The sequence below is a fragment of the Xenorhabdus sp. KJ12.1 genome, assembly GCF_963876495.1.
In the GTDB taxonomy this organism is placed as follows: domain Bacteria; phylum Pseudomonadota; class Gammaproteobacteria; order Enterobacterales; family Enterobacteriaceae; genus Xenorhabdus; species Xenorhabdus stockiae.
Genome location: NZ_CAWNQH010000063.1, coordinates 1 through 84377, shown reverse-complemented (window position 1 = coordinate 84377; position 84377 = coordinate 1). Strand labels below are relative to the sequence as shown.

Genomic DNA, 84377 nt, shown 5'->3' with positions numbered 1-84377 from the left:
GAAACGGGAGAGCTGACTTAAATCTTCGGGCGTTTTGAGATTTTTAGCCAGCTCAGTAGCCAGGGCTTGTAACTGTTTCTCGTCCATCTTTTCACCTGTATTAGTTGATAAATTAAACATATCAAAAACAGGCAATTACACAAATTTAGAAACAGGGTCCCTATAACCGGATTTTTATTAAAAGCGAGTACTATTTTTGATGTCAATCAGACCACTTAAGTTGCTATTTTTCACTCAGACTTATTCACCCCCGGTCACATAGTGCTTTACGATCCCGGGGATTAACTTCTATGATGCCATCAGGCTATCCTGAAGCTCATGAAGCTGGTTTTGCAACTGCTGTAGCTCCATCTGCTTTTGCATTTCCGACTGAGCTGGACGTTGTTGTGATTCACGTATCCGTTTTTCCAGATCAGTAACCTGTTTTTCCATTTGAGCTTTTCCTGCCGCTTTGATTTTCAATTGATTAAGTAGGTTACTCAATGACTTCTGCAAAACAGCCTGAGTCCGTTTTTTATTCTTCAAAGTTGCCCGCGCTGCTTTTCTTTCTTGTTCAAGAGCTTCATAAACTGCCCTAAATTCTTTATTTAATACCTTTTCATGCTGTAATACTTTTTCTTTCTCAGCAACCCTCTGATCCCATGTCCCAGAGTAATTACAGTTAAACTTTGCAATAATACTCATATCTCCTTTCGTAGGATCACATTCTTGTGCATTTGTGACACAACCAGCCAATACTACATTCATTAACAATATCATCAATACTCGCATAATAATTCCTATCAACTTACTTTAATTGCGGTACGTTGTTCATAAAGGCTGTCAAGTTCCTGCTGTAACATGCCAATATTTTTACGCATTTGAGCAATCTGCTTATTTAAATTTTTCGTTTTAGCGCCATCTTTTATCATCTGAACAGAGACATCAGCCCACTGTTTTTCGTGCTCTTTCATTTCTTTAATGGTATTACGCAGGTAAGTAATATTAGCATCAAGCCCTTTCAACTGTTTCTGCATCTGCGCTTTTTTCACGGTTTTTGCAGCAATATCTTTATTAATACTAGCCAGAGTACGCTTATCAGCCTGAATCACCTCTTTGACTACGACAGTGGCGTTCTGAATCCGCTCATTTTCTGCTTTAATATCCTTAATTGCAGCCGCTAATAATTGTTCTCTGCTGGAATATTTTTTACGCTGGCTATCCAGATAAGCATTCGCTCCCACTCCTACTCCACATCCCACAATTGCTGCCGCTGCAATACATATCGCTTTATGATTCACATCACTGAGCATACAAGCCATTGCCCCTGCTGCTGCTCCAGCCAAACAAGACTGCAAACCCGACTTATTAAAAAATTCGACATCTTCGTTCTTAGTTAAACGAGAATCTACTGTTCCTGTTTGTGCAGAAGGCCCACTTGGCGTCTGGCAGGCAACCAAAGTAAAAATCAGGCAAAAAGAAATCATCAAACGTGTATATTTTAAAACCATAGGTTAATATGTCCTTTCTAAATAAAAGTGCTCATTATCATTTATATTCGACGGGCAGTTTATTTATTTTTCTTACACATCTCCAACCAACTATCCCGAGCAACTCTGCCATCCCGCCAATATCCCTGTAGATTCTGCCAATACGTATTGAGATAACTATTTAGATTGGTTTTACCACGAGCCGACATTTCTTGCTGAACGACTCGGAGTTGCGGGGCAATAAGCTCTGCATTATACGTTATGCCCATATCAACCAAGGTATCAGCATAATAATTTGTAATAAAATTTAGTGCCTTTTTATGTTGTTCCAACTGCGTTTGGCGACGAGAACAATTTGCATCCAGTTCACTGCCTGATTGACAAGTTTTTCCATACAGGCCGACTAATCGATCATAAAAATCACCATCATCCTTCAATTTTGTGCATAAAAATGCGCCAAGTTGCAAGGAGGTACGTATTGCCTGATCACGTTGTTCATCACGTAATTGTGCATTGGCACGCAGATCGGCACGTAATTGCGCTAATTGCTTTTTCAGCGAGGCATCTTGGATCTTGGATGAAATACTCCCCAAATAATCAATTGAATCTGTCGATTTGTTCCCTTTATTTTGATGCTCTTCAATACCTAATGTTTTCCACTCTTTAGCAATTTCTTTAATACGATCACGAGAAGTCAGTATCGGAGAAACTAGAACCAAACGAAATCCTATCGCTTTGTTTTTGTTATCGCCTTGGGCTGTATAATAAGGCTCTTCACCACGTAGTGAACTGCGTATGTCACTTTCCGGTGTCAGAAAACTACCGCCCCTGACAATATAGCCCCCTGCCTGACCATGTTGTCGATCCAATTTGTTTAAACGAAAAGGTTCAAACATCATCTCAGCTGTATTACCCAACATATCATGCAGCCCTAATGGATTAGGTTTGAGTAAGCCGGTCAATTGGAGTTTGCCATTGGCTGACTGAGAGCCTGAAAACCAGACATAATGGATGATCCCCTCAGGCATAGGAAAACGTTGGTCACGAAATTCAGATGTGGAAACAGCCAAGCCACCACGGGCGGAAAATTCCCACTCGGTTTCTGTTGGTAGGCGGAGAAAACCCGGTTTCCCATCTTCATTAGGCAGAGTTTCAGGCCGGTTCTTCAATAGCCAAAGATTATATTGGTTTGCCAGATTCATGGCATCGATCCAACCAATGTTCACTTTTGGCAAGCGGAGTCTCATATTTGGCGTCGGACAAGTACCGCTAAGAGCTTGATATTGTAAATCGGTCAATTCATACTTCGCCATTAGAAAATAGCGCCCTTTCCCCGATTTTCCTTCAGCAAAACTACCCGCAATATATTCCGCCCGCGCCTGTTCCAGATATCCCCATTCATCATTTTCGCCTCCTCCGAGGGTGATGCTGTAATCCTGTAACGGTTGGCTGAGAGGAATGGAAATTTTACGAAATACCATCGCACCACCACAGGGCATTGGTAATATCACATCATCAGACAGTGGCTTAGGATTGTAGAATTTTTCTTCCCAGACAGCGCTGGCAGAGAGTGGCAATATACCAAGCACGCCCCCTACCAATGCTATGCTTAGGTAATGGTTAAATTTCACGTAAACTCTCCGCAGGTTCAATTTTTAAAGCACGTAAGGCACCTACCGTCGCAACTCCCAGTGCTACAGCTAATACACTCAATAAGGCAATTACCATATGTAAGGCTTCCAAATGACATACAAATGCCGTTTCCGGTAATGAAGCGCCCAACACACTATTAAACAACTGACTGGCAACAAAATAGAGCAACAACCCCACTCCCCAAGCACTTCCTGTCAAAACTAATGCCTGAATCAAGATAAACCACACTACTGCATGCCGACGGATACCTAATAACCTGAGCACTGCCATGTCTTTCCTTTTGCGATCAATATTGGCCATAAATGCACCCACTAATGAGGCAATACCCCCTGCCGCAGAAATCCAGGCAATAACAGTAAATATCAAACCAAGTACCTGATCGATAGCACGCACTGATTCAATCTGCGCCTGTTGTGTTACCGTGTCGATATTCTGCTGCTGTAACCAACCAGCCAGCGCTGACACACTATCTATACTGCTGGCATATAGACGTGCTTTAGCAAACGTAGTACGTTCTCGGGGAGCAATACCTTCTCCCACATGAAATAACGCAACTTGGTAGCCATCACGGTAATCCTCCATTGCCACTAACAGAGGAAGCGAGACAAAAGCCGCCGGACGAGAGAATTTTGCCCCATCGATTACACCAATAACGGTTAATTGATGTTGGATTCGTTCACGCTGCCCTTCTCGTTTACGCGTAACCACCAGCTTCAGACTATCACCCGCTTCTATCTGTAACTGTTTTGCCGCACTAGCACTGAGCACAACCTGCTGTGCATTTTGTGGTTGTCGGGCATTGACCAGTAGCGGATCGTTTGATGCTGTCGGAATGACTTCTACATTACTGACAAAATGTTGACTATCTCTGACCAAATCAGCCTGAGTATTTAAAGAGCGGGTTAATGGGATAACGAAACCAACATCAGGGCTAGCAGCCAGCTGCTCCAGCCAATTGCGATCATAGCTGCCATTCCCTAGCATACGAACTTCCCGTGTACGCGGATCATCAATCAAGGTATGACGAAGCTGACTCACGATGCCATTTTTTAGTCCAAAAAGCAGTAACAAAGGAGTGATCACAGCAATAAGAGAAAAAATGATACAGAGCGAAACCTTTCGATCATAAATCAAATCAGCCAGAGCCATGCGAGACAGTAACCAGCGGGATCCCCTGATAATAGAAGAATTAACTGGCTGTGAAGACACTTTGTTTTCCATCCACTTTAGCGTAATAACGTTTAAGGCCAAAATTCGTGACTCGCTGCCAATCATGGCTAACAATAATGGAGACCAAATTTAATGACTTCACCATTTCAACAATCAAATTAAAAAGTACCTCAGCATTGTAGGGATCTAATGCCGCTGTTGGCTCATCAGCCAATAATAGCCGTGGCTGATGGGCAATTGCTCGGGCAAAAGCCACACGCTGACGCTCACCAATTGAAAGCTGAGAAGGCATCTTTTTCATTAATCCTTCAATATCTAAGCGAGAAATTGCTGTCTCCAGCCACTCAGATTCAACTGTAAGACCAGCAATTTTACGGGGTAATTGAATATTTTGCGCGACTGAAAGCCACGGAAGCAGGCCACCATGTTGCAGTACAAAACCAAGATCTTTAGCACGCACTTTAGCAAGCTGTTTTTCATCTCCCGTCAGTATCGGTACCGCAATATCTTCGGGCGGATTACCCAATTGATAGCAACTCAAATTATCCGGTTGTAATATGCCGCCGATCATTTCCAATAATGTGCTCTTTCCACAGCCACTCGGCCCCGTTAGTGCAGCCACTTCCCCCGCACTAAGCGATAGCGAAGGCAGGCTGACAGTTAGACCCTGTTCTGCCGATCCTCGCTGTACTTGCATTGCTTCAATGCGCAACATCATGGAAGGTTTTCCAATGGAACAGGATAAACGTTATCACGTGGGTCACTGCCAGGTGCTAACGAAATCCAGCGGTCAACATCTTCGTTATAACGTTGATAATAGTTGAGCTTGATGTTGAGACGACGGATAAAACGCTCTTGTTCTAAACCATCCCAACTTTTCCAGGTTTCTTCATCCAGACTCAACACTTCACTGAGATAAGGTAACCCTTCAATGTATTCACCCAACAACCCCATTTCACTCAACTTGGTAGCCTGTTTATTTTTCGCCTGTTTAGGATCATTTCCCATCGTCGCAGCTAATGAACGCAGGCTAGCAAACATATCATCTGGCGAAATTAAACCTTCATTGGCTGAATTAACAATCTTCTTCATTACTTCACTCAGATCACTCAATTCGCTCTTTGTCAGTAAAACCTTCACTTCGGTTGCTGGAATATTTTGATTCACCAGATCGCGATCACTTATCCAAGATTTAAAAACAGTTGGCGCATGTGTACCCTGTTTATTCCCGAGGTAGGCCAAGCGCATCGCATGTCCCAACTGGGCGGTATCCTGTAGAAGCGCTCCTTTGGTTAGTACCTCATTTTTACCAAAATAGGATTCATTAGCACCAAGGGCGCTACCTACTGTCTCCTCACCACTCCAAGCCGTTTTAATCTGCCCGGTAATAGCACTAGCAAGATTATCAACCATCGTACCAAAATTGTTCACATCACCAGAATCAATCGGATAATAAAGTGGTTTATGCAGGAAAGCGTTGAGAGTCATCTCTCGGTACTGATTCTCCGCAAAAGCGTGGTTTTTACGCCCTGATGGTGTTTTCAGGTGAAGTGTATACAGTGCTACTCCACGGTAAGTGGCTTCCAAACGAACCTGAGTCGCATCCAGCCGGGTAGAGGACAGCTGATCATCCCCATCCAACGCTCCGGCATCTGTCACTAAGATCACATAACGCGCCCCAAATTTAGTCCAATCCACTTTGTCCAAAGCTGTCATAATACCGGCATATGCATCTTCATTAACTTTGCTGCTGGAGACTTTAGCCTGTTTCAGATCACGCACTTTAGTCAAAAAATCCTGACCATCTTTGACTGTATTAGGATCAACATACATTTTGGTGTCATATTCCAATCCCGGCACCGCAGCAATATTTGAACGGTAAGCGACAAGACCAAATTTAACTTGCCCCAGCAGATTTTCCTTTTCAATACGCTGGTAAATTTTTTCAATAGCCTGCTTCGTGCGCTCAATATAAGGCCCCATTGAGATGGTAGAATCAATCACAAATACCACCGATGCCGAGAACCCCTTGATCATATTTTTCTCTTCATCAGGGGTAATTCTTGTATCCTTATTTTTGAACGCATTGGCAGAATTCGTTTTCCCCCCAGCTTCACTTACCGAGGCAACATTAAGCACGCGCACCTGATAGCCCGAATCTGTAAAAATGTCATCAGAATCCAACACTGGTAATAGGTAAAAGTTTTTTTGCTGATCGATCATGTAATCAGGTTCACGCGCGAGTACCGAAGGTACAGACGCACCGGTTTGCAATTTTTTCAATAATGGCTGTAATTGCGTCGCTGGCATCGCGTCATTCAGAATATTTTCTACATCCGCCTTATTACGGAAAAACAGCATAGGATTACGACCAGAAGGATTGGTGAAAGCCAGAGTCAACTGCATCTTCCACTCTACGGTACAGTTGGCCTTCATCCACCCCTGAGTATTACCGTAACTATCCGGCCCAACTTTTAACCATTCTTCATTACCCTGCTTTTGACGCTGATAAACGTAGAAACGGCTGAAAGCAGGTTGCACTGTTCCTTTTTCGGTGATTTTTTCCGACAACTCACAACCCGGATAAGTCAGTACTCGTTGGTAGAGAGTTTGCTTTCCTTCCTGTAAAAGAGGTTTTTGTGCTGCCAGCACGGGTGATATCATTAGCCCCAAGGCAGGTGCCATAATACCCGCCATTATCCTATTAAGAGGTTTCATCATCCTTTCCTATTTTTTCAGTATCGCCAAACGTGCTCTGGCCTCTCTGTTTTGTGGATCCTGATTAATCAGCACCTCATACCAATAAATTGCCGTTTGCACATCGGCAACAAAACAGCCGCCCTTTGTTGCTGTTTCTGGATCATATTCCTGTGCATAACGTAAAGCGATTTGCACATCGCCCGACTGGGATTTATAAGCATACAAACGTTGTGCTACATCGCACTGTTTCGTTTTTTTTGCCTGTTGAATAACTTCCAGCACTTGTTTACTGGAAGGCTGGCTCCGTAGACAGCTTTTGACAAAATCCAGCCCGCTGCCTTTGACCATATTCTCAGTAGCACAAGGTGTATTTTCTGATGCACTAACGGTAGCTGGTTCAGGTTTAGTTCCTGGTTTCAGCAACCACCAGCACATACCAACAATAATCGCAATCAAAAGCAAAATTAGGGCGATTAACGGCAATTTATTCGATTTTTTTGCTGGAAGCGGAGATGGTGTTTTAGCAGGTTCATCCGGCTGTATTACCAAAGGCTTAGATGACTCTTGTAGATTCGGCGAAGCAAACTGCTCCGCCAATGGTTCAGTTTCAATAATCGGCGTTTCTGCTTGAGCCAATACGGCTGGCTCCGGTGACTGAGGCACATATTCATTAATATTGCTAGCAGCAGCATACTCTCCTTTTGCCAGTGAGCTCAGTACACCATCAACAATTTTCAGACCACCAAACTCCCGAAAACCTGCTTCATCCACTGCCGTCACGCGATATGCAACCTGACGCTCGGCCAGCAGCGCATCGACCAATACCGGGCCTATGCGGGTTTCTAAATCATCCCCTTTTTCCTGTAATTCAGGCAACCGAATCCACTCTTCATTGTTTATCCACTGCCCTTCTACACTTAAAAAACAGCGATCCTGATTACGCTGGATTGACACCATGACGCTTTCAATCATTCCCTGCCACCCTTCAATATGCAAAGACGCATATCCGGGTTCTGCCGATTCACAAGGTCTCAATTCTGTTTTAATCACAACACATTACTCCGACGACAATTGAATACGTTCAATAATAGTGCCCAGCCGTTCGTTTTGAGCCGCCGTTATTTCGCGTCCGGCAGAATGACCGACATTTTCTTTAATCATTTCTTTCAGACCGATCAACCAATCAAAGATAAACATGGCGCTATAACTCAGTGGTTCGCTTGTCAAACGGTACAAATGTCCATCGTCTTTCCACAATGCCGGATCATGTTTATTAGGGCCGGAAAAGAGGGGATGCCCTTTGTTATATTTGCTCACCGGCCGTTTTTCTTTCGTGATTTTTTGGTATCCCAGCCAAGTGATGAAATCGTTTATGACGTTCAGCACACGGGACACCTGGCGTTCCACCATTTTCTCCCGACGCACACCGGCTTGCTCTGTATTTGCTAATACATTTACCAATTCACCTTCAATATCCATTCTCTGGATCGCAGTGATCAATTCATCCACCAGTGTTTCAATTGTTGGTCGGGGAAGGCCGATAAAATTTGTCACGTTCGTCTGCTCTGGTACAGTACGCAGGTAATTAACCCATAACTTAATTACCTGCTGAGCAAACATTTGTTCATGGCTGAGTGCTGATATACTTTCATCTGATGTATCGCTGAACAGATCAAAATCGCTGCCAATCCCGAAGGTCGCGATTGATTCATTGCTTACCTTATCATCATCAGGTAATTCCAACGGAGTTTCCTGCATATAAAGCTCTTGTAGTGCTTTCCGTTGAGGGATCAAACTCACCAGTAATTCACCATGCATTCCCACCCGACGCTGTAACACCTTGAGAATATCATCTGCAATACGCTCTTTTTTGGCGGATTCTTCCGCATTATCCTGCTGAAACCACGCGATTAAATTTCCTTCAATCAATTCATGGCGGGTTTCATGTAACTGTTCAGCAATACGTTCTAACTTGATTTCACGCTGGGCGACAGTAGCTAAATAGTCTGCCAATCGACGCATACCACCATCATTCAGCTGCAACATGGCATCCCATGCCTGATCCGGGAAAGCGATATGACGCTGAATAGCACTATCTTCCAGAAAGGTTTTTTTCATCAAGGACAGTTTTGGCTCAGTTTCCTGATTGAGTCCAACTTCATTTCCCTCTTTCATCATAATAAATGGTGTAGCCTGACGTGGTTTACGTACCAGAAAAGTATTGTTAAAAGCACAATCAGGCTGCCATTCTTGCATCCATGGAAAATGGCCGAAACGTTCGGTCATGGTGATTTTGACCATTCCGCCCTGTCCCCATACCTCACGCAACATATCTTCTGATTTATTCAGCTCTTGGGTGATCCGTAAATCGAGTTTAGTGACTGCCCAAACTAATCCTGATGGACGACGGGAACGGCTTACAGCATCCACTCCTTGGGTATAACGGATCCACTCGTCAAGTACTCCACCCACATCTTTCACGTTAGATTGTTCATTCGAGGGGGTACAAACGACTAAAACATTCATTTCCTGATTGACGGTATAACGCTCAAACAAGTAAGCCACTTTGCCACGCAGAATCAACTGTGCCAGTGGGTTGCTGTCATCGTTTTCAGTCATTTGCTGAAAATAAGCGGTAGATTCCACTCCCAGACGCCCACGGTAACCGGGGAAATCCAATAAATCGACATCTTCAAATAATCTTTCTTGTGTAGACGAAAGTAGAGGAACATGCAGCTCTACTGTCAATGCTGTAAGTTCAGCCAAAGAAAGAGATACAGGTGCAGATAGCCCATTTTCCAGCTCAGGACATACCTCTACCTGTAAGTCATTACTTTTGTTAAGGCGTTCCAGCATATCGACATTCATAATGCTGTTACTCTGTACTAATCGGCCATTTTGCTCAATTACTAAGACATTAAGCGGTGCTCTGACGACACTAGCCCCTCCCAAACGCTGTAATGTATACGCAAAGCGACGATAAGCCTCTGTGAATTCACCGATATTCCCCCATAATTCACTGAACAGCTGCGCTCGGTCATCAATCGATAACCACGGTGCGAGCTCCACCGCTGCAGGCCAGTATTGCAATGCCATTTTACTCTGGCTTTTTTCCGCATGACGAATCAGATAGTCCCACAGCGAGACCACATCATCTTCCGTTAAACCTGATATTTTCCGTGCCTGACGGCGGTTATTTAGTGAGGTAAGTAAATCACCTATACGTTTTTCATCATAACTCCAGTCAATCTTTTCCTGATTGAAATCATGAATGAATGTATTCGCGAAGATCTTAGCGATTTCCACTTCATTAAATAGCAGCAATTCAATCGGCCAGTCTGGATTGGACGAATGTGATTGACGGCTAAAGCGTGTCACTAATCCTGTTGCCTCTTTGCCACCACCTGGTGGATTAATATGCTCGATAAAATCCAGTTGGTGCTGCCCCATTTGGGTCTCTAACCGCCCATTATCCCCAGCGGCTAATGAAGAAATCAGATAGGATTTCCCCGCTTGAGAAAGGCCAAAAAAACCGATGGTCATGGGACGCATAGCTGCCGTTGCCAGCCTTTGTGCTGTATTCCGGCTACGGCGTAATTTCAGCTTTAATCGTTCTGCTTCAGTATTGAGACGTGGTGCATTTTCACGAACATCGTCAATCCATTCAATCGCCTGATTTGCACCTTCCGCAACACTAAGCCACTCTCTTTTTAACTGTTCAGGAGTAAAATGATTCATTAGATTTTAATACTTCCACTGTCGAGCCAATAATGAATTTCACCCAGTCCATTGCCGGCTAATGTATTCAATTTAAAACTAATATCCTGCTTACGAGGGTTTTGTTCAGAACCAACAATATCTATTTCACTGATACGGAATTTTTCAGGGCTACCATTAGCTTCTGCATCTGGCCCACGCCCCTCTTCTACTTCCAGCTTCAGTCTCAATACTGCATCACCAGATAAAGCCGTCGCTAAACGTGCCCCCGGAATTTTTAAAGTATACAGTGGCGTCGCAGGCCAACGTTCGTTATCAAGCTGGCGAAAACCGATTCGCATTTCACCACGTACTTCAAAGTATTGGTGATTATCCAATTGGAATCCTGATGTGTCTAAATCAATGTTTCTATAAAACACGTTGCTGTCTTTCAACAAGTTGTTACTGTCAAGCATTCCCAGATAACGGATTGTTGAATAAGGCTTAAAATTGGCAGTACGGAAGTAAAAATTACTCAGACGTGATTTTTCCGCCAGAAGACACAACATTGCGCCCACCGCCGCAGTGGATTTAGGATCTTCAATCAGACCTTTCTTATTGAACGGATACCACCCCCCAGTTTCATAACCATGTAAAGGGAGGATACGGGCAGGAGGAACTGGCTGTAGCTGACGGATTAGTGCCTGAATTCCGGGTAAACGAGAGGGACGCCCGGTTAATAACAACATATCGCAATTGTAATACCAAAGCACTTCACACAACGCTCGCAGGCTATGACAAATATTGAAACGAATATTGTAGGCATCAATAAACTCATTATGAAGCTTCGTCAAACTGATATTCAACGGCACATCAAGTATTGAAAACGAGTTATTGTTCCCTATCGGTAAACAACGTTTAATTTCATCATCCACATAGCTACATACCTTATCTGTAGGCAGATGGGGGAGTAACTCACCAAATGTTGCACTAATAACCTGCTCACTGGAGCCTGGGGTAAATTTCTCATAGCGATGCAGAATAGCCAGTGCTATAGGTGAAAATATCTGCAATGTCAGTTGCTGACGCAATACCTGCTTACCCGCATCCAATGCTTCACTGCCGAACAGACGCGACATTACCGCTTCTGCATCTAAATCCTGATAGCCGATATTCAACAATGCGGCCTTGAATGCGGGTTGTAAATAGAATTGGATGATATCTAATAAAATATCGTCACCGGCAACTTTAAAGCCTTCACGAAATAGCTGTGTCGGTACAATACGTACATTACTACCATTGCCATCATCTAAGGTATAGCGGGTAACCACTAAATCGGTTGTACCACCACCAATATCAATCGAAGCAATTTTTAATGTTCGCGTATCACCAGTTTCTACTTGGTTATCTGGACGGATTGTTGCAGCAAAAAACTCCTCACTTCGGCCACCAAAGTAATTTTGGGTTTCGTTATAGAGATAAACCAGCTGACCGCAAGTCGCTTCGTCCCATTTTACATGCACTTCCGGTAGAATACGTTTACGCAAAACGTTTTGTTCTTCTCTTCCGCTTTCATCCACTCCCTGATCCATTTCCTCCCAACCCAATGCCTTCCAGACCAGTCTGATTGCCTGCATCATCGCCTGCTGGAAAATTGCACGCTCCGGCTTAGGCATAGACGGCGGTACGGTAAGGATGATGTTATTTAGCTGGCGAGGAGTACTGGCATGACTCATCTTCAAACGCTGTGCCGGGCTGTTAATCTGCATCAACGCTTGAGCCAATACTTCAGATAACATCATCGTCATCAGGGAGCTGCGGCTATAATCTGGAGTAAACACAGGCATACGTTCAGAAGGTTTTAACGCATACAAAGCCTCACCTTTATCATTGATCATATAAGTCATCGGTGCCGCTGTTGCCTGAGGTTCACGATCCGATTTCACAAAAGCGCGACTAAAACGCCACCCCGGAGAATAAGGCGCCTCATCCCACAAATAACGTTTTGGACTGGAAATCCCTGTTGACCCTTCTGTTCCCAAGCGTTGGGATGCCATGCGGAAGGCTTCCTCTCCTACCCGACCAATAGTTGGCCAGGTAAAAGCATCACTACGGCCACTTTTAGCAGAAAAATCCTGTTTACCAAATTCTGCCTGAGCAAATTCAAGTCGACTGTCAAACGGCTCCGTATAAACATACTGAGGCTCACTTAAGTCACGCAACTGCAATTGATATTTTTGAGATAATCCCTGGTTATCATCCCGGTGTTCTTCAATTAAAATCCCACAACTACGTGAGTTGCCTATATCAAGCACTAAATCAACATTAATTGGGTTATTCTGAAGTTTGACATCATTGAGCTGGATGTCAGGAACTTGCAATAACACATTAAGAGCGTTAATTAAATTAAGATAATGCCCCTGGTGTTCCCTCTGATTCAGATTGTGCTCAATATCTTCATGATATAAACGCCACAATGCAGCCGCACGCTCGGAATAGCTTTCCCGCAACCAATCATCTACCCACCTCAATAACAGAAAATCCCCCATTTCATGGTGATTTTCTGCCAGTGCAAAACCCACCCCAGAACGTACATCATCATCACAGGGAGCCAGATATTGCGTATTCCTTCTGTCTGGAAGAACTTTGGTATCAAAAGCCAAAGTGACGCGCCACGTATTTCCTTGCTCATCCGGTGCATCAAGTGCATGAAATTTTATTCGTGACCAGTTAGTTGGCCCCTGAGCAAAACATTTTGGGGAGTTAAAACGGAAGAATGGCAGTGGTAACCAGATATCATTATAAATCTCAAGTGACTTTTCCAATGCCAATGGGTAATCAGGTTCTGCTGAAAATGCAGCAGAACCTGATGAGGCAGGAACCTGAAAAGTATCTTCCCGTTCATTGTACACCAGACGAATAAGCGGATTATTCTCTCCTCCCAGCAAAAATTCGCCGTAGATTTTGCGGTTAGGAAGTGCAAAAGCAAAATCCAGAAACTGAATACCACTGTCACGAATCAGAGTAACTTTTTCTTTAAAATCAGTAATAGTTGCCAGCATGTCGTTAATCTGCCTCTCGCTTTATCGACATAGGAAATAAAGTTTTTTCGTTATAGCGTCCTTTGCACGCCGTTACACCTTGACTATCTGACTGACAGATAACTTCAGGCATAGTATAAGTTGAACCATCGCTACACTTTGCTTCATCATGGTTATCCAATTTTAAGCTACCGGATTCCATAGCCGCTGTGACAGGTGCTTGGCAACGAATACCATCTCCACGAACCATTTCAACAAACCCTTTTCCATCAGTAACTTGATACATCAATCTGAGGGGTTTACCCGTTCGGATATCCTGAATTCCTGCCCCCGCGTACCAACGTCCATTGAGAAAATCAACGGTTCCTTTTTGTACAGCATTATCAGGGATCACTAATGCATCAACAGATGGAACCTTTAACAATACAGGGGGGGTATTATCGACTGTTGATAAAGGTGAAGGTATTGATACCTTACCAGATGTAGAATTCAGCCCTACAGTCGGTGTAGTAGGTAAATTTAACTGTGTAGACAAAGTTGGATTCATTGCGTCAATAGTATTTGTCTCTGGCGGAGAAACAGCTATTTCTGGTGGTAATAATATTCTTTTTCCATCTTGCAAATTTTTCTCTTCCTGCATTGGAAGTTTAGAAACAAGATGAGTGGAAGGTGATACTCCCCAAAAATACCAATTGGGTACACAGCCGCGCAGTAACATAAGTAAGATAAAAAGCAATAAAATGGGTAACACCCACCACAACCAACGTGGTATTACCCAACGCCGAGTCTGTTTTCCCGCTGAACGGGATATTGAAAGTACTTCTTCTATTTTTACAGATGGCTTAGCGAGTGTTGTAGGAACTGGCGGGATACCAGTAGATTTTCCAGTATTAGAGGGAGCAGGACGGTTTAATTTTAGGCAATCAAAAGGATTAGGGCGAGCCTGTTGCTGAGCATTGACAAATCCCCAAAAAGTCAATACGGGTTTACCATCGACCAAATATACATGATCCTTATCAGGAAATTGTATCGTCTTACTCAACAAGGCCCCAAAAAGACGCATTTCATGCGTCTTTTGACTTAACATTTGAGCACTGAGTTGCTCGATTGCCACTTTATTAGCTTCCAGTTGTTTCAATGCAGCTTGACGTTCATCATCCGTTGCAGCCGCCCAAGGAACAACATTACCGGAAAAGCTCGCGTACCAATCAATACGATCACCTTGTTCATTAACTTGCGGAATAGCCAGAGAGTTAGCTACTTCAGAAAGCTGCCGCAAACGTAAAGTCTCACGTAGTTGTAGTGCTGAAAGGTGGACGGCCTGACCATTCTCCCCCATTGGTAAATAACTTTCGAGCTTATCACCACGTAAAAATGTTTCTTCCACGGTAAACCGTTCCTTGTTATTAAAAATACACATTGATGCACTTCTTTTGCCCAACAGAGTAGAAGAGTTCATAAATAGCAGCAATTCCGAAAAATCACACTGCGGAAAAACGACTACACATATCAAACAGGAGGCATCTTTAGATGTTATTGTAACTATTGCGGAATGGACAGTAAAACCTTAGTGGTTTAATTAGATTACAGGAATTACCGACTGATCTATTTTGATTAGGCCGGTTTTGCAACGCCTTCTCCGGTGCAATATGGATGGAGCCAACGGGGCAACCCCCATGAGACGGAGCCTCGAAGCCATGACAGACGGTCAGTTCTGGTGGCGTTAATCTGAAGCCGCATTTCTGCGGCCTCATTATTGAAAATAATTATTTTAGTTCAAGGCATGGACAGCTATTTTTTAGCTGCCTGTAAGAAATCAAAATAGTCAGGCGTGACAAGAAAAGAAACAAGTTCGCCCGTAGATAAAGCTGAGTTGGAAACATCTGATAATCTGAATTTCATTTCCTTCGCTAGGTTAATTCCACTTGCAACAACCGGGTAATCTTTATTTTTCGCGCTTGTCAAATAAGTACCAAGACTAACCAGTGTTGGTACGGGTTTGGATCCTCTTTCCAGAATAATAGTCATTCTGATATCGAGTTTTCCCATCATATCTTTTTGTGCCTTTTTGATTCTATCAAGCACATCTTTGGGGATCAGCGCACCCGCATAGGTTTTTTGGTGAGAAAGGATAAAGACATCTGCATCATGACTCAGACCATTTTCTGGTGATACTCCTACAGCAACAGGAATAGTGAAATGTGCATAGGAATCAAATTTCTTACGATAACACTCTACATACTCGGCATTTTTAAAAATAGTGGGTATTTTCTTTTTTAATTCAATGACATTTTTTGATTCTTTGCGCGAGTCTTCGTAATCATTACAGGATGAGACTTCAATATCGATGTTGCCCTTAACCAGTTTATGTTCAACCGAGGTAAGATCATCCGTATTCACTTTCGTTTCAACATCAACCTTACAACCAGAAAGAATAAGCACTGAGCTTGCGATCGCTAACCATTTGTTCATTTTGAATACCTTTAGATAACCAAAGTACTTTCATATGGTTATCATATTCAGTAATAACTAACTTATGGTTTTCACTATTTTTGTGACATCGATCAAGAGCTTAACATATATCCTATGGATTTCTGGCTACATCACAGTGGTAAGGGAGTTCATCCCTAGGTGCTTAGATAACCGTATGTAGATAAAAACGGTGGCTGGGGTAAACGAGCGCAGCCAACAAAGAGGCAACCTGAAAGACGAAGTGCATATCAGTCCAATTCATTCGCTATGAAACCTATACCCTCCCTGCACTACCACAAATAGTAATTTTCTTCTCTACTACTTTCTGCATCGCAATTTTACCCGGTGTAATATATTTTCTCGGATCATTAGCATCAGGATACTGAGCGAAATAGGCTTTTACCGCATCAGCAAAAGCAATTTTTAAATCTGTTGCGACGTTGACTTTACAAATACCCAGTGCAATTGATTTATGGATCATCTCCTCTGGTATGCCGGATGCCCCATGTAAAACCAATGGAACCTCTACATGGCGATGAATTTCTTCCAGACGTGAGAAATCCAGATGAGGTTCTCCCTGATAAAGCCCGTGAGCAGAGCCAATGGCCACTGCCAATGAATCTATTCCGGTTCGTTCAACAAATTCTTTCGCGGCTAATGGGTCGGTATAAAAACTGTCTTTACTGTCAACTGTCAAATCATCTTCCTGCCCTCCCAGCCTTCCCAGCTCGGCTTCTACACTGGCATCAAAACGCTGACATAAACGTACAACTTCAGCCACCGTAGATATATTTTTTTCGAAAGGGAAATGAGAGCCATCTATCATAACTGAACGGATCCCTGTTTCTACTTTGTGACGAATATCATTGATATCTTCATGGTGATCAAGATGTAGTGCCAGCGGGAGTTTATTGATTTTCGCGGCTTCTTTGCAGATAGAAACCATGTATTCAAGACCTGCATAAGTGAAGGTACTCGGAGTTCCGGCCAGAATGACCGGAGACTCCATTTTTGCCGCTGTTTCAACCACAACCTGCACCGTTTCCAGATTATGGACGTTGAATGCCGGAACGGCATAACCTTCCCGCTGGGCTTTTTTCAACATTTTACTGTTAGAGATTAAAAACATACGGACTCCTCAGATACCATCTGTGTCATCAGATAATACCTGTTGTTTTACTTGTTGTTGCTGTTGCTGCTGGTGCCACAGACTGGTCAGCCCGCGATGCCCACATTCCAGTGCCATATCACGAAACTCAACCGCATTCATCTCATCACGTACCATCATCATTTCAACAGCGAGTTGCATATTCGTACCCGTAATAACCTGCCACTGAGGGTGAATTAAAGCCAGTTGAGCCGCCTGACGAAAAGGAGAACCCCCTAACAAATCTGTCAGGAAAATCCCCCCTTTCCCCGAATCACACGCCTCTCTGGCGGTATATAATTCCTGAGACAGTTGCTCTGTGGTCATACCATCGGGAAAATCAATGGCAATGCATGACGACTGTTTACCAATAATCTGCACCACCGCCTGTAACAGACCACTGGCAAACAATCCGTGTCCTGTGATTACAATACCCAGCATGTTTTTTCCTTATAAAAATCCCACCAATTTACCAACAACCCCAAATACGGCTGTGATACCGATAAGTTTTACTGGCGAGAAACCGCGTTTCATCAGCCAATAAACCAGCAAAGTAAAGGTGAGAGGCAACAAATTCGGCATCAGCTTATCGAGAACGTCGGTCTGCAATGCGATTTTTGCCTCACCAGCCTTCATAACAAAAGGTGTCGAAAGATGGACATAAGAAGCCACAAGCGCGCCAATAACCGTCATACCGACAATCGAAGCAGCATGAGAAATGTTTTTTGTATGAACTTTTAGCATGGTTATCGCTTTGGTGCCGGTGTGATAACCGTAATGCGCCAGACCAAAACGCAGCGCAAAATGCACAATATTGAACATCAGAAGGAACAGAATGGGCCCCAGAATACTGCCCTGTAACGCTAATGAAGCCCCGATACCCGCACAGATTGGCAATAATGTTAACCAAAACAGCGCGTCACCTATCCCGCCTAATGGCCCCATCAGGGCAACTTTTACCGCGCGGATAGTGGAAATTTTCTCTTTACTGCGCTCCATCGCCAACACCAGACCAGACAGGAAAGTCACATCAAACGGATGGACATTGAGAAATTCCATGTGCATTTTCATCGAGCTAGTCAAATCGTCAGGATTTTTGTGGATCTTACGCAACGACGGGATAAGCGTGTAGAGCCAGCCTCCGGCCTGCATACGTTCATAATTGAAAGAAGCCTGTAACAACAAAGAACGCAGGGCCATAACGTTGATTTCACGTTTAGTTAAATCTTCTGCCGGTGTCATATCGATATAATCATCACGATCTGCCGAGTTGCTATCCTGAGCGATATCCTTTCCATGCTTGCGACTTTTTTCAGACGCTGCCTTATCCAATTTATTAAATGCCATCTTGCATCTCCTCTGCGGAATTTGACTGTGATGATGTACCTTGCGGATTCCCATTATCGTCACGAGTACGATTGAAAAAATCGATTAAAGCAATTGCGAGTGCACCCAGCGCGACAGCAATGATCGGTAATTGCAGGAAAGTGATTGAAATAAAACCCAGAATGAAATAAGCCACATAGGTTTTTTTCATCATGACTTTCATTAACAATGCAAAACCAATAGCCGGCATCATGCCACCCGCAACAGAAAGACCATCAAGCAGCCATTTTGGTGCTTGTTGTACAACGGCTCTGGCAGTATCTGCACCAAAGTAGATAGGCAGGAAGGCAACAATAAAATAGAAGCAGAACAGGATAATGAGACCAAAATAGTTAACCCATTCTATCCCGCGCCAGTTGCGTTTTTTTGCCATCTGATCACATTTGTGCATCATCGGTGAATAAACGGTAAACAGCAGTGTGATACAGCCCTGCACAGCGATAGCAAAAGGCACTGCAATACCCACCGCGACTTTAGGATCAGCCTGTGTGAGAATGGCAAAAGTCGTCCCGATTATCCCGCCAATCACGACATTGGGAGGTTGGGCTCCAGCCAGCGGCACCATTCCCATCCAGACAAGTTCTAACGCGCCACCAACTAATAACCCAGTCTGGATATCCCCTAAAATCAGTCCGACCAACGGCCCGATAACAACCGGGCGGTGGATATGTGTCAATCCGTTGAATAAATCAATCCCTGCTATGCCTGCCAGTATTGAGATCAAAAGTGCGTCAACAAACATATTCACTCCCCTCAGTTCAGAAGATTAGCGATATCTTCACCCGATTCATCCGGTACTCGACGGATTTCACAGGGAATACCCCTTTTTTGTAGTTCGATAAAAGTCTCAATATCCCCTTTATCAACAGCAACTGTTTTATGGATCTGCTTTTTTCCTTCTGAAAAATGCATATTCCCGATATTTACAAAATGGATTGGAACATTACCTTTTACGAGTGTCAGTACATCCTGCGGTGTTTTACAAACGATGAAAATTTTCTGCCGTTCCGCAGCGTTATGAATAACATCAATCGTTTTTTGCAGAGTAAAATAGCGAGTCTGGACACCATCAGACATCACCATGTCCATAAGAGACTGCTGAACAAGATCATTTGCCGCTTCGTCATTCGCCACCACAACCAGATTGGCACCCAGAGAATTTGCCCAGGTAACGCCAACCTGCCCGTGTATCAAGCGATTATCGATACGGGTTAATAGGATATTTGGGGTAGACATGAGAACTCCTTTTACTATTCTGATTAGGTATAGTCTGATCGGGTATAGGGATAAATCTGAACGCCTTTTACTACTCGGTTAACTTCACCTGTCGGGCATGGGTTATCGGGAGAAAGGCCAAGCGCCAGTGAGGTTTCAAAACCCAGTAGCTGAAAAAAAAGTAAATACGGAAAAATAAGCCAGCTATCCGGTAAGTCGGCAAGAATTTCCAGAGATTCAGGATGAGGCTGACTGGTTAGGACGATGATTTGTTTTGCCAGACCATCGCGTCTGAGTTCATTGAGCAAATCGATATCATAATGGCGGCAATGGGGATCAGCGGAGAGCATAACAACCACTAGCGTATCATGATCAATCATAAACTTCGGCCCGTGCCGTACTCCCATGCAAGAGTCATAACGTGTTGCTATCCGGCCTGCGGTTAATTCCAGCATTTTGAGCGCACCTTCTTCAGCAATACCCGCAAAACCGGCAGTGCCCAGCGCAATCATTCGCTTGAATCCCAGCCCGATAATTCGCTGGATCAGCGGTTGCCAGCCAGATGCCTGTGTTTCACACAGCGCAGCTACTCTTTCCAGAGCATCTTTTTGCGTTGCCATATCAAAAGTCCGCTCACCCAGAAGTAACAGCGTTGCCAACGCCATACAGCTGAAACTTGAAGTCATGGCAAAGCTACGATCGTTGGCCCCTTCCGGCATAATTAACGAACAAACATGTTTTCTGCTCTCAGCATAACGAGCCAGTTCCCCTTCCGGATTACAAGTCAGGATCAGATGGTGACAATCAGCCAGGAGAGAATCAGCCAGTTGAATGACAGCAATACTTTCAGGACTGTTACCGGAACGGGCATAAGAAACCAGTAAAGTGGGTTTAGTCGTATCCAGATATTGCAGGGGAGCAGGGACAATATCTGTGGAAGCAACGGCCTGAATATCAGGCCCGCATTTATTTCCGCCACCCAATTTTGCCTCAGACCACCAGATTTTACGCAGATAGGGAGCAATCGCCTTCCCCACAAAGGCCGAAGACCCTGCTCCACACAAAATAATCTGTAAATCCGGTTTTATGAACAACTGCTGGAGAAAAGGTTGCCAGTACGGCCGACTGTGTTGCAGTTCATGATACAGAGTACGCCACAATCTGGGCTGATGCTGGATCTCTTCCGCTGTATGATGAGCCTGATGTTCAGTCAACCACTGAGATGAATGAGGGAAAAAAGCCGTCATAATGCAATCCCTCCTGCTTCACAAGCCTCTGCGTAATCCCTCAGTATCTGTCGGATTTTATCCATAACCCATAGTTTGGGATCATCATAAGCAAGACTACCAGCATTAATGGCTTTGGCCTGTTCAGGCAAGTACTGGCTTATCATGGAAAGAGGGAGCGGCCTGCGCCGCAGGTTAGAGAGCAACTTTTCAACAGCAGATTCAACTTCAGAATTGGCCCAGTAGTAGCGGATGCGATCACTTAAACTATATTGGCGATCAAGATACTGTTCATGAGCATTGCCTTTATAGTACGAACGCCAATATTCCGGCTGATTGCACATAACCTGCTCCAGTGTTTCACTTAAATGAACAGCCTCTGATTCTCCATTCCATTCGCGATCCAGCTTATCAAGAGCAAACAGCCCTTCCCGCAAGGCAAAGGTTAGTGCCGGACCCACTTTTAGAATGGCAAAGTGATCACGAACCAGATTACGATAAGTTTGTGGTGTCTGGTAATCCGTTGAATGAGCTTCATAAACAATATTCGGTTGTGTCGCGATATACTGACTGAGCGAATACGCTTTTTCCGGTTGATAATGTTCAATTTGGTGATTACCGAACTCAACACCCGGCTGCACAACCAATGCAATGACTCGCGGCCAAACGTGTGCCAGATGTGCTTTCACCCATTCTGCCCGATGAATTTTCAGTGTAGATGCCGCAGAAACAGGGGTCGTCACCTGCATTTCATCCACAACGTCTTCTTCCGTCGTTCCCCCCGGAACAGGAACTTCTGTACCAATCACATAAACCGGTTTTTCACCGCCATTGATCTGCCAGCTTTGTTCAGCAGCCAGACAAAGACGGGCTGCCCGTTTAGCCACAATGTCGTCAGTCAATGGGACAGGATCGTCGGCGCAGGACATGGAGCAATCGAGATGAATTTTACGAAAGCCAGCAGCGACGTAATCATAAATAAGGGTTTCTGCAAGTGTCATCGCTTCTTCAGCAGGTTGATCCTGCCAGGCGTTAGGCCCCAGATGATCTCCTCCCAGCCATATTTTTTCTCTCGGAAAACCGATTAAATCTGCGATCTCCCAAACTCTATTACGAAAATCAGCGGGCTTCATTCCGGTATAGCCACCAAACTGGTTAACCTGATTGGATGTGGCTTCAATCAATACGTGAGTTCCCCGTTCTCTAGCGAACCGGAGTGCACTTTCCAGTACCCAGGGATGAGCGGAACAAATAGAGTAAATGCCGACTGATTCACCCGATTTATGTCGATGGATAAGCTGTAATAGCGATTGCATAATGTTTCATGTCTCCAATACCTTAAATAGACTAATTTTTAGTGTCATTCTTAATCCCTACTACTGCACTACACGGCGCTTATGGACTTGAATAATCAGAATGTTGAGTAAAAAGTGATAAGCAAAAATGACGGGAGAAAATGATTAAGCATTGGTATTAATAACACGAAAACATTACAGCAAAGGAAAACAACCGAAACTGTGATCCTGATTAAAAGTTTATTTTTTTGGAAAAGTGTGGAAAAAATACTTATTTTTCACATAAAAACAAAACATAATTTCTTTTAATAATTTTTAACCAAATATTTATAATTGGGATATTCAATAAGCTAGAAAATTTATGACAATATTAAACGATATATTTTGTCGAAAATTAGTAAGAAATATTAAAGAATTGTTCAAGTGATGGAAATCACAAAACAATAAAAAGCCTCATATATCTGGCTGATCTGAGGCTGGGCACTTACATGGATATATCCAGATAAATAATGCAGGTAATTCCCAGCCACTCATTAAACGAATGATTAAAAATCACAAAGAAAATCAGCAAGTATAGGATTAAATCGGGTTGGAGCCTCCCAAAACGGGGCATGATCCACACCCGCTAAACTAATAACCTGCTCCTGCCAAAGATTTTGGTAATTCAGGCCTTCAATATACTGCGCATTAATGAACGGATCTCCGCTCCCATTGACGATAGCCAAAGGTATTTTGCTTGTTTCAGCCAATAATCGTTGATCTGTTGCCTGTGGAGAAGTAAAGGCTTCAAACATATACTGGCGTGATAAACCATCCGTTCTCGCCACCGCATCAAAAATAAACTGATCATGAGGCGCATTAATACCTACTGTCTCATAGGCATAATTTTTCACATCCTCTTCAGTAAAATCAGCCTTACCTGCAAGCCCCATATGTTCGCTCTGACGAAAACCAAGTGCGACATTATCTTTACCGGCGGCTACAGGTGGTGTACCACAAATCATCAACCCAATCATTTTGGGAAACAAAGCCAGCATCTCCAGTCCGATATGCCCGCCTAATGACCAGCCGAAAACAACAACTCTGTTTATGCCGATCTTTTCCAGTACTTCAATAACAGTATGGGCATAGGCAGGCATTGAATATGCCTTACGGGGCTCACTGGCATTGGAAGATGCCCCGTGTCCCGGTAAATCAAGAGCCAAAACCCGATAATTCTTTTTAAAGTACTCTACTTGATGACAAAATATTTCTTTACTACTTGAATTCCCATGTATAAATAAAACAGGTAACCCGTTACCGCCAGAATCCGATACTGAGATACGCGCATAACGGGTTGATACATCATAGTAGTGAATACCATTGTGTGTAGCAGCCATGATTTATCTCCTGATGAGGTAATAACAGAGTAGTCTTTATATAGGAAGAAGTTATTAACGACAGGTCTTCATAAAAGTAGCATGACTCTACGGTATTTTTTCTCTCATCTCAATGAATAACATTCATATAAAACTGTTTTTTTTCATCAATGATTTTTAAATAAATAATATAAATAATCGATTTATCAATATCATTGATAGTTTATAACCCTCTTATTTCAAATTTACTTCTTATTATTTAAAATAAAGGGAGCCAACTTTCTGCCGAACTGTTGTTTTTATAGAAACATCAACTGAAAAGTCAAACCGTTTAGCATTCCCTATAGAAACTATTTCTCATTTTCTCCACAACCAAAGAAAATGGGGAAATAAACCGCATGACATTCATCTTAAGAATAAATTTAGGCACAGTGACAATTATGTCACTTAGATCAAGATTCGATGATAAAAATAAAAAAAGCAATAATTTATCATTTATAATTAATATGTTCCCATCACATTACCCTGAACTATAAAATCATTAAAATAATGATACATTGTTTAGAAAAAACAGGCCTAATCACCAAAATATCATTCAACACTAAAAAATGTCCTTGCTATGCCGACTATCAATAATGTTTAAATACGCAAAACCATAGATACTTCATTATTATTCACTGAATTATTTAATTGATCATCTTTGATATTTTTTGCATTAATGAAGATGTAAGTTAATGAAATTGATAAAGACGTGACTCCGTTCAAACTTTCACAATAAAGCCCCGTAAAAACATTAGATTTATGATTGTGGCAATTATATTTATATTTTACCTTCTTTATGACTCATTAAACTATCTCATAGCATAATGCAGTCATTTACAAAAAGAAAAACAGATAAGTTCATACTTACATTAACTATAAATGAAACACCACATCATCAATTACACAATTTTCGGTAAACCCTATTATGTCAGTCACAAAAATATTAACACCCAAAAGAACAAAAGCACTGCTGGCAGTCATCGCTGCTATTGCCTTAATTTTCATGGCTATTATTGGAAAAATGAAGAATGCCGATAAACGATTTCTTTCCGTTGCCACGGCATCCACAGGAGGAACCTTTTACCCGATAGGCGTCGGGCTTGCCAATGTGTGGAGCCATCACCTCAAGGATGAAAATATTCAGGTCACAGGCCAATCTTCCGCAGGATCAATTGAGAATATTGATTTACTCCAGAAAAATGAGGCACAGCTTGTTATTTTACAAAGTTTGATTGCTGTTGAAGCCTATCAGGGTGTCCGTAATTTCGAAAATCGGCCTTATCAGGATCTGCGTTCCATCTCGGTACTCTGGCCTAATGTCGAACACTTTGTGATGATGGACGATAAAATCAAAGAGGGTACGTTAAACGACATCGCCAATACCCGTTTTTCCGTTGGCCCACAAGCCAGTGGCACAGAGCAGTCTACCTTGATTATTTTGCAAGGGGTCAACCTTAGCAAGAAAAATATTAGCCCGGAATATCTCGGTTACAGTGATACCGTTTCTGCAATGCGCGATGGCCGTCTTGATGGTGGCGCAATACCTGCGGGGGTTCCCGCCTCAGCGGTCACGGATATGTACGCCAGCGGTGTCTCTGCTCGTATCCTGAATGTGACCGATCAGCAATTGAAGCAGATTAATGCTATCGCTAATTCTTGGTTTCGTTTTGTCATTCAGCCAGAAACTTACCCCCGTCAAAGTGAAACCGTTCACACGATTGCTCAGCCCAATATTCTGATGACCACCCGTGAGATTGATGAAAAAATCGTTTATGAATTAACAAAATCAATGTTTGAAAACCTGAAAGAAGTTCATCAAATTCACAGCGCGGCCAAATATATTTCCCCGGAAAATGCCCTTAAAGGCGTTGCCGTTCCGCTGCATCCGGGAGCCTACAGATATTACCGGGAAATCGGGCTGCCTATTCCTGATGAGCTTATCCCGCCGGAAATTCATGCAGCCACAGCTCAACCTCAGTAATGAGCAAATTGTAAGCCCCTTCTCGTCCGATTATGTGTTTTCATAAGGAATCATTATGAGTATTGCGCCATTAACATCGTCTTGTGCTGAACTGGATAAGGAATCCGGTTCCGGTAATCGCCATTTAATCAGTCCTTACAAACAGATAGCTACCTTGCTCGCGATCGCTATTTCTCTTTATGCCATCTACGCTAATGCGTTATCTAATACACAGGAATTTTACCGTAATGTGATCTTTCTTGGCGGTATTCTGGTACTGGGCTTTATACTCTTTCCGGTTTCCAGACAACAGGCGACAGCAAAACTCAATCTTTGGGATTATCTTATCATCCTGCTTACTCTGATCAGTTACGGCTATTTCTATTTTACTTACATCGACTTACATGTTGTCAGAAACAGTATTCCCAATACCACAGATTATGTGATGGCTATCGTTGGCATTGCCCTATTACTTGAGGCCGCAAGACGAACAACGGGTTATTTCATTCCGGGATTATCTGTTTTCGCTATTGTGTATGCTTTATTCGGCCAATATTTTATCGGCATTTTCGGACATGCAGGTTTTTCTATCGAGCGCCTGTTATTCCGTCTGTTTATGACCGGTGAAGGAATTTTCGGGATCACACTGTCAACAGCCTCAACAGCAATCATTGTCTTTATCCTGTTTGGTTCATTTTTGAGTGTCAGTGGTGCGACAGCATTGTTCAATGATCTGGCTCTGGCAATCGCCGGACGTCGCAGAGGCGGGCCTGCGCAGGTTGCTGTCATTTCATCGGCGTTGACAGGCTCACTCAGTGGGAGTGCTGTTGCTAATGTAGCGACAACTGGGACTTTCACCATTCCACTGATGAAAAGCATTGGCCTGTCGCCACGCTTTGCCGGCGCTGTCGAAGCGGCAGCATCAACCGGTGGTATGATTATGCCTCCTATCATGGGAGCTGCCGCCTTTATCATGGCGGGTTTTCTCGGTATCTCTTACACCACAATTGTACTTGCCGCTATTATTCCCGCACTGCTCTATTATGCTTCCCTGATTATTGCCATTGATTTAGAAGCCAAAAAACAGGGTTTGAAAGGCATCAGTAAAGAAAGTATTCCACAGGTAAAAGCTGTACTGAAAGCGCGTGGATTACTGCTCCTACCCCTTTTTATCGTAATCGGGTCATTATTAGCTGGAAAAACACCCATTTATGCCGGCTTCCTCGGCATTATTGCAATTATTGTTGCGAGCTGGGTCACACCGGATACTTCGGTACGGATGACGCTTACAAAAATAGCCAATGCTCTGAATGAAGCCGCTCGTGGAGCCATTCAGGTTACTGTTGCCTGTGCTGCTATTGGTATCATTATCTGCGTTGTGACTATGACCGGGATCGGCTCTACCCTTGCTTTCAACATTGTTTCCCTGACAGATAACACTCTATGGATGATCCTGCTGGTTGTAATGGTAGTCTGTATCGTGCTCAGCATGGGCTTACCATCCACTGCGTTATATATTGTTGTAGCCGTCACCGTATCACCAATTCTCATTAAAGCAGGTGTTCTGCCCTTAGCGGCACATTTCTTTGTTTTCTGGTTCGGGGCATTATCCAATATCACCCCTCCAGTTGCCCTTGCCAGCTACACAGCCGCCAGTATCGCTCGCTCTGATCCCATGCAGACATCATGGAGTGCTGTCCGGCTGGCTTTACCCGGTTTTATTATTCCTTTTATTCTGGTGTATAACCCGGCGCTATTGATGCAGGGCAGTGAGTTAAGTGTGCTTTCTATTCTTTATATGATAATAACCGCATTGATTGGCATTTATTCCCTCTCTATTGCCACTGCCAATTTCTGGATGATAAAAGCGCACTGGCTGGAAAGAGTTTTCTTTACGATTGCTGCTCTTCTTTTAATTAAGCCGGGCGTATTAACCGATTTGGCAGGAATGGCGCTGATTATATTATCTGGTGTTATTCACTTGCTGCGCTATAAACAATACCGGACAACAGTAATAAGGAAGGAACCGCATAATGTATGATGTGATTATCATCGGGGCAGGGTTAGTCGGGCTTGGTACGGCCAATGCGCTACAGGAGCAGCACCCACATTTACGTCTGCTGGTGCTGGATAAAGAAAAAAACGTGGCTACACATCAAAGCGGGCATAACAGTAATGTTGTTCATTCCGGTATTTACTATACGCCCGGCAGCCTGAAAGCCAATCTGGCGAAAAAAGGGAATCAAACGATATATCAGTTTTGTCAGGAACACGGTTTATACTACGACCGCTGTGGCAAAGTGATTGTTGCAACGCAGTTGAAAGAGCTTTCCTTACTGGAAAATATCTATCAGCGGGGTTTGCAGAATGGTCTTCAGGTTAGTCGGTTATCACAGGTGGCTTTGAAGGAGCGTGAACCTTATGTCAATGGTCTTGAAGCCATTCTGGTACCGGATACCGGGATCGTCAATTATCCGGAAATTGCAGCAAAATTGGCTGAAATCATTCAGACCAGAGGTGGAGATATTCACTGCCAACAATCTGTACAAGCTATCCGGGAACACAGTGATTCTATCGAAGTGCAAACCCAACAACGCACCTATCAGGCTAAATGGCTGGTGAACTGTGCCGGCTTGCAGAGTGACAGAATAGCTCAACTGGCAGGCTACGATACTGGTATGAAAATTGTGCCATTTCGCGGCGAATATTATGTGCTGAATAGTGATAAAAACCATCTGGTCAATCACTTGATTTATCCCGTTCCTAATCCTGATTTCCCATTTTTAGGTGTTCATTTCACCCGTATGCATAATGGCAAACGGGATGTGGGTCCCAATGCGGTACTGGCATTTAAACGCGAGGGATATCGCCGGACAGATTGCAACCTGCGGGATATGGCGGAAATACTCACTTACAAAGGCGTCTGGAAAATTGCTTCACGTTATTTAAGTGAAGGAATCGCAGAAATGCGCCGCTCATTCTCACATCGGCTATTTACTGAAAATGCCCGCCAGCTTATTCCCGATTTACGTCCTGAAGACATTACTCCGGGGCCAGCAGGAGTCCGTGCTCAGGCAGTCACGCCCGAGGGTAAACTAGTAGATGATTTTCACTTTGTAACCGGTCGCCGGTCATTACACGTTTGTAATGCGCCCTCGCCAGCCGCTACTGCATCATTTGAGATTGGGAGAGAACTTGTAAGACAGTATTTTGAATTAATTTAATGGTAATGATTTTTTAAAAGGCAGCGTATAAATTAATCACTATGCGCTGCCTAATCACCCGTTATAGCAATCGCAGTAAGTCAGCAGCCATTCCGGAGAGATGTGCATCTCTCCATTGTCTATTCCACCCAGAAGTCTCCAAGTCACCAACTTCAAAACGTGTATCAATATAACGTTCTTCAAGTTCAGCAATCATATATTCAAGCCTGCGAGTACCTTCCTCATAACGAAATCTACTGATAGTACTAACCGCATATTGGCTATTTTCATTTATAAATGGTGCATATAATTCACGTACTGTTCTACTTTCAATATTTATAAATCTTTGTACCGTTCTCCCTCCCGCATTCAAAAGTACTCCGTTATTCATGGTTAACCTAATTCCTCCTCCCTCAGTCAGATAAGTAAAACCCAAGCGCTGTAGTACGTTAAAATCTTGCTTCATGCTTTCTGTCATCTGAGCAAGAGGAGGAAAATTAAACTGCACTGTTTTACGCCCATTACTCATGACTTCCTGTACCCACCCTGCCGCATTTGCTCTATCAAAAGACTCTAATGTATTTCTGGCAGTTGTCTCAGCTGTCGCTGCTGCCCTTGTTGTGTTAGCTGTCTCAGTAACTATAGTTGTTTCCGCTGTAACTGCTTCTATCGTTCTGGGAGCCTCACTTTCTCCCGCAGCAACAGCGGTCCTTGCACCGGAACTAAAACTATTTTGTAACTGGGCTTCCGCCTGCCATAACCCACCAACCATCTTACCGAGCACCAAACTGCCCAGACTGGCCGCCCCACATCCCATTGAAATCCAGCCCAAAACAGCAGACGCCTGCGGATCACTGTTCTCTGTCGCGGCACTGGCAATCCCGGTCGCGGCCCCCAAAAAACCGATCCCAGCGATAATCGCCCCGCTCAACGTCAGGGAGGCTCCCCCCGTTGGAATGGCCGCCGCCAACTCCGCAGCCATGCCAAACAGACCTAACGCTATTCCCAAAATACTGCCCACACTCAGATGCCCACTGGGATCTGTCCGGTTAATGGGATCCCCCAGACAGTACGCATACGGGTTCAGCCCCCCGGCCCCGAACGGGCTGAGGCTGTCCGGCGCCGTAAACCGCATCAGGACCGGGTGATAAGTCCGGTAGCCGTTGCCCAGATGATACCCGCCTCCGGCCGGGTCCTGCCGCTCCCCGTTATACCCCGGCAAATCCGGATCACTGTCCGCCGCCGCCTGCTGCCCGTACGGGGTATAGCGAAAACGCGAGGTTCGCTCATTGTGACGGCTCAGCAGCACACTGCCCGGCCCGTCCGTGCCCAGTAAATGCACGCCGTCAGCCGTGACACTCGCCGCCGGCGCACTGCCCGCCTGCACCAACCGCGTGACCGCGCCACTTTCCCGTTGAATTTCCGCCACCCGGCTGGCCCCCTGATAGTACAACTCCCGGGTGTCCGCCTTGTCCCGCCGCTGCAACGCCAGCCGGCCACTGGCGTCATAACCGTAAGTCTGTGCGCGCCCCGCCTGCGTGACTGAAGCCAGCCGGCCCAGCCCGTCATAGGCCAGCATTCGATGCGACTCATCCTCAATCAGCCGCCCGGATTTATCGTAAATGAGCACAATCGTAGCCGGATAGGCCGGATGGCTGTGGGTGATTTTCGTCAACTGACAAGGGTCGGCCGGATTAGTATAACTGAAACGGGCCGTGTCCTGACTGCCGTCCGCCAGCGTAGTGAGACAGGTCAGCAGGTTGCCCAGCCGGTCATAGGTAAACTGCTGGCGGTTCAGGGTCTGCCCGTACGCATCCCGCGGGCATTCCGTGCCCGAACAGCGGTAATCCGTCAGCCAGCGGCGGTTCGCATCGTAGGTATAAGCCTCTGCCCGCAATGGCACCGCGGGCTGGGGGCTGTTTGCCGGCCGGACCGCGGTGGTCCGGTTCGCCAGTTGCCCGGTCAGGGTATAAGTCTGGCTCAGGGTCAGTCTGTCCGGCCCGCTTTCAATCCGCCGCGCAATTTCCCGGCTGAAATCATCAAAGGTCAGGGTGGTCACTAACTGCTGCCCACTGGCATTGTCCTGCACCGTCCAGCGGTCTGTCCGCCCGGCCGCATCATACCGGAGGGTCACCGTCACCGCCTCATCCACCGCTTTCACCGGCCGGCCCAGATCATCAAACTGCAACCGGTGCGCGACCCCCGTCATATCCTGACAGGCCGTCAGCTGACCGGTCGGGGCGTAGTGATACACGGCACGGCGCGCCGGCCCGGCCCCGGCATCATCAAACTTCACCGTTTCCTCTTTGAGCTGCCCTGCCGGGGTATAAGTGCGTTGCAACGTGGCCTGTCCGACCGCCTCCGCCCGGGTCAGCGTCCCACTTTTCCCCTGATAAGTAAACTGCTGGGTGAGGCCCGGGGCAGTCACACGGAGAGGGACATTACCCAGCCGCGGCTCATATTGCATCGTCACCGTCTGCCCCAACGCATCTGTCACGGTGTCCGGCAGCGGGCTGGTGCCCTGATAGGTGTTCTTCTCCGTCCGGCCACCGACGGTGCGCCACTTCACCCGCCCCAGACTGTCAAACTCACGCTCCCCGAGCACTTGCCCGTCGGCCTCAATTTTCACGACCCAATTGCCGGCACTGAACGGGGCGTAAGTTTTCCGTACCACCGTACCGTCACTGTAGCGGACGGTCGCGACCCGGTTAAAGGCATCGTAGGTGTATTCGGTTTTCTTCCCCAGCGTATCCAGGGTGGCCCGTAACCGGCCCAGCCCATCATACCAGTGGCTTTGCCGGGACACCGGTTGATGCTGGCTGTCTAACAGGGTGACCGTCAGCGGCTGGTGACGCAGGTTATAGCGGGTTTTTGTGGTGCCAAATTTCAGGTCCCCGGCCTGAGTCGTTTGCTCCGCTATCCGGGTCACCGGGTCATAATGCTGTACATGGCGCGTTCCCGTCACGTCCGTTATCACCCGGGGCTGCCCCCAGTCGTCATAGTCCGTCTGCTGACTGACCGCAATACAGCGGGTTTCCTCCGGGTTGCTCCCGGTCGGTAAGCGGTCATACCGGGTCTGGCTCACCACCCGGCCCCAGCTGTCCCGCTGCGTCTCCGCCACCTTTTGCCAGTCCGCATTCTCCTGCCCTTTCAACAAAATAGCCTGCTTACACCGCCGCCCCTGTCCGTCAAACCAGGTCCGGCTCTGATTGCCCAGCACATCGCTCTGGGTGGTCGCCACCACCCCCGCCTGTTCAATGGCGTAAGCATACTCAATGTCGCGGGCGTATGCCGTTCCGGCATTGTTCAGCTGTTTAGACAGGCGGCCGAACGCATCATACTCATACAACGCCGTACAGCCCTGGTGGTCCTGCTCAAACCCCACTTTATGGCTGAAGCAGGAGTGGATTTGCACGCTGGATGCCGTCAGACCGTCATGCTCACTCGTCCAGTGGGTGGTTTGTTTCAGGTGCTGTTTATCCAGCTGATAGTCAAAGTCCTGTCGCTGGGTACATCCCTGCCCGGCCTCGTCATATACCGTCTGCTCAACGCTATCGACCCGCCCGTAGTGGCGGAAGTGTGGCAGGCAGACATAGCGGGTCTGATGCATATGCAACAACCGGCGCTGTCGGGTATGCCGGTCCACCCGGAACAGGCACTGATGCGTGCGCACCACCGCCGTCTTAGTCGCTGTTCCCGGCAGTGTGGGCAGCGAGTCATAACGGTAAATCACCTCATGCGCCGGCGCATCGTCATAGGCCCCGATGGGGGAAGCCACTCCCGGGGTCACCGTTTTCGATTTAACGTAACGGACAAACCCGTGGGGGTCAGCCGGACAGCCGTAGCAGTCGTCATCCGAGCGCCTCACCTCCCCTTTGGCCGGATAATAAACCCACTCCGTGCGGGTGCCGTCCGGGGCAATCAGCAGGGTGGGGTTGCCGGCCGCATCAAACTCCGTCCGGGTCACCTCTTCCCGTTGGCCGTTGCCGGCAATAAAGCGGACCGTGGCCGATTTGGGCAGCTGAAACTGGGGCGGCTGTTGCGCAAACTCCGCCCCGATTTGGGCGTAATACTCCGTTTCATGCTGACGTATGCAGTTGTTCTGCTGTACCGTTTCTGAAACCAGCAAATGGTAATTATTGTAGCGCCGGGTAATCTCCCGGACCGCCTGCCCGTTATCCCAGCGTTCGATGGAGCCGTACTGATAATCGGACAGCACCCCGTAGAGGTAATCCTGATTGCGGCTCCAGTCGCCCCCGGTCCCGCTGCCGAGAAAGTTATTCTTTGTATAGGTATACGTGTGGACACTGGCGTCCTCCAGACCGGATGACTGGCTGTAGCGGGTCACATACGGCAAAGCGGCGGCCGGGCCCTTAGCCGGAAAACGGTGGCCGTCCTGTGTATACGTCACCGCCTCCAGCAAACCGGTCGGGGCCGTCACCCGGTTTAAAAACTGGCAGTGCAGGTCATAGCCCAGTGACCAGATCAACGTCTGCCCGGCCGTCAGGTTCGTGATGGTACTCACCCGGCCGTTATGCAGCGCCACTTCAATTTCATACCTTTCCGACATGCCGGGCCAGACGGTCAGCCGGGTCGCCACCCCCGGTATTGTCCTGACGGTCAACAGCGCCCGGTGTTTTTTATCCAGATCGTAAATCCCCGTCAGGTGGGGCACGGCGCCGGCGGTATAATCCCACGCCAGCTGCAGGCTGTGCCCCAGCGGATTCAGGATCTTCACCGGGACTTTCAGGTTAAAGGCATTTTTGGGCCCGGAGAGGATCTCCACCAGACCGGATTTATGGATCACCTGATACGTATCCTCATCGACGTTTTTTTCAAACCGCACCACATCCTGTTTGTATTGGAGTAAAGTAACGTTTTTATCCGTTTCATCCACTTGGTAGCGCTCGCCGGTGGAGAGTTGCAGCATTTTTGTCTCACTGTCGTAGTGGGTCAGCCCGAGGGAAAAACCGATACCAAAGCCGATATCCGCTGAATTCAGCGGGCTGTACGCCAGCGCCAGCGTCAACTCCGGCCCCAGTTGGTTATTGCCGATAAGGTGCGCCACCGGCATCACATAATTAAACAGGCCGGTACGCGGATCAACACGGCCTGCGGCCGTGCTCTGAAAATTCGAGGCCTGAGAAAAAAAATCTGCACTCATATTAAGTAACCTTATTTAATTTTTATATATTTAATACTAAGAATTACAATGTTGTTATATTATTTCCAATAATTATTGGAAATTAAAAACATATTCCATACGATGTGTTTCATTAAATATTTAAAACAATAACACCATCGGTGTTAACTCGATGAATGTTGATAAGTCAATCTGTATCCCCATTAATCACATATAGATAACACTAGTATAAACTCAGGATATTTCCATAAATTTAAAATTAAAAACTAAAAATAAAATTCATTTTCATATTAAAGAAATAAAAACAAACCATAATTAATTATTTTTAGTTAAAAATTAAAGTAAAAATAAAGTCATTCTTATTGACATATTAATATAAACATTAGTCATAGCTTGTAAAATTCAGCCACCTCCAGCATTCTACTTCTTTATAATATGAACTATACTAACAATATTCTTTTTAGTTTTTAAAATACTTATGTCATAGCCTGAATTAGACTAGATATGATATCAATACCAAACATAAATCACTCCATTTTTATAGCTCTTTGAAAACTAAAATTTTCACCAGAGATTAATTCTATGATGTTATAAGGCAGGGGTTTTTATGTTCACCTGAGGAAATAAAAATGAATTCACAACAAAAAAACACTAACAAAGTAAATAGAATAATTAGCTTAACAGAATTTAGTATAGAATTACTTTCCGGCCATCAAAGTGATGTCATATATGCTAATGGTAATATGCAAGTGGGTGTATTGATTAATATTCAAGCAATGGATGAAAATCTACATATTATTCAACTATCTGATGACCAACTCGATAAAATAGAATTAATTAACTATGTAACTGGGAACACATTAGACCTAGAATGGTCATATAGTTCAACTAAAAATGATTATGATAATACTTTTCCTCACCCTACTCCTGAAAATACTCAAAAGTCCCCTTCACAATATAAAAAAACAACCGTAAATAAATTAGATAATAACTCTGAATATCAAAGAAAAATCTATTGGGTTACAACAACAAAATATGAAGCCATCATGATTGCAGCACAAGTTTTGCTTGATGAAAAAATATTTTCAACAAATCAGGGAAGTCAAGATTCATGTGCCTGCGTTACGGGATATCCCCGTATTATTTATCATTCTGACGATCTTGAACATCCAGATCCTGTCCTAGAACGCTCTGGTCAATACGTTGTTCATATAGATAAAAAATATTCTATATCACCACCTGAACATTATGATAAAAACTATGATTGGCAACAGAACAATTATTATCTCACTTTGATAAATAAACCCACTGGATTCTCAGTAAAACATGTTGATATAGAAGACACTTACAATGATTATGATTTCAATATTGCTAATTACCATGGCATTGTCCATCGTGTAGAATCTGATAATCTCTATTTTTGGTTTCTCTGGGGAACAATGAAAAAAGATAAAACGGTAGGGGATGAACACCTCACAGTAAGAAAAACATCTGTTCCAAATGTTGAGACAACGTACACATCAATTGCACAAGCTGATATCTTAACAGCAACACGTACAGATTCTGTTTGTCTCAGCAGATTGTACTTTGAGTCACCAGTAGAGAAATTCTGGGTTGAATTGCCAGATGCCTTGGCTCATTTCAGATTTTATGACAATTACGGAAATCAATCCTATCAAATAGAGTTTATTATGGAGGGTGCTAAATCCTTTCACCTACAAGATATGCAGCCGTAATTAAATTTTAATCTTAAGACTATATTACTCTATAAAATTAAAACCCTAAAAGATAAAAACCGTTCCCTAATAAGAGCTGGAAATATTTTAATAAAGCAGGAGAAATAATATGATTAGATTAGATGAAAATAACGATTACCCTAGAGTAGTCGACCATTTGAGTCATTTTGGTATTGATTTGTACTCAGGTCATCAACAAGATTATCTTTATGCCAATGGGAATATGCAAGTTGGCGTTTTTATTACAATTGTAGCAGTGGATGCTAATCAAGAACAAGTTAAGTTATATGATAGTATATTAGATACTATTGAATTAATTAAATTCACTGACAGTCAAAAACTGCCAGAAGGATGGTCATATACTAGCATTGAAAATGATTATAGCCATACATTTCCTTTTGCTAATGACACATTTAAAATGGAAAATTTTTTTGATTTGCCATATAGAAAGGTACAGCATTATAAGTCAGATGAAAAACCACCATATTACCAAAGGAAGCTCTTTTGGGTTACAACTAATAATATTGATTCGATCAGGATATCAGCGAAAATAACACTTGATGGGAAAACTTATAAAACATTTGATCAATTGACCTTAAAAGATCACAGGGAAGGCAATAAATTTACTACCCTTGTTGGTTATCCTCCTATTATTTATCATGCACAAGATCTTATCCATATTATAAAAAAAGACTTCAATTTTGGTGAATATGTAGTTAAAACGGACGCTAGGGAAAAACACTATAAATGGGTGCAGAATAATTATTATATTCTTCCAAAAATTAAATTTGGTGACTTTACAATTAAGAATATCACCGTTTCTGAGACTTATAACGATAATTATACTACAGAGAATAATTATCGTTGCTTCACCCATCATACAAAAGCTAACGATCTCTATCTTTGGTTTATCTGGGGGCAAGAAAGAACAGTAAAAGATGCAGGGGATAATCACTCTACAAAAAAAAGTATAGATGACTTTACATACGAGGCAACGCCAAAAGTCACTATAGTAACCACTCCACGTACAGATGCTGTTTGTTTGAGTAGATTATATTTTCAGTCACCAGTACACGATTTCTGGGATGATTGGGACAATGCAAGCCCTTTATTCAGATTCACAGATATCTACGGAAATAAATCGTATCTAATAGCAATCGAGATGCAGGATTATGAAAACTTTACTATGAAAGATTGGAAACCATAATTGTGTTTTGGCATAAAGTACATATCACACAACCTGTGGCCTGAAATAAAGCAGGTCACAGGTTTTAATTAAATAGACTCTTCGTCTTTCCAGTTGATTCTTTGCTGAGTCTATTCAGCCGAATGTAAATCCACCCATAGCAACTGGCTATCAGCGACTAACGGCTTAATCGCCCCTTCGCGTATATCATCAGGCAACCACCATGCTCCTTGTCCAAAAGCCAGCTGCACATTATTTGTACCTGTGATTTCCCAACGCCCTTTCAGGACATAAAGCACACCGCTGTGAGATGTTGGTAATTTGCGCTCATCAGTCACAAAGGAAATTTCAGAAACCCACTCAGAATTACGGGTCATGATATTGAAACACTGAACAGAACCATCCAATAGTTCAACATTACCCGGAGTATTACCGGAAAAATGGAAAGGAGCTATTTTTTGTACCAGTTCATGTTCAAGGAACCCTGGACTGGTTAAACGAAGCCCCTTACCTTTTAATAATACAATTGAACGATCAATCCCCGGGAAGTGCCCCAATACCCCATTTTTATGGATAGATGTGAAGCAGGCACGCCAGGCAAAATCATCAGCATTAGGCCAACAAACAATATCTCTTACTTCCCCGATGCCCCCAACCCATTGCTCTCTTGGTAACTCTGTATAATCGAAACACTTCATTCTCATGCTCCTATTTTTCCACTGCTTTTATATTTTATTTACACCTAAAGAGGCAATTTATGTCGAATTGTAAACTTCGCAAAGAATTTTATATGTCGCAATAGAAAAACAGTTAAAATGTGACTGATTACCCGTATTCCTTTAACAACATACGGCACAAACTTCCTAATGTTTTCATAGCAGCAACCTGAGTTTCGTTCCATACAAACGAAGTATTCAGGCGGAAAGCATGATCAAACTGAGAACTGGTAGAAAACATACTGCCGGGCGCAATACTGATATTTTTGGCCAGCGCCAACTGATACAGCCGCTTGGCATTGAAAGGCGGTTCAAATTCCAGCCAGATAAAATAACCGCCCCGTGTACTGTTGACTTTGACAGAATCGGGAAAATACTCACTCACCGCTCGTAGCATCTGAATCTGCCTTTGCTCCAGTTGACGCCGTAGACGTCGTATATGGTTATCATATCCCCCCTGAGACAAATACTCAGCAATCGCCAGCTGCGTCGGGATACTGGCTGAAACAGTACTCGTCATCTGGAGTTGCTGAATTTTCAGGGCATGTTTTCCTGCTGCTACCCAGCCAACCCGATATCCGGGAGCAAGGCATTTTGAAAATGATGAACAATGCATGAAATTATTTTCTTTATCCCATGCCTTAACCGGCATAGGCGGGTTCTGGTCAAAATAGAGTTCGCCATAAACATCATCTTCAATCAGGACAATTTCATTTTCATTCAGAATTTCCACCAGCCGTTGTTTGTTTTCTGTCGGCATACTAACGCAAAGAGGGTTCTGGAAACGGGACATCAGCCAACAGGCTTTTATCGGGTATTTTCCTGCCACTTCTTCCAGTACATCTAAATCAATCCCGGTTTTCGGATCCGTCTTGATGGCAATTGCTTTCAGTCGCAAACGTTCAATGGCCTGTAACGCACCATAAAAAGCAGGTGATTCAATTACCACCCAATCGCCGGGAGAAGTGACAGACTGAAGGCTGAAACTTAAAGATTCCATTGCTCCTGCGGTGATCACAATTTCATCAGGAGAAACATGCATACCCTGTGAAGCATAACGACGGGAAATATTGCGGCGCAACTGTTCATTTCCCGGAGGTAAGTTCACCAGTGAACTATGGGGGGCAAAACGACGGGCTACAGAGGCTAATGTCTTGGCTAATTTGGGCTCCACCAGTAAGGATGGGTCGGGAAACGCAGAGCCAAAAGGAATGATTTTCGGATCTTTGCACGCCTGTAAAACATCAAAAATTGAGGCGCTGATCTCTACATTTTCGCTCAAGTTCAGCCTGTTTCCCCCTTTTGCCGCGGCAAACGGCTTTATCCGGGGAGCGACATAATAGCCTGACTGTGGGCGTGCTACGATCCAGCCCTGACTTTCCAATAATTGGTAGGCTTGCAATACTGTCATCAAGCTCAATCCTGACGATTTTACCGATTCCCGTAAGGAGGGTAGCCTATCCCCCACCAGCCAGATATTATCTTCTATCTGTTGGCGGATTGTCACTGCCAGTTGCTCGTAGCGTGTCATATACCGGGTCTTCCTTAGAGTGTTATAGGTCATTAACAGAGCATTACCACTATTATACACTTCGTCTTTCAAGTTGCCTCTTTGTTGGCGACGCTCGCTCACCCCGGTTACATAGTTATACTCAATTCTTGCAATAGCTCTTTCAACAACGGGATGTTGCCTATACCAATAGTCCGTGCTCATTTTTCTCAGGGGATTATTTTCATGTCAGAAAACAGTTTTCAGGATAACAATGATCCAAAACCCGGTACGCAGGTATTCAGTCTAAGCTGCTTCAGAAGCATATAGGCTGTCGCTACAGAAGCTGAAATTACAGGTAAGTCCATACGGGCTTCGATTACAGGGACTGAGGCCAGTGAAGGCATTTGTACACAAGCAGAAGCAACAATCACATCCACATTGCTGTTCAGCCTTTTTGTTATTTCCGCGGGTGCCAGCGGATCCTGACGCCCGACCGCCAGATTATCCGCAATTTCCAGCGAAATACTGTCAATGACTTCAATGCCTTCATTTTCGATGTAGTCGATAACCAACTGTGTTAACGGTTTCATATAGGGAGTCAGTATTGAGACCCGTTTTGCCCCTAAAACATGAAGCCCATCCACCAATGCACCGGCACTTGTGATCACCGGTGCCGGATATCCGTTTTCTGATGTCCTCAAATGTAAGCGTTTTTCAGAAATCCGGTGGTATCCTTTCCCCATACTCATGATTGCCACCAGACAGGCATATCCCAACACATCCACTGAAGCATCTGACAGTTCCAGTGCGCAGCGATCACTGTCTGCATCCATTGCCGCCAGTTCATCTTTGCTGACTGTTTTCATTCTCATACGACTGGAATGGAAGGTAAAATGCTCAGGCGCTACCGTTTCACGGGCACGTAAAATCGCCGGGATCTCTGTTTCCATCGTGGTATTTGAGGAGGGTACAATCAGCCCTACCCGAAAACGACGCTGCTCACTCATGGAATATCCTCCCGCATAGGATTAACCCCATCAACAACTGGATTAAAATCAGTCTGTTCAGGTTCATCAGTAAATCTGACTGCATTCATGGCTCGTCGGCTGACGGCCAGATCGAAAATATCAAAACGATTATAATGCCCTGTAATATCATGCATCTGGCGGGGCTGAATACAACGATTCAAGTCAATTTCCGCATAAACAATCCCTCCTTTATCAATCAGAGGAGTGCCAATCACACGCCCATCCGGTCCGATAATTCCCGTAAACGCGCTATTACGACGGGCCAGCAGATGTTTGGATTCAGGGTGGCTGGCAGCCATCGCCTGCACAATTTCCGGCGAGATGGTGGAACAAGAAACAATAGTGAAAACTTTACCTTCAAAGCAATGCGCGGCGGCCCGTAAACGGATAGCTTCTGCCATATCATAATCCGGCGGGGCGACAGGCAGGGAAATGTAACTGGCGACATGTACCAGCTCCCCCTGTGATAGCAAAGTAAAACGCGCCAGTGGGTTGGTATTCTCACCACAGGCCAGCACGCCCAGCGGGCCAATACTGGTGTTATGTACGGTCAATGAAGAAGCATCGCCATTCGCCCATGTCAATTTTTCTGCCCATGTTGGTACCAATTTACGATGTCGCCCCAAAATCTTCCCTTCGTCAGAAATGGTCACCAATGTGTTATAAATCGTCGCAACCCCATTGGGATTGCGTTCATTGATGCCAACAACAACATTGATGTGATGACGCGCCGCGGCTTGTGCCACTTTGAGGATCTCAGCACCCGGTACTTCAATGGCCGATTTGCACAGCTTTTCAAACCACGGACTGCCCTGCACAGGGTTCATGACCCAGTTCCAGTAGGGATAACCGGCAATAAAAACTTCAGGAAAAGCCACCAGACTGGCTCCGTTATTCGCTGCCTCATGAATTAACCGGCAAACGAGATCAACCGTGGCTTCCGTATCCAGAAAGATTGGCGCAGCCTGTACCGCAGCTGCCTTGAATTTAGGGAGATTCAGCATATCAGGTCTCTGCTTAATATGAATGAGGTCTATACGGCGATGACGGGATGACGCAAATCACCGATTTTCTCAAGGTGAGCTTCAATCACATCCCCCGGCCATAACCACTCTTGCGGGTTACGCCCTGCCCCTACGCCTGACGGTGTTCCCGTGGCGATAATGTCACCCGGCTCCAGCACAATACCTTTACTGATATCAGCGATCAGGGCATCAACCTTGAATAACATATGGCGGGTATTGGAATCCTGTTTAGTTACCCCGTTAACTTTCAGGCTCAAGGCGAGATCATGTGGGTCGGGGATTTCATCGGCCGTCACAATACAGGGGCCAAAAGGCGCGTAAGTATCCTGTCCCTTAGAATAGATCCACTGCCCGGCACGACGACAGTCACGGGCGCTCATATCAATAATCAGGCTATAACCGAAAACATATTTCAGGGCATCAGCTTCCGATACGCCTTTGGCCCGTGTTCCGATGATAACGGCTAATTCCACTTCCCAATCCAGTTGCCGGGTAATTTCACTGTTATGCTCGATGGCATCCCCCGGCCCAATCACCGTGGAAGGTGGTTTGGAGAAGATAACCGGTTCTTTGGGCAGATCTTTTGCCGTATCCAGCGAACGGCTGGATTCTTCAACATGCTCAACATAATTCAGACCAATGCCGAAGATGTTTTTACGTGGGCGGGGAATAGGAGCAAGGATTTTGACATTCTCCAGTGGCCGGATGACACCAACCGGCCATAATCCGTCAAATGAATTCAGCAACATTGCAGTGCTACTGATGGCGAGTGGCCCCAGTTCAATAAAATCCAGCATATTATCCGGTAATGTGCTGCCACTATGAGCCGCCAGTTTTTCCAGATCAACGACATTATTATTCACTATCGCCCCCAATCGAGCCTCAGCCGTTATCTCAGTACGATAAGTAATTAAACGCATTTTATTCTCCCACTCGCTGATGCCCGTGATTCTCATTCAGGGCTTCTTCATAATACAACTGTAATGCCTGCATCACCGGCAAGTCGCTGAAACAAAACAGGCAGGCATCTTCGGTTTGTGATGCATTCACATGCTCATGATATTTCCATGAAGGTACGCAAAAGATATCCCGCTCCTGCCAGTCGAACCTCTGACCATCAATAATAGAATATCCCGCTCCTTTCGCGACCTGATAGATGAAACTGCCGGTATGCCGATGGGCCTTACCAATAAATCCGGGGCGCAATAGCTGCATACTGGCGCCCAGAGTCGGCATAACATGCCCGCCAGTCAGAGGATTGGTGTAGTACATCAAGATGTCATCAAACGGTGATCCCCGTGATATGCGGGCATAACCTTGCAGAGCGGCGTAAGTTGGCTTCCATTGATATCTGAATAATGGTGAATAGGGTTTATCCCAGCCCACATTTTGCGGGCGCAGAGCAGGCGCTCCCCACAGCGCCACAGAAGAATCCACCGGTTCAGTCACGACCTGACGCAAATCAGGGTGTACCTTATAAAACCCGGCTTCCAGAGTATTCACCAAGGGCATATCGAGACCATCCTGCCAGATGCACGGAGAACCATCAGGCTCCACCCCATGCTCATGCCAGGTTCCATTGGGTGTCAGAACAAAATCATTCGCTTCCAGCAACATCTTCTGACCATCAACAATCGTATAGGCACCACGCCCTTCCATGATGAAACGCAGGGCCGAAGAAGAATGAGCATGGGCCGAAGCAGACTCTCCCGGTTGCATAGTCTGAAGCCCGGAATACAGTAAACCGACAGCCGGCCCTTCACCGGATTTACCGGGGTTCTCCAGATAGACAACCCGACGACCGGCTTTTTCCGGAGTCACTAGTTCAGCGGATTTAAGGACATGTTCACGTAAGTCACGATAACGCCAGAGTACCGGAACGGAAGTGGATTGAGGTTGCCACGGCTCTATTTTGTTGGCGATTGTCCAGAGTGCCCCGGTGTGATATTTTGCCAGCTCTTTGTAATATGCCAGCAATTCAGGGCTATCGGCGACATTGGCGCGCCCGAGTATATCTTCTCTGTACTGATCGTGGCTTTCTTGCCTATTCTGCTCATATTCCTGCACATTTTCTTGTTGAGACATTAGGTATCTCCTATACAGATAAATAGCTATCATTTGAAAGTCGGTCTGAGCTTCAGAGGATACTTTTCTGGGCAAGCTGGCGTTCCAGTTGCTCTTTTCCGTAAAGGTACGGTTCCGGCCAATTAATGTCTGTCCATCCATATCTGGCACATTCATGCAGCAACCATGCGGCATCGGATAAAAATGGGCGGGATAAGGCACACAGATCTGCCCGCCCGGAAGCGATAATGCTGTTAATCTGATCGGCATCGGTAATCGCCCCCACGGCAATAACGGGCACATTACCTTCATTACGGATACGATCAGCCATCGGCGTCTGATACATCCGTCCGTAAACGGGTTGTTGTTCAGCGGAAACTTCCCCGGTTGAACAGTCCACCATATCAGCACCCGCCTCATAGAGAGTACGAGCGATGATGACAGCTTCATCAACGGTAGTGCCTCCCTTTATCCAGTCAGTGGCAGAAATACGTACGGATATCGGCAAATCAGCCGGCCAGACACGACGAACAGCACGCAAAACCGCTAATGGGAAACGCAGTCTGTTTTTCAGCGAACCCCCATATTCATCGTCACGCAGATTGGTGACAGGCGAAATAAAACTGGAAAGCAGATAACCGTGAGCTGCCTGAATTTCCAGCCAGTCAAAACCAGCGGTGATAGCACGGTGAGTTGCTTCAACAAATTGCGAAATAATTTCACTCATTTGTTTCTGAGTCACCGCAGTCGGCACCTGTGAAATGCCATGCAAATAAGGCATGGATGAAGCAGAAACCAGCGGCCAGTTTCCTTCCGGCAAAGGATGATTAACCTGTTCCCAACCCCGTTGAGTAGAGCCTCGCCTTCCTGAGTGCCCCAGTTGAATGCCTATCCGTGCATCCGTATTCTGGTGGATAAAATCGGTGATAGTTTTCCATCCCTGCACTTGTTGCTCATTCCACAAACCGGGGCAGGCTGGCGTTACCCGCGCCTGTGGTGAAATCGCGGTCATTTCGGCAATGACTAAACCCGCGCCTCCCAAAGCTCTGCTGCCAAGATGAATCTGATGGAATGTTCCCGGAATACCCTCTACCGCCTTGTACAGCAGTGTTGGCGAAACCACGACTCTGTTTTTCAGCCTAATCCCCCGAATCTGATAAGGCGTCAGTATGGGCGGGATCAGCGGGGAAGATTGGTCAGGCTGCCGATTAAACCAATATTCATAGTTTTCCAGCCACGATTTATCCCGCAACCTCAGATTTTCATGGGAAATACGCTGCGAGCGAGTGAGTAAAGAATAGGCAAACTGCTCTGGCGGAAAATCTTCATAACGGGCCACATTTTCAAACCATTCGGTGGAATTACGCGCCGCATTCTGGATTTTCAGCACTTCCACGCTGCGTACTTTCTGGTAATGAGCCAGCCCTGCCGATAAATTCCCCTTATTGGCTTTCAGGCTGTTGGCGAGTTCAATGGCATCCTCCAATGCCAGTTTGGTACCGGAACCAATGGAAAAATGCGCGGTATGGGCCGCATCACCCATCAATACAATCGGTACATTTTTACCATTATCACCTTCTGGTTTGATCCAGTGTACCCAGTGATTACAGAGGATCCGGGGAAAACGTATCCAAATTGCAGCCCCGCGTAAATGGGTAGCATTGGAGATCAGGCCATGTCCATCCAGCCATTGGGCAAAGATATTTTCACAATACGCAATGCCCTCCTCCTGCGACATTTTGTCAATCCCTGCTGCCAGCCACGTATCTTCCGTTGTTTCAACAATGAATGTGGATAGCCCTTCCTGAAACTGGTAAGCATGAGCCTGAAACCAGCCATGTTCTGTTTCAGCAAACAAAAAGGTAAAAGCATCAAATACCCGATGGGTTCCCAGCCAGACAAACCGGCAATGGCGCTGTTCAATATCAGGCCAGAAATTTTCAGCATGACGGTTACGGATTTGGCTGTTGATCCCATCGGATGCAATCAGCAAATCAGCATGGTATTGGCAGGATACTACTTGCTCATCCTGAACCTGCGTCTCAAATACCAGCTCGACTCCCAATTCCTGACAGCGATCCTGAAGAATATTCAGTAATTTTTTACGGCCAATCCCAATAAAGCCATGACCACCGCTGCGATTTACGGTTCCTTTGAAATGGATATCAATATTTTCCCAGCGGCTGAATGCTGCACTAATAGATTTCGCAGAGACCGGATCAGCCCTACTCAGGTTTTCCAGTGTGGCATCTGAAAATACGACTCCCCAACCAAAAGTATCATAGGGGCGATTGCGCTCAATCACGACAACACGGTTATCAGGATTTTGTAACTTCATCAGCAAACCGAAATATAAACCCGCTGGCCCGCCGCCAATACACACGATGTTCATATTTTTTTTGTTCATGCTGGTTCTCCTGTCACACCTCTTAGGGGCACGGGTTATTGGGTGAATGATTGGTTAGATAATTAATGGCTGGTTAATTAATGGATAATAAAATTCATCGGGTATGGGTATTGCCTGATGTGTATCGAGTGAGGTCGTGACATAAGTCTGAATCGCACTCATTCTTAATTCGCCTTCCTGACTGAAACAGCGCTGGCGGAGCTTAAGTGATTTTTTACCAATCTCTTCAACATTCAGTTCCAGCCAGACTTTATCGCCCATTCTACTGATCGCCTTAAACTCCGCTTCCAGATGTACTGTGGGTAAGCCAAAACGGTGCTTAGCAATGTAAGCGGCATATCCTTCTGGCGTTAGCTCATCGAACCAATCTTCCAGCAAGTTGTTGAACATCACAAAATATTGGGGATAAAAAACAATTCCCGCCGGATCACATTCAGAAAACCGAATTTTGTGAGACTGTACAAATTTATGCAGGCTCATTACTGACTCCTCCTCCGTTCTTTTTCAGGATGTTAGCTTCAAGATACTGCTGATATTCATGCAATTGACGGCCATCCTCATCGGCCAGTGCGGCTTCACGTAATTGTCTCAGATTGTGTGCCGACAGCTTTTTCCGATGGCAATCGACAAAGTTCATCAAAGTCTGAAAATTTTTCAGGCCACGGGAGTGCGTATCACCATATCCCTTCAGCAATTGCTGACACTTCACAACTTCCACAGCCAGTACCGGATCATGTTTTGCTGCTGCCACGATGCGTCGTAGCCAGTTGTCAATTCCTGTTGTTTCACGTTGAAAACGCAGGGTACAGCGGCGTATCCGACGTAAACCCGCCAGCATGTAAAGCAGTAAATATCCCCATATTGAGCTGGTCTTAATGACGTAACCGCGACTGAACAGCTTTGTCAGTATCCGGTTTATAGTGTGAGGACGGGATAACCAGCGGCCAAAACCGGCCGGTAAGGTGTCGCAGATTTCTTCTGTTCTGGGATGTAGAAATTCATTAATTTCAACGAGCTGATACCTGTTTGCCCGTATCTCCTGATGAACCCGTTTGAAACGGCTGGCACGGGTTTTCAGATCAGCCACCCGGATGATGTCTTCGTAAGTCATCCAGAGGACCAGATGACGAGCCGCTTCACGCAGTAACTGTTGATTACTCTCGCCAACTTGACTGACCAAATGTTGCAGCCGATCAAGATATAAACTGGCATATTCCGGATCCTGATAATCTATCAACCGCCTGACAGCTTTGAGCGTGATTTTATGGATACAGGACGGTAGATTTTCCTCAATACGCGATAAAAGCGCGTTCACATCATTATGATTAATGGGCTTGTTATTAATGGAATGGCCATTGTTCGAACTGCTATGTTTAACAAAAATGTCATGTCTGGCATCGTTTTTATGTGCCGAATCACTGTGTCCGGAAGGGGGATTACAGCCAGCAGATTGCCCACCGGAAAGGGCTGCCTGTGTCCGGCTCAGTCCCAGACCAAATGCCTGTAAACTGGGCTTTATCCCGACTCCGCCCCTGATAATCGCCTGTTCAAACTGAATACTGCTGAATGGCAGGATACCTGTGCCACAGAGTGCTCCAAACAGGACAGAACTCATGACGCTGCCACACTTTTCCGCCATCTGTGCCATATCAAAATGGATAAAGCAGCGGGCGGCCTGCTGTGACTGTCGGATTAACCGACGGCTATCCACCCGTCCATCACCCATTGCTGATTTTTCTTGCATAGTGAAAGCCCGATGCGTTGAGGCGATCAGCGTTGTACGATCCGGAGTCACAAAACCGCGCTGGACTGCACGTCCGGCTTCCATTAATTCAGAGGCCAGCACAATATCCACATCACCGGCTGTCGGCATTAATGCCAGTACCGGAGCCGGTGCATCGGGATCGTCAGCGCCGGGGAACAGTTCAACGTAATATATTGTGGCTCCCGTCCGTTGCGCGACACCGGGTACTGAGGTCGTCTGTGCAAAGTAGCCGTATGCTTCGGCCAGACTGACAATCCAGTCAGCCAGCACACCACCTCCCTCACCTCCCATTGCCAGAATGGCAATTTTGATTGGCTGGGTTTTCATTTTCATCATCAACGAATTCATGGATGGTGATACCAACATGGTTTCCCCCTCAGGGATGACAGCGACAGTTTGTTAAACCTTATCTTGTTCACGACGCCTTATATCCCGGCGTTGCAGATAATGGATGAAACGTTTGCGAATACGGTACAGCAGCCGCTCCCAACGGGAGGGATTAGTCACAATTCTGGCCTTGAAAAAAGAGGGACATAGCACCGCTGCATGGGAAATTTCTCCGCACAGCCCACATCCCACACAACTGTTCAATACAGTGACTACAGGATCAGTACGTAACGGATCAGGGTTTGTCTTAATGGAAAGGGAAGGACAGCCGGACAAGCGAATACAGGAGTGATCGCCTGTGCAGGTATCAGGGTCAACGCCAAAACGCTCATGTACCACTCTCTGCCCTGCTGCCAGCATTACTTTGTTTTCTTTTTTTATCCGGCGCTGTTTATTCAGCATACACTCACTTTGCGCAACCACGACTTTCGGGCCCTGTTCTTTGGTTGTCAGAGCCTCCCTTAAAGTTTTGATCATGCGTTTGAGATCATAGGTACGCCTGATTGTGCGTATCCACTTCACCCCGACCCCTTTAACGGCTTTTTCGATGCCATGCCCCGTGCTACGACTGGTATTAAAGGCTGTTGAAGATGGAATATCCTGCCCGCCAGTAGCAGAGGTATAGCTGTTATCCACAATGACGGTCAGGTTATCGCTGCGGTTAAAAACACTATTGGCAATACCGCTCGTCAAACCGTTATGCCAGAACCCGCCATCCCCCATCACGGAAATTGCCCGTTTATCTGAGGCTGATGCATTCAGTGCTGAAGTGCTGGCTGTGCCTAATCCATACCCCATTGTAGTATTGCCCAGATTAAATGGCGGCAGAATAGCAAACAGATGGCAGCCAATATCCGCACTAATATGGTGCTGCCCCAGCTCCCGTTCTAACAGTTTCATCGCAGTAAAAATCGGGCGCTCCGGGCAACCGGTACAAAAACCGGGAGGGCGGGCATGAACCGCATTGCCTGATATTTCATTTCTCGCAGCCGTGCCTTCCGTTTCTCCATCCGGTAAAGTCACTGATGGAATTTGTACCTGACAGGCAGCAGCCGGCACTTTGGCTTCAATCCGGTCATAACGCTGCAGAAAAGCACGAATTCCTGCCAATACTGTGGCTGTATCATATTCTCCCGCCATTGGCAGTAGATCCTTACCGTGTAACCGAACCGAAATATCGTGCTGATGCAGGATACTGGCGATATTCTGTTCGACAAAATTAGGTTGCCCCTCTTCCAGTACCAGAATTGCCCGTTTACCGTGACAAAAACGTGTAAACTCCTCATCAATTAATGGGTAAGCCACATTCATCACATACAGTGGAATAGAACTTTCACCAAATACATCCGCCAGCCCCAGTAAATTCAACGCTCGGATCACGGTGTTATAACACCCTCCCTGTAAGGCAATGCCTATATCATCTGCACCTTCAGCAAAGAACTCATTCAACGCATTCTGCTGAATAAAGCGCACGGCGGCAGGCCAGCGTTCCTGAGTTTTCTCTTTTTCATGCAAAAAACTGGCTGGGGGCAGAACAATACGGTTGAGGTCACGGGTCGGATTTTCCAGTGCATTTTCAACCCTGAATGCCGATAACTGGTTATCAGCACAGACAAACCGCCCATATACATGACAGGCACGAATACGCATCTGCAACATAACCGGTGTATGGCTGGCTTCCGACAACTCAAACCCCATCTTCACCGCCTTTACAATCGCAGGCAGATTAGGGCGTGGATCAAGTAACCAAATCTGTGATTTCATAGCAAATGCGTGGCTGCGTTCCTGCATAATTGAGGAACCCTCACCATAATCTTCACCCACTATGATCAAGGCTCCCCCTAAGACACCACCGGATGCCAGATTTGCCAGCGCATCAGAGGCAACATTTGTCCCTACTGTTGCCTTGAATGTCACAGCACCACGTAATGGATAGTTAACTGAGGCAGACAGTGTGGCAGCGGCAGTGGCTTCACTGGCACTGTTTTCAAAACGAATTCCATATTCAGACAGGATATCCTGTGCGTCAGCCAGAACATCCATCAAATGAGAAATGGGTGCTCCCTGATAACCAGCAACATAGGCAACACCTGATTCCAGCAGCGCTTTTGTGACAGCGAGTATGCCTTCTCCGCTGAAAACTTCGCCCTGCTTCAATCTTAATTTTTCCACTTCCTTAACGAAGGATCGTTCTGCCATGTCCACCTCGCATTTTATGCAAATTTTTTAATGTCACTGGGTTTCGAATTACATCGCAGCAACAGGGGAATAACTTCCCGGTAGATAACCGTATATTTATAAAAACGGTAATTGAGGGTGACTTAAGTGAAACCAATAAATAAGTTCAGGCAACTAGAAAGACGGGTATATGTATACACAATGGATTTCAAGATGCGTCGCGGCGGCAAGAGAGTGAGTCCCCGAGAGCATAGATAACTATGTGACCGGGGTGAGCGAGCGCAGCCAACAAAGAGACAGCTTGAAAGACGAAGTGTATAGTAGGAGTATGGAGAATATGAATTAATGATCAATACATGAACTATCATGCAATGGTTATTTATGCAGTAGCCGGATAGGTCATGCAAAGAATGGATATACGCTTCATCTTTCAATTTTCAATCACGAAATACAGCCACTACTACGGATATAGGAATATTGGCTATGAATTATCGCCATGAACACTGAAATACCCATTCATGAATATATTCACGATGATATAGCTTCCATTTAGAAAAAATGTGGATACTGCTTATCAGAACATTGTATATACCTTATGAATTTCGGGAGTTAATCAAAACTACGGCCTGAGAAACGACGGGTATGACGTTATGAGGTTTCTGATAATGACGAGCAATCCGTGGCACAACTATTACATTGATAATAAATACGTTGATAATAAAAGCTCCGATTCAAGGTGTACGGACTCCAGAGGTGCTGTATCTGCGATTGAGTCTCACCTCAGTTCTCCGGAACATCTGCTTTTTTCGTCCCGTGATCTTGATGAAACAAGATCAATGGTCGGGCGGGTGATGAAGCCCCATCAGCTTAATATACTGGGTAGCAGCCGAAGACTGAATGCCAGAATGTACTACATACCCTTTGGGGATTTTTCCATCAGCCGCCTGCATTATGGCGCAAATGTTGAAATTACACCGGGTGCGCTGGATTCCTTTTTTCTTATCCAAATGCCGTTATCAGGCTGCGCCTCAATTGAAAGTGGCGGCCAGTATATTGACTCAACCCCGAATCTGGCCTCGGTTCTCAGCCCGGATCAACATACTGCCATGCGCTGGAATGCTGATAACGATCAATTTATGGTGAGAATTTCCCGCTCATTACTGGAACGAACTCTTGTCGGGCAATTGGGGCATCCTCTGGATCAGCCATTGATATTTGAATTGGGATTCGAATGGCAACGATGCCAGACATGGCGCTGTCTGATGCTCTATCTGCTTGAATGTACAGTTCAGGTGCCAGACATCCTGCAATATAAGCTCATTACTAGTCAGATTGAACAATTACTTTCTGTCACCCTGCTTTCCGCACATCAACATAATTACAGCGGTGATCCCGCTAACCACAGAGGTTCTATCCGGCCACGGCATGTTCGTCGGGTACAGGAATATTTGCAGGCTCACGCCCACGAACCCATTACCGCTGAACAACTGGCTCAGGTCGCGGGAGTTAGTCTACGCAGCCTTTATTCCGGTTTCAGGGAATTTTTGGATATCAGCCCGATGCAATATTTACGCAATCTGCGCCTGGAACATGTCCGCACAGAATTACTTGCGGGAGAAGCAAGCAATGTTACGGGAGTTGCCCTGCGTTGGGGCTTTGCACATATGGGGCGTTTCAGTGCTGAATATAAAGCACGTTATGGAGAGACACCGAGTGAAAGTTTGCGCCGCGGATAAATACTGACAGCGGCCCAGAATGTGATGACTCCAGGCCATAAATTAAAGGTTACATAATTCGATATTTACTGCGGATATCCCTGATCTGAGATTTAAGTTGTCCACAGCCACCCAGAATTTCCGTACCATCGCTTTTATCTGATATGCAGCGGAAACCAGCTTCAGTAAGTGCTTTTGCAAAAGCCGGCATTTCTTCAGACGGATTCAGTATAATCCCATTTATACTGCTGACTTCGTTCAGGTATTTCAGTTTAATAATAAAGGTGTCTTTATCCACCAAGTCTTTTAACCGGGCTAAATCTTCCTGCGAGTCGTTTATTCCCTCCAACATCAGATAATTAACGATGACAGGAACGCCGGTGTTTTGATGGTAGGTTGCAAAATATTCAAGCAGATCTTTAGTGCTGAATTTTGCTTTTGACGGGATCAACATATCACGTTGTTCATCCGTGGTTGCATGGAGAGAAATGGAAATAGTATCCAGAGGAAGGTCATAAAGTTTATCTGCGGTATGGCGAATACCCACCGAAGTCAGTGTAACCCGATTAGCCAGTGATTGGCTTTTAAATTCAGTAACTGCTCCGCTGATCTCTTTTAGATTCAGCATCGGCTCACCCATACCAGCAAACAGAATCGTATTGAGTTCCTGATTATCTCCCAGTGATCCGGAATTTAATAAATGTTCTCGACATAATAAAACCTGTTGCACTATTTGTTCTGTCGTCATATTCCCCAATGGTTTCTGCCTGCCTGTTTCGCAGAACACACAGCCAACGGCACAACCATATTGGCTGGAAATACAAAGATAAGGCAAATGTTGTTCGGTATGCTTGAAGAAAGTGGATTCAACACTTTTTCTTAAGTCTGAATCACTTGCCGACAGTAAATATTTTTTAGAGCCGTTGTCTGACTCCACCACTTCACTAATTATCATCTTCATACCTTCTCAATCTTTTCAACACGGTAGCGCATGTCAGAGACCCTGCATATTTTCGTATTGGATAAAGTCAGATCAGATTGCATGACATCCTGATGTCTTAACCGGATCAATGAATAATTTTTTGAATTTCGTTCAGTTAAAGTGTGGGAAAATAACAAACATGACTACCCAATCATTTTTCGGGAGCATCGTTGTCGCGGGAAAAATAGGTTGTTTTGGCTACTGTGTTTTGTAAAGGCCACTGTTTTTTAAAGGTCACGCAAGAATCTTGGCATTGATTCTGTGGGCTAGTGATACCAGGACGTACTAACTCAGAAATTCTGGCCTCAGCTACTTCCTGAACTGGACGAAGGGATACAACGCATTAATCACAATCAGTATTTCTGTTTTAGCACAACCGAATGCAGCATAATATCATTCAGGGTTTTTCGGAAGGATTTTATGACAAAAACTCCATTTTATATCGATAGATAATTCCATTAATCTGATTATTAAAGGCTTTTACTTCTAAACCACGCTTGTAACGTTAATTTCACTCGAATCTATCGCCCTGCCCTCATCATGAATGGCAGGGATGAGCCGGCAATAGCTGTCAAATTATTCCCTTCTGGGTAAAGGTAACCCGTGTTGCTTCATTCAGATTCATAGCTTTCATAGCTTCCGGTGATACCCAGACAACTTCCTGAAACTCCTCGCAAATAACACTTTATTTTATATGGTTATTTATTTTAAGATACTCTGTAAAGGATAGAACGCAAGTACCAACATACTTTTTTTAGATTAATTATGCTAAGAATAAATTTTTTTAAGTTTTTTATTGGAAGTGAAATTTATTTTTATTAAATTATCTGATAATGATATATTTTTTTGAAAATTTAAATACTTTACGATGTTAAGCTTCTTGATTATTGTATTTTATTCTGATTGAATATTTAACTGATGATTTTCTTCAGGCTGTCTGTTAGTGTATTTACACATTAATACAATATTGGTTACATTAGTTTTACATGATGTGCTGGGAATTTTTCGATTGCTGAAATAAATGGAGAACTGCATGATAACGCTAAGGAATTGTTACAAAGAGGAAATTATTTTATATTGCTATATTTTCATTGAAGAATATAGCAATGACTTAATAAAAAACCATCAACTAAATCGGAAGCAAGCTTATAATAAAGCTGATAACATTATTAAATCATCATTTCCTGATTATCAACCTGAGAAAAACAATTCATTATACATTATTAATAAAAGCTTTTCAGAAAAATCATACAATATAGGGTATATTTGGATTTTAGAAACACCAGAAGAGAAATCCATATTTATTATGGACTTTTACATATTACAGAAATATAGAAATAAAAAGCTTGGTTTTGAATCACTACAGAAATTGATGTCAGAGGTTGAAATATTTGGTATTAAATCGGTCAACCTACGAGTCGAACCTGATAATATAGCTGCAATTCGGTTATATGAAAAAATTGGATTTTATGCTACAGGTATCAATATGTCTCGAAAAACCAACTAAAAGGATTTTAATAATAAATCTCAGAGAAATGAAGATATTAATAGTGAATATATTTCCTGAAATTAGATGGTTTTATTAATGGCACAGTGTTTATGTTAAAAACGGAGAGCATGAATCTGGGAGGGTCTATAAAGCTAAAGACCACAAGAGCATTAATACTGATATGCAAGTCGCTGATAGTATCACGGATACCCAGATTGTTTCAGCGGCTTGTTCTTTTATTCCGGCTGACAGGCTCGATAAGAATAATCGAGTAGAAAAGTACGGTTACAGCATAAACAACGATAGCGCTGGTGACCACTCTTGCTGATACCGTGTTTTTTAACGTCCTTTGTTTGCGTTTGGTGATAAAACCAACATCTTACTTCCACTGTGGCCATATATATTATTTTGCAAAAATAAGCATAATAGATAAAGAATAACACTCTGAATACGTGACTTTTTTCAGAAACAGGATGAATCCGACGAGTACACGAACAGTGAAATATTTAGTGTGGCATCAATAATTTTACCGATGTATTGATACCAAGTTTATATTAAAATACTAGATTTAATTAATTTCACTATTTTAATTGTGATTAACATCACAATAAAGAGACAAATAATAAGTTACAGAATAATGAGAGTATAATTATTATAACCTGATGAATCTTAAATTTAATAAAACGCAAAAAAGATGATTTTATTGCTATAGAAAAACAAAAGCAACCTTATACAACCAAGCAAAGGAGATAATAATGAAAGCGGTTATTTTCGATATGGATGGTGTACTGATTAATTCTGAACCACTATGGAAAAAATCTGGCATGCTAGTTTTAAATCATTATGGTGTTCCAGTGACCTATGATGAAATGTTTAATATGACAGGGATACCCGTACCAAGTATGGTAGACAAAGCCTGCCAGCTTTATCATAAAGATAATTTAAATAAATCGGAAATTGTAAAAGAGTTTTTCAATAAAGGGATTAAATCAATTCTTACAGAAAAACCAATTATGGATGGAGTAGTGGAGTGCTTAGAACGATTAGCGCAAAAAAATATTAAGATTGGTATTGCCTCTGCTTCTCCGTTATCCCTCCTGTTAAATATAGTCGAACAATGTGGTATCGCTAAATATTTTGACTATATCTCCTCAGCAGATGATATGCCATATAATAAGCCTCACCCAATGGTCTATCTCAATGCTGCGGAAAAATTAAATGTTTCACCTAAAGAATGCATAGGAATAGAAGATTCAAAAACCGGTATGATTGCAGTTAAAGCAGCCTCTATGAAGTGCGTGGTGATACCAAATAGTATTGAATACAATCACTCATACTGGGATGTTGCCGACTGGAAAATAAAAAATATGTCTGAATTGAAAAATATAATCTAACTACCCAGAACTAAACACAACCATCATTATTTCATGTGTATAGATAGATTCATTTTTTCAAATCATCTTAATATTATCAATATAAACTTTTTCCCATTATATATACCCAATATTTAATAACAACAAATCGGCGTCAGGTAACTATCTGACGCCAATAATAATTTATCTCAATTTTTTGAGTGAACAGCATTAAGGCGGCTCTCCAGCTTATCCAAAGCCTGTGTTGCCAGCCGGATGCTTCCAAGGGTGCAAATGCCCTGAACTTCCTGCTCTATTTCTTCAGGGGATAAAATACCTGTACAAAGTGTGTACACAATGCGAGTAATAAAGAGCTGATGTAACTCGTTCATCGGCATGTCGAGCTGTTCAGGATCAAGCTCAGGAGCCTGTACACTGGATGGTATGTCTTTACGGAGATGCTCAGCCTGAAATACCGATTCAAAACTCGCAGCTGCCCGTATGCGATCACCTAACCACCAATTCGATGCCGGAATTCCCTGCCATTGCAACAAGGTTGAAAGAAATGATGTGGCATCATATTGCCGTCCTTCTTGCGCTGAGCGGAAAACCGTCGAATTCTCTATCCAGGGTGAAATGAGCACCGTCGGGACACGTACCCCAAGCAAATCAAAGCCAAAACCTCTCTCAGTATCATTACGATAAGCATTATTGGTGTAGGGAGGTGGAACGTGATCATAGATACCACCATGCTCATCGAAAGTGATTATCAGCAGTGTCTGATCGAAGTCGGGTCCCTGACGTAAAGCATTGTAGATGTCCGCTACCATTTTTAAGCCGGGTACCATATCTGAAGGAGGATGACAGGAGTTAGGAACCATGCCTGATGAATTTCCAACCCATGCGGGTTCAATAAAACTGAACGCGGGTAATGTGCCTGCTTTGGCTGATGATATGAATTCGCTGATATCCGTGTTGTAATGGTCAGTTTTCTGATCGACTTCGCCGATATGCCCCTTTAAAAACAGTTGGTTGGTATATTGCAGGTTTCCCCATGTCGCGTGGTAATAAAGTTTCCAGTCCTTAATACCGTGAGCCCATAACACATCCCAGACTGAGGGGCGACGAGGAGATTTAGGCCACGAAATATAGATTTCTCCGGAATCGAAATTCTCCGTTTTGCTGAAAGATGATCCTGTTAGCGAGAAAGCCCGATTCGGGTCAGTAGGGCCAGGCAAAGAGCAGAACCAGGTATCGGAAACCGCATATTGTTTCGCCAACAGACTCAGTGGTTCCAGCATACTAGGATCGTAATAATCCATGACCTCACTGGGCGATTTCCCACTGAAACTATAGCTCTTGACGAAACCTTTCATTTCTGGAATATGCCCAGCACCGGGCTTAGTTCCATCAAATAATTGTTGAATAATACCTGAGTATGTATGATCGGGATCACTTCTTGGGTAGTCCACACTGTGTACGGAGAATTTGGTTTGATAGTAGCGGTGACCATTTTTATCCGCATTCCAATTCGTATTACTGGCTCCATCAAAAGGCTTATCAGACCCAATAAATTTCCCGACTTTACCCTCGGTATAAAGATCACCAAACATATGGTCTAAGGAGCGATTTTCCAGCATCAGATAAACAACTTTTTTGATCCGTTGCCGCATCCAGGGAATTGTTCCCGGGCCATCCTCTCCGCCCTGTACTCCTGTTGGCAATTCTAATGGAACAAGGGGTGTTATACCGAACAGTACGGTGTCGGCAGGTAATACATTCTTCCAGACGGTGATCGTTTTTGCAAGTAAACCCGGATGTGCCAGTGTTGGATCAACAGGCCAAAGAGTAATATCGAGGGAATCAGGATCCCAGCCGACAATTCTGTCACCCAGCGTGCAAAGTTTCGTGCTCGGGTCAATTTTCCACTGCATACCGGGAATTTGTGGATTCGGCAGAATATCAGAGGCACTTCCACCGTCAAACATCCACGTCCTGCATTGCCCATCACTTCTGTCCCGGCTGACGACATAACCGGCAACGGGTATTAAATCCGCATTCTTGATTGTTTGCCAGTGCCCGGTAATATTCTGTGGACTATCGGCAGTAAGCATCAATGTATTACTGAATGGATCGAAACGCCGACATTGATAGGCACCGGTATCTGGCTTGTATAACAGCAAATAATTACCTAAAGGAATAATTTCTGTCGAAGGATCCAACTCAGCACTCAGATCTCCTTGTGTTATCAGAGACGGCAGAAAATCCGCCTGAGAGATATCGACTTGCCACAAACGGAACTGGTTGGATGCGATTTCCCTGTCGATAACATAGTTACCAATGGGAATAAGTTGATGCCCTGATTTTACTGTCTGCCAATTGCCTGACTTAACTAAATGAAGCTCAGCAGTATCAGAATTAATAAACTGGTAAAGATTCCAGTCACCGGTTGAGGGTGTCCATTGGACAAGGAATTCATATGTAAGTGACATTGAACTTTCTCTCTATTGTGTGTTAGTCAGGTAATAGCATCTTTTATTTAAGACATTTGATGCTATTTAAAATGATTTTTAATAAACATTTTCATTCAATTTATTGTTTTTATTAAATGTAATTTAAGGTCGTTAGCCCAAGGTTATTTTTAATGGAAAATTCATTTGTTTAAATTAAAAGTATAGTTGCAAATATAAAAACACAAAAATAAACAATAAAAAAAGAGAGATTACTTTATTCAGATTTCTATAAATGAATATATTAAATGCTTACCAATCTATTAAAATAAATAGATTTTTAACACTCAAAGCCAATGCAATAGATGTAAAAAGAAATATATTAATAGTTATATACACAATGGATTTCAAGATGCATCGCGGCGGCAAGGGAGTTCATCCCCAGGAGCATAGATAACTATGTAACTGGGGTGAACGAGCGCAGCCAACAAAGAAGCAACTTGAAAGACGAAGTGTATATCACACCTCATCCACCTGAGTGGGAAATGGTGGGGTAACTTCCTGAACCCCACCACTTGGCAAAACTACCCTAACGGGCAATTGCCACACTTGATTTGATATGTTTAAGGTGGACAACAATCGTAAAGGTCACAACGACCAATAATGACCATGCCCCCCACTTCCCTGCATGAACAACAGACCAAGCGCCTAATTGATTAGGATATTGCCAAACCCCAAAAAAGGTGCCGAAGTTTTCCGCTAACCAGATAAAAAAACCAATTAATATAAACGCTAATAACAGTGGCATTTTTCGTTCTTTATCCAATGGCGTATAAAAAATAGTGCCACGGGCATACAACCCAAAAATAAAAGCCGTCAAGTACCAGCGATAATCATCAATATAATGATGGCTAAAGAAGTTGATATAAATAGCCAGAGCTACCAATGTTGCCATCCAGTACGGTGGATAATGCTCAATGCGCACTTTAAAGAAGCGCCATGATTGTATAATAAAACTCCCGACAGCGGCATACATAAAACCTGTAAACAACGGGACTCCCCAAAGTTTAGTGAATGCAGCATCAGGATATTGCCATGAACTGATAGAAGCTGATGTTTTAAATAACTCCATGATAAAACCAACTAAGTGGAATACACATATCGCTTTAAATTCATCCCATGTTTCAAGTTTAAATCGTATTAACAATGCCTGAAAGGCTACTGCAAAGACCAACAGCACATCATAACGCGGTATACCCAAGATACCTTTTGCCGGCACTAAAAATAAAGCTAGAAAGAAGAAACCGGCAAATAAACACGAACGGGCATTAATCAAACCAAAAAAAAGAAACTCTAAAATAAACCGTTTAACACCGGTGCTATTATTGGGCTTATGCTCCATTAATATTTTGTCAATTCTATTCAGAACATTAAGTTTCTGGTACATACTTTCCATTCAATTAACCTATTGTTGTTAATTCACTACAGTAATCCCTATTTCACATCACGAATTCTAACAAAATATGGTATGTTATACACTTCGTCTTTCAGGTTGCTTTTTTATTATCTGCACTCGCTCACCCCTACCACCGCGATACAACTTGAAATCCATTGTGTATAAAGAGCTAATATTGATTTTTCTGGTAATCTCCTGCTCTTTTATCCCGAATGACAGGCTTAACCGTTGTATTCGTAAGGCTCACTAAAACAGAAATCACAGACTTCCTTACAAACATTTCTCATCTATTTAATCTTCAATCAGCAAAAACCGCTATAGTACTGCACTAAAAGCAGCCGCTTCCAAGCATACGTATTATTTATTTTCCGATAACAAGGAGAAGTAACACCGTGAAATGGAATAAAGTTTTTATACTATTATTTCCGGTCAATAGACCAAACAGGCCCAGAGATCCTCTGTTACCAACCAGTGAAGTATTCAAAAGAAAATACCGGATACCTGAGGCACATTCCTTTGCCACAAAAACGATTTCCGGCTATCAGTGTTTACCTCCTCCTCACAGTCAATTTTCTCAACCTGCGGATAAGCCCTTTGCTCAGTGCGATCTTAATTCAAAATTAATCGTCGTTGCTCATGGTTCAGATCATGGCAACCGAATTTATCACGAAGAGTTTGGTGGGCTTGATGGTGCATCATTTGCTCGTATGCTTATCGACTATGGGCTAACTCAGGTTGGTTTGATATCAATGAAAGCCTGTCAGGCGGGTAAAGGTGAATTCTTGCCTACACTTGTTCAGACGCTAATAGAGGAAGGAGTAAAAATTGGCTGGGCAATAGGATACAAGTCAAATATAAATTTACAGGACGACTCTATCACTACATCATGCTGGGATGTATTTACCCGTCCCTGGCACAAATTGCCGGATAGTCAAAGAGTTCGGATTCAGCAGGGAAATGCTTTTGTCCCTATTCCAAATAGTAATCGATTTAAGTATCGATGATTAATAATTTAAAAGTTTTCAATAAATAATCCTGATTATCCCTGCCATGAAATAATTATCAAATCTATTTTTGTTGCCAGAAAATAAATAACCAACACGTTAAAAAAACAAAGATGATAACTTGATGTAAATCAATTTAATCATTATTGACGAAACGAAAAGTACCAGCCCATTCCAATATATCCAGCATGAAAATAGTTATAGCGAATAAAAAATAATATATCCCGCAACCAAAATGACCAGAAAAACTTCATAATCATGAGTTATGATCATGCAGTAATAAATAAAAACAGAATCATTCACTGATAAACATTAACTATTTTTCATGAGGAAGGATGTTGAAAGATTGCGAGATTATCTGTAATGATACCATGATGAATTATACCCACTAAGTCGTAAATGACAGTTTGAAATATTACGGAATCAATTACAAATAACTTGTAAACGGAATACATTCGTATAATTTATTATGAGAGCATTTAAGGGTTCTTTGAATTCGGGTTTTTATCCTCTTCACCCTTCTCAGGAGGATGTATTTTACGAGCAGGCACTTTATGAAAATAGTCCGATACACAGCCTTAGTTGGTATACGTCATTAGAAGAAAATATTGATATAGCGATTTTACAAAAAGCATGGGATCTACTGCACCAGCATATTGATACATTACGCTTGCGGATAGCAATAGATTCAGATAATGAGGCTATACAATATATTCCGGATCAGAGTAAACCCGAATTAATCAGGTACCATGATGCCACAATGCAGCCTGAACCCGAAACGCATGCTCTTACCTGGATGCGGCAACAAACCTATATCCCCGTCAATTACTTAAAGACAACACCCTATCAGGTGACATTAATCCGGCTGAATAATGAAAAATGTTATTTATTCACGCTATTCCATCACATTATGATAGATAGCGTTGGATTATATCGGCTTCATGAGTATATCTATCAGTTATACGGCTGCCTTAAACAAGGTATATCGACAGCATGGCTATCAGATATTCCGCAATATTTAACATCGATAGAGAACGCAAGGGATTATTTAAATAGTATTCATTATAAGAATGATAAAAATTATTGGATTGACTTTTTAAGAAAAAAAGAAATACATCACTTACCCCCTCACTATAAAAATAATGAAACCGGTTATCACTTCCTGATACTGCCCTTTTCAGCTAAAGAAAGTTTACTGGCTTTTTGTCGTCAACATAAAACGAATTTGCTGGCTGTCTTTTCCAGCCTTGTCACCATCATGATGGCTGAACTTACAGGGCAAAAAGAGCTGATTTTTAATACCATTACACATGGCAGAAGAACAGAAACAGAGAAATATGTCGTTGGTATGCAGGCCAATACGTATCCCGTACATTGCCATATTTCGCCAACATCCAGTGTCATTGAACAAATCAGAGAGATGGAAACGGCTCTGAAAAACAGTTACAGACACAGCCAGTTCCCTCAATCACACCTTGCCCGGCTAGCAAGTCAACAGGGTTTTTCTTTACCCGGTATTTTTATTGCCTACGACCGTTATTCAGCATCAGCCACTGAAATTAACCAGAATCAGCATTGCCATATTGATGGAATATTTAATATTTATCCCATCGCATTCCGCCTGAAAGATCACGGTTATAATCAGGAATTAAAAATAACGGTAGATTATTTGCAGGCCTATTTTAATGATGCCGATATTCAAAATGCGCTTGAGCGACTGAAAAATTTATTAGCTGCTATCATTGAGACGCCTTCTGTTCCAGTCAATGAGTTACCTATTTTATTAGAGCAGGAACGTCAAACATTATTATATCTCCAAAAACAAGCTGATATCGCGTATCCACAGGATAAAACCCTACAACAACATTTCGAAGCTCAGGCAGCCATCAGGCCGGATAATGTGGCGGTCATGTTTGAGGATGAAACGCTGACCTATCGCCAGTTAAATGAACGAGCGAATCAACTCGCAGTTGTTATTCGTGAACGTTATCAGCAGCAGCATAATCAACCGATGCCGGCTGAGACACTGGTTGCAATCTATCTGGAACGCAGCACAGAAATAGTGATCAGTATTCTGGCAGTATTGAAAGCAGGCGGCGCTTATGTGCCTGTCTCACCGGATTATCCATCGGAACGGGTTCGGTTTATTCTGGAAGATACCAGCTCTTTCTGTGTGATCACTCAGCAAAAATACCTGTCAGTGTTGAGCGAATGTGCACCGGCACAAACTGTTCTGATTGCCGTAGATGACCGCAGCGTGACCGAAAATTGCTCCACGGAAAATCTGCTATGCGCTGGGCAGGCCACTAATCTGGCTTATGTTATCTATACCTCCGGCACCACCGGGCAGCCAAAAGGCGTGTTACAGACACATGGAAATGTCGCCCGTTTATTTGCCAGTACACAGGCAGACTATCAGTTTAATCAGGATGATATCTGGGTGCTGTACCATTCCTACACCTTTGATTTCAGCGTCTGGGAATTATGGGGAGCACTACGCTATGGCGGGTGTATCATTATTCCGACAGCAGAGTGCACCAAGGATTTTGAACAATTCAGCCGTCTCTGTTCTGCACGGAATGTCACGGTACTGAATCAGACTCCGGGGGCGTTTTATGCCTTTATTGAGGCTTCATTAAAAGCCAACGTTGAATTTCCTCATCTTCGCTATGTCATCTTTGGTGGTGATAAACTGAATCCGGTACAACTGAAACCCTGGTGGGATCATTATGGCGATCAGGCTCCTGCCCTCATCAATATGTATGGGATCACCGAAACCACTGTCCATGTAACCTATAAAAAATTAACTCAGAGTGATGCAACCGCAGTCTCCTGCATCGGGCGACCACTGCGTGATATGTCTGCCTATATCCTGAATCATTCAGGGCAGCTTGCCCCTATTGGCGCGCCCGGTGAGCTATATATCGGCGGTGCCGGACTGGCGCGGGGCTATTTAAACCGGCCGGAATTAACGGCTGAACGTTTTGTGGAAAACCCATTTGCCACGGATAAGGACAAAGAATACGGTTACACCCGCTTGTATAAAACCGGCGACTTAGCCCTCTGGCTACCAAACGGGGAACTGGAATATCTGGGGCGTAATGATTTTCAGGTCACAATCCGCGGTTATCGCATTGAACTGGGGGAAATTGAAAGTGCGCTCGCTTCGCATCCACAGGTAAAACAGGCGGTAGTGATTGATCGCGAATATGAAGGCAATAAGGTTCTGGTCGCTTATCTGGTTAGCCCTGAAAAATCTTCAGATGAGGCGTTAATCAGCCACTTATCTGCCCTCTTGCCTGACTATATGCTGCCTGCCAGCTTTACATACACTGAATCCATCCCACTGACCCAGAACGGTAAAGTCGATCGACGGGCATTACCAGAACCCGCTTTCGGCAATAAAGCCGGTTCTGTTTCCCCGCGTAATGAACTGGAATCCCGGCTTTGTGATCTTTGGCAGACTATTCTGGGCGTGAAACAGGTAGGAATTGAAGATAATTTCTTCCGTCTTGGCGGGAATTCTTTGACAGCCATTAAGCTGATCAGCGCCATTCGCCAGCAATTAGCGCTGGAAGTTTCATTAAGTCAGATTTTTGAGTTTAAAACCATTGCCGGGCTTTCAGCACAGATGCAGAAAGCGACCGGTATGGTTATTGCTCATATTGAGCAGGAACGTTATCCGCTGTCATTCGCTCAGGAACGAATGCTGTTTATCGAACGTTTTGAGCAGGGAACTTATGTCTATCATGTTCCTTATCTCGTACAACTGGATGACAATACGGACCTGTCATTATTAGAAATTTCGATTAATCAAGTGGTTGATCGTCACCCGATCATGAAGACGGTGTACCGTACCGATGCTCACGGGCATGAATATCAACAAGTACTGGCAGAAAACCTCAAACTCAGATCACAATCCTGTCAGGATATGCATACTCTTTTACAATCAGTACGCGGCGAAATCGCCACCCCGTTTGATCTGGTCACTGAGCCAAGTCTACGTTTGTGCCACTATCAAGTGGCTGAAAGCCATTACTTATTGTTCCTTTGGCATCATATTGCCACTGATGGCTGGTCTACCGATATTTTTACCACCGAACTGGCAGAAAATTATCACGCACTTCTGCAAGGGCGGGAAAGCCAATTACCGGCGCTGGAGATCGGCTATGGTGACTATGCACGATGGCAACGGGAATATTTACAGGGCGAAGTACATGCACAACAACTGGCTTACTGGCAACATACGCTAGCAGGCTTTGAAACACTGGATTTACCAACAGACTACCCCAGACCGGCACAAGTCAGTTATCAGGGCCGGGATTGTACATTTACGCTGAACCCCGTCCTTTCCGAACAGTTACGGGCGCTGGCCAAAACGGAAGGAACGACTCTGTACACCGTTCTGCTCAGTGCCTTTTATGTCATGCTGGCGAAGCTATCCGGGCAGAATGATATCGTGCTGGGAACCCCGACAGATAATCGCCATCATACCCAGACTCAGCCTCTGATGGGCATGTTCATCAACTTACTGCCATTGCGGGCACAGTTAGAACAGACCGACAGTGTAAAAACACTGATAGGGCAAATTCATAAAGTCATTGCCGGTGCCAAAAATCATCAGGACATGCCATTTGAACAACTGCTTGACGCACTGGTGATGGTACGGGATACCGCCCGCCACCCGATTTTTCAGGTTATGTTTGGCTTACAGAGTTTTGGGGAAAGCCTGACAGACAACCCTGCACTGCCGTTCAGTCCGGTTGATCTGGATGAGTCTTTATACAGCCCGGCTAAATTTGATTTGAGCCTGTTCTTATCGGATGGACAGGCCTGTCTTACCGGTTGCCTCAATTATGCCGTCAGTCTGTTTAGTGAAAACACTGCCGGACGATTGGCTGACTATTATCAACGTGTGCTGGCGGCTTTTGTCGAAGACCACCAGCAAACGCTGGCTAACATTAACATCCTGTCAGAGCAGGAATGTCAGACTCTGTTGCATCACTGGAATCAGACCGATGCGCCATATCCACAGGATCAAACACTGCAACAACTGTTTGAAACTCAGGTGGAAAAAACACCGGATAATGCAGCGCTGGTATTTGAAGGCCAAACTCTGACTTATCGTCAGCTGAATGAACGGGCGAACCAACTGGCCTGTGTTATTCGGGCATGTTACCGACAGCAGCATAATGAAGAGTTACAGGCAGATATGCCGGTAGCACTCTATTTCGATCGCAGCCCGGAAATGGTCATCAGCATGCTGGCGGTACTGAAGGCAGGTGGTGCTTATGTTCCCATTTCACCCGCCTATCCTGCCGAACGGGTCCAGTTTATTCTGGCTGATACCGCGGCATTCTGCATACTGACTCAGCAACATTATCTGACAACACTGGCAACATATTGTCAGGCACTGCCTGAACAACCGACACTGATTGCATCAGATGACCAGACCATCACCGCAGATCAGCCTGTAGAAAATCCGGCACGGATCAATACCTCCACCGATTTGGCTTATATCATCTATACCTCCGGCACAACCGGGCAGCCCAAAGGGGTCATGATTGAGCACAACAATGTGGCTCATATGGCGGCTGCGCAAACAAACATTCTGGATACCTCGAACATAAAGAAAGCCTTAATGTTTGCTGCCTACGTGTTTGATGGTTCAGTTTTTGAATTATTCCCCTGCCTATTCAGAGGGATCACGCTTTACCTTTGCAGTGAAACAGAACGGAATGTCATTTCAGTTGCCCAACTCATTCAACGTGAAGGTATCGAAGCGGCAGCTTTACCCCCCGCTATGCTGAAATTACTGACTGATGCTGAATTGCCTTCTTTGCGGGTATTGGTGACAGCGGGAGAAGCACCGTCCTCCGATTTCATTAAACACTTCAGCCAAACCAGCCGTGTACTGAATTCTTACGGCCCGACAGAAGTCACGGTGTGTGCGACTGAAAAGCAGTTTCAGCATGGGGATATCCCGGCTAATATCGGCAAAGCCATTAATAACGTCCGCCTTTACGTCCTTGACGAACAAGGTCATTTATCTCCTGTCGGCACACCGGGCGAGCTGTATATAGGCGGAGCCGGGCTGGCGCGGGGGTATTTAAACCAGCCTGAACTGACCGCTGAACGTTTTGTGCCTAATCACTTTGCCACCGCAGAAGACCGAACCAAAGGATATACCCGCCTGTACCGAACCGGAGATTTAGTCCGCTGGCTACCAAATGGTGAACTGGAATATCTGGGACGCGATGATTTTCAGGTCAAAATCCGTGGCTATCGTATTGAACTGGGGGAAATTGAACGGGCACTGACTTTGCACCCACAGGTAAAACAAGCGGTAGTCATTGATCGTGAACATGACGACAACAAAACGCTGGTTGCTTATCTGGTTATCGATGGCGAACTTACCTATGAGGTATTAATCCGTCATTTATCCGCCCGATTACCTGAATATATGCTGCCAGCCTGCTTTAACCGTATTGATGCAATCCCTTTAACAGTGAATGGCAAAGTGGATCGCCGGGCATTACCGGAACCGGTTTTCGGCAATAAAATGGGATACGTCGCCCCCCGTAATGCACTGGAAACCCAGCTATGTACCATTTGGCAGGATGTTCTGGGATTGGAACAGGTGGGCATTGAAGATAATTTCTTCCATATCGGGGGGAACTCCCTGACCGCCATTAAGCTGACTGCGGCTATTCATCGTATTCTGGCAACTGAAATCTCACTCAACCAGCTGTTTGAGCTGAAAACCATTGCAGAGCTGGCAACGCAAATGAGGGAGAAGAGTTATACCGTTATCCCTCATCTGGCACAGGCGCACTATCCTTTATCCTTTGCGCAGGAGCGCATGTTATTTATCGAACAATTTGAACAGGGCAGCAATGCTTATCATGCGCCTTATCTGGTTCAATTGGATAACGACATTAGCCTCCCTTTATTGGAGGCTGCCATCAATCGGCTGGCTGAACGTCATTCCGTGATAAAAACAGTCTACCGTCCTAATGATGAAGGCCAGATTTACCAACAGGTGCTGGACAGGGATCTGAAGATAACCTCCCAATCCTGCGAAAATATGGACGAACTACTGAATGCTGCACGCACTGAGATAGCACGCCCATTCAACCTGACTACAGAACTCAGCTTGCGTTTATGTCACTATCAAGTAGCTGACAGCCACTATTTACTGCTGTTATGGCACCATATCGCTATTGATGGCTGGTCTATCGCTATTTTTATGGCGGAACTGGCAGAAATTTATCAGTCCTTACGGGATAACCGTACCTGCCAGCTCACACCTCTGGAAATCACTTACGGTGATTATGCTGTCTGGCAGCGTGACTACTTACAGGGTGACAGATATGAGCATCAACTGAATTACTGGCAACAAACGCTGGCAGGTTATGAACCGCTGGCTTTGCCTGCTGACAATCCCAGACCTGCTCAAGTCAGTTATCAGGGACGGGACTTCAATTTTGTACTGGACACCCGGCTTTCGGAACAGTTGCGGACACTGGCAAAAAAACAGGAAACCACCCTCTATACCGTGTTGCTCAGTGCCTTTTACGTCACGCTGGCGAAACTCTCCGGACAGGACGATATCGTTCTGGGGACACCGACGGATAACCGCCACCATGCCCAGACGCAGTCTCTGATTGGGATGTTCGTTAACTCGCTGGTTTTAAGGGCACAACTTGAACAAACCACCAGCGTAGAAAACCTGATTCAGCAGATCCATCAGTTAGTTGCCGAAGCTAAAGCACATCAGGATATACCGTTTGAACAGTTGCTTGAAATACTCGGCATTGAACGCGATACCTCGCGCCATCCGATTTTTCAGGTGATGTTCGGCTTACAAAATCCCGAAGAAAGTCTGCCACAGGGAACGCCTCTGCCATTCAGTCCGGTAATACTGGAAGAGCCTCTGTACAGCCCCGCTAAATTTGACCTGCATCTGTATTTATCCGATGGACAAAGCGGGATTTACGGCTGTCTGAATTATGCGGTCAGTCTGTTTAATGAAACGACCATTATGCGGCTGGCAGATATTTATCAACGGGTACTGGTGGCTTTTGTGGCAGACCAGAAACAGCCGCTATTCAGGCTGGATATCCTGTCGGGGCAGGAGCGCCATACTCTGCTGCATCGCTGGAATCAGGCTGAGATGGACTATCCGCAGGATAAAACCCTGTCGCAGCTGTTTGAGGCTCAGGCAGACAAAACCCCAAATAATGTGGCACTGATATTTGAGGACGAAACGCTGACCTATCGCCAGTTAAACGAACGGGCAAATCAACTTGCAGTTGTGATCCGTGAGTGTTATCAGCAACAGCATCATCAACCGATGCCGGCTGATACGCTGATTGCGCTCTATCTGGCTCGCAGCCCAGAAATGGTGATCAGTATTCTGGCAGTCCTGAAAGCGGGAGGCGCTTATGTGCCCGTTTCACCGGAATATCCGCCTGAACAAGTCCGGTTTATTCTGGAAGATACCCAGACTCCGTGTGTAGTGACTCAGCAACGGCATTTAGAAGCACTGAAAGCATGTACACAAACAGAGATGGAACAGCCCGTTCTGATTGCGGCTGATGATCCGGCTGTGACACAAAACCCGTCAACGGAGAATCTGGCATTCACGCATCAGGCAACCGATCTGGCCTATGTTATTTATACCTCCGGCACCACCGGGCAACCAAAAGGCGTGTTGCAGACGCATGAAAATGTCGCCCGCTTATTTGCCAGCACACAGGCAGATTACCAATTTGACCAGAATGATATCTGGGTGCTGTATCATGCTTACACTTTTGATTTCAGTGTCTGGGAATTATGGGGGGCATTGCTCTATGGCGGACGCCTGATTATCCCGACTATTGAGTGCACCAAAGATTTTAACCGGTTCAGCCGCCTTTGTTCAGATCAGAACGTCACCGTTCTGAACCAGACACCGGGCGCATTTTATGCCTTTATTGACGCGGCATTAAATATAAAAGCAGAATTCCCTCGCCTTCGTTATGTGATCTTCGGTGGCGATAAACTAAATCCGGCACAACTGAAACCCTGGTGGGATCATTACGGCGATCAAACTCCTGCCCTCATCAATATGTACGGGATCACCGAAACCACTGTTCATGTGACCTATAAAAAATTAACCCAAAATGATGCCACAACAGTCTCCTGCATCGGGCGGCCACTTCGTGATATGTCTGCCTATATTCTGAATCAATACGGACAGCTGGCCCCGATTGGTACACCGGGCGAACTGTATATCGGTGGCGCAGGACTGGCACGGGGCTATTTAAACCGACCAGAACTCACCGCTGAACGTTTTGTGCAGACTCCTTTTGCCTCGGAGAAAGACAAAGAACGCGGTTACAACCGCCTGTATAAAACCGGCGACTTAGCCCGCTGGCTGCCAAATGGGGAGCTGGAATATCTGGGACGTAACGATTTTCAGGTTAAGATCCGGGGTTATCGTATTGAGCTGGGTGAAATCGAAAGCGCTCTTGCTTCACATCCACAGATAAAACAGGCAGTCGTGGTTGATCGCGAATATGACGGCAACAAAACGCTGGTCGCTTATCTGGTCATCAATGGTGAACTTGCAGATGATGCATTAACCCGTTATTTATCCTCCCGTCTGCCTGACTATATGCTGCCTGCCAGCTTTACCTCCATTGAGGCAATTCCTCTGACCAAAAACGGTAAAGTCGATCGTCGGGCATTACCGGAGCCGGTTTTCGGCAATAAAACCGGTTATGTTGCTCCCCGCAATGCGCTGGAAGCTCAACTGTGTTCCATTTGGCAGGATGTTCTGGGGCTGAAACAGGTGGGGATTGAAGATAATTTCTTCCGTATCGGCGGGAACTCCCTGACCGCTATTAAACTGACCGCCGCGATCCGCCGCATACTGACAACTGAAATCTCGCTGGCACAACTCTTTGAGCTGAAAACCATCGCAGGTCTGGTCACGCAGATGGAGAAGCAGACTTATACGGTTATTCCGCATCTGACCCTGAATCGTTATCCCTTATCCTTTGCTCAGGAGCGGATGCTGTTTATCGAGCAGTTTGAACAAGGATCCGATACCTACCATATTCCTTATCTGGTTCAGCTGGATGATGAAACCTGTCTGCCTGTATTAGAAACCGCCATTAATCGGCTGGCTGAGCGCCATTCAGTAATAAAAATGGTGTACCAACCTGATAATAACGGCCAGATTTATCAGCAGGAAATGGATTGCAATCTGGTTATTCAATCCCGGTCCTGTGAGACGATGGAAACGCTGCTGAGTACCGTGCAGGCTGAAATAGCCACACCATTTGATCTGTCTGATGAACCTAGCCTGCGCTTGCGTCACTATCAGGTCACTGGCAGACACTATTTATTGCTGTTGTGGCACCATATCGCCTTTGATGGCTGGTCTGCCGATATTTTCATCAATGAACTGGCGGAGATTTACCCTGCCCTACGGGATGGCCGTGACTACCAGCTTACACCTCTGGAGATCAACTACGGAGATTATGCCGTCTGGCAACGCCATTATTTACAGGGTGCAAACTATGAACAACAGCTTGCTTACTGGCAACAAACGCTGGCGGGTTATGCTTCACTGAATTTACCCACTGATTACCCCAGACCTGCGCAGGTAAATTATCAGGGGCAGGATTTCAGTTTTGAACTGGATATCCCCCTCTCAGAACAGTTGCGGACACTGGCAAAATCACAGGAAACCACTCTTTATACCGTGTTGCTGAGTGCCTTTTACGTCACGCTGGCGAAACTCTCCGGACAGGACGATATTGTTCTGGGAACGCCAACGGATAACCGCCACCATGCCCAGACTCAACCTCTGATTGGCATGTTCGTGAACTCGCTGGTTTTAAGGGCACAACTTGAACAAACCACCAGCGTGGAAACGCTGATTAAGCAGACGCATCAACTAGTGAGCGAAGCCAAAGCGCATCAGGATATGCCGTTTGAACAACTTATTGATGCCCTGAACCTTGAGCGTGATACTTCACGTCACCCGATTTTTCAGGTGATGTTCAGTGCTCAGAGTGAACCTCAGTCAAGCGAAATCCATCTGCCATTTTGTTCGGTAACTCTGGATAAACCGCTATACAGCCCTGCCAAGTTTGACCTGAGCCTGTTTTTATCCGACGGGAAAACCGGCATTACGGGTTGCCTTAATTACGCGATCAGCCTGTTTAACGAAAATACGATCACGCGGCTGGCAGCCAGTTATCAGCGGGTACTAAGCGCTTTTGTGGCAGATCAGCAACAAGCCTTATCCAGCATTGATATTTTATCTGCGCAGGAGAGATATACCCTGCTACACGGCTGGAACCAGACGGCTGCCCCATACCCGCAGGATAAAACCCTGCCACAACTGTTTGAAGCTCAGGCCCACCAACATCCCGAAGCCATCGCCGTTATCTTTGAAGACCAAAGCATCAGCTACAGCGAACTCAACCGACGAGCCAATCAACTGGCTCATCATCTGATTGCACTGGGGGTACGCCCTGATGACCGTGTCGCTATTTGCCTTGAACGCAGTTCGGAGATGATTGTGGGATTACTCGCTATTCTCAAGGCAGGCGGGGCATATGTGCCGCTCGATCCAACCTACCCGACGGAACGGCTCAGCTTTATGCTGGCGGATTCGGCACCGGTCGCCCTGCTGACTCAAACCACACAGGCGGATAAATTATCCGGCTCCGTCACCACGGTATTGCTCGATGAGCAGGCTCAATTCCTTGCTACTCTGCCGGATACAAATCCTGATACGCAGGCCTTAGGACTGACATCACGCCATCTGGCTTATGTCATTTACACATCCGGCTCTACCGGGCAGCCAAAAGGCGTAATGGTGGAGCATCGCAATGTTTTACGCCTGATTATTAATAATGGCTTTGCTGACATAAACTCTGCTGACTGCGTTGCTCATTGCGCTAACCCATCATTTGATGCCGCTACATGGGAAATCTGGTCTGCCCTACTTCACGGCAGCCGCTTGTATATTGTGTCTTCATCGGTCTTGCTCGACCCTCTTCGTTTCCGCGATATCCTGATTAAAGGTAAAGTGACCGCGTTATGGCTCACCGTAGGCTTGTTTAACGAGTACCTTGATCCTCTACTTCCGGTCTTCGGACAACTACGCTATTTACTTGTCGGGGGCGATGTTCTAAATCCGCAGAAAATAAAACAGGTACAGTTGGCAGAAACCTCACCTGCTCACCTGATTAACGGCTATGGCCCAACAGAAACAACCACCTTTGCCGCCACTTATACAATGACGGAAACGGTTGATGTAACTCAATCTATCCCTATCGGTCGTCCGATTGCCAATACCCGGATTTATTTACTCAACTCAGATGAACAACCCGTGCCCATTGGGGCAATCGGAGAACTTTACATTGGCGGAGATGGCGTGGCTCGGGGTTACCTGAACCAGCCTGCACTGACAGCAGAGCGGTTCCTGACCGATCCGTTCTCTCCGGAACCGAACGCCCGTATGTACAAAACCGGCGATCTCGCCCGCTGGTTACCGGACGGCAATATTGAATACCTTAGCCGCAACGATTTTCAGGTGAAGCTACGCGGGTTCCGTATTGAACTGGGCGAAATCGAAAACGCCCTGACCGCCCACCCACAGGTAAAACAAGCCGTCGTCATTGATCGGGAACATCACAATCATAAGGTGCTGGTCGCGTATCTGGTGACAGAAGGTACACTGTCCAATGACAGCCTGATGGAATATCTCTCTTCCCGCTTGCCGGAATATATGCTGCCTGCCAGCTTTAGCATTATTGAATCTATTCCGCTGACGCTGAACGGCAAAGTGGATCGCCGTGCCCTGCCAGAGCCAATCTGGAGCGTTCAGGAGCACTATATTGCGCCTCGTAACGCACTGGAAACTCAGCTGTGTCATATCTGGCAGGATGTATTAGGGCTGGAGCAGATTAGCGTTGACGATAATTTCTTCCGTATTGGCGGCGATTCGATTGTCAGCATCCAGCTGGTTTCCAGATTGCGTCAGGCCGGTTTTACCCTTCAAGTGAAAGCCATTTTTGAAGCACCCACGGTGGCACAATTAGCCCGATTACTGGCACAAACTGTTTCTACTGAGAAAGTCATTGCCGAACAAGGATGGCTAACCGGAGAATTTGATCTGTTGCCTGTTCAGCAGACTTTCTTTGACTGGAATTTCGCCAATGCCCACCACTGGAATCAGGCCTTTATGGTTCAGATACCCGGTCATATTAAATCTGCGCAGATTGAACAAGCACTGACAGTGCTGGCTGAACGGCACGATATGCTACGTACCCGTTTTATTAAGACCGAAAACGGCTACCGCCAGTGCTATTCCGCAGAAATACCGAGCTCACCTTCTCTTTTACAACATGTTGATATCCGTGAGTTCAATCAGGAAGAACTGCATCAACAGCTCACCCAATGGCAAAGCGGGTTCGATTACCACAACGGGCCATTATGGCAGGCGGCTCATCTGATCGGCTACGCAGATGGCAGTGCCCGATTATTTTTTGCCTTCCACCATCTGATTATTGATGCCGTATCGTGGAGGATTATTGCCGAAGATATGCGTTTACTCTTGCAGGGTATGGCGTTGCGCCCGAAAACCAGCAGTTATCGCCAATGGGTAGCCGCAGTACATCACTACGCCGAACAACATCAGAATGAGATTACCTACTGGCAACAGGTGATGGCAGGCCATGTTGCTAAACCAGCGCAGGATAACGTCACCCGTCACCCGCTAAGTCTTTCTGTGGAGACGACAAACATTCTGCTGCATGAAGCCAATACGGGTTATTACACTGAAATTAACGATTTACTTCTGAGTGCGCTGGCGCTGGCTTTACAGGACGTCTTTGCGCACCCCGTCAATCACATTACGCTGGAAGGACACGGTCGGGAACATATCGATAACACACTGGATGTTTCTGAAACCGTTGGCTGGTTTACTACTCTGTATCCGGTTCGGTTACAAATACAGTCTGATATTGCCGAAACCATTATTCAGACCAAAGAGATGCTGCGTGATATTCCGAACAAAGGTATCGGTTATAGCACACTACATCAGGCAGGATATCTGACCGGTGATTTACCGGCTATCAGTTTCAACTACCTCGGTCAGCTCGGAGGAGCCAGCCATCAGGATTGGAGCATCACCAGTGATGATTGCGGGAATGCGATAGCCAGCGAAAATAGCAGCCATTTATTACTGGGCATCAATGGTGCAATTCAGGCCGGGAGACTGCAATTCAGTGTGGATTCCCGTCTGCCGCCAAACCAGACAACAATGTTTATCACCGCATTTGAGCAAATGCTCAACCGCGTTATCGCCATTGCGCAGGCGCAGGCGCAATCAGGAGGGATAAAAACGCCCAGTGATTATGGTATTGAAGGGCTTTCAGTCCGGTCATTAAACCAGCTTCAACAGCAGTATCAAATTGAAGCCCTGTATCCCGCCACCAGCCTGCAACAAGGTTTTGTCTACCATTATCTGGCTCAGCCGCAGGATGATGCCTATCGCGTACAATGGTTGCTGGATTATCACACCGATGTTGACATTGCCGCCTACCAACAGGCGTGGGCACTGGCTTCGCTCCGTTTCCCTACTCTCAGAACCGCCTTTGACTGGGAAGGGAAAATATTACAGGTGATTACAACCGAGGCCAGTATTGGTTCGGCCAACTTCAGAAGAGAAGATCTCACCCAATTATCAGAAGCAGACCGCAACCGGGTGATTGACGAAATTCAGCAAACTGACCGTACCCTGCCGTTTGATTTAAGTCAGCCCGGTTTGGTTCGTTTTACGATGATTCAACAACGTGAACAACTGACTACAGTGCTTGTCACGCTACACCACAGCATTATCGACGGCTGGAGTACGCCGATTTTATTACAGGCTGTACATGGGTATTACAACGCCATCATTCAGGGTGAACTCCCTGAAATCACGGCAGATCAAGCCTATCCGGCTACACAGCAATATTATCTGGATCATAAAGCAGAATCAGACCGTTACTGGGCAGAGCGTAAACCTCAGTTTCAGGGAGCCAATGATTTTTCAGCTTTACTGAGCCATTCCATTGATTTAACACAGGTAAAAACCGTTGAAAAACCCGCTGCACAGTTACTGACTCTAAAGGACAGTGCCTATCAACAGCTTAAAGAGATCTGCCGGACGCAGGGCGTAACCCTGAATGTCGCTCTGCAATTTGCCTGGCATAAACTCCTGCATAGCTACACGAGTGATGAACAGACCATTGTCGGTACAACCGTATCCGGCCGAGATGTGCCCGTGGAGGGTATTGCGGACAGTGTTGGTTTGTATATCAATACATTACCGCTGATGGTGCAGTGGGATCACACCGACAGTGTGGTAACGGTTTTACAGGCCATTCAGCGGGATATCGCGGCTCTCAACAGCCACAGTGATATTGCCCTGTCCAGCCTGCAATCTGACAGTGAACGGTTATTCCACAGCCTGCTGGTCTTTGAAAACTACCCTGTTCCGGCGGTAAGCGAATATATGGCCGGTATCGAGCATACCCTGACATTCCGTAAAGCAGTCGAAAAAGTCGATTATCCGGTGCTGATAATGGCCTATGAACACGATAACAAGTTAGTTATCAAATTCAGTTACGGGGAAGACTGGCTGACAGAAGGACAAGCACAGAATTTACTCTGTCAGCTTGAACGTATCCTGTACGCAGTCGCCAGTAACCCACATCAGCCACATACGTCAGTCTCTTTCCTCAGCGAAGAAGAGCGTCATACTCTTCTGTACCGCTGGAATCAGACAGCGGCCCCTTATCCACAGGATAAAACCCTGCCACAGCTGTTTAAAGCTCAGGCTGACCAACATCCCGATGCCATCGCCATTATCTTTGAAGACCAAAGCATCAGTTATGGTGAACTCAACCGGCGAGCCAACCAGCTGGCTCATCATCTGATTGCACTGGGTGTACGTCCTGATGATCGGGTGGCTGTTTGTCTTGAACGCAGCCCGGAGATGGTGGTGGGGTTACTCGCCATTCTCAAAGCTGGCGGGGCTTATGTACCGCTCGATCCATCCTACCCGACTGAACGACTCAGTTTTATGCTGGAAGATTCAGCGCCGGTCGCCCTGCTGACTCAAACCACACAGGTGGATAAATTATCCGTCTCCGTCACCACGGTATTGCTTGATGCTCAGGCGGCAGAGCTTGCCACTTTGCCGGGCACGGATCCTGATACACAGGCATTAGGGCTGACATCGCGCCATCTGGCTTATGTCACCTATACCTCCGGCTCGACAGGTTTACCAAAAGGCGTCATGGTGGAGCACCGCAATGTTCTGCGCCTGATTATCAATAATGGCTTTGCCGATATCGGGCCGGATGACTGCATTGCGCATTGTGCCAATATTTCATTTGATGCTGCGACATGGGAAGTCTGGTCAGGGTTAATGAATGGTGCCCGTATCCTGCTGGTACCGGAGAAAACCCTGCTACAGCCAGCCGAATTTGGTCAGTGCCTGTCAGCCGCCGGTGTCAGTGCGCTGTTTCTGACTACGGCGCTGTTTAACCAGTATGCCGACCTGATCGCCCCTGCATTATCAGGACTGCGTTATATCCTGTTCGGCGGTGAAAAGAGCGATAATCGGGCCGCCATGCGCCTCCGGGCGGAATATTCTCCTCAACATTTACTGCATGTCTACGGGCCAACAGAAACCACCACGTTTGCCACAGCCTACGATATGCCACGGATGGAAAACGGAAAACTACCCATCGGGCAGCCTATCAATAATACGCGCATCTACATTCTGGATAATCAAGGCCAACCCGTTCCCGCAGGTGTGCCCGGCGAAATCCATATTGGCGGAGGCGGTGTCGCACGAGGCTACCTGAACCGGCCTGAACTGACAGCAGAGCGTTTCCTGACCGATCCGTTCTCTCCGGAACCGAATGCCCGCATGTACAAAACCGGCGATCTCGCCCGCTGGTTACCGGACGGTAATATTGAATACCTTAGCCGCAATGATTTTCAGGTGAAGTTGCGCGGGTTCCGTATTGAACTGGGTGAAATCGAAAGTGCACTCACATCCCATCTACAAGTGAAACAAGCGGTGGTGATTGACCGTGAACATCATGGTCATAAAGCACTGGCCGCTTATCTGGTAACAGACGGACAGATCTCCGATGAAAGCCTGCTTGACTACTTATCGGCACACCTGCCGGATTATATGTTACCGGCCAGTTTTACCCGGATTGACGCTATTCCGCTGACCCTGAATGGAAAAGTTGATCGCCGCGCATTGCCTGATCCAGTTTGGGGAGATCGCGATAATTATGTCGCCCCCCGCAATGCACTGGAAACCCGGCTGTGCACTCTCTGGCAGGAAGTTTTAAGGCTGGAGCGGATAAGTATTGATGATAACTTTTTCCGCATTGGTGGTGATTCGATTATCAGTATCCAGTTGGTCTCGAAACTACGGCAGGCGGGTTTTACTCTTCAGGTTACCTCAATTATCGAGGCACCGACGGTGGCTCAGTTAGCCCAATTACTGATGCAGGAAACCTCTACCGATACAATCATCGCGGAACAGGGAATATTAAACGGGGAATTTGACCTGTTACCTGTTCAGCAAATGTTCTTCGACTGGGCACTACCAAATCCACACCACTGGAATCAGGCCTTTATGATTCAGTTACCCGGCGATATCAAATCCGCACAGATTGAACAGGCGCTGACGGCACTGACTGAGCGGCATGATATGTTACGCGCTCATTTTGTCAGAACAGAACAGGGCTATCGCCAGTGTTACCCAGCCAAAATGCCATCTTCACCGCTTCCGTTACCGCACTGTGATATTCGTGGGTTAGATAAGGAAACACTCCATCAACAACTGACGCAATGGCAAAATCACTTTAATTACGATAATGGGCCATTGTGGCAGGCTGCCCATCTGACCGGCTACACGGATGGCAGTGCGCGCTTATTCTTCGCTGCACATCACCTGATTATTGATGTCGTATCGTGGAGGATTATCGCGGAAGATATCCGACGGATATTGCAGGGTGAAACCCTGCCCGCCAAAACCAGCAGCTATCGGCAATGGGTGAAGGCCATCCATCAGTATGCTGAACAGCATCAACAGGAGGTTACCTACTGGCAACAAGCGCTGGCAGAAACTTCTACTCACACAGCTTCTGATAACTTCAGCCAACATACACTGAGTATTTCCGCTGCACTGACGGGCATTTTACTGCGGGAAGCCAATGCCGGTTATCAGACCGATATTAATGATTTATTGCTGAGCGCACTGGCTCTGGCTCTACCGGAGGTGTTCTCACAACCCGTTAACCCCATCACGCTGGAAGGCCACGGACGCGAAAATATCGACCATACACTGGATGTTTCTGAAACCATTGGCTGGTTTACTACGTTGTATCCTGTCCGTCTGGCAATACAGGAGGATATCGCTGAGACCATTATTCACACCAAAGAGATGCTGCGCGCCATCCCCAATAAGGGGATAGGTTATGGAGCATTACGTCAGGCGGGTGCTCTGACCGGGGATTTACCGGCCATCAGTTTCAACTATCTGGGCCAACTGGGAGGTGAAAGCGAACAAGACTGGGCACTGACCCGTGACGATACGGGCAACACCTCAGCAAACGAAAATCACAGTCACCTGCTGCTGAACATCAACGGACTGGTTCAGGCCGGTCAGCTACAATTCCAGATTGGTTCCCGTTTAACCGCGGATCAGACACAGACATTTATTGCCACCTTTGAACAGGCGCTACGTTCTGTCATCACCACCGCCCAGAAACAGGCGCAATCCGGTGGGATAAAAACCCCCGCAGATTATGGTATCAAAGGGCTTTCCATCAAGCTGCTGCGCCAGCTTCAACAGGTGTATCAGATTGAAGCCTTGTACCCCGCCACCAGCCTGCAACAAGGGTTTATCTATCATCATCTGGCTCAGCCGCAGGACGATGCTTATTGCGTCCAGATATTGTTGGATTACCACACTCAACTCGATTTTGCGGCCTACCAGCAAGCCTGGTCACTGGCTTCACTGCGTTTTCCTATCCTCAGAACCGCCTTTAACTGGACAGAAGAGGTATTACAAATTATTACTGAGGGAGCGAGTATCAGTACCGCCAACTTCAGCATGAAAGATATCCGCTCATTGCCGGAGGATGAACGACACAAAGCCATCAGTATAATTCAACAACGGGATCGCGCCCTGCCGTTTGATTTCAGCCTCCCAGGGTTGATTCGCTTTACCCTGATCCAACAGCATGAGCAACTGGTCACGGTGCTCACCACCCTGCACCACAGTATTATCGATGGCTGGAGTAATCCGATTTTATTGCAGACTGTACATGAGTATTACAACGCCATCATTCAGGGAGACATGCCTGAAATCAGGGTAGATCAAGCCTATCCGGCTACTCAGCAATATTATCTGGAGCATCAGGCCGAATCAGACCGCTACTGGACAGAGCGCAAAGCGCAATTTCAGGGCACCAATGATCTTTCAGCACTGTTAAGCCACCGTGTTGATTTAAGCCAGATAAAAACCATCGAACACCCCGCCGAGCGGGGGATTATTTTACAGGGCAGCGCTTATGAGCAGCTGAAAAATACCTGCCGCGCGCAGGGCGTGACGCTGAATGTGGCCCTACAATTTGCCTGGCATAAACTGCTGAACAGTTATACCGGTGATGAACAGACCATTGTCGGTACAACGGTATCCGGCCGTGATGTGCCCGTGGAAGGTATTGCGGACAGTGTCGGCCTGTATATCAATACCCTGCCGCTGATGGTGCAATGGGATCACACCGACAGTATAGCGGCGGTTTTACAGGTGATTCAGCAGGATATCGCCGCCCTGAACAGCCACAGCGCGGTATCGCTTTCCGGCCTGCAATCTGACGGAGAGCGGTTATTCCACAGTTTGCTGGTGTTTGAAAACTATCCGATTCCGGTAGCAGACGAAAATAACTCGGGTATCGAGCATACCGTGGCATTCCGCCAGTCGGTGGAAAAAGTGGACTATCCGCTGTCACTCATGGCTTATGAGCAGGATAACCGTTTAATCATCAAACTCAGTTACGGTGAAGACTGGCTGACGGAAGAACAGACTCAGCGCCTGTTGGATAAGCTTGAACGCATTCTGTCCGCTGTGATGTACGCTCCACATCAGCCTCATACTGAAATTACCTTCCTCAACGAGGAAGAACGCCATACCTTGCTGCACAGCTGGAATCAGACCAATGTACCGTATCCACAGGATAAAACCCTGCAACAGTTGTTTGAAACACAAGTAGAAACAACACCGGATAATGTAGCACTGGTGTTTGAAGGAGAAACACTGACCTATCGCCAGTTAAACGAGCAGGCCAATCAGCTAGCTTACGTGATCCGCGCATGCTATCAGCAGCAGAATCATAAGGAGATGCCGGCGAATACCCCGATAGCCCTTTATCTTGACCGCAGTCTGGAAATGGTGATCAGTATTCTGGCGGTGCTGAAAGCCGGTGGCGCTTATGTGCCTATTTCACCAGAATATCCCGCCGAACGGGTGCAGTTTATTCTGTCGGATACGGCTGCTGGTTGTGTACTGACTCAGCAACGACATCTCATCACACTGGAAGCCTACTGCCAGTCTCACAAAGCACAGCCGTTACTGATAGCAACTGATGACCCAACAGTCACGGTAACTCAGCCCGTGGAAAATCCGGCTCAGATAAATTCAGCCTCTGATTTAGCCTATATCATCTATACTTCCGGCACGACGGGGCAGCCCAAAGGCGTAATGGTAGAACATACCAGCGTCAACAACCTGAGCCAGTTTATTATCCGAACCCATTCACTGTATTCACAAACCAGAACATTGTTTTTCGCCAACTACGTTTTTGATGCCTCGGTTTTTGAGATTTTCCCAGCCCTGATCGCGGGAGCATCGTTATATCTCGCTCCTGCCGCAGTGACCGTGAACAGTGAGCAATTGCTGGCATTTATCAATGCCCACGACATAACCCGAGCATTTATCCCAACCGCTTTAATGAATCATTATTCCGCTGATTTATTCCGCTCTTCCCTGCAAATTATCCATACGGGTGGCGAAACCCTGAATGCTCTGAATTTGCCACCGGCAATCACCGTATTTAATCAGTATGGCCCGACAGAAATCACTGTTTGTGCAACCCAAAACTTATTGCAAGGAGATGACTTATCCATTGGCAGCGGTATTGACAACACGCGCCTGTATGTTCTTGATCGTCACGGCAACCCTGTACCTGTCGGCGCTCCGGGGGAGTTATATATCGGTGGTGCGGGTGTCGCCCGGGGATACTTAAACCAGCCAGAATTAACTACTGAACGCTTCGTACTAAACCCCTTTGCCAGCGAAGAAGACAAAACTAAAGGCTATACCCGCCTGTATAAAACGGGCGATCGGGTACGCTGGCAGCCGGACGGCAAACTGGAATACCTGAGTCGCAACGATTTTCAGGTTAAAATTCGCGGCTTCCGCATTGAGTTGGGTGAAATAGAAAGTATCCTGTTCTCACATCCACAGGTGAAACAAGCCGTCGTGGTGGATCATGAATATGGCGGAAATACTGTACTGGTCGCTTATCTGGTGACAGACGACAGATTGTCTGATGACAGTCTGCGCGGCTACATTTCTTCCCGTCTGCCTGAATATATGCTGCCTGCCAGCTTTACCCGTATTGAGTCCATCCCGCTGACCGTGAATGGGAAGCTGAACCGCCGCGCCCTGCCGGAACCGGTCTGGGGAAATAGTGATCACTATGTCGCCCCTCGCAATGGACTGGAAACACAGTTATGTACCATCTGGCAGGAAATACTGGGAGTGGAACAAGTCGGTATTGAGGATAATTTCTTCCGTATCGGCGGAAACTCACTGGTAGCCATTAAACTTACCTCCGCAATCCGCGATACCCTGCAAATTGATATTCCGTTAAATATTTTGTTTAGCGGTAAATCCATTTCTTCGTTATCGCAATGGCTGGAAACAGATACAGCTTATACTCAACCCGGATTACTGAATTTCTTCACACCAGAGTCAACCGCCACCAATAAGTTATTTATGATCCATCCGGCCAATGGCGGCAGTGAAGTTTATGAATCGCTGGCAAGTGCACTCTCTGATAACTATAACTGCATCGGCATTAACAACTATAATCTCAGCACGGATAATCCAACCGATTCACTGTATCAGTTGGCTAAGATTTATAGAGAATTAATGCTGACCGAAACCACTATTGATCAACCTATTTATATTCTGGGCTGGTCACTCGGCGGGCAATTAGCGATGGAAATTGCCTTTCAGTTAGAGCAACTGGGTGCAACAAAAATTCAGCTATTTTTATTGGATACTGTACTCAATAACGAGGAAATAAAAGCACTCAGAGATAAATTAGATATCTCAGCAATAAATGAAATAGTGACTGAAAACTTGCAGAAACTGGGAGCTACAAATACCTATATCAACAAGATATTGGAGATTATGCCATTTGAAAATTCCATCGCCAATTGTGAATTAAGCGGTAAATTAAACCGGACCAACATTACTTTATTTAAAGCCGGTCAGGTGAACTCATTAAATAAAGGCGAAATAGAACTACAAATAAGCCAGTTAATCACAGAGGTACCGGATAATAATATTTCTCAATGGTCAGCCAAGCCAATAGTAGTTAAGCAGCTTACTGATTATTATCACGAAAATATGATTGATGCGGTTGACCCTATCAGTACTGAAGCCGTTAATTTATTAGGAAGTAAAGAAGACGTACTGTTGTAAAATCACTGTTATTGACGAGGCTGGTATTGCCAGCCTCGTTAGATTAAACAATGATTTATTTTTTGCTTATCATTGTGTTAATTAACCTGAATTCTGGATAAGAAATTGACGAGAGGCCTGTTCCAGGAGCAAAGTTTTGGTGAAAGCCTAAAACGACTCCGGGGAGGAACAGGCCATGGACAAGTTAGTTGAAATTTTCTGCGATGTCGACGACTTTTGTCGTCTTCTCATCCCCCAGTGGGAGCCGTTTTGTCTCGATAACGGATACCGCCTGCGCCGCAGACAAGGCCGCATGTATCCCAGTGAAATCATGACAATTTTAATCCTCTTTCAGCGGTCGCATTACCGTGATTTTAAAAACTTTTATTTGGAGCATATCTGGCAATACCATCACCGCGACTTCCCCTCCTTGCTCAGTTATACCCGTTTTATCAGCGTTGCCCCGTCCGTTTTGGTACCTTTATCCAGTTATCTGACTCAATTAAAAGGAAAACCGACAGGCATTGCTTTTATCGATTCCACGAGTTTGCGCGTTTGTCATAACATCCGTATTCCTCGTCATAAGGTCTTTCAGGGCATAGCGCAACGCGGAAAAACCTCAATGGGATGGTTCTATGGGTTCAAATTACACCTGATTAACCTCAGCTTCGCTTAAAAATAGCGATCTCATTATCCCGTAGATTCAAGCTCGGTTTTTTAGGTTGGAATGTATAAGCAATAAGGCCGGCAGTAACTTCCAATAAAAAACCGAGTTGACTGCGATGCCTTGAATGCTCTATCTGAGAAATATTCTTGAGCTGATCGATGACGGTTTCTATCAAAAACCGCCGCCTTAACATCAATCTATCCCAGAGAGATAATGCCTTGGATTTCATGTTACTCCGGACATTCGTGATTAACGTGAC

At 45.3% G+C, this 84377-nt stretch carries 44 protein-coding genes and 3 pseudogenes; 12 read left to right on the top strand and 35 right to left on the bottom strand.

The window, feature by feature from the left end:
- Positions 1–288 precede the first annotated feature (288 nt).
- Positions 289–771, bottom strand: coding sequence for a hypothetical protein (locus AACS92_RS08830; protein WP_099110849.1), 483 nt, complete (start codon positions 769–771; stop codon positions 289–291).
- Positions 772–1284: 513 nt separating this feature from the next.
- Between AACS92_RS08830 and AACS92_RS21850 the strand changes: the two genes are divergently transcribed.
- Positions 1285–1497 (top strand): DUF3804 family protein, encoded by a 213-nt coding sequence (locus tag AACS92_RS21850; protein ID WP_153044777.1) that lies wholly within the window; start codon positions 1285–1287, stop codon positions 1495–1497.
- Between the two features lie 52 nt (positions 1498–1549).
- On the opposite strand, the gene AACS92_RS08820 is transcribed toward AACS92_RS21850, so the two are convergent.
- The 17 genes from AACS92_RS08820 to AACS92_RS08740 all read right to left on the bottom strand — a co-directional run bounded on the left by AACS92_RS08820 (position 1550) and on the right by AACS92_RS08740 (position 23849).
- Positions 1550–3100: an SUMF1/EgtB/PvdO family nonheme iron enzyme gene (locus AACS92_RS08820; RefSeq protein ID WP_099110847.1), complete on the bottom strand. Its 1551-nt coding sequence runs from the start codon at positions 3098–3100 to the stop codon at positions 1550–1552.
- Entirely contained in the window at positions 3090–4331 is a 1242-nt protein-coding gene (locus tag AACS92_RS08815) for an ABC transporter permease (protein ID WP_241537981.1), read from the bottom strand. The genes AACS92_RS08820 and AACS92_RS08815 overlap by 11 nt, the downstream gene beginning before the upstream one ends.
- Positions 4312–5010, bottom strand: a complete 699-nt coding sequence (locus tag AACS92_RS08810) for an ABC transporter ATP-binding protein (protein ID WP_241537980.1) — start codon at positions 5008–5010, stop codon at positions 4312–4314. Before AACS92_RS08810 ends, AACS92_RS08815 begins: the two co-directional genes overlap by 20 nt.
- A complete protein-coding gene (locus tag AACS92_RS08805; RefSeq protein ID WP_241537979.1) occupies positions 5007–6977 on the bottom strand; it encodes a vWA domain-containing protein in 1971 nt (656 codons plus the stop codon). The genes AACS92_RS08810 and AACS92_RS08805 overlap by 4 nt, the downstream gene beginning before the upstream one ends.
- A 42-nt stretch (positions 6978–7019) precedes the next feature.
- On the bottom strand, positions 7020–8042 hold the full coding sequence (locus tag AACS92_RS08800; protein ID WP_099110845.1) for a hypothetical protein: 1023 nt from the start codon (positions 8040–8042) through the stop codon (positions 7020–7022).
- 6 nt (positions 8043–8048) lie between these two features.
- A complete protein-coding gene (locus AACS92_RS08795; RefSeq protein WP_099110844.1) occupies positions 8049–10730 on the bottom strand; it encodes a putative virulence factor in 2682 nt (893 codons plus the stop codon).
- Entirely contained in the window at positions 10730–13750 is a 3021-nt protein-coding gene (locus AACS92_RS08790; protein ID WP_099110843.1) for a virulence factor SrfB, read from the bottom strand. The genes AACS92_RS08795 and AACS92_RS08790 overlap by 1 nt, the downstream gene beginning before the upstream one ends.
- A 4-nt stretch (positions 13751–13754) precedes the next feature.
- A complete protein-coding gene (locus AACS92_RS08785; protein WP_099110842.1) occupies positions 13755–15149 on the bottom strand; it encodes an SrfA family protein in 1395 nt (464 codons plus the stop codon).
- 371 nt (positions 15150–15520) lie between these two features.
- Positions 15521–16201 (bottom strand): DUF7424 family protein, encoded by a 681-nt coding sequence (locus AACS92_RS08780; RefSeq protein ID WP_099110841.1) that lies wholly within the window; start codon positions 16199–16201, stop codon positions 15521–15523.
- Positions 16202–16475: 274 nt separating this feature from the next.
- Positions 16476–17330, bottom strand: a complete 855-nt coding sequence (locus AACS92_RS08775) for a tagatose bisphosphate family class II aldolase (protein ID WP_099110840.1) — start codon at positions 17328–17330, stop codon at positions 16476–16478.
- Between the two features lie 9 nt (positions 17331–17339).
- Positions 17340–17789, bottom strand: a complete 450-nt coding sequence (gene agaF, locus AACS92_RS08770; RefSeq protein ID WP_099110839.1) for a PTS galactosamine/N-acetylgalactosamine transporter subunit IIA — start codon at positions 17787–17789, stop codon at positions 17340–17342.
- 9 nt (positions 17790–17798) lie between these two features.
- Entirely contained in the window at positions 17799–18695 is an 897-nt protein-coding gene (locus AACS92_RS08765; RefSeq protein WP_099110838.1) for a PTS system mannose/fructose/sorbose family transporter subunit IID, read from the bottom strand.
- The gene (gene agaW, locus AACS92_RS08760) at positions 18685–19476 is read right to left on the bottom strand and encodes a PTS N-acetylgalactosamine transporter subunit IIC (RefSeq protein WP_099110837.1); all 792 of its coding nucleotides are present in this window, start codon (positions 19474–19476) and stop codon (positions 18685–18687) included. The genes AACS92_RS08765 and agaW overlap by 11 nt, the downstream gene beginning before the upstream one ends.
- Before the next feature lie 11 nt (positions 19477–19487).
- Positions 19488–19970 carry a PTS N-acetylgalactosamine transporter subunit IIB gene (gene agaV, locus AACS92_RS08755; RefSeq protein ID WP_099110836.1) on the bottom strand — a complete coding sequence of 161 codons (483 nt, stop codon included), beginning with the start codon at positions 19968–19970 and terminating at the stop codon, positions 19488–19490.
- A 23-nt stretch (positions 19971–19993) separates the two neighbouring features.
- The gene (locus tag AACS92_RS08750) at positions 19994–21196 is read right to left on the bottom strand and encodes an SIS domain-containing protein (protein WP_099110835.1); all 1203 of its coding nucleotides are present in this window, start codon (positions 21194–21196) and stop codon (positions 19994–19996) included.
- On the bottom strand, positions 21193–22491 hold the full coding sequence (locus AACS92_RS08745) for a D-tagatose-bisphosphate aldolase, class II, non-catalytic subunit (protein WP_099110834.1): 1299 nt from the start codon (positions 22489–22491) through the stop codon (positions 21193–21195). The genes AACS92_RS08750 and AACS92_RS08745 overlap by 4 nt, the downstream gene beginning before the upstream one ends.
- A 524-nt stretch (positions 22492–23015) precedes the next feature.
- Complete coding sequence (locus AACS92_RS08740) at positions 23016–23849, bottom strand: alpha/beta fold hydrolase (protein ID WP_099110833.1); 834 nt, start codon at positions 23847–23849, stop codon at positions 23016–23018.
- Between the two features lie 946 nt (positions 23850–24795).
- On the opposite strand from AACS92_RS08740, the gene AACS92_RS08735 reads away from it, so the two are divergent.
- The 3 genes from AACS92_RS08735 to lhgO are packed head-to-tail and all read left to right on the top strand — an operon-like array spanning position 24796 to position 29054.
- The gene (locus tag AACS92_RS08735; protein ID WP_099110832.1) at positions 24796–25851 is read left to right on the top strand and encodes a TAXI family TRAP transporter solute-binding subunit; all 1056 of its coding nucleotides are present in this window, start codon (positions 24796–24798) and stop codon (positions 25849–25851) included.
- Between the two features lie 55 nt (positions 25852–25906).
- Positions 25907–27871, top strand: a complete 1965-nt coding sequence (locus tag AACS92_RS08730) for a TRAP transporter permease (RefSeq protein ID WP_099110831.1) — start codon at positions 25907–25909, stop codon at positions 27869–27871.
- The gene (lhgO, locus tag AACS92_RS08725) at positions 27864–29054 is read left to right on the top strand and encodes an L-2-hydroxyglutarate oxidase (RefSeq protein ID WP_099110830.1); all 1191 of its coding nucleotides are present in this window, start codon (positions 27864–27866) and stop codon (positions 29052–29054) included. Before AACS92_RS08730 ends, lhgO begins: the two co-directional genes overlap by 8 nt.
- 61 nt (positions 29055–29115) lie before the next feature.
- Here lhgO and AACS92_RS08720 read toward each other — a convergent pair whose 3' ends face one another.
- On the bottom strand, positions 29116–34197 hold the full coding sequence (locus AACS92_RS08720) for an RHS repeat domain-containing protein (RefSeq protein ID WP_099110829.1): 5082 nt from the start codon (positions 34195–34197) through the stop codon (positions 29116–29118).
- Between the two features lie 608 nt (positions 34198–34805).
- Here AACS92_RS08720 and AACS92_RS08715 point away from each other — a divergent pair.
- Both AACS92_RS08715 and AACS92_RS08710 read left to right on the top strand, forming a co-directional pair.
- Positions 34806–35912: a hypothetical protein gene (locus tag AACS92_RS08715; RefSeq protein WP_099110828.1), complete on the top strand. Its 1107-nt coding sequence runs from the start codon at positions 34806–34808 to the stop codon at positions 35910–35912.
- A 109-nt stretch (positions 35913–36021) separates the two neighbouring features.
- Complete coding sequence (locus AACS92_RS08710) at positions 36022–37119, top strand: hypothetical protein (RefSeq protein WP_099110827.1); 1098 nt, start codon at positions 36022–36024, stop codon at positions 37117–37119.
- Between the two features lie 110 nt (positions 37120–37229).
- Here the strand turns inward: AACS92_RS08710 and AACS92_RS08705 are convergent, their stop codons facing one another.
- The 10 genes from AACS92_RS08705 to AACS92_RS08660 all read right to left on the bottom strand — a co-directional run bounded on the left by AACS92_RS08705 (position 37230) and on the right by AACS92_RS08660 (position 50181).
- A complete protein-coding gene (locus tag AACS92_RS08705; protein ID WP_241537978.1) occupies positions 37230–37796 on the bottom strand; it encodes a HutD/Ves family protein in 567 nt (188 codons plus the stop codon).
- 127 nt (positions 37797–37923) lie between these two features.
- The gene (locus tag AACS92_RS08700; RefSeq protein WP_099110825.1) at positions 37924–39345 is read right to left on the bottom strand and encodes an aminotransferase-like domain-containing protein; all 1422 of its coding nucleotides are present in this window, start codon (positions 39343–39345) and stop codon (positions 37924–37926) included.
- A 221-nt stretch (positions 39346–39566) separates the two neighbouring features.
- Positions 39567–40313, bottom strand: coding sequence for a maleate cis-trans isomerase family protein (locus AACS92_RS08695; protein WP_099110824.1), 747 nt, complete (start codon positions 40311–40313; stop codon positions 39567–39569).
- Positions 40310–41338, bottom strand: a complete 1029-nt coding sequence (locus AACS92_RS08690; protein WP_099110823.1) for a carbon-nitrogen hydrolase family protein — start codon at positions 41336–41338, stop codon at positions 40310–40312. Before AACS92_RS08690 ends, AACS92_RS08695 begins: the two co-directional genes overlap by 4 nt.
- Before the next feature lie 29 nt (positions 41339–41367).
- On the bottom strand, positions 41368–42279 hold the full coding sequence (locus AACS92_RS08685; protein ID WP_099110822.1) for a fumarylacetoacetate hydrolase family protein: 912 nt from the start codon (positions 42277–42279) through the stop codon (positions 41368–41370).
- A 1-nt stretch (position 42280) separates the two neighbouring features.
- Positions 42281–43444, bottom strand: a complete 1164-nt coding sequence (locus AACS92_RS08680) for a cupin domain-containing protein (RefSeq protein WP_099110821.1) — start codon at positions 43442–43444, stop codon at positions 42281–42283.
- Between the two features lie 52 nt (positions 43445–43496).
- Positions 43497–45830: a bifunctional salicylyl-CoA 5-hydroxylase/oxidoreductase gene (locus AACS92_RS08675; RefSeq protein ID WP_241537977.1), complete on the bottom strand. Its 2334-nt coding sequence runs from the start codon at positions 45828–45830 to the stop codon at positions 43497–43499.
- A 54-nt stretch (positions 45831–45884) separates the two neighbouring features.
- Positions 45885–46310: an acyl-CoA thioesterase gene (locus AACS92_RS08670; RefSeq protein ID WP_099110820.1), complete on the bottom strand. Its 426-nt coding sequence runs from the start codon at positions 46308–46310 to the stop codon at positions 45885–45887.
- The gene (locus AACS92_RS08665; RefSeq protein ID WP_241537976.1) at positions 46297–47961 is read right to left on the bottom strand and encodes an indolepyruvate oxidoreductase subunit beta family protein; all 1665 of its coding nucleotides are present in this window, start codon (positions 47959–47961) and stop codon (positions 46297–46299) included. Before AACS92_RS08665 ends, AACS92_RS08670 begins: the two co-directional genes overlap by 14 nt.
- Before the next feature lie 33 nt (positions 47962–47994).
- On the bottom strand, positions 47995–50181 hold the full coding sequence (locus tag AACS92_RS08660; protein WP_099110819.1) for a thiamine pyrophosphate-dependent enzyme: 2187 nt from the start codon (positions 50179–50181) through the stop codon (positions 47995–47997).
- 644 nt (positions 50182–50825) lie between these two features.
- Between AACS92_RS08660 and AACS92_RS08655 the strand changes: the two genes are divergently transcribed.
- On the top strand, positions 50826–51896 hold the full coding sequence (locus AACS92_RS08655) for an AraC family transcriptional regulator (protein ID WP_099110818.1): 1071 nt from the start codon (positions 50826–50828) through the stop codon (positions 51894–51896).
- Positions 51897–51945: 49 nt separating this feature from the next.
- Here the strand turns inward: AACS92_RS08655 and AACS92_RS08650 are convergent, their stop codons facing one another.
- Together AACS92_RS08650 and AACS92_RS08645 are read right to left on the bottom strand one after the other, a co-directional pair.
- On the bottom strand, positions 51946–52836 hold the full coding sequence (locus AACS92_RS08650; RefSeq protein ID WP_099110817.1) for a radical SAM protein: 891 nt from the start codon (positions 52834–52836) through the stop codon (positions 51946–51948).
- Positions 52837–53428: 592 nt separating this feature from the next.
- Positions 53429–53530: pseudogene (locus AACS92_RS08645) on the bottom strand (nucleoside triphosphatase NudI); the annotation flags it as partial.
- Between the two features lie 360 nt (positions 53531–53890).
- Here AACS92_RS08645 and AACS92_RS08640 point away from each other — a divergent pair.
- A complete protein-coding gene (locus AACS92_RS08640) occupies positions 53891–54364 on the top strand; it encodes a GNAT family N-acetyltransferase (RefSeq protein ID WP_099110816.1) in 474 nt (157 codons plus the stop codon).
- Positions 54365–54506: 142 nt separating this feature from the next.
- Here the strand turns inward: AACS92_RS08640 and AACS92_RS08635 are convergent.
- A pseudogene (locus AACS92_RS08635) lies at positions 54507–54744 on the bottom strand (IS1/IS1595 family N-terminal zinc-binding domain-containing protein); the annotation flags it as partial.
- Between the two features lie 357 nt (positions 54745–55101).
- On the opposite strand from AACS92_RS08635, the gene hxpB reads away from it, so the two are divergent.
- Positions 55102–55740, top strand: coding sequence for a hexitol phosphatase HxpB (hxpB, locus tag AACS92_RS08630; protein ID WP_206602251.1), 639 nt, complete (start codon positions 55102–55104; stop codon positions 55738–55740).
- A gap of 167 nt (positions 55741–55907) precedes the next feature.
- Here the strand turns inward: hxpB and AACS92_RS08625 are convergent, their stop codons facing one another.
- The gene (locus AACS92_RS08625; protein ID WP_099110813.1) at positions 55908–58190 is read right to left on the bottom strand and encodes an alkaline phosphatase family protein; all 2283 of its coding nucleotides are present in this window, start codon (positions 58188–58190) and stop codon (positions 55908–55910) included.
- Between the two features lie 547 nt (positions 58191–58737).
- Entirely contained in the window at positions 58738–59604 is an 867-nt protein-coding gene (locus AACS92_RS08620; protein ID WP_099110812.1) for a DUF817 domain-containing protein, read from the bottom strand.
- A gap of 392 nt (positions 59605–59996) precedes the next feature.
- On the opposite strand from AACS92_RS08620, the gene AACS92_RS08615 reads away from it, so the two are divergent.
- The 3 genes and pseudogenes from AACS92_RS08615 to AACS92_RS08605 all read left to right on the top strand — a co-directional run.
- On the top strand, positions 59997–60608 hold the full coding sequence (locus AACS92_RS08615; RefSeq protein WP_099110811.1) for a hypothetical protein: 612 nt from the start codon (positions 59997–59999) through the stop codon (positions 60606–60608).
- A 490-nt stretch (positions 60609–61098) separates the two neighbouring features.
- Positions 61099–83472, top strand: a complete 22374-nt coding sequence (locus AACS92_RS08610; protein WP_241537975.1) for a non-ribosomal peptide synthase/polyketide synthase — start codon at positions 61099–61101, stop codon at positions 83470–83472.
- Between the two features lie 175 nt (positions 83473–83647).
- Positions 83648–84109 (top strand): annotated as a pseudogene (locus AACS92_RS08605) (transposase); the annotation flags it as partial.
- 4 nt (positions 84110–84113) lie between these two features.
- Here AACS92_RS08605 and AACS92_RS08600 read toward each other — a convergent pair.
- Positions 84114–84377, bottom strand: a 264-nt coding sequence (locus AACS92_RS08600) for a transposase (protein ID WP_241537968.1), incomplete at its 5' end; no start/stop codon positions are given.

What these genes read in the sequence shown, in the direction of transcription:
- AACS92_RS08830 (WP_099110849.1), bottom strand. Translation starts at nt 771, where the DNA reads ATGCGAGTATTGATGATATTGTTAATGAATGTAGTATTGGCTGGTTGT.
- AACS92_RS08810 (WP_241537980.1), bottom strand. Translation starts at nt 5,010, where the DNA reads ATGATGTTGCGCATTGAAGCAATGCAAGTACAGCGAGGATCGGCAGAA.
- AACS92_RS08805 (WP_241537979.1), bottom strand. Translation starts at nt 6,977, where the DNA reads ATGGCACCTGCCTTGGGGCTAATGATATCACCCGTGCTGGCAGCACAA.
- AACS92_RS08795 (WP_099110844.1), bottom strand. Translation starts at nt 10,730, where the DNA reads ATGAATCATTTTACTCCTGAACAGTTAAAAAGAGAGTGGCTTAGTGTT.
- AACS92_RS08790 (WP_099110843.1), bottom strand. Translation starts at nt 13,750, where the DNA reads ATGCTGGCAACTATTACTGATTTTAAAGAAAAAGTTACTCTGATTCGT.
- AACS92_RS08785 (WP_099110842.1), bottom strand. Translation starts at nt 15,149, where the DNA reads ATGTGTATTTTTAATAACAAGGAACGGTTTACCGTGGAAGAAACATTT.
- AACS92_RS08780 (WP_099110841.1), bottom strand. Translation starts at nt 16,201, where the DNA reads ATGAACAAATGGTTAGCGATCGCAAGCTCAGTGCTTATTCTTTCTGGT.
- AACS92_RS08775 (WP_099110840.1), bottom strand. Translation starts at nt 17,330, where the DNA reads ATGTTTTTAATCTCTAACAGTAAAATGTTGAAAAAAGCCCAGCGGGAA.
- agaF (WP_099110839.1), bottom strand. Translation starts at nt 17,789, where the DNA reads ATGCTGGGTATTGTAATCACAGGACACGGATTGTTTGCCAGTGGTCTG.
- AACS92_RS08765 (WP_099110838.1), bottom strand. Translation starts at nt 18,695, where the DNA reads ATGGCATTTAATAAATTGGATAAGGCAGCGTCTGAAAAAAGTCGCAAG.
- agaW (WP_099110837.1), bottom strand. Translation starts at nt 19,476, where the DNA reads ATGTTTGTTGACGCACTTTTGATCTCAATACTGGCAGGCATAGCAGGG.
- agaV (WP_099110836.1), bottom strand. Translation starts at nt 19,970, where the DNA reads ATGTCTACCCCAAATATCCTATTAACCCGTATCGATAATCGCTTGATA.
- AACS92_RS08750 (WP_099110835.1), bottom strand. Translation starts at nt 21,196, where the DNA reads ATGACGGCTTTTTTCCCTCATTCATCTCAGTGGTTGACTGAACATCAG.
- AACS92_RS08745 (WP_099110834.1), bottom strand. Translation starts at nt 22,491, where the DNA reads ATGCAATCGCTATTACAGCTTATCCATCGACATAAATCGGGTGAATCA.
- AACS92_RS08740 (WP_099110833.1), bottom strand. Translation starts at nt 23,849, where the DNA reads ATGGCTGCTACACACAATGGTATTCACTACTATGATGTATCAACCCGT.
- AACS92_RS08735 (WP_099110832.1), top strand. Translation starts at nt 24,796, where the DNA reads ATGTCAGTCACAAAAATATTAACACCCAAAAGAACAAAAGCACTGCTG.
- AACS92_RS08730 (WP_099110831.1), top strand. Translation starts at nt 25,907, where the DNA reads ATGAGTATTGCGCCATTAACATCGTCTTGTGCTGAACTGGATAAGGAA.
- lhgO (WP_099110830.1), top strand. Translation starts at nt 27,864, where the DNA reads ATGTATGATGTGATTATCATCGGGGCAGGGTTAGTCGGGCTTGGTACG.
- AACS92_RS08720 (WP_099110829.1), bottom strand. Translation starts at nt 34,197, where the DNA reads ATGAGTGCAGATTTTTTTTCTCAGGCCTCGAATTTTCAGAGCACGGCC.
- AACS92_RS08715 (WP_099110828.1), top strand. Translation starts at nt 34,806, where the DNA reads ATGAATTCACAACAAAAAAACACTAACAAAGTAAATAGAATAATTAGC.
- AACS92_RS08710 (WP_099110827.1), top strand. Translation starts at nt 36,022, where the DNA reads ATGATTAGATTAGATGAAAATAACGATTACCCTAGAGTAGTCGACCAT.
- AACS92_RS08705 (WP_241537978.1), bottom strand. Translation starts at nt 37,796, where the DNA reads ATGAAGTGTTTCGATTATACAGAGTTACCAAGAGAGCAATGGGTTGGG.
- AACS92_RS08700 (WP_099110825.1), bottom strand. Translation starts at nt 39,345, where the DNA reads ATGACACGCTACGAGCAACTGGCAGTGACAATCCGCCAACAGATAGAA.
- AACS92_RS08695 (WP_099110824.1), bottom strand. Translation starts at nt 40,313, where the DNA reads ATGAGTGAGCAGCGTCGTTTTCGGGTAGGGCTGATTGTACCCTCCTCA.
- AACS92_RS08690 (WP_099110823.1), bottom strand. Translation starts at nt 41,338, where the DNA reads ATGCTGAATCTCCCTAAATTCAAGGCAGCTGCGGTACAGGCTGCGCCA.
- AACS92_RS08685 (WP_099110822.1), bottom strand. Translation starts at nt 42,279, where the DNA reads ATGCGTTTAATTACTTATCGTACTGAGATAACGGCTGAGGCTCGATTG.
- AACS92_RS08680 (WP_099110821.1), bottom strand. Translation starts at nt 43,444, where the DNA reads ATGTCTCAACAAGAAAATGTGCAGGAATATGAGCAGAATAGGCAAGAA.
- AACS92_RS08675 (WP_241537977.1), bottom strand. Translation starts at nt 45,830, where the DNA reads ATGAACAAAAAAAATATGAACATCGTGTGTATTGGCGGCGGGCCAGCG.
- AACS92_RS08670 (WP_099110820.1), bottom strand. Translation starts at nt 46,310, where the DNA reads ATGAGCCTGCATAAATTTGTACAGTCTCACAAAATTCGGTTTTCTGAA.
- AACS92_RS08665 (WP_241537976.1), bottom strand. Translation starts at nt 47,961, where the DNA reads ATGTTGGTATCACCATCCATGAATTCGTTGATGATGAAAATGAAAACC.
- AACS92_RS08660 (WP_099110819.1), bottom strand. Translation starts at nt 50,181, where the DNA reads ATGGCAGAACGATCCTTCGTTAAGGAAGTGGAAAAATTAAGATTGAAG.
- AACS92_RS08655 (WP_099110818.1), top strand. Translation starts at nt 50,826, where the DNA reads ATGACGAGCAATCCGTGGCACAACTATTACATTGATAATAAATACGTT.
- AACS92_RS08650 (WP_099110817.1), bottom strand. Translation starts at nt 52,836, where the DNA reads ATGAAGATGATAATTAGTGAAGTGGTGGAGTCAGACAACGGCTCTAAA.
- AACS92_RS08640 (WP_099110816.1), top strand. Translation starts at nt 53,891, where the DNA reads ATGATAACGCTAAGGAATTGTTACAAAGAGGAAATTATTTTATATTGC.
- hxpB (WP_206602251.1), top strand. Translation starts at nt 55,102, where the DNA reads ATGAAAGCGGTTATTTTCGATATGGATGGTGTACTGATTAATTCTGAA.
- AACS92_RS08625 (WP_099110813.1), bottom strand. Translation starts at nt 58,190, where the DNA reads ATGTCACTTACATATGAATTCCTTGTCCAATGGACACCCTCAACCGGT.
- AACS92_RS08620 (WP_099110812.1), bottom strand. Translation starts at nt 59,604, where the DNA reads ATGGAAAGTATGTACCAGAAACTTAATGTTCTGAATAGAATTGACAAA.